General features: G+C 33.4%; 107 protein-coding genes, 2 tRNA genes and 1 pseudogene (2 of these 110 running past the window's edge). 46 read left to right on the top strand and 64 right to left on the bottom strand.

The features are described 5' to 3' along the window. The 3 genes from ABDW27_RS06560 to ABDW27_RS06550 form a co-directional block, all read right to left on the bottom strand. Nucleotides 1-186 carry the 5' portion of an MBL fold metallo-hydrolase gene (locus ABDW27_RS06560; RefSeq protein ID WP_343695149.1) on the bottom strand. It extends 579 nt beyond the left edge of the window, so only the first 186 of its 765 coding nucleotides appear in the window; the start codon lies at nt 184-186; its stop codon lies off the left edge, out of view. Between the two features lie 109 nt (nt 187-295). Further along, complete coding sequence (locus ABDW27_RS06555; RefSeq protein WP_343695148.1) at nt 296-982, bottom strand: response regulator transcription factor; 687 nt, start codon at nt 980-982, stop codon at nt 296-298. Further along, on the bottom strand, nt 979-2,244 hold the full coding sequence (locus ABDW27_RS06550) for a HAMP domain-containing sensor histidine kinase (RefSeq protein WP_343695147.1): 1,266 nt from the start codon (nt 2,242-2,244) through the stop codon (nt 979-981). The genes ABDW27_RS06555 and ABDW27_RS06550 overlap by 4 nt, the downstream gene beginning before the upstream one ends. A gap of 163 nt (nt 2,245-2,407) precedes the next feature. On the opposite strand from ABDW27_RS06550, the gene ABDW27_RS06545 reads away from it, so the two are divergent. Next, nucleotides 2,408-2,821 (top strand): DUF1573 domain-containing protein, encoded by a 414-nt coding sequence (locus ABDW27_RS06545; RefSeq protein WP_343695146.1) that lies wholly within the window; start codon nt 2,408-2,410, stop codon nt 2,819-2,821. A gap of 57 nt (nt 2,822-2,878) precedes the next feature. Here ABDW27_RS06545 and ABDW27_RS06540 read toward each other — a convergent pair whose 3' ends face one another. After that, entirely contained in the window at nt 2,879-3,379 is a 501-nt protein-coding gene (locus ABDW27_RS06540) for a C40 family peptidase (protein WP_343695145.1), read from the bottom strand. Between the two features lie 196 nt (nt 3,380-3,575). Here ABDW27_RS06540 and ABDW27_RS06535 point away from each other — a divergent pair, with 196 nt between their 5' ends. The 3 genes from ABDW27_RS06535 (at nt 3,576) to bglX (ending at nt 8,639) form a co-directional block, all read left to right on the top strand. Continuing rightward, entirely contained in the window at nt 3,576-4,667 is a 1,092-nt protein-coding gene (locus tag ABDW27_RS06535; protein ID WP_343695144.1) for a GDSL-type esterase/lipase family protein, read from the top strand. Further along, nucleotides 4,657-6,033, top strand: coding sequence for a sialate O-acetylesterase (locus tag ABDW27_RS06530; protein ID WP_343695143.1), 1,377 nt, complete (start codon nt 4,657-4,659; stop codon nt 6,031-6,033). The genes ABDW27_RS06535 and ABDW27_RS06530 overlap by 11 nt, the downstream gene beginning before the upstream one ends. 308 nt (nt 6,034-6,341) lie before the next feature. Continuing rightward, complete coding sequence (gene bglX / locus ABDW27_RS06525) at nt 6,342-8,639, top strand: beta-glucosidase BglX (protein ID WP_343695142.1); 2,298 nt, start codon at nt 6,342-6,344, stop codon at nt 8,637-8,639. 100 nt (nt 8,640-8,739) lie between these two features. Here bglX and ABDW27_RS06520 read toward each other — a convergent pair whose 3' ends face one another. Both ABDW27_RS06520 and ABDW27_RS06515 read right to left on the bottom strand, forming a co-directional pair. Further along, nucleotides 8,740-9,075, bottom strand: a complete 336-nt coding sequence (locus ABDW27_RS06520; RefSeq protein ID WP_343695141.1) for a DUF5615 family PIN-like protein — start codon at nt 9,073-9,075, stop codon at nt 8,740-8,742. Next, nucleotides 9,075-9,305: a DUF433 domain-containing protein gene (locus tag ABDW27_RS06515; RefSeq protein ID WP_343695140.1), complete on the bottom strand. Its 231-nt coding sequence runs from the start codon at nt 9,303-9,305 to the stop codon at nt 9,075-9,077. The genes ABDW27_RS06520 and ABDW27_RS06515 overlap by 1 nt, the downstream gene beginning before the upstream one ends. Before the next feature lie 293 nt (nt 9,306-9,598). Between ABDW27_RS06515 and ABDW27_RS06510 the strand changes: the two genes are divergently transcribed. Continuing rightward, nucleotides 9,599-10,555, top strand: a complete 957-nt coding sequence (locus ABDW27_RS06510) for an aldo/keto reductase (protein WP_343695139.1) — start codon at nt 9,599-9,601, stop codon at nt 10,553-10,555. A gap of 189 nt (nt 10,556-10,744) precedes the next feature. Here ABDW27_RS06510 and ABDW27_RS06505 read toward each other — a convergent pair whose 3' ends face one another. The 7 genes from ABDW27_RS06505 to ABDW27_RS06475 form a co-directional block, all read right to left on the bottom strand. Continuing rightward, complete coding sequence (locus tag ABDW27_RS06505; protein ID WP_343695138.1) at nt 10,745-12,031, bottom strand: beta-mannanase; 1,287 nt, start codon at nt 12,029-12,031, stop codon at nt 10,745-10,747. A gap of 149 nt (nt 12,032-12,180) precedes the next feature. After that, on the bottom strand, nt 12,181-13,413 hold the full coding sequence (locus ABDW27_RS06500) for a glycosyl hydrolase (RefSeq protein WP_343695137.1): 1,233 nt from the start codon (nt 13,411-13,413) through the stop codon (nt 12,181-12,183). A 3-nt stretch (nt 13,414-13,416) separates the two neighbouring features. Beyond that, nucleotides 13,417-13,962, bottom strand: coding sequence for a hypothetical protein (locus tag ABDW27_RS06495; RefSeq protein WP_343695136.1), 546 nt, complete (start codon nt 13,960-13,962; stop codon nt 13,417-13,419). 46 nt (nt 13,963-14,008) lie between these two features. Further along, entirely contained in the window at nt 14,009-15,199 is a 1,191-nt protein-coding gene (locus tag ABDW27_RS06490; RefSeq protein ID WP_343695135.1) for an AGE family epimerase/isomerase, read from the bottom strand. A 6-nt stretch (nt 15,200-15,205) separates the two neighbouring features. Continuing rightward, a complete protein-coding gene (locus ABDW27_RS06485) occupies nt 15,206-16,396 on the bottom strand; it encodes a glycosidase (RefSeq protein ID WP_343695134.1) in 1,191 nt (396 codons plus the stop codon). 28 nt (nt 16,397-16,424) lie between these two features. After that, entirely contained in the window at nt 16,425-17,816 is a 1,392-nt protein-coding gene (locus ABDW27_RS06480; protein ID WP_343695133.1) for an MFS transporter, read from the bottom strand. 151 nt (nt 17,817-17,967) lie between these two features. Beyond that, nucleotides 17,968-19,110, bottom strand: coding sequence for a glycosyl hydrolase (locus ABDW27_RS06475; protein ID WP_343695132.1), 1,143 nt, complete (start codon nt 19,108-19,110; stop codon nt 17,968-17,970). Nucleotides 19,111-19,415: 305 nt separating this feature from the next. Here ABDW27_RS06475 and ABDW27_RS06470 point away from each other — a divergent pair, with 305 nt between their 5' ends. The 7 genes from ABDW27_RS06470 (at nt 19,416) to ABDW27_RS06440 (ending at nt 30,448) form a co-directional block, all read left to right on the top strand. Next, nucleotides 19,416-20,294 (top strand): AraC family transcriptional regulator, encoded by an 879-nt coding sequence (locus ABDW27_RS06470; RefSeq protein WP_073417103.1) that lies wholly within the window; start codon nt 19,416-19,418, stop codon nt 20,292-20,294. A gap of 310 nt (nt 20,295-20,604) precedes the next feature. Beyond that, nucleotides 20,605-23,796: a TonB-dependent receptor gene (locus tag ABDW27_RS06465; protein WP_343695131.1), complete on the top strand. Its 3,192-nt coding sequence runs from the start codon at nt 20,605-20,607 to the stop codon at nt 23,794-23,796. Between the two features lie 12 nt (nt 23,797-23,808). Beyond that, the gene (locus ABDW27_RS06460; RefSeq protein ID WP_343695130.1) at nt 23,809-25,407 is read left to right on the top strand and encodes a RagB/SusD family nutrient uptake outer membrane protein; all 1,599 of its coding nucleotides are present in this window, start codon (nt 23,809-23,811) and stop codon (nt 25,405-25,407) included. Nucleotides 25,408-25,424: 17 nt separating this feature from the next. Continuing rightward, nucleotides 25,425-26,486, top strand: a complete 1,062-nt coding sequence (locus ABDW27_RS06455; protein WP_343695129.1) for a hypothetical protein — start codon at nt 25,425-25,427, stop codon at nt 26,484-26,486. 89 nt (nt 26,487-26,575) lie between these two features. Further along, on the top strand, nt 26,576-27,808 hold the full coding sequence (locus tag ABDW27_RS06450; RefSeq protein WP_343695128.1) for a glycoside hydrolase family 27 protein: 1,233 nt from the start codon (nt 26,576-26,578) through the stop codon (nt 27,806-27,808). Between the two features lie 11 nt (nt 27,809-27,819). Next, nucleotides 27,820-28,785 (top strand): glycoside hydrolase family 5 protein, encoded by a 966-nt coding sequence (locus tag ABDW27_RS06445; protein WP_343695127.1) that lies wholly within the window; start codon nt 27,820-27,822, stop codon nt 28,783-28,785. A gap of 592 nt (nt 28,786-29,377) precedes the next feature. After that, complete coding sequence (locus ABDW27_RS06440) at nt 29,378-30,448, top strand: outer membrane beta-barrel protein (RefSeq protein ID WP_343695126.1); 1,071 nt, start codon at nt 29,378-29,380, stop codon at nt 30,446-30,448. A 421-nt stretch (nt 30,449-30,869) separates the two neighbouring features. On the opposite strand, the gene ABDW27_RS06435 is transcribed toward ABDW27_RS06440, so the two are convergent. The 5 genes from ABDW27_RS06435 to ABDW27_RS06415 all read right to left on the bottom strand — a co-directional run bounded on the left by ABDW27_RS06435 (nt 30,870) and on the right by ABDW27_RS06415 (nt 36,393). Further along, nucleotides 30,870-31,775, bottom strand: coding sequence for an N-acetylmuramoyl-L-alanine amidase (locus ABDW27_RS06435; RefSeq protein WP_343695125.1), 906 nt, complete (start codon nt 31,773-31,775; stop codon nt 30,870-30,872). A gap of 30 nt (nt 31,776-31,805) precedes the next feature. Further along, complete coding sequence (locus tag ABDW27_RS06430; RefSeq protein ID WP_343695124.1) at nt 31,806-32,354, bottom strand: hypothetical protein; 549 nt, start codon at nt 32,352-32,354, stop codon at nt 31,806-31,808. A 40-nt stretch (nt 32,355-32,394) separates the two neighbouring features. Then, nucleotides 32,395-33,705 (bottom strand): 30S ribosomal protein S12 methylthiotransferase RimO, encoded by a 1,311-nt coding sequence (gene rimO, locus ABDW27_RS06425; RefSeq protein WP_343695123.1) that lies wholly within the window; start codon nt 33,703-33,705, stop codon nt 32,395-32,397. Nucleotides 33,706-33,856: 151 nt separating this feature from the next. Continuing rightward, the gene (locus ABDW27_RS06420) at nt 33,857-35,359 is read right to left on the bottom strand and encodes an outer membrane protein transport protein (protein ID WP_343695122.1); all 1,503 of its coding nucleotides are present in this window, start codon (nt 35,357-35,359) and stop codon (nt 33,857-33,859) included. 50 nt (nt 35,360-35,409) lie between these two features. Further along, entirely contained in the window at nt 35,410-36,393 is a 984-nt protein-coding gene (locus tag ABDW27_RS06415; protein WP_343695121.1) for a hypothetical protein, read from the bottom strand. A gap of 102 nt (nt 36,394-36,495) precedes the next feature. On the opposite strand from ABDW27_RS06415, the gene proS reads away from it, so the two are divergent. The 4 genes from proS (at nt 36,496) to rpsT (ending at nt 38,646) form a co-directional block, all read left to right on the top strand. After that, complete coding sequence (gene proS / locus ABDW27_RS06410; protein WP_343695120.1) at nt 36,496-37,974, top strand: proline--tRNA ligase; 1,479 nt, start codon at nt 36,496-36,498, stop codon at nt 37,972-37,974. A 77-nt stretch (nt 37,975-38,051) separates the two neighbouring features. Next, nucleotides 38,052-38,123 (top strand) — tRNA-Glu (locus tag ABDW27_RS06405). A gap of 45 nt (nt 38,124-38,168) precedes the next feature. Then, nucleotides 38,169-38,240, top strand: a tRNA-Glu gene (locus ABDW27_RS06400). A gap of 154 nt (nt 38,241-38,394) precedes the next feature. Continuing rightward, nucleotides 38,395-38,646, top strand: a complete 252-nt coding sequence (gene rpsT, locus ABDW27_RS06395) for a 30S ribosomal protein S20 (protein ID WP_012026903.1) — start codon at nt 38,395-38,397, stop codon at nt 38,644-38,646. Between the two features lie 243 nt (nt 38,647-38,889). On the opposite strand, the gene ABDW27_RS06390 is transcribed toward rpsT, so the two are convergent. Both ABDW27_RS06390 and ABDW27_RS06385 read right to left on the bottom strand, forming a co-directional pair. Next, nucleotides 38,890-39,306 (bottom strand): response regulator, encoded by a 417-nt coding sequence (locus ABDW27_RS06390; protein ID WP_343695119.1) that lies wholly within the window; start codon nt 39,304-39,306, stop codon nt 38,890-38,892. 5 nt (nt 39,307-39,311) lie between these two features. Then, nucleotides 39,312-41,021 carry a PAS domain-containing sensor histidine kinase gene (locus ABDW27_RS06385; RefSeq protein ID WP_343695118.1) on the bottom strand — a complete coding sequence of 570 codons (1,710 nt, stop codon included), beginning with the start codon at nt 41,019-41,021 and terminating at the stop codon, nt 39,312-39,314. Between the two features lie 168 nt (nt 41,022-41,189). Between ABDW27_RS06385 and typA the strand changes: the two genes are divergently transcribed. Next, nucleotides 41,190-42,986 (top strand): translational GTPase TypA, encoded by a 1,797-nt coding sequence (gene typA / locus ABDW27_RS06380; protein WP_343695117.1) that lies wholly within the window; start codon nt 41,190-41,192, stop codon nt 42,984-42,986. A gap of 108 nt (nt 42,987-43,094) precedes the next feature. Here the strand turns inward: typA and ABDW27_RS06375 are convergent, their stop codons facing one another. From ABDW27_RS06375 to ABDW27_RS06365, 3 genes are read right to left on the bottom strand one after another with little or no spacing between them, the layout of a single operon-like run. After that, nucleotides 43,095-45,419: a choice-of-anchor L domain-containing protein gene (locus ABDW27_RS06375; protein ID WP_343695116.1), complete on the bottom strand. Its 2,325-nt coding sequence runs from the start codon at nt 45,417-45,419 to the stop codon at nt 43,095-43,097. 15 nt (nt 45,420-45,434) lie between these two features. Further along, nucleotides 45,435-46,271, bottom strand: coding sequence for an ABC transporter permease subunit (locus ABDW27_RS06370; protein ID WP_343695115.1), 837 nt, complete (start codon nt 46,269-46,271; stop codon nt 45,435-45,437). Between the two features lie 3 nt (nt 46,272-46,274). Continuing rightward, a complete protein-coding gene (locus tag ABDW27_RS06365) occupies nt 46,275-47,186 on the bottom strand; it encodes an ATP-binding cassette domain-containing protein (RefSeq protein ID WP_343695114.1) in 912 nt (303 codons plus the stop codon). Between the two features lie 108 nt (nt 47,187-47,294). Here ABDW27_RS06365 and ABDW27_RS06360 point away from each other — a divergent pair, with 108 nt between their 5' ends. Together ABDW27_RS06360 and ABDW27_RS06355 are read left to right on the top strand one after the other, a co-directional pair. Next, the gene (locus ABDW27_RS06360; RefSeq protein ID WP_343695113.1) at nt 47,295-48,347 is read left to right on the top strand and encodes a hypothetical protein; all 1,053 of its coding nucleotides are present in this window, start codon (nt 47,295-47,297) and stop codon (nt 48,345-48,347) included. Nucleotides 48,348-48,439: 92 nt separating this feature from the next. Further along, a complete protein-coding gene (locus ABDW27_RS06355; protein ID WP_343695112.1) occupies nt 48,440-49,306 on the top strand; it encodes a hypothetical protein in 867 nt (288 codons plus the stop codon). 149 nt (nt 49,307-49,455) lie between these two features. Here the strand turns inward: ABDW27_RS06355 and ABDW27_RS06350 are convergent, their stop codons facing one another. Then, on the bottom strand, nt 49,456-53,187 hold the full coding sequence (locus ABDW27_RS06350) for a metallophosphoesterase (protein WP_343695111.1): 3,732 nt from the start codon (nt 53,185-53,187) through the stop codon (nt 49,456-49,458). Between the two features lie 26 nt (nt 53,188-53,213). Between ABDW27_RS06350 and ABDW27_RS06345 the strand changes: the two genes are divergently transcribed. After that, nucleotides 53,214-54,392 (top strand): Pycsar system effector family protein, encoded by a 1,179-nt coding sequence (locus tag ABDW27_RS06345; protein ID WP_343695110.1) that lies wholly within the window; start codon nt 53,214-53,216, stop codon nt 54,390-54,392. A 217-nt stretch (nt 54,393-54,609) separates the two neighbouring features. Here the strand turns inward: ABDW27_RS06345 and ABDW27_RS06340 are convergent, their stop codons facing one another. Continuing rightward, a complete protein-coding gene (locus ABDW27_RS06340) occupies nt 54,610-56,979 on the bottom strand; it encodes a GAF domain-containing protein (protein ID WP_343695109.1) in 2,370 nt (789 codons plus the stop codon). Nucleotides 56,980-57,210: 231 nt separating this feature from the next. On the opposite strand from ABDW27_RS06340, the gene ABDW27_RS06335 reads away from it, so the two are divergent. Together ABDW27_RS06335 and ABDW27_RS06330 are read left to right on the top strand one after the other, a co-directional pair. Then, nucleotides 57,211-57,963, top strand: coding sequence for an SDR family oxidoreductase (locus tag ABDW27_RS06335; RefSeq protein WP_343695108.1), 753 nt, complete (start codon nt 57,211-57,213; stop codon nt 57,961-57,963). A 71-nt stretch (nt 57,964-58,034) separates the two neighbouring features. Beyond that, nucleotides 58,035-58,616 (top strand): TetR/AcrR family transcriptional regulator, encoded by a 582-nt coding sequence (locus ABDW27_RS06330; RefSeq protein ID WP_343695107.1) that lies wholly within the window; start codon nt 58,035-58,037, stop codon nt 58,614-58,616. Nucleotides 58,617-58,703: 87 nt separating this feature from the next. Here ABDW27_RS06330 and ABDW27_RS06325 read toward each other — a convergent pair whose 3' ends face one another. From ABDW27_RS06325 to ABDW27_RS06285, 9 genes are all read right to left on the bottom strand, one after another. Beyond that, nucleotides 58,704-59,762 carry a nucleoid-associated protein gene (locus tag ABDW27_RS06325; protein WP_343695106.1) on the bottom strand — a complete coding sequence of 353 codons (1,059 nt, stop codon included), beginning with the start codon at nt 59,760-59,762 and terminating at the stop codon, nt 58,704-58,706. 41 nt (nt 59,763-59,803) lie between these two features. Next, nucleotides 59,804-60,163 (bottom strand): four helix bundle protein, encoded by a 360-nt coding sequence (locus tag ABDW27_RS06320; protein WP_343695105.1) that lies wholly within the window; start codon nt 60,161-60,163, stop codon nt 59,804-59,806. A 94-nt stretch (nt 60,164-60,257) separates the two neighbouring features. Further along, entirely contained in the window at nt 60,258-60,800 is a 543-nt protein-coding gene (locus ABDW27_RS06315) for a hypothetical protein (protein WP_343695104.1), read from the bottom strand. A 196-nt stretch (nt 60,801-60,996) separates the two neighbouring features. Then, a complete protein-coding gene (locus ABDW27_RS06310) occupies nt 60,997-61,596 on the bottom strand; it encodes an HPP family protein (protein WP_343695103.1) in 600 nt (199 codons plus the stop codon). Between the two features lie 93 nt (nt 61,597-61,689). Beyond that, nucleotides 61,690-62,967: a chloride channel protein gene (locus ABDW27_RS06305; protein WP_343695102.1), complete on the bottom strand. Its 1,278-nt coding sequence runs from the start codon at nt 62,965-62,967 to the stop codon at nt 61,690-61,692. A 454-nt stretch (nt 62,968-63,421) separates the two neighbouring features. Next, nucleotides 63,422-63,811, bottom strand: a complete 390-nt coding sequence (locus tag ABDW27_RS06300) for a VOC family protein (protein WP_073417133.1) — start codon at nt 63,809-63,811, stop codon at nt 63,422-63,424. Between the two features lie 2 nt (nt 63,812-63,813). After that, the gene (locus ABDW27_RS06295) at nt 63,814-64,386 is read right to left on the bottom strand and encodes a sugar O-acetyltransferase (protein ID WP_343695101.1); all 573 of its coding nucleotides are present in this window, start codon (nt 64,384-64,386) and stop codon (nt 63,814-63,816) included. 3 nt (nt 64,387-64,389) lie between these two features. Then, nucleotides 64,390-64,848: a YciI family protein gene (locus ABDW27_RS06290; RefSeq protein WP_343695100.1), complete on the bottom strand. Its 459-nt coding sequence runs from the start codon at nt 64,846-64,848 to the stop codon at nt 64,390-64,392. A gap of 10 nt (nt 64,849-64,858) precedes the next feature. Further along, entirely contained in the window at nt 64,859-65,317 is a 459-nt protein-coding gene (locus ABDW27_RS06285) for a DinB family protein (RefSeq protein WP_343695099.1), read from the bottom strand. 139 nt (nt 65,318-65,456) lie between these two features. On the opposite strand from ABDW27_RS06285, the gene ABDW27_RS06280 reads away from it, so the two are divergent. The 9 genes from ABDW27_RS06280 to ABDW27_RS06240 all read left to right on the top strand — a co-directional run bounded on the left by ABDW27_RS06280 (nt 65,457) and on the right by ABDW27_RS06240 (nt 72,625). Then, nucleotides 65,457-67,616, top strand: coding sequence for a TonB-dependent receptor (locus ABDW27_RS06280; protein ID WP_343695098.1), 2,160 nt, complete (start codon nt 65,457-65,459; stop codon nt 67,614-67,616). 438 nt (nt 67,617-68,054) lie between these two features. Further along, nucleotides 68,055-68,462, top strand: a complete 408-nt coding sequence (locus ABDW27_RS06275; RefSeq protein ID WP_343695097.1) for a DUF2141 domain-containing protein — start codon at nt 68,055-68,057, stop codon at nt 68,460-68,462. A gap of 48 nt (nt 68,463-68,510) precedes the next feature. After that, on the top strand, nt 68,511-69,131 hold the full coding sequence (locus ABDW27_RS06270) for a hypothetical protein (protein ID WP_343695096.1): 621 nt from the start codon (nt 68,511-68,513) through the stop codon (nt 69,129-69,131). 17 nt (nt 69,132-69,148) lie between these two features. Continuing rightward, nucleotides 69,149-70,486 (top strand): 2TM domain-containing protein, encoded by a 1,338-nt coding sequence (locus ABDW27_RS06265; RefSeq protein WP_343695095.1) that lies wholly within the window; start codon nt 69,149-69,151, stop codon nt 70,484-70,486. Further along, on the top strand, nt 70,486-70,791 hold the full coding sequence (locus tag ABDW27_RS06260) for a 2TM domain-containing protein (RefSeq protein WP_343695094.1): 306 nt from the start codon (nt 70,486-70,488) through the stop codon (nt 70,789-70,791). The genes ABDW27_RS06265 and ABDW27_RS06260 overlap by 1 nt, the downstream gene beginning before the upstream one ends. Nucleotide 70,792: 1 nt before the next feature. Continuing rightward, nucleotides 70,793-71,122: a 2TM domain-containing protein gene (locus tag ABDW27_RS06255; protein WP_343695093.1), complete on the top strand. Its 330-nt coding sequence runs from the start codon at nt 70,793-70,795 to the stop codon at nt 71,120-71,122. After that, nucleotides 71,113-71,430: a 2TM domain-containing protein gene (locus tag ABDW27_RS06250; RefSeq protein WP_343695092.1), complete on the top strand. Its 318-nt coding sequence runs from the start codon at nt 71,113-71,115 to the stop codon at nt 71,428-71,430. The genes ABDW27_RS06255 and ABDW27_RS06250 overlap by 10 nt, the downstream gene beginning before the upstream one ends. 18 nt (nt 71,431-71,448) lie before the next feature. Beyond that, nucleotides 71,449-71,817, top strand: coding sequence for a 2TM domain-containing protein (locus tag ABDW27_RS06245; RefSeq protein WP_343695091.1), 369 nt, complete (start codon nt 71,449-71,451; stop codon nt 71,815-71,817). 40 nt (nt 71,818-71,857) lie between these two features. Beyond that, nucleotides 71,858-72,625 (top strand): LytTR family DNA-binding domain-containing protein, encoded by a 768-nt coding sequence (locus ABDW27_RS06240; RefSeq protein WP_343695090.1) that lies wholly within the window; start codon nt 71,858-71,860, stop codon nt 72,623-72,625. A 250-nt stretch (nt 72,626-72,875) separates the two neighbouring features. Here ABDW27_RS06240 and ABDW27_RS06235 read toward each other — a convergent pair whose 3' ends face one another. Together ABDW27_RS06235 and ABDW27_RS06230 are read right to left on the bottom strand one after the other, a co-directional pair. Then, nucleotides 72,876-73,901 carry a COX15/CtaA family protein gene (locus tag ABDW27_RS06235; RefSeq protein ID WP_343695089.1) on the bottom strand — a complete coding sequence of 342 codons (1,026 nt, stop codon included), beginning with the start codon at nt 73,899-73,901 and terminating at the stop codon, nt 72,876-72,878. Nucleotides 73,902-74,270: 369 nt separating this feature from the next. Continuing rightward, nucleotides 74,271-75,758: an HD domain-containing protein gene (locus ABDW27_RS06230; protein ID WP_343695088.1), complete on the bottom strand. Its 1,488-nt coding sequence runs from the start codon at nt 75,756-75,758 to the stop codon at nt 74,271-74,273. A gap of 332 nt (nt 75,759-76,090) precedes the next feature. Here ABDW27_RS06230 and yaaA point away from each other — a divergent pair, with 332 nt between their 5' ends. Beyond that, nucleotides 76,091-76,849, top strand: a complete 759-nt coding sequence (yaaA, locus tag ABDW27_RS06225; protein WP_343695087.1) for a peroxide stress protein YaaA — start codon at nt 76,091-76,093, stop codon at nt 76,847-76,849. Nucleotides 76,850-77,007: 158 nt separating this feature from the next. Here the strand turns inward: yaaA and ABDW27_RS06220 are convergent, their stop codons facing one another. The 26 genes and pseudogenes from ABDW27_RS06220 to ABDW27_RS06095 all read right to left on the bottom strand — a co-directional run bounded on the left by ABDW27_RS06220 (nt 77,008) and on the right by ABDW27_RS06095 (nt 99,706). Further along, nucleotides 77,008-78,597: an MDR family MFS transporter gene (locus ABDW27_RS06220; protein WP_343695086.1), complete on the bottom strand. Its 1,590-nt coding sequence runs from the start codon at nt 78,595-78,597 to the stop codon at nt 77,008-77,010. 3 nt (nt 78,598-78,600) lie between these two features. Then, the gene (locus tag ABDW27_RS06215) at nt 78,601-79,680 is read right to left on the bottom strand and encodes an HlyD family secretion protein (protein WP_343695085.1); all 1,080 of its coding nucleotides are present in this window, start codon (nt 79,678-79,680) and stop codon (nt 78,601-78,603) included. A 12-nt stretch (nt 79,681-79,692) separates the two neighbouring features. After that, nucleotides 79,693-81,012: a TolC family protein gene (locus ABDW27_RS06210; RefSeq protein WP_343695084.1), complete on the bottom strand. Its 1,320-nt coding sequence runs from the start codon at nt 81,010-81,012 to the stop codon at nt 79,693-79,695. Continuing rightward, the gene (locus tag ABDW27_RS06205) at nt 81,002-81,307 is read right to left on the bottom strand and encodes a TetR/AcrR family transcriptional regulator C-terminal domain-containing protein (RefSeq protein ID WP_343695083.1); all 306 of its coding nucleotides are present in this window, start codon (nt 81,305-81,307) and stop codon (nt 81,002-81,004) included. Before ABDW27_RS06205 ends, ABDW27_RS06210 begins: the two co-directional genes overlap by 11 nt. Further along, entirely contained in the window at nt 81,255-81,629 is a 375-nt protein-coding gene (locus tag ABDW27_RS06200; protein WP_343695082.1) for a TetR family transcriptional regulator, read from the bottom strand. The genes ABDW27_RS06205 and ABDW27_RS06200 overlap by 53 nt, the downstream gene beginning before the upstream one ends. A gap of 148 nt (nt 81,630-81,777) precedes the next feature. After that, entirely contained in the window at nt 81,778-82,095 is a 318-nt protein-coding gene (locus tag ABDW27_RS06195) for a type II toxin-antitoxin system RelE/ParE family toxin (RefSeq protein WP_343695081.1), read from the bottom strand. Beyond that, the gene (locus ABDW27_RS06190; protein ID WP_343695080.1) at nt 82,086-82,328 is read right to left on the bottom strand and encodes a hypothetical protein; all 243 of its coding nucleotides are present in this window, start codon (nt 82,326-82,328) and stop codon (nt 82,086-82,088) included. The genes ABDW27_RS06195 and ABDW27_RS06190 overlap by 10 nt, the downstream gene beginning before the upstream one ends. Nucleotides 82,329-82,431: 103 nt before the next feature. Next, on the bottom strand, nt 82,432-83,193 hold the full coding sequence (gene trpA / locus ABDW27_RS06185) for a tryptophan synthase subunit alpha (protein ID WP_343695079.1): 762 nt from the start codon (nt 83,191-83,193) through the stop codon (nt 82,432-82,434). A gap of 92 nt (nt 83,194-83,285) precedes the next feature. Beyond that, nucleotides 83,286-84,023 (bottom strand): carbon-nitrogen hydrolase family protein, encoded by a 738-nt coding sequence (locus ABDW27_RS06180; RefSeq protein ID WP_343695078.1) that lies wholly within the window; start codon nt 84,021-84,023, stop codon nt 83,286-83,288. A gap of 18 nt (nt 84,024-84,041) precedes the next feature. Beyond that, nucleotides 84,042-84,362 (bottom strand): gamma-glutamylcyclotransferase family protein, encoded by a 321-nt coding sequence (locus ABDW27_RS06175; RefSeq protein ID WP_343695077.1) that lies wholly within the window; start codon nt 84,360-84,362, stop codon nt 84,042-84,044. Nucleotides 84,363-84,444: 82 nt separating this feature from the next. Continuing rightward, nucleotides 84,445-85,626 (bottom strand): tryptophan synthase subunit beta, encoded by a 1,182-nt coding sequence (gene trpB / locus ABDW27_RS06170; protein WP_343695076.1) that lies wholly within the window; start codon nt 85,624-85,626, stop codon nt 84,445-84,447. An 11-nt stretch (nt 85,627-85,637) separates the two neighbouring features. Beyond that, nucleotides 85,638-86,270 (bottom strand): phosphoribosylanthranilate isomerase, encoded by a 633-nt coding sequence (locus ABDW27_RS06165; RefSeq protein WP_343695075.1) that lies wholly within the window; start codon nt 86,268-86,270, stop codon nt 85,638-85,640. Between the two features lie 106 nt (nt 86,271-86,376). Next, nucleotides 86,377-87,156, bottom strand: a complete 780-nt coding sequence (gene trpC, locus ABDW27_RS06160) for an indole-3-glycerol phosphate synthase TrpC (RefSeq protein WP_343695074.1) — start codon at nt 87,154-87,156, stop codon at nt 86,377-86,379. Nucleotides 87,157-87,226: 70 nt separating this feature from the next. Next, nucleotides 87,227-88,219: an anthranilate phosphoribosyltransferase gene (gene trpD, locus ABDW27_RS06155; RefSeq protein WP_343695073.1), complete on the bottom strand. Its 993-nt coding sequence runs from the start codon at nt 88,217-88,219 to the stop codon at nt 87,227-87,229. A gap of 152 nt (nt 88,220-88,371) precedes the next feature. Next, entirely contained in the window at nt 88,372-88,938 is a 567-nt protein-coding gene (locus ABDW27_RS06150) for an aminodeoxychorismate/anthranilate synthase component II (RefSeq protein ID WP_343695072.1), read from the bottom strand. A gap of 101 nt (nt 88,939-89,039) precedes the next feature. Next, a complete protein-coding gene (locus tag ABDW27_RS06145) occupies nt 89,040-89,489 on the bottom strand; it encodes a hypothetical protein (protein WP_343695071.1) in 450 nt (149 codons plus the stop codon). Nucleotides 89,490-89,556: 67 nt separating this feature from the next. Beyond that, nucleotides 89,557-90,957 carry an anthranilate synthase component I family protein gene (locus ABDW27_RS06140; protein ID WP_343695070.1) on the bottom strand — a complete coding sequence of 467 codons (1,401 nt, stop codon included), beginning with the start codon at nt 90,955-90,957 and terminating at the stop codon, nt 89,557-89,559. A 300-nt stretch (nt 90,958-91,257) separates the two neighbouring features. Then, on the bottom strand, nt 91,258-92,535 hold the full coding sequence (locus tag ABDW27_RS06135; protein ID WP_343695069.1) for a hypothetical protein: 1,278 nt from the start codon (nt 92,533-92,535) through the stop codon (nt 91,258-91,260). 202 nt (nt 92,536-92,737) lie between these two features. Then, nucleotides 92,738-93,304, bottom strand: a complete 567-nt coding sequence (locus tag ABDW27_RS06130; protein WP_343695068.1) for a YceI family protein — start codon at nt 93,302-93,304, stop codon at nt 92,738-92,740. A 27-nt stretch (nt 93,305-93,331) separates the two neighbouring features. After that, the gene (locus ABDW27_RS06125) at nt 93,332-93,964 is read right to left on the bottom strand and encodes an NAD(P)H-dependent oxidoreductase (RefSeq protein ID WP_343695067.1); all 633 of its coding nucleotides are present in this window, start codon (nt 93,962-93,964) and stop codon (nt 93,332-93,334) included. 10 nt (nt 93,965-93,974) lie between these two features. Beyond that, nucleotides 93,975-94,430, bottom strand: a complete 456-nt coding sequence (locus ABDW27_RS06120; protein WP_343695066.1) for a MarR family transcriptional regulator — start codon at nt 94,428-94,430, stop codon at nt 93,975-93,977. Between the two features lie 293 nt (nt 94,431-94,723). After that, nucleotides 94,724-96,349, bottom strand: coding sequence for a glycerol-3-phosphate dehydrogenase/oxidase (locus ABDW27_RS06115; protein ID WP_343695065.1), 1,626 nt, complete (start codon nt 96,347-96,349; stop codon nt 94,724-94,726). A gap of 183 nt (nt 96,350-96,532) precedes the next feature. Beyond that, entirely contained in the window at nt 96,533-97,051 is a 519-nt protein-coding gene (locus tag ABDW27_RS06110; protein WP_343695064.1) for a GNAT family N-acetyltransferase, read from the bottom strand. 3 nt (nt 97,052-97,054) lie between these two features. Next, on the bottom strand, nt 97,055-97,534 hold the full coding sequence (locus ABDW27_RS06105) for a DUF6691 family protein (protein ID WP_343695063.1): 480 nt from the start codon (nt 97,532-97,534) through the stop codon (nt 97,055-97,057). 10 nt (nt 97,535-97,544) lie between these two features. Beyond that, nucleotides 97,545-98,114, bottom strand: coding sequence for a YeeE/YedE thiosulfate transporter family protein (locus ABDW27_RS06100; protein WP_343695062.1), 570 nt, complete (start codon nt 98,112-98,114; stop codon nt 97,545-97,547). Between the two features lie 172 nt (nt 98,115-98,286). Next, nucleotides 98,287-99,706, bottom strand: a pseudogene (locus ABDW27_RS06095) (MBL fold metallo-hydrolase). Nucleotides 99,707-99,908: 202 nt separating this feature from the next. Here ABDW27_RS06095 and ABDW27_RS06090 point away from each other — a divergent pair. The 6 genes from ABDW27_RS06090 to ABDW27_RS06065 all read left to right on the top strand — a co-directional run bounded on the left by ABDW27_RS06090 (nt 99,909) and on the right by ABDW27_RS06065 (nt 106,126). Further along, entirely contained in the window at nt 99,909-100,499 is a 591-nt protein-coding gene (locus ABDW27_RS06090) for an HD domain-containing protein (protein WP_343695061.1), read from the top strand. Nucleotides 100,500-100,787: 288 nt separating this feature from the next. Beyond that, nucleotides 100,788-102,134: a cytochrome ubiquinol oxidase subunit I gene (locus ABDW27_RS06085; protein WP_343695277.1), complete on the top strand. Its 1,347-nt coding sequence runs from the start codon at nt 100,788-100,790 to the stop codon at nt 102,132-102,134. Between the two features lie 2 nt (nt 102,135-102,136). Further along, nucleotides 102,137-103,213, top strand: a complete 1,077-nt coding sequence (cydB, locus tag ABDW27_RS06080) for a cytochrome d ubiquinol oxidase subunit II (RefSeq protein ID WP_343695060.1) — start codon at nt 102,137-102,139, stop codon at nt 103,211-103,213. A gap of 49 nt (nt 103,214-103,262) precedes the next feature. Further along, on the top strand, nt 103,263-105,038 hold the full coding sequence (locus ABDW27_RS06075) for an ATP-binding protein (RefSeq protein WP_343695059.1): 1,776 nt from the start codon (nt 103,263-103,265) through the stop codon (nt 105,036-105,038). Between the two features lie 201 nt (nt 105,039-105,239). Next, complete coding sequence (locus ABDW27_RS06070) at nt 105,240-105,689, top strand: type II toxin-antitoxin system antitoxin SocA domain-containing protein (RefSeq protein ID WP_343695058.1); 450 nt, start codon at nt 105,240-105,242, stop codon at nt 105,687-105,689. Further along, nucleotides 105,689-106,126 (top strand): hypothetical protein, encoded by a 438-nt coding sequence (locus tag ABDW27_RS06065; RefSeq protein WP_343695057.1) that lies wholly within the window; start codon nt 105,689-105,691, stop codon nt 106,124-106,126. The genes ABDW27_RS06070 and ABDW27_RS06065 overlap by 1 nt, the downstream gene beginning before the upstream one ends. 270 nt (nt 106,127-106,396) lie before the next feature. On the opposite strand, the gene ABDW27_RS06060 is transcribed toward ABDW27_RS06065, so the two are convergent. Further along, complete coding sequence (locus tag ABDW27_RS06060; protein WP_343695056.1) at nt 106,397-107,182, bottom strand: sulfite exporter TauE/SafE family protein; 786 nt, start codon at nt 107,180-107,182, stop codon at nt 106,397-106,399. A 187-nt stretch (nt 107,183-107,369) separates the two neighbouring features. Continuing rightward, complete coding sequence (locus tag ABDW27_RS06055) at nt 107,370-108,011, bottom strand: Crp/Fnr family transcriptional regulator (protein WP_343695055.1); 642 nt, start codon at nt 108,009-108,011, stop codon at nt 107,370-107,372. 348 nt (nt 108,012-108,359) lie between these two features. Here ABDW27_RS06055 and ABDW27_RS06050 point away from each other — a divergent pair, with 348 nt between their 5' ends. The 8 genes from ABDW27_RS06050 to ABDW27_RS06015 all read left to right on the top strand — a co-directional run. Next, the gene (locus ABDW27_RS06050) at nt 108,360-108,671 is read left to right on the top strand and encodes a rhodanese-like domain-containing protein (protein ID WP_057120946.1); all 312 of its coding nucleotides are present in this window, start codon (nt 108,360-108,362) and stop codon (nt 108,669-108,671) included. 75 nt (nt 108,672-108,746) lie between these two features. Continuing rightward, nucleotides 108,747-110,327: an NADP-dependent glyceraldehyde-3-phosphate dehydrogenase gene (locus ABDW27_RS06045; protein ID WP_343695054.1), complete on the top strand. Its 1,581-nt coding sequence runs from the start codon at nt 108,747-108,749 to the stop codon at nt 110,325-110,327. A 214-nt stretch (nt 110,328-110,541) separates the two neighbouring features. Then, nucleotides 110,542-112,413, top strand: a complete 1,872-nt coding sequence (locus ABDW27_RS06040; RefSeq protein WP_343695053.1) for a M1 family metallopeptidase — start codon at nt 110,542-110,544, stop codon at nt 112,411-112,413. Between the two features lie 130 nt (nt 112,414-112,543). Beyond that, nucleotides 112,544-113,161 carry a hypothetical protein gene (locus tag ABDW27_RS06035; protein WP_343695052.1) on the top strand — a complete coding sequence of 206 codons (618 nt, stop codon included), beginning with the start codon at nt 112,544-112,546 and terminating at the stop codon, nt 113,159-113,161. A gap of 84 nt (nt 113,162-113,245) precedes the next feature. Beyond that, the gene (locus ABDW27_RS06030; RefSeq protein ID WP_343695051.1) at nt 113,246-113,638 is read left to right on the top strand and encodes an ACT domain-containing protein; all 393 of its coding nucleotides are present in this window, start codon (nt 113,246-113,248) and stop codon (nt 113,636-113,638) included. Nucleotides 113,639-113,776: 138 nt separating this feature from the next. Then, nucleotides 113,777-114,394: a hypothetical protein gene (locus tag ABDW27_RS06025; protein WP_343695050.1), complete on the top strand. Its 618-nt coding sequence runs from the start codon at nt 113,777-113,779 to the stop codon at nt 114,392-114,394. A gap of 119 nt (nt 114,395-114,513) precedes the next feature. After that, nucleotides 114,514-114,918, top strand: coding sequence for a GNAT family N-acetyltransferase (locus tag ABDW27_RS06020; protein ID WP_343695049.1), 405 nt, complete (start codon nt 114,514-114,516; stop codon nt 114,916-114,918). Between the two features lie 195 nt (nt 114,919-115,113). Continuing rightward, nucleotides 115,114-115,343, top strand: the 5' portion of a protein-coding gene (locus ABDW27_RS06015; protein WP_343695048.1) for a hypothetical protein. It continues 145 nt past the right edge of the window; 230 of the gene's 375 nt are visible here — the first part of the coding sequence; the start codon lies at nt 115,114-115,116; the stop codon falls past the right edge of the window.

Raw genomic sequence — 115,343 nt, 5'->3', positions numbered from 1 at the left:
GGTAACATTGGTTAAAATATCTCTGCTGTTTTTTGGCAAAGCCACAAGCGGATTTCGTTTTGGCTTATAACGGAAAATAGTAAAAGGCGCAATAGTTTTTCTTTTCCCTAGCATCGGGTCAACTAGAATAACATGCTCCTCTGTCTCAATTACTAATGTAGCATTTCGCAAATGATGTATTTTCATATCTAAGAAAATTAGAACTTTAAAAATACAAAGATTTTTGAAAATCTATTTACAGATTATTCTTTATTTTTAACAGAATTGTGATTATTTGAAAGAATACACTTTGTAATTATTGAATCGAAAATCTAAACCCAATTCCGTGCAGATTTTCTATAGAAATCCCCTTTTCATTAGATAAAATTTTACGCAGTCTCGAAATAAAAACATCAAGACTTCTTCCCATAAAATAATCATCAGTTCCCCAAAGTGCCGTTAGGATTTGTTCTCTTTTTAAAACCAGATTTTTATTGTCAATGAAAAGCTTTAACAATTCGGCTTCTCGTTGTGTAAGACCTACTTTTTCTTCATCATTAAAAAGAATAAAATTTTTGGTGTCAAATTGATATTTACCAATTTCATAAACCGATTTTTCAATCTTATTATTTTTTTGAGAACGTTTCAGGAAAATTTCAATTTTCAGAATTAATTCTTCAATACTAAAAGGTTTTACCAAATAATCATCAGCGCCAAGACGAAGCCCTTTTATACGATCTTCTTTTAAAGTTTTTGCCGAAAGAAAAATAATAGGCACGTCAGTATCGATTTTCCGCACTTCCTCAGCCAGTTGAAAACCATCCATTTTAGGCATCATTATATCAAAAATGCAAATATCAAAATCTTCATTTTTAAAAACCTCCAGACCAGATTTTCCGTTGGTACAATGAATAACTTCATAATTATTCTGCTCCAGATTATCTTTGGTTAAAAACGCTAACGTTTCGTCGTCTTCTGTGTAAAGTATTTTGAAATTTTTCATTTTTTATAAGGAATTGACAAAGTTAAAGTAACTCCATTTTCAGTATTGTTTTCGGCTTTTATTTTCCAGTTCTGTAAATTACAAATTTCTTTTACATAATATAAACCAAGACCAAAACCATTTACTTCATTACTTTTTTCGTTTTGAATACGGTAAAACTTATCAAAGATATAAGATAATTTTTTAGAAGAAATCCCAATTCCGTTATCGATAAATTCTAATTTTAAAGTTGAATTTTCTTCTACAATCTTAATCGTAATTTCGGGTTTTTTATTGCAGTATTTAACTGCATTATCTAAAAGATTATAAACCAGATTTCCAAAGTGAAAAACATCAGTTTCTAATAAAAATTCCTTCGACGAACTTTCAATATTAATAATAGCATCTGGATATTTAAGCTGAATATTTTCAATTGCTTCTTCAATAATCGGAACAATTAAAACCGGTTCTTTTTTTAATTCTAAAGGCGTATGATCTGATTTTGCAATATTTAAAATCTTCTCAACATGATGATTCAGTTTATTACTTTGATTGATAATAATCTCCGTATAAGTATGCAGTTTTTTATCCTCTTTAATCGGGTTTTGTTCGCTTAAATATTTCGAAGCAATTAAAATAGAAGACAAAGGCGTTTTAAATTCATGCGTCATATTATTGATAAAATCACGCTGCAATTCAGAATATTTTTTTTGCTGTAAAAGCGTAAAAATCGAATAAACGTAAATCAATAAAATCAAAATCAACATAATTGAAAGCACAAACCAAAAGCGCATCGAACTAAATAAATAAGTCGTTTCATTCGGAAAACGAACCGCAAAATAGTAGACTAAATTTTTATGCTTCGGGAAATAAACCGTCTTTTTACATTCCGATTTTTTTTTCGATAACGAAATATAATCGCCATAAATCATTTCATCGCTCTGGCAATTGTACATCGCATATTCAAAATCGGTCGTAATATTCATTTTTTTGAATTCTGTTTTTAGATAAAATTCTAAAATATCAGGCTCAAATTCATTATCAACATTTACAATATAATAGTCATTCGAAATTTTCTGTACCGGACTTTGCGCCGGTAGTTCGTGGCTCGTTCCCTCATACAATTTTTTAGCCACTTCAAGAAGTGCAATATGTGCCTTTTGGCTCAGCTTTTTTTGTTCTATCGTAAAAGCTTCTTTCGTCCAAAGCAATTGCGCCACCAAAATACTGATAATGGCGACCAAACCTAAAACGATAATACTATTGAGTTTATTAATTTTCAAGAAAACAGACTTTTGAGAGTGTAATATTAATCAAAAATATACTTAAAAACAGCGATTAACAAGTCATTAACAAACATTTGAAACCGCTTAACAGCGATTTCTTTTTGTCTGAAATATCTTTGTAATATAAAATTCGAACTATAAACCATTAATATATTTAACTATGAAAATCATTAAAATTTCTATGCTGGTTTTGGCTTTAAGCCTAATGTCTTTTTCAGCAATTGCTCCGGTAAAATCATTAGTTTCTGAAACAAAAGTTTCGACAGCAGAATCTACAATTGTTTGGAAAGCTGAAACAATCGATGTGGGACAAATTCCGCAAGGAACACCAAAAGCAATTGTTTATGAGTTTAAAAACACAGGAAAAACAGCCGTTGTAATTACACAAGTTCAGGGATCATGCGGTTGTACTGCGACAGATTATACAAAAGAACCAATTCAGCCTGGTAAATCTGCAAAAGTTACTGCAACTTACAATGCAGCAAACAAAGGTGCTTTTACAAAAACAGTTACAGTTACTACAAGTGCTGAAACAACTCCAAAAATACTTACTTTAAAGGGGACAGTTATTTAAAAATAAGGTTAGTTATAAAGTGGAAAGCTCTGAATACATTGCGTATTTGGAGCTTTTTTATTTTGAAATTACATCAATACATTTATAAAAACGATTTGTATAATGTTCTGTATCAAGTGAAGTAATAGTAACTTGCTGTGCTTTTCCTGAAGAAGCGTGAATAAATTTAGAACGCATTCCGTCGGCCTCGCAAATTATACCAAGATGACCAATAACGGTTTTGTCTTTATAGCCATAAAAAACCAAAATATCTCCAACCTTAAAATCTTCGGGTTTTAATGCCGTTCCTAAATTTTTATATCCGCTGGAACTTCTCGGTAAAGTCATTCCAAAATTTTTAAAAACATAACTCACAAAACCAGAACAGTCAAAACCTTTTTCCGGGTTGCTGCTCGCATATAAATAAGGAGTTCCCAAATATTTTTTGGCAAAAACAATAATAGAATCCCGATCAATTGAAGATTGTTCTTTTTGAATTAGAATTTTGTTTTTCTCTTTAAAAGTAAAAGAAGAAAAAACAATAAAAGAAATCAAGATGACTGAAAAGTAGGTTTTCATTTTTTATAAGTAAGAAAATATTTAAACGATAAAAATAGCCGGTTATTTTTTAAATGCATTATAAATTGTAAGAATTAGCAATTAAACGATGTGTTTATGTGGTGTTTTTTTATTACTTTTTGATGTTTTAGTATCTTTTTGTCTGGTTCATTTCAAATATATTTGCGAATCGTATTTATATTTTAACAGATAAATTATGTTTCTCAAAAAAAATGCACTTTTAATTTTGTTTTTGCTGATTTCGATTATTTCGACATCGCAAAATAAAAATACTTTTCTTTATAACGGAAGAGTTGATAAACTTCAAAACAATCAGGTTATTTTAATCGGAACCGCATCTTCTGTATCTTTTAATTTTACAGGAAATGAATGTTCAATTTCACTTCAAAGCGTTGATTCATACGAACATCATAATTATGTTCAGCTGGTTTTGGATGGAAAATATATTGGAAAAATCAAAATTGAAAAAGGTTCAGTACAATCATTTCCAATAAAAATCACTTCAAACAAAAAAGAACATCATTTAGAAATCTATAAAAATACCGAAGCTCAAAGTGGTAATATTCTCTTTGCCGGAACAACTGCAAAACTGACGTCAATTTCGTCTAAAAAGAAAAAGAAAATTGAGTTTATCGGCGATTCCATTACTTGCGGAGCGGCCAGCGATTCGTCTGATATTCCATGTAATGAAGGTGAATATATGGATCATCATAACGGTTATTACGCATACGGACCAAGTGCGGCCAGAGAAATTAATGCTGATTATTTGATGAGCTGCGTTTCTGGAATTGGAATTTACAGAAACTGGAACGATGAAAATAAAGACGAAGCCATAATGCCGGATATCTATCAAAATCTTTATTTGACAAAAGATCCGTCAAAACCTAAATACGATTTTGCTTTTCAGCCCAATATTATCAGCATTGCTTTAGGAACAAATGATTTTTCTGGCGGAGATGGAAAGAAAGAACGCCTGCCTTTTAATCCCGAAAAATATGTTTCGAATTACATCAACTTTATAAAAATGCTCTACGAACACAATCCAAATGCTCAGATTGTAATTACAAACAGCCCAATGGTTGGCGGAGACAGAGCAGTTGTTTTTGAAGATTGTCTGAATAAAGTAAAAAACGCTTTCGCGGAAGATAAACAGCACAAACCCATTCAGATTTTCAAATTTAAACCCATGACACCAAAAGGTTGTTTAGGTCATCCGGATGTGGCAGATGAAAAAGTTATGGCCGATCAATATGCTCCATTTTTAAAAAAGCTTTTAAATGAAAAATAATTTACTATTCGTTTTCTTTTTAATGATTTGCTTTTCAGCAACGGCAAATGTTACGCTTCCGAATATCTTTGGAGACAATATGGTTTTACAGCGCAATTCTGGAGTAAAAATCTGGGGCTGGGCAAATCCGAAAGAAGAAATAAAGTTAGTTTCAAGCTGGAATAATCAGGAATATAAAACCGTTGCAAGCAATCTGGCCAAATGGGAACTTACCATTAAAACTCCCGAAGCAGGCGGACCTTATATAATTTCAATAAAAGGATATAATGAAGTTGTTTTAAAAAATATTTTAATTGGTGAAGTCTGGATTTGTTCCGGACAATCCAACATGGAAATGTCGGCAAGCTGGGGAATCGAAAATGGTGATGAAGAAGTAAAAAATGCTGCAAATCCGAATATCCGTTTTTTTACCGTTTCTAAATCTACAGCGACAAGTCCGCAGAATAATGTATTAGGAAATTGGGTTGAATCGACTCCGGAAACTATGAAATATTTCAGCGCCGTTGGCTACTTTTTTGCAAAACGTTTACGCGAAGATTTAAAAAATGTTCCAATTGGTTTAATTTCTTCCAACTGGGGCGGAACTCCTGCAGAAATCTGGATGCCGGAAGAAGTTATCCAAAACAATCCCATTTTATTAGAAAATGCCAAAAAACTAAGCGAACAAGAATATGGTCCGCACCAACCCGGACGTGCCTATAATGCTATGATTGCTCCAATTGTAGGTTTTAAAATTGCAGGAACAATTTGGTATCAGGGCGAATCAAATGTTGGTTCTTTGGTTTATGATAAAACTTTAGGCGCCTTAATTACTTCGTGGAGAAAAAACTGGAATGACGAATTTCCTTTTTATTTCGTTCAAATTGCACCTTATAAAACAGGAACAAATAATTTCTCAAACGTAACGGTTAGAAATTCTCAAAGAAAGATTTTAAAAGAAATTCCGAAAACAGGAATGGTTTTGACTTCGGATATTTCGGATACGATTGATATTCATCCAAAGAATAAAAAATCAGTCGGAATTCGTCTGGCAAATCTGGCTTTAGCCGAAGTTTATAAAGTGAATTCAAATTTGGTTAATGGCCCGCTTTTTAAAGAAATAAAAATTGAGAAAAACAAAGTAATCGTTTCTTTTGATTATGCTGACGGATTGTACTTTAAAAACAAAATTTCGAATCAATTTGAAGTCGCCGGAGCTGATGGAGTTTTTGTTCCTGCAGAAGCTTCAATCAAAAATAATCAGGTGATTTTGATAAGTAAAAAAGTGCCAAACCCTGCAAAAGTGAGATTTGCATGGGGAAATACCACGCAGTCTGATTTGTTTAATAAGGCTAATTTACCTGCTTCTTGTTTTACGACAGAGTGATTTGATTTTAGATTTTAGAATGTAGATTTTAGATTATTTTACGTCTTTTTTGTCATTCTGAGGAACGAAGAATCTTAGCAAGTAACTCTACAAAGATTGAAGCGTCGTTACGGAATAACCAACGAAGATCCTTCGTTCCTCAGAATGACAAGATTGTGTGATGAAAAATAAAAAACAAAAACGCTCTTTTGAAACCGATTTGCGTAGGGATAGAAGTGGAAAGCCCACAGCCTGACGAAGGAAGAGCGAGGACTTGCAACGGATAGCCCGACCCGGAGGGACACGCCCAAAAACTAAATTATCTAACCATGAAAAATAAAAAAATAATAATTATTGGGGTTTTGTCCCTGTTTACCGTTGGAAATATGAATGCACAAAAAAAGCCGTATTTGGATAAAAATAAAACTGTTGAGCAAAGAATCGATTTGCTTTTACCGTTAATGACGTTGGAAGAAAAAGTAGGGCAGATGAACCAATATAATGGTTTTTGGGATGTTACGGGACCTGCCCCAAAAGGCGGAACTGCAGAACTGAAATATGAGCATTTAAGAAAAGGTTTAGTTGGTTCGATGCTGACGGTTCGCGGTGTAAAAGAAGTTCGCACCGTACAGAAAATTGCGGTTGAAGAAACACGATTAGGAATTCCGTTAATTATTGGTTTTGACGTAATACATGGTTATAAAACGTTAAGCCCGATTCCGTTGGCAGAAGCAGCAAGCTGGGATTTAGAAGCGATTAAAAAATCGGCGGCGATTGCAGCAGATGAAGCTTCGGCATCTGGAATAAACTGGACGTTTGGGCCAAATGTAGATGTTGCAAATGATGCACGCTGGGGACGTGTGATGGAAGGCGCGGGAGAAGATCCGTATTTGGGAAGTAAAGTGGGTTATGCCAGAGTAAAAGGTTTTCAGGGAGAAACAGTTGCTGATTTAGCTAAAGTAAATACGATTGCGGCTTGTGCAAAACACTTTGCAGCTTACGGTTATGTTGAGGCAGGATTGGAATATAATATTGTAGATATCAGTAATTCTAAATTGTACAATTCTGTTTTACCTCCGTTTGAAGCGACTGTAGAAGCCGGAGTTCGTACATTTATGAATTCGTTTAATACTTTAAATGGCGTTCCGGCAACTGGAAATGCTTTTTTACAAAGAGATATTTTAAAAGGAAAATGGAAGTTTGACGGATTTGTGATTTCAGATTATGCTTCGATTCGCGAAATGATTGCACACGGATATGCAAAAGACGAAGCCGATGCAACGGCAAAAGCTGTTATTGCTGGTTCTGATATGGATATGGAATCGTATTTATATGTAGCAAAATTGGTTGATTTGGTAAAATCTGGAAAAGTAAAAGAATCTTTGGTTGATGATGCTGTTCGAAGAATTCTTCGTGTGAAATTTGAATTGGGTTTATTTGATGATCCGTATAGATATTGTGATGAAAAACGTGAGAAAGAAGTTGTTGGAAGTAAAGCTAATAACGAAGGCGTTTTAGACATGGCGAAAAAATCTATTGTATTATTAAAGAATGAAAAGAATTTGCTTCCGCTAAAAAAATCAGGACAAAAAATTGCTTTGATTGGTGCTTTAGCAAACGATAAAAATAGTCCATTGGGAAGCTGGAGAATTGCCGCTGATGATAATACTGCGGTATCAGTTTTAGAAGGAATGCAGCAATACAAAGACAATCAATTGACTTTTGAAAAAGGAGTTGATTTATTGAAACAAAAAGCAACTTTCTTAACAGAAACGGTTTTCAATACAACAGACAAAAGCGGATTTGAAGCGGCAAAAACTGCTGCAAAAAATGCAGATGTTGTCGTAATGGTTTTAGGTGAATACGGTTTTCAAAGCGGAGAAGGAAGAAGTAGAACAGATTTAAATTTACCAGGTTTACAACAAGAATTACTAGAAGAAATTTATAAAGTAAATCCAAATGTAGTTTTGGTTTTGAATAACGGTCGCCCGTTGAGTATTCCGTGGGCTGCAGAAAATATTCCGGCTATTGTTGAAGCATGGCATTTAGGAACTCAGTCAGGAAATGCGATTGCACAGGTTTTATATGGAGATTATAACCCAAGTGGGAAACTGCCTATGTCGTTTCCTAGAAATGTAGGTCAAGTTCCAATTTATTATAACAAATACAGCACAGGAAGACCAGCAGATAGTGATAAAAATGTTTTCTGGTCACATTATATGGATGTGGAGAAAACGCCTCAATTTCCGTTTGGTTTTGGATTGAGTTACACAACTTTCGATTATAAAAATCTGAAAGTAAATAAAACTGCTTTTGCGAAAGGAGAAAAAGTTCAGATTAGTGTTGAGGTTACAAATACTGGAAATTATGATGGAAAAGAAGTTGTACAACTTTACATTCATGATGAATACGCAAGTATTGTTCGTCCGATAAAAGAATTGAAAGGTTTTGAATTGGTAAATTTGAAAAAAGGAGAAACTAAAACGGTAAACTTTACTTTAACGGATAAAGAACTTGGTTTTTATAATAACGAAGGGAATTATTTAGTTGAACCTGGAACTTTTAAAATTATGGTTGGAGGAAGCTCGGATAAAGGTTTGCAGAGTGGTTTTGAGATAAAAGAATAAAAGTTTTAATCTCGCAAAGTCGCAGAGTCGCAAAGTTTTTTTTTCGCCACGAATTCACGAATTAATTGTTTGAAAGTTCGTGAAATTGTAGCGATTTCTTTTAATAAACTTCTAAAATCATTAATTCGTCATTTAGAATAAATGATTCTATAATATCTTTTTTTGAGATAAGAAGTTCTGCTATTTGTTTTGTGTTTTTATTGAAAGTCTTTAAAATAATTACTTTTGGAGGAACTCCTTTAAGAAGTAATAATTTTTCAAAATCATCATCATGCGTGAGAATGGTAAAATTGTTTTTTCTAGCATACTCCCAAATCTCTAAATCTTTTGCAGGTTGATTTACAGGAATATCTTTAGAATGAAAACAAGCAGGGAAATCATTTTCAATAAGTTTTGTTATTCTCCACGAAATATTGGCATCTAAAAGCAGTTTCATTATGCCGCAATTATTTTTGTGATATTTTCTCTATTAGCTGCAAAAGCCAAAGCAGCAAGAATATGTTCTTTATTTAATTCAGGAAAATCTTCAATAATTTCATCGAAAGACATTCCTGTCGAAAGCCATGAAAGGATATCTGAAACACAAATTCTGGTTCCTGTAATTACAGGCTTACCAAATCTTATATCAGGATTTATTGAAATTAAATTTTGCCAGTTATTATTCATAATTTTTATAATTTATACAAATTTACAAAATTAAAGTCAATTATAATTTTAGCTTATTTAGCTAAAGCCCTTTTGATTGTGTTTATAATTTCATCCAGCTAAAGCTGTACACTATTGAAACTTTTTTTTAAAATTAAACTTTGCGGCTCTACGACTTTGCAAGATTAATTACAGGAAAATTTTTCTCTGGCAGATTTGGCAGATTTTTTTTTTATCTCCCAAATCAGCAAAATCTGCGGGAGTTTTTTTGTATTTTTAATTTCTATTAAAACTCCAACCCTTAAACTAAAACAATGGAATATAACAGATGTGGCAGAAGCGGATTATTACTGCCTGAAATTTCTTTAGGATTATGGCACAACTTCGGTTCGGTAGATAATTTTGAAAATGCCGAAAGTATTGCCGTTGAAGCTTTTGACAAAGGAATTACCCATTTTGATTTAGCCAATAATTATGGCCCGGTTCCGGGTTCTGCTGAAGAAAATTTCGGGAAAATATTATGGCATAATTTTCAGGGAAATCTGCGTGATGAAATCGTAATTTCGACAAAAGCCGGTTATACCATGTGGAAAGGGCCTTATGGTGATTGGGGTTCGAGAAAATATCTTCTTTCAAGTTTAGATCAGAGTTTGAAAAGAATGAGTATTGATTATGTAGATATTTTTTATTCCCATCGTCCAGATCCGGAAACGCCTATTGAAGAAACTATGATGGCACTGGATCACGCTGTTAGAAGCGGAAAAGCTTTATATGTAGGAATCAGTAATTATTCGGCAGAGCAGACTAGTGTTGCGGTTGATGTTTTAAAACAATTAGGAACGCCATGTTTGATTCATCAGGCGAAATATTCAATGTTGGAACGCTGGGTCGAGAACGGGTTATTGGACGTTTTAGAAGAAAAAGGAGTAGGCTGTATCGCATTTTCACCTTTGGCACAAGGACTTTTAACAGACAAATATTTAAACGGAATTCCGGAAAATTCAAGAGCGCATAATCCGAACGGACATTTAAAAGAAGATGAGGTGACGCAGGAAAGAATTCAGAAATTAATTCAATTAAACGAAATTGCGCAAAATAGAAATCAATCTTTAGCACAATTGGCTTTGGCGTGGCTTCAAAAAGACAAACGAATTACATCGGTTTTAATTGGTGCAAGTTCTGTAAAACAATTGTGCAATAATATTGATTGTTTGCAAAATACTGAATTTACGCATGATGAATTGAATGCGATTGAGAAGATATTAGCTTAATTTGCATTACATAATCTAAACAAAACTGGACTGAAGTCCAACCCTACAATATAGATCGAGCCAAAGGCTCTTTTAAAGTTCCGAAGGAACAAATTATATTGTAGAGCTGGACTTTAGTCCATTTATTAAGAGAATTTTTTTTATCAATCATCGAGAAAAAACAAAGAATACAATTTGATATGATTTCATTTATTTTTTGAATTGTAAATTGTATTTTTTTACAATCTCTAAAGTCGATTTATCCGAAGAAAAAACAGAATTCAAACCTTGCGGTTCCTGCGGCGGATCTGTAGTTAGCGGATCGCCCGGATTCCATTTTCCATCTTGAGTTACCGCTTTTCCTTCGCCTCCAAATCCCCAGAAATTGGCAGCTTGCAGCGGACCATTATTTTTTACACTTTCGGCAACTCGGCCAAAAATGTAATTGTAGAAAATATCCCGATTTACGACAGAAGATCCTGCAATTAGATTTTCATTTTCTCTTGGCAAACCAAATTCTTCAATAATAATCGGACGTTTTAAATTATTTGCCACTTTTATGTGATCATCAATATATTTTCCGGCATTTTCTAAAGTAGTTGGAAGCGTTTTTTCGGCATTATCTGCTTTAAACCAATTCCAGTTTTTTGGCCAAATATGCATTGTCAAATAATCGATGTTTGGATTCTGATGCGTGCGTTCAAAAATTTCCATACTGTCATTTGAACTGTTTTTGCCTTCAGAACCAGTCGAGATTAAGTGGTTTTTGTCTAAGCTGTCAATCAAATCGACAATGTTATTTAGCCAAACTGTGAATTTTTTTTCGTTTTCCGGCGTAAAAGTTCGCGGTTCATTTCCAACCTGCCAAGCCATAATGGTATTGTCTTCGGTATATTTCTTTTTAGAATACGAATTTATTCTGCCGATGATAAATTTTACATGATTTTCCAGAGCTTTCATGCAAGGTTCACAACTATGAAATTGCTCTGTATACGACATAAACTGTGGCCACGTATTAGGAGGAATTGCCGGAACCGGAATAGCACCTTTTCCATTCCATTCTAAATATTGTGACATTCCGCCAGACCATTCCCAGTTATTTGTCAAATACAAAACGGCATACATTTTACGTTTACTCATTTCATTTATGAGAAAATCAAGTCCGTCCAGTAAATCTTCGTCGTATTTTCCCTGCTCGTATTGCAGCGCCGGACGAACTGTAAAATCGTATTTTCCACCGTCAGCTCCAACTAAAATTCTTAGATTGTCTATTCTATTTTTCTTCATCAAATCTAGCTCGCGAAGCAGTCTTTTTCGGTCGCCAACTTTTTTCGAAGCCAGTAAACTTCCGTACCAATAATTGGTACCAATGTAAGCGTATGGTTTGTCGCCTTTATAAAATTGGTTTCCTTTTACGGTGATTTTTTCCTGCGCCTGACAAGCAATTACGGAGAAAATTAAAGCAAAGCTGAGGTTTTTTAGAAATATGTTTTTCATTGTTTATTTTTTAGTTGTGGGTGAGATGGCACACTGAATTTACTGATTTAAACAGATGAAAGCAGATTTTTTTATTATTTACATTGTTTATAAAATAACCGTGAAAATCTGTTTCATCTGTATAATCCGTGTGCCATCCAAGCGCAGTGTTATTTCGGCATTTCATACATTTTTGGCAGGGAATTTAATAATGTCGATTTTGTTTTGGTACTAAAGGTTTTAAAATCTGCTGCATTCGAAACCGAACCATTCGGAACATAATATCCGTCGCTGTTGTTGTTCCAGAACATTACATAACTTACCTGAATATCATTTGCTGTTAAAGCGTCGTATAAATAAGTTGAAAACCAGTTTGTAACTGGCGGAATTGAGCTTGTAACTCTGTAACCTGTTTCGGTTAAGGCTGCGATTTTTACTTTCGTTTTAGCAATATCAGAGATTATTTTCAGCTTAGCATTGGCTTTGCCAGAACCTGTTGTGCCTTGATTGTTGAAATCCCCATAATTATCCATTCCCAGAATATCAACATATTTATCGCCCGGATATCGGCTTAAATAACTGGCTTCTGTTGTGTATGAGTTGTCTGGAGAAAAAGCGTATAAAATGTTGTGAACGCCTTTTGTATTTTTTAAATAATCAACCGTAAATTGATATGCTTGTTTGTATTCATCGGCTGTGCAGAAATTTGCGCCCCACCAAAACCAGCTTCCGTCGAATTCATGAAACGGCCTGAAAATTATCGGAATCAATTCTCCGTTTGAGCCTTTTAAATTTAAAACTACACTTGCTACTTTATCCAGTTTTTTCTTGTACCATTCGTGATTCGTTCCGCCTGGTAAAATACTTTTAAAAGCCGTTGCTTTTTCTTGTGCAGACATATCTGCTGCATAGAAAGATTCATCTTTAAAAGGTTCTCTGATATGCCAGCTGAAAGTGTTGATTATGCCTTTCGCGTAAGCGGCTTTAACATCGCTTGTGATTTTTAGTTCCTGTTGATAAAACCAGTTATCGGCCTGATTGTTATTGTTTTTATCGGTAATAAACATAAAATCTGAGCCTAAAACTGCAGGATCAAAACCCGTGTTTTTTTTGATGTCAGAATCTCCTCCGGCATCCTGATAGAATCCATTAAAGGCGTCTTGCTGACCAATGGCAACTTTCGTTTGTGCCAGTTTTTTTAAATTATAAAATAAAGCAACAGTTTCTTTAGTCGCGCTTGCATCAACCATATAAGTTGCTGCATTTTGAGTTGTTAAGGGATCACTTTGCGTTGGCGGATTGACTATTACAACTTCTTCTTCGGTTTCTTTGTCTGACGAACAGCTTGCAAAGGCAAGAATTGATAAACTAATGCAGGCTATTTTTAATATTGTTTTTTTCATCTCTTATTTTTCAGGATTTTGTTTTAAAAACTCTTCTTCTGAAAGAGTGGTAACTTTTACATCATCAAAATAAATAGTGCCGTTTGTTTGTGCAAGAGCAAGCATAATGCGGACTTTTTTAGCATCGGCAGGAACTTTTACGATTTTTTTGTAATTCGTCCAATCGGTTGTGCCTTTTACTTGTGCAAAAGTTTCTGCTGTAATTTTTTTATCAGAAGAAGTCGTAAACTCTGCAATTGCCGCACCGGCTTTGTAGGCTTCTTTTTGTTCTTCGATACTTTCAGATTTTATCCAAATACTGAATTCCAGTGCATAAATATTTTTCGGAATGTTTATAATTTGATCAACAGCTTTCCATTCTGCACCCACATATTGATTGATGGCAGCGCAGTTTTTCCCTGATTTTTTATCATAAGGAGTTATATAAGCTGTTTCGCCGCCCTGCCAGTTTACAAATTCGTATTCAAAACCGGGATTTTTGACAAGATTTCCTTGTGCGTTTGTAATTGTAGTTAGAAATAAAAAACTAAAAAGAAAAAGTGTTTTCATAAGCAATATTTTTAATACAATACATTGATTTATAATAAAAAAGAATTTAATCTTTTATTCTCTGAATGAGTTCCATGCACGCGCGGCTGTTATGATACGGACATTTCCAAAATCCGGCTTTGTCTTTTTCGATTAATGAATAATCACGGTAAACGCCCCAAAACCATTCTCCGTTTTTAAGATCTAGAATGTGTTTTTGAATAAATTTCCAGTTTTTAAAAACAATTTCAAGATACTCTTCATTTCCGGTTAATTGATACGCGTTGTAAAAACCAATCAAAGCTTCGGCCTGAACCCACCAGTGTTTTTCTGCAATTAATTCGTTTTTTTCAGGATCAAATTCATACCATAAACCTCCGTCAGAATCCAAACCTTCTTTGGTAACTTCGGTCATTTGAACGGCGTGTTTTTTATAGTTTGCAATCAGATTTTCATCTTCTAAAACTTCAGCACATTGCAATAAAAGCCACGCTGCTTCAATATCGTGTCCATATGAAATCACGTCCGGTTTTTCGATCCAGTTTTCATCAAAAAATAAACTAAGATGTCCGGTTTCGGTATTGATGAAATATTTTTCGATTGTTTCTAATAATTCAATACTGTTTTTTCGAAGCGTTTCATCTTTCCATACTTTATACAAATTCGCATAAGCTTCAATAATATGCAAATGCGTGTTCATTGTCTTTTTTTCGTTGGCATCTTTATCGCTTAAACGCAAATCTTCAATGGGCTGCCAGTCGCGTGTAAAAGCTTCCAAATAGCCTTTATTTACAGGATCATAACTGTGCTCCTGAATTTTGAAATATAAATTTTTGGAAATTTCTAAAGCTTTTTCATCTTTTGAAATCGCATAATATTCGGTTAAACCATAAATAGCAAAAGCTAAAGCATAGATTTGGTTTTTAGTATCTTTTGGTGTTTTATAAGCATTGATACTCCAAAATATACCTCCAAATTCTGGATCATAAAAATATTTTGAAAGATATTCAAAAGCTCTTTCGGCAATTTGTTTATGATTCTCTTTTTTTGTGATTTGATAAGCTGATGAAAAACTCCAAAGAATTCTGGCGTTTAAAACAGAACCTTTTTCGGCATTGGCAATTACATGATCGTTAAAATCAATCTGACCAATGAAACCTTCATTTTCGTTATCAATGGTATGCTTTGTCCAATAATTAAAAATAGAATCAAGTTCAGTTTTTAATTCAGATTTAAGCTGCTTTAGTTTTGCTGGCACGGTGTCTTAAATTGCGTTATTTTTTTCAATTTGATTAATGATCGTTTCTACAGAACCTGCAGAAATAAAAGTATCTGCGGGAGTATTAGTCACATAATCAACTAATTTTTCTACAGACGAAACGGCAACATGCATTCTTGTATCTGATGATGCATAATATACATAAACTGTTCCGTCAGTATCTTCAATCCATCCATTTGAAAATAATACGTTTGATACGTCGCCAACTCTTTCAATTCCTTCCGGTCCCATAAAATGTCCTGCAGGAACGTGTGTCACTTTCGAAATATCATTTAAATCGGTCATGAACATATATAGTGTGTAGCGCAATCCGGCTGCCGTATTACGAACGCCGTGTGCTAAATGTAACCAGCCTTTTTCTGTTTTGATAGGGGCAGGACCGAGACCGTTTTTCAATTCATAAATGGTATGATATTGTTTCCCGAAGATGATTTTTTCTTCTTTTACAACCGGATTTGTCATATCGTCAACATATCCTAAACCAATTCCACCGCCGCTTCCAACATCAATAAATCCATCTTGCGGACGTGTATATAAAGCGTATTTTCCGTTTACGAATTCCGGATGCAAAACTACATTTCGCTGTTGTCCGGTATTTGAAATTAAATCCGGTAATCTTTCCCAATTTACTAAATCTTTCGAACGCACGATTCCGGCATTGGCTACAGCCGAACTTGTATCGCCTTTTGGAGCTTTTGGATCTTTTCTTTCGGTACAAAAAATGCCGTAAACCCAGCCGTCTTCATGGTTAATTAAACGCATATCGTAGACGTTTGTGTCTGGTTCTGCTGTTTGTGGAATCACGCACGGTTTGTCCCAAAATTTGAAATTATCAACTCCGTTTGGACTTTCTGCAATAGCAAAAAATGATTTTCTGTCGATTCCTTCAACGCGAACTGCCAAAAGATATTTTCCGTTCCATTTCATTGCTCCAGCGTTGAAAGCAGCATTTACGCCAATTCGTTCCTGCAAAAACGGATTTGTTTTTTCGTTTAAATCGAAACGCCAGTTCAACGGAACGTGAGCTGCAGTAACAACAGGATTTTTATAACGTTCGTAAATCCCGTTTCCGGCATTTTCTTCCGGTGTGTTTTTTTGTTCGATTAGTGCTTTATGTTCTTTTTCTAATGCTGCTTTTCTATTTTGAAAAGTAGTTGAAGCGGTTATTGTTGTCATATTTTTGATTTCGGTATCTGATTTGTATTTAGTTCATTTGGTCTCTTTTTTCGTTTAAATCTTGTTCTATCGTCTGGAGTTTTTCTTCGGATAAAGGATAGAATAATATAAAAGCGACTGATATTGCTGCTGCTATTGCAGGAAGAATACTTAGCATTAATTGAATTCCGTTTTGAGTTACGGCTGTTTGTTCAACATTGGCCTGAAATCCGTAATAACCTAAAAGCCATCCGGTTCCGGCACCGCCTATTGTCCATCCAAATTTTTGTGACATTGAGGATGCTGAGAAAACTAATCCGGTTGCTCTGCGGCCTTGTTTCCATTCTGAGTAATCGGCGCTGTCTGCATACATGGACCAGATTAAAGGGAAAATGCATCCTGCACAAATGCTGATTAAAACCTGAAAACTCATAATTAGGAAAACGTCTTCTTTTCCGAAGAAATAAAAGATCAAGCTTAAAATTGCGGCGATTGCCATTGCTCCAAAGAATGTTTTCTTTTTACCAATTTTATTAGCGATTGGCGTTGCGATAATTACGCCGATAATATTAGCAGCCTGACCCAAAACTAGATAAATAGAGGTTGGCGTCATGTGGAAATCGGTTCCGAAAAGTGAAAAATCGAAATTTACATTGCTGCTTACGTAATATTTGAAATAGTAAACTGCAGCTCCGTCTCTGATAGAATTAAAAACCAAAGTTCCGATTCCGGCTCCTAATAAAATCCACCAAGGTCTGTTTTTTAGAAGATCTTTTAAATCTTCTTTTAAGTTGGATTGTTCATTTTCGATAGGTTTTACTCTTTCTTTTGTGAAGAAAAAACAAGCCCAGAAAAATGCTGTTGTAATGATTCCGAAAACAATGATTGTTGCCAGCCAGCCAGTTTTAGAATTTAAGTTTCCTCCAAAATAATTTACAAGCGGTTCAATTAACCAAAGCGCCAATAGACTTCCGCCAAAAGCGAAAACCATTCTGTACGATGATAAAGTGTTTCTGTCTTTTCTGTCAGATGACATGACACCTAAAAGTGATGCGTACGGAACGTTGATTAACGAATAAATCATCATCATTAAGGAATAGGTTACGTAGGCGTAAATTATTTTTCCTTTTTCATCAAAATCCGGTGTGTAAAAAGTTAAAACTCCAATTACGGCAAAAGGAATCGCAACCCATAAAAGATACGGTCTGAATTTTCCCCATTTAGTTTTTGTTCTGTCGGCAATGATTCCTACGATTGGATCAAAGCAGGAATCCCAGATTCTGGTAATCAGGAACATGGTTCCTACAACGGCAGGCGCCAATCCGAAAACGTCGGTATAGAAAAACAAAAGATACATACTAAAGATTTTCCAGAACATTGATGACGCGGCGTCGCCAAGTCCGTAACCTATTTTTTCTTTTAAACTAATTTTGTCGTGCATTAGGCTTTTGTGGTTTTATTTGGTTAATTATTTTAATGTTTCTGTATATTTTTTTGACTCGGATAAAACGGATTTACTTCGTAAAAACGCGGATAAAAACAGATTTTATTTTTAAATTCTTTACCACGCAGATGACGCGGATTTTTAATTTTTAATTCTCAATTTTTAATTTTTTTAAGTCTTTTTCGAACAGTGTGTTTTTCATATTATAATATTCGATAAAATCTTTTTCGCTCGTTTGACCTTTGAATGGTGCGTAATAATGCATTTTTTGTTCTTTTTCCTGCCATCCGTGATTTCGCCATAATAATACATACGACATTTTATAATCGCCAATCGCTTTTGAGAACGTTCCTGTCCACCATTTTGGATCTGGAACAGCTTCGTATCCTGCTTCGGCAACGGCAATTAGTTTGTGTTTTTCCTGTCCAATTTCATTCAGAATTTTTAACTGACTTTGAACCTCTGCAATAAATTTTGTTCCTTCTTTATCATTGTTGTTTTGATAAGAATCAAAACTTAAAATATCAGCAAAATCATCTCCAGGATAATTGGTCAGAAAATCTTCTTTTGAGTTGAAACTACCTGTGTTATAAACATAAATTAAATTATGCACGCCTTTTTTCTGCAGATATTCGAAGGTAAATTTCCATGCAGTTTTAAATTCTTCTGGTGTGCAGTTTCCTTTTCCCCACCAAAACCAGCCTCCTGAAAGTTCATGATAAGGTCTGAATAAAATCGGAATATTTTTTCCTTTTTTATCTTTTAACGAAAGAAAGAAATTCGCCGCTTTGTCTAACCAAGAAGTAAATTTTTGATGATTTTCTCCGCCTGGTAAAATGGTTTTTAGCGAATTTGGTTTGTTGTCCCAGGCACTTCCTCCGGTTGCCGGATTATCAAAATGCCAGCTTATTGTTGAAATTCCGCCTCTTTCGTTGGCATCAATAATATATTGTTTCATTTTTGAGAACGGAACGCCATCTATATTATTAAGGTTGTCTTTTTCTAAACCTGCAATATCCCATCCGTAAACTGCTGGATAATCGCCAACAACATCTTTAATGTCGCTTCTGCCGTTTTCGTATTTCCAGTTTACGCCATAAGCAAGATCATCCTGATGTCCGAAAAGATATCCTTTTTGAGTAAGCTGGTTTAGTTTTTTGTATAATGAAACGGTTTCAGATGTTGCTTTTTTATCTGAAAGTGACAATTTCGTATTACTATTATTATGTTGCGCAGAACACGAAGATCCTAATAATGCGGTTACTAAAAGCTTAAAAAAGTATTTTTTCATTTTTGAAAATATTGTTTTTCAGCGCATTCTTAAATTTTGATTTAAAATTATCAATTTGCTGCTGAAGGTCGATTTCTCTATTTGTAATTCGGTATTGTTTTCCTGCTAAAATTATTAAAACTATAAAAAGATTGAATATTAAAAATGATTAATGTTTATTATTAATACTGATTCTGCAAAGTTGATAATTCTATTTTTCAAAGATAAATTTATGTTTATAGCGTAATTAATATTATTTTATCAATTATATATCATATTATTGCAGAAAAAAATCAATTGATATCACCTAATAACAGTTTTAAGAGATGAGTACTGCTAAAAATTTTTATAGAGAAATCGCCCCGCTTTCAGCCGGAGATAGTTTTTTAGTCTTTGACAGAGTTAAAGATAGTTTTGATTTTCCGGTTCATTATCATCCTGAGTTTGAGATTAATTTTATTTTGAATGGAAAAGGAGTAAGACGTGTTGTTGGTGATAATATTGAAGAAATTGATAATGTAGAATTGGTTTTAATCGGACCAAATTTATATCATGGCTGGGAACTGAATAAATGTACGAACAAAAAAATCCACGAAATTACGATTCAGTTTCATAATGATTTATTTCATGAATCTTTACTGGCAAGACGCATTATGAATCCGATTCGCGATATGTTTAATCGTTCGATTCACGGCATTTTATTTTCTAAAAAAGTCGCCGAAGAATTAACGCCACGATTGGTAAGGCTCTCAAAACTTGATGGTATGGACTATTTTTTGGAAATCACTTCCTTATTATATGATCTTGCCAATTCGAGAAATCAACGTTTACTTTCTACTTATACGGTTGACTACGACAAATTTGATGATTACGACAAAATGAAATTGGTATATGAATATGTACAAAAACATTTTGCGGATAAAATTACTTTAGAAGACGTGGCAAATGTGGCGAGCATGTCTATAATTTCTTTTAATCGTTTTATTAAAAAACGCACCGGAAAAACTTTTGTCAATTATATTAATGATATTCGAATAGGATATGCAGCAAGATGGCTGGTTGAAAAAGATATGAGTGTTTCTGAAGTGGCGTTTAAATCCGGCTTTAATAATATTGCGAACTTCAATCGTAGCTTTAAGGCTATTAAAAATTGTACTCCTAGTCAATATCGTGAGGATTTTTCTGGATTAAAACGTATTTTGTAGTGATACTTTTTTTTCACAAATAAATATTATTTTTAACGAAAACGTTTGATTTTTGCAATTTCGTTAACTTTTCTTTATAGTTTGTGGTTGTTTAGGGTTGCTTGATTGCGAATAATTCAATTTTTCATTGGTTTTATTTTGATATGTGTTTTTTTAAGTAGATATAGTAAAAATATTATCATTAAATGATGGAATACTATCGATTTGATAATTTCTTCTGTTATAGATTTGTTAAATAATTTCGAAGTAAAAGTTACCCTTTATTGCTTAATTATAATGAAGACAAATTTAAACTAACCAAACACTTATTATGAAAAAACTACTGACCAATTTTATTCATTGGAATGCTAACCACAGAGCAATTCCTTTGATATTATTTTTGTTACTGAGTAATTTTGCTCTTGCTCAGATAAAAGTTTCGGGAACGGTATCTGATGAAAAAGGATTATCGATTCCGGGTGCGAATATCTCCATCGCCGGTTCTAAAACAACTACTTCGACCGATTTTGATGGAAAATATTCTATCGATGTTCCGGCAAATGCAACTCTTGTATATTCATTTATTGGATTTAATACACAAAAGATTGCTGTTGATGGAAGAAAAACTATCAATGTAATTTTAAAATCTAGTGCCGAAGACTTAAAAGATGTTGTTGTAATTGGTTACGGTACACAAAAGAGAAAAGATGTTAATAGTGCGATTTCAAGCATTAGTTCAAAAGATATTGAAAACCTGAAATTTGCTTCATTTGACCAAATGATGCAGGGTAAAGCAGCCGGGGTTGTTGTAAACAGTAACTCTGGAGAACCTGGAAGTAACGTTTCGGTAAAAATTAGAGGGGTTTCTTCTTTAACAGGAACAAACGAACCTTTGTATGTAATTGACGGAGTTCCAATTTCCGGAGATGCGAGAAACTCATCTACTTCTGGAAGAAATGCTCAGGGGAATTCTAACTTTTCAAATAACGGAAATATTACGCAGAGCCCGTTAGCACTTATTAATCCAAGTGATATTGAGTCTATAGATATTTTAAAAGATGCTTCTGCAACAGCGATTTATGGTTCGCGTGGTGCAAACGGGGTTGTAATTGTTACTACAAAATCGGGTAAAAAAGGAACGGGAAAATTATCTTTCGAAAATTCTTATTCTGTGAGTAATCTTCCTAAAAGACTTCATTCTATGAATCTACAGGAATATGCCATTCACCAAAATGCTTTGGCAGATGTTTACGATCCTACAGCTCGTCGTCCTGAATTTGCTCACCCTGAATTATTAGGAAAAGGAACAGACTGGCAGGATGCTATTTACCAAACAGGATTTATGTCTTCTAATCAATTGTCTTTCTCAGGAGGCAAAGAAGGAATTAATTACTATATCTCCGGAGGAGTTTTAAAACAAGACGGTATTGTAATCGAATCTGGATTCAAGAGATATAATTTTAGAACTAATATTGATGCTAAAGTAAACAGCTTTATTAGAGTAGGAGTAAATATCAGCGGTGCAATTACGGATGAAAAATTAACTTTAAACGGTCAGTTTAACGGAGTTGTTGCTACTTCATTATTAGCAACACCGGATGTGGCTGTTAGAGAATTATCCGGAGCGTTTGCAGGGCCTCCAACTGGCGGAAACACTTCTTTTGTAAACCCGGTTGCTGTTTCTTTATTAGGTTCTAATACTTTAGTTAGAAAAAACTATTCTGGAAACTTCTACACTCAGGTAGATTTATTTAAAGGTTTAGATTATCGTTTTGAAGCGGGTGGATATATTTATGATAATTTAGGCCAGCGTTTTGATCCAATGTATTCTTTAGGAAATGCGGTAAAAAGCTATGCAAACTTGTATTACAATCCATCAACTGGAAATTCATGGAACTTAAAAAACATGCTTACTTATAAAAATACTATTGGTAAACACAATTTTACAGTTTTAGCCGTACAAGAATCAAACAGAGCTCATTGGGAAGGATATTCTATAACAGGTTACGGTTATAAGGATAATAATGACAAATCGCTTTCTGCTTCAGATTTATCTAAGGCAGTTACAAGCGGAGTTTATTCAGGAACACAGACTTTGTCTTCTTATTTAGGAAGGGTGGTTTACGATTATGCTGACAGATATAGTCTGACTGGTGCCGTTAGAACGGACGGATCTTCAAAATTCTTTGTTGGAAATAAATGGGGTGTTTTTAGTTCTGTAAGCGGTTCATGGAAACTTTCGAATGAATCTTTTATGGAAAGCACTAAAAAGTATGTAGACAATATTAAAATTAGAGCAGGTTGGGGACAAACTGGTAACAACCAAATCGGGAATAATTTATACGATTCTAATCTGCATATTGTTAATAGTACAATGGGAACGTCTTATCTTCCGTCAAATACGCCAAATAAAGATTTGAAATGGGAAACTCAGGAGCAGACAAACTTAGGATTAGATTTTACAATGTTTGATTCTAAACTTACAGCAACGGTTGATGTTTATAAAAAAGTATCTAAAAACTTCTTATACCAGGTACCTCTTCCAAATTACCTTTCTGGTGGTGGAGATTATGAAGGTGGTGTGAATCCTCCATATTTTAACCTTGGAAGTATGCAGAATAAAGGTATTGAGATTACTTTGGGCTACACAGAAAAATTCTCAGACAACTTTACATGGAATTCTAACTTAAACTTTACTAAATATGTAAATAAAGTGACAGATATGGCTGGTTTGAATATTGTGAAAACAATGAATACACTGGCTTATAACACTGTAACAGTTTCAAGAACTCAGGAAGGACTTCCAATTGGTTCATTCATTGGTTACGAAGCCGTAGGGATTTACAGAACAGATCAGGATTTATTGACTTATGGACATACAGCAGGAGGAACTCAGGTGCCTTTAAAAGACGGAACAAACTCTTTGAAACCAGAATTTCAAAAAGGAGATGTTATCTATAAAGATCAAAACAACGATGGTGTTATTGACTTAAATGACTTAGTTCCTATCGGAAATCCAAATCCAAAATTCACTTACGGATTCACCAATAATTTCAAATACAAAAATGTTGATTTGTCAATTTTCCTTCAGGGAACAGCAGGAAATAAATTAATGAACTTAACTCGTTTGTCTGGAACGATGAATAGTTACATGGGAACAAACTATTTAACGGAAGCAGCGGATTTTTATTCAGCAGTAAATACAGATGCTTCTCTGCCAAGACCTTCAACTTATGATAATATTAATAATGCAATTTCAACACGCCATATAGAGGACGGTTCATATTTAAGAATTCAAAACGTAACATTAGGATATTCTCTTCCTTCTGATATAATTTCTAAAATTAAGCTGTCAAGATTGAGACTTTATGCTTCAGGACAAAATTTATTCACTTTTACAAAATACAAAGGATATGATCCTGAGGTGGGTTCATATAACCAGGATGCTTTACTTTCTGGTGTTGACAATGGCCGTTATCCGGTACCAAGACAAATAACTTTTGGTTTTAATGTTGAATTTTAATACGAAATTAATATGAAAAATATATTTAAAAGAAGCAGTGCAGTTGCTTTGACATTTTTAATGCTGATGTCATCATCTTGTTCGCAGGATTTTATCGACGTGCCGGCAGAAGGAACTCCTACGATTGGTAATTACTACGATTCAGATGAAAAGCTTGATAATGCATCAAACGGATTGTACGGAATTGTATGGTTTAATATGAATAAATCGGCATTTTACGGAATCACAGATGTTATTTCAGGAAACATGTATGCAAGTCAATACAATGATTTTGGAAAATTTACAGATTTAAGTTTTACAAATTCACAGGCATTTATTTCAGATGCATGGAGATCATGTTTTGGAGCAATTGCAAACTCAAATGCATATATCAACAATTTGCCACAAAGTGTTGGGCCGGCAGTTAGTAACGAAGCTTTGAACAATGCATTGGGAGAGGCTCATTTTATCAGAGCGTTTTCTTATTTCTTCTTAGTAAGACTTTGGGGAAATGTACCAATTATCGAAAACAATGCTGATTATTCTAAAAACTATGTTATCCCGAGTAATCCGGTTGCAGACGTTTATACTTTTATCGAAAATGATTTAAAATTTGCAATCGATAATTTAAGATCAAAAAACAGAGGTTCAAATTATGCTGCAAATGCACACGTTTCAAGCGGATCTGCAAAAGCATTTTTAGCAAAAGTGTATTTATATCAAAAGAAATATGAATTGGCAAGAGCAATGGCTCAGGAAGTTATCAATAGCGGTGAATTCAAATTATTAGGAGGAGACGAACTTCCAACAAAATCTTTTGCAGATTTATGGCTTCAAAAAAACAACAATAACGAAGAGTCTATCTTTTCATGGCAATGGACTGGAGCTGGAACTTATTTTGAAGGAAACTTTTCAAACACATTATTCGCTCCGGAAAACAGATTGGTTGAAACAACGTATTCTGGACAAATTGCGCCATCTCAGGATTTAATTCATAATGTTTTTGAAAATGGAGATAAAAGAAGAATTGAAACTTTTATGCTTCCGGGGGATTATTATCCAAACATCACGTATGCGCAGACACTTGCTGTTGATTCTCCAAAACTTTTAGGATATACATTTGAATTAGCAAATGAAGCTCAGAATTCTGGTGCCGGATTAAAAAAATACGTAATCGGAAAAGAAAATTTACCAATAACAGGACCTTTCAATGCGCCATTTAATGGAGAAAGCAGTATGAATAGTTATATGATGCGTTATGCTGAATTATTATTAATTCATGCCGAAGCCATTTTAGGATCTCAAACAGGAAGTACTACAGATGCAAATGCATTAAAATCATATAACGCAGTTCGTAAAAGAGCAGGTTTAGCGCCAAAAACCGCCATTACTTTTGATGATATTTTTAGAGAAAGACGTGCAGAATTAGCTTGCGAAGGAGATTATTATTTTGATTTAGGACGTCTTCCGTTCAGTCAGGCCAAAGCCATTTTAGAAGCACAAAACAGAGGAGATAAACAAAACGAAAAACACATTACCATTTCGGCATCAAATCTTTTACTGCCTTATCCTGCAGATGATTTAATTAAAAATCCAAAATTAACAGAAGTAGCTCCGTATACTTTTAAATAATTTTAAAAATATAAATTATGAAAAATATAAAAATTGTTTCGTTAGCGGCATGCATGGCATGGATGTTATCTTTAATGCTTTTTACTTCATGCTCAAATGATGATAATAATGGTTCTGAAGCTTACAGCGGTCCGCCGGTTATTGAATCAGTTTCTCCATCGGGATATAATGAAGATGGAAGCATGAAACCCTTAACTCCGGTTACAGTTGGAGACCCGAAGAATTATTATGTAATTCACGGAAAAGGGCTTTTGTCAACTACAAAAATCTATTTTAATGATTATGATACGTATTTCAGACCCACTTTTGTAACAGATACTGATATCATTGTATTAATTGATGAAAACACACCATATGCAAATGCATCAAATAAATTAAAAGTAGTTACCAAAAGCGGTACAGCTCTTTATGATTTTACAGTTGCGCCACCGGTTCCAACATTCTCTGGATTTAATTTTATTAATTGTGCAGAAGGCGATCAGGTAACTATTAAAGGTAAGTATTTCTTAAATCCGGTTGTAACACTTGCAAAAACAGCAACATTACCAGAAGTTCCGGTAACCGTAGTTTCTTCAACATTAGAAGAAATAGTGATCAAAGTACCTGCAAATGCAGATAAAAGATATCTTGCTGTAACTAATATTTCTGGAACAGCGGTTTCTAAAGAAGCGATTGGTACAGCATTGTACGATGATAAATTATACGGCATGCAATGGGGTGGACCTTGGGCTGGAAAAGGTGTTGATTTTGAATATGATGGAGATTCTTATCAGGGTGAAAAATCATGGAAATGGGAATTCGGACAATGGGACGGTGGAAACTGGGGCTTCAATGTTGATATGACACCTTATAAAGCAATCAGAATTGCCGTTAAAGGAGCAAAAAATGGTCAGGTTAATTTTAGTGTAAACGGAGGGCCAAATTATGTAATTCCGGTTACAGCTGCGTGGGTTTACATGGAAATTCCTTTAAATAAATTAGGAGATCCAACAAGCGTAACAATGTTAACATTCCAGGAATCAAATAATGATGGTGGAAACACTGTATTGTTTGACGACATCGGATTTGTATTAAAATAAAAAAAATATCAAGTTGAGTTAGTTTGAGATATTCCCTAGTTGAAAAATTAGGGAATATCTTTTTATAACATCTTTTTAAATTTTATAAAATGAAGAAAATAATTTTAGGATTAGCTTTATGCTTTTCAGTTTTCGGCTTCAGCCAAGGAAATACACATACACAAACAGCCGGAAAATTTGAAGGTTTAGCTATGACACCGCCAATGGGATGGAATTCATGGAATACATTCGCAACCAATATAGATGAAAAATTAGTAAAAGAAACGGCTGATATTATGGTTTCATCCGGATTGGCCGCCGCGGGTTATAACTATATAGTATTAGACGACGGCTGGATGACAAAAGAGCGCGATGCAAACGGAGATTTAATTCCGGATCCGGTAAAATTTCCTAGCGGAATGAAAGCCTTAATAGATTATGTACACAGCAAAGGTTTAAAATTTGGTTTATACAATTGTGCAGGAACGCAAACCTGCGCCGGATATCCGGGAACTCGCGGTTACGAATATCAGGATGCCCGTTTTTATGCCAAATTAGGAATCGATTTCCTAAAATATGATTGGTGTAACACAAAAGGAATTACAGCGCCAGAAGCTTATACAACAATGAGCAACGCATTAAAGACTGCCGGAAGACCCATTGTTTTCAGTCTTTGCGAATGGGGAGATAATCAGCCGTGGGAATGGGGAAAACCTGTCGGAAATCTTTGGAGAATATCTGGAGACATTTATCCTTGTTTTGACTGCGAATTCAAACATCCTGAAAACTGGTCGTCTTGGGGATTTATGAAAATTGCCGAAATGCGAAAAGATATCCGTAAATATTCTGGTCCAGATCATTGGAATGACTTTGATATGATGGAAGTAGGAAACGAAATGAATGATACCGAAGATAAATCGCATTTTGCCATGTGGTGCATGCTTTCGTCACCATTATTTACAGGAAACGATTATAGAAAAATGTCAAAAGAAACGCTGGCAATTTTAACTAATAAAGAATTAATTGCCATAAATCAGGATAAATTAGGAATTCAGGGCTTTAAACATTCGGCAGAAGATGGTCTGGAAGTTTGGGTAAAACCTTTGTCAGACGGAAACTGGGCTGTAACTTTTTTAAACAGAAGCGAAGTTTCGAAAAAAATTAATTTCGACTGGAAAAAGAATGCAATAAAAGATGTAGATTTCGGCTATGAAGCTGACTTTCAAAAAACAACGTTCAAACTAAAAAATCTTTGGACAAATAAAGATGCAGGAAACACAAAAAAGAATTTTACAGCAGAATTAGCTTCACATGATTGCATAACATTAAAATTGTCTCTTTAAAATTTAAATTTATGATGAAGTTTAAAAAGTTAATTACAATTACATTCTTATTAATGTGCGGTTTTATAAATGCACAGTTTGTTAAAAAACACGGACAATTAAGTCTTCAGGGAACCCAGCTCGTTGATAAAAATAACGAACCCATAGTTTTACGCGGATTAAGTTTTGGCTGGCATAGTATGTGGCCAAGATTTTATAATGAAAAAGCAGTAAGCTGGCTCAAAAAAGACTTTAATTGCAATGTGGTTCGCGCCGCAATGGGAATTGAACTTGGAGATTACTCTTATACTAATGATCCGCAGTTCTCAAAAGAAAAAATCGAAGCCGTAATTAACGGAGCAATCAAGTCTGATATATATGTAATTATCGATTGGCACAGTCATAATGTTAATTTAAAAGAAGCAAAAGCATTCTTTGCTGAAATGTCTCAAAAGTATGGTAAGTATCCTAATATAATATATGAGATATTTAATGAACCTGATTACGAAACCTGGTGGGAAGTCAAAACCTATGCAGAAGAAGTAATAAGTGTGATTAGAGAAAATGATCCCAACAATATTATATTGGTAGGATCGCCGCATTGGGATCAGGATGTTGATCTTCCGGCAGAAGATCCAATTTTAGGATATAATAATATAATGTATACAATGCACTTTTATGCAGCAACACACGGTAAAGAATTAAGAGACCGTACTGATTTAGCTTTAAAAAGAGGTATACCGATATTTGTATCCGAATCTGCCGGGATGGAAGCTTCTGGTGATGGACCATTAAACTTAAAAGCATGGCAGGAATATATTGACTGGATGGAATCAAAAAAACTTAGCTGGATAACATGGTCGGTTTCTGATAAAGATGAAACGTGCTCTATTTTAAAGAAATCTGCAAAATCAGATGGAAAATGGAAAGATGAAGATTTAAAAGAATCGGGACTTAAGGTTCGAGAGTTTTTAAGAAAATACAATACTGCCGAATAAAAAAGCATTTTGATTAATAATAAGCCTGTTCAAATTTGGACAGGCTTTTTTGTTTTATATGCAGTTTTATGTGTTTAGTTAAGCTAGAGATAGAGAGGAATTCAGGAGTGTTAGTTTTGTAGGAATTTTTTATCAGTGATTATTGAGTTTTATTTAATTTTAGTTTTGAGGATGATGTTTTGGTTTTTGTTTTTAATTTGCAAATACCCCCTAAATTTTATAGGGGTGTGGTTTTTTTAAGTTGCTTTTGGTGAATTTTTAGTCTGTTTTTTCATTGTAATTTTTTTAAAACCCTATTTTTTTAAGTGAAAATGCTAAAAATGTGTTGTTGAATTTTCAAAAACAAAACGCTATTAATGTCAAATCACGATTATAGGCAGTTTAATTTTTGTAATCCATAATTCTTCGCTTAAAACGTCAAAAAAATAGTGTCCAATTATTCTACTCATACAAAAGTTAATAAATTCGCTAATGAAAATGAGGGGGTTTTAGGGGAAGATTCAGGGTTTTAAAAATGACTTATACTATTAAACTAGATATATAAACGATTAACTAACCAAAATCAATTTAATAACTAAAAACCAATTAACACATGAAAAAAGTATTTTACATTTTAGCTGCCACGTTAACAAGTTCTTTTTCTTTTGCACAAGAGGATGACAAACCAACTTCACCGGCAACTACTTGGGGAGGGTCTGCGGATGCTTACTATAAATATGATTTTTCTAAACAAATGAATGGACTAACGAGCTTTACCAACTCACAAGATTCATTTGAATTAGGAATGGCTTCGATAGAAGCTGGTCATACTTTTGGAAAAGCTTCTGTTTTCGTAGACTTAGGTTTCGGAAAAAGAGCAGGAGAATTTTCATACAATGAAACAACAGATAAAGATATAAATGCTAAATTTTTAATTAAACAATTGTATTTCACGTATCAAATTACTGACGAATTTAAAGTTGTTGCGGGTAGCTTTGGTACACACATTGGGTATGAGGTATTAGATGCAGTAGATAATAAAAACTACAGTATGTCTTATGCTTTCTCATACGGGCCGTTCTTTAATACAGGGGTAAAAGCTCAGTATACATCAGGGAAATTTACGGCTATGTTTGGTATAACTAACCCAACAGATTTTAAATCAGCGATGGATGCCGGTTCAACACAAAAAACCTATATCGGACAAGTGGGTTATATTGGTGAAACAGGAAGTGCTTATTTGAATTTTACTTCTGGAAGCAGCAACCCTGCATCTGACGAAAACAAAACTCAGTTTGATTTAACAGCTTCTAAAACAATTAGCGACAGCTTTGGTTTAGGTTTAAATGCTACTTATGCTAAAACTAAAAATGATTTCGACACAACTTTAGATGGTGAGTGGTTTTCATTAGTAGGATATGCAAATTACTCTTTCAGCCCATCATTATTATTGGCTTACAGAGTTGAATATTTCGATGCAAAAGATGCAGCTCCAAGTTTAGGTACATTAACAGGATCTAGCGTATTTGCAAACACAGTTTCATTAAATTACAAAGTTGGAAAACTTACAATTATTCCCGAGTTAAGATACGACGCTGCTTCTGAAGATATTTTCTTAGATAGCGATGCTGCTCCAACAGGAGGTTCGTTCTTCGCTCTACTTGCTACAACATACTCTTTCTAGAGATAAAGATTGATATTTTTTTTTTTTTTTTTGGAGCTGTCGAAACATACTAATGTTTTGGCAGCTTTTTTATTTTGTACCTGATTTTTTTTGCCACGAATTTCACGAATTTTCACGAATTAAAATTTAGAAATCATTGCATGAAAATTTACTGATAGACCTTGCAGTTGAGTTTTAAAATTTATTTTTTAATAGTATATCATTAGTATAAAAAAATAGTGAAAATTCGTGAAATTCGTGGCAAAAAAACATCGACAGCAAAGAGAAATAATTAATCCTTTTTAATCCTTTAATCTGTGGCAAAAAAAATCAACTCAAAGCATAATTAATCTTTTTAATCCTGCTTAATCTGTGGTAAAACAAAAAAACGCATCTCTATATATTTTAGAAATGCGTTTTGTAAATATTTTTTAAAGACTGTTTATTGAATCTGTTTTTTATAAATAGAATAGATCGTATCAATAGTTTTTCGATCTAAAACAGACGTGGCATCAGTTTGAATATAATGCAGTTTAAAAGCCTGAATTGCAGCAGAAAGATTCTTAGTATTGTAACCAATAATTCTTAAAGCAGGTTCTATTTTAAAATCAAAAGGAGCTTCTTCTAAAACTTCATCCGGCCAGATTCCAAAACCTTTTTCGGCTAATGTTTTCCAAGGAAATAAGGCACTAGGATCCTGTTTTCTTCCCGGAGCAATATCAGCATGACCTAAAAAATTCTGAGTAGGGATATTGTAATCTTTTTTCAGTTTTGTCAATAAAGCAACTAAACTGTTGATTTGTGCTTCTGTAAAAGGTTTAAACCCATTATTATCAAGTTCAATTCCGATAGAAGAAGAGTTTAGATCTGTATTTTTTCCCCAAGTTGAGGCTCCGGCATGCCAGGCTCTTAAATAATCATTCAGCATTTGTACCACTTTTCCGTTTTCAGAAATTACATAGTGTGCACTAACCTGAGTTCTGGTTTTTGTAAAAGTATTAATAGTCTGCTGAAGAGAATCCTGAGCAGTATGATGGATAACAACAAAAGAAGGTTTTCTCAAATTAAAATTCACCGTCCCAATCCATTCTGTACTAATGCCGTTTACTAAAGATGTTGAGCCTGTTTTAGATAAAGTATCTTTTACAATACCTAATTGAGAAGCATAAGTAGTATCAATAATCAGCGGACTTACCGATGGAATCGTTTGTGCTTCTTTACTTGTAATTTGATTCTCTAAAGTCTTCAGCTGCTGATCGTAAGCTTTTTCAGTAGTTTTATACGGATTTGTTGAGCAAGAAGTAATAATAATTGCTAAAATCAAATAACAAAAATGTTTTTTTACCATGGTTAATTACATTTGTGATAGAGTTAGAAATTATTCCTGAACTTTCTCAACTGGTTTTTCTTCTTCTTTAGTATCCTTAGAATCTTTGTCTTTTTTCTTTTTTGATTTTGTTTTCTTAACCTCTTTAAAATCAGCCATGAAGTTGTTGTATTTCTCTATTTGGTCCGGGTTTAAAAAGGCCGTTATTTTTTTAGTCATAGCTTCTTTTAGAGCTTTTAGCTGCTCCATTTTTTCATCCTGACTGCTGCTTTCATTTTTTATAAGAATTCCTTGTTCTCTTAAACCATCAGCAAAAACATTTGTAATGGCAATAGCCTGAAGTTCATCAAGATTTACAACAGGTTTCATCTGCTCAACTATTTTAGCTGCTGTTTCTTCAACCGGTATCTCTTTAGGTTTGCTTGTATTTTGCTGCGGACCGCCCATCATGCTTCTGTCCATACCCATTCCGCCGCCTCTTCCGTAGCCACCATAGCCATTGCCGTAACCATTACCATATCCGTTTCCGTATTGAGCCGAAGCAAAATTGAAGCAGAATAATGTAAAAACTAGAATAATTAAGTTTTGAGTAGCTTTCATAAAGTGTTTTAGTCTAAGTTAACAATAGTTCATGGTAAATTTAAGCAGGTTCTCCGTATAAATCAAATTCTGTTGCTTCAATTATCTTGATATTAACAAATTCGCCGGTTTTTACATAATGTTTAGAGGCATCGATCAAAACTTCATTGTCAACATCAGGGCTGTCGAACTCCGTTCTGCCCACAAAATGAGCACCTTCTTTTCTGTCAATAATACATCTAAAAACCTGACCCACTTTTTCCTGGTTTAAATCCCATGAAATCTGCGATTGCAATTCCATAATTTCATTCGCTCTCGCTTGTTTTACATCATCCGGAACATTGTCCTCTAATAAATAAGCATGCGTATTTTCTTCATGAGAATATGCAAAACATCCCATTCTGTCAAACTTCATTTCCTGAACAAACTCTTTCAAAATTTCAAAATCTTCCTGTGTTTCACCAGGGTAGCCCACAATTAAAGTAGTTCTAATTGCCATTCCCGGAACCGCAGCACGGAAATCTTTTAATAACTGAGTTGTTTTAGCCTGAGTTGTACCGCGGCGCATCGATTTTAAAATAGAATCGGAAATATGCTGTAACGGAATATCTATATAATTACAAATCTTAGGTTCGCGTTTCATTAATTCCAAAACATCCATCGGGAAACCAGTTGGATAAGCATAATGTAAACGAATCCATTCAATTCCTTCAACTGCTGCTAAAGCCTCTAACAATTCTGCCAGATTTCTTTTTTTATAAAGATCTAAACCGTAATAGGTTAAATCCTGAGCAATAAGTATTAATTCTTTAACGCCGTTTTTAGCTAAACCTTGTGCTTCTTTAACTAATTTTTCAATTGGCTGAGAAACGTGAGAACCACGCATTAATGGAATCGCACAGAAACTGCAAGGTCTGTCGCAGCCTTCTGCAATTTTTAAGTAAGCATAATTTTTAGGAGTTGTAGTTAATCGTTCTCCTAATAGCTCATGTTTATAATCGGCACCAAGAGCTTTTAAAAGCTGAGGTAATTCAGTTGTACCAAAATATTGGTCAACGTTTGGTATTTCTTTTTCTAAATCAGGTCTGTAACGCTCAGATAAACATCCGGTAACGAAAACTTTATCAACTAAACCTTTATCTTTTTTGTCTGCATATTCCAAAATCATGTTTACTGATTCAGCTTTTGCATTATCAATAAATCCACAAGTGTTTATAACAATGATATTTCCTTCATCCTTAGTTGCTTCATGTGTAACTTCTTTTCCGTTTGCAAGAAGCTGACCCATAAGTACTTCACTATCATATACATTTTTTGAACACCCAAGAGTGATTACGTTAATTTTGTTCTTTTTTAAAGACTTGGTTCTCATACTTTTATAAATTGGAGTGCAAAATTACACTTTTTTATTCAAACACCGCTTGTTTCGGTTTCTTTTAGGCGTTTTTTATGAATGTGAATGCATAAAAAAAATCCGCCAGGTAAAAACCTGACGGAAATTTCCATTATCTATTTAATTTTAATTACAATTCAAATAATAAAGTCAAAGAAACATTATTAAGTTTCGATGTAATGTTTGCGCCGTCAGTAAATCCGGTTGCAAAGAAACCTTGGTTCGATTTTCTTTCTAAATAAGAATAAGCAAGGTCTAATTTTGTAGATCCAAAGCTATATCCTAAACCTCCAGAATAACTGTTTAGATCTCCAATTGTAGTTCCGCTTTTATAAGGACTTCCTTCAAAACGATATCCGCCACGTAAACTCAATCTGTTTATTTTAAATTCTGCTCCAACTCTCAATTCTCCATTTGTTGTTAATTGGTCGTTTATGTCATTGTTTACACCTCTAAAACCTGCGTCACTCGTTGGTTTAAATTTAGTATTACTATAATCTTTGATAGAGTAGTCAACACTGATTAAGCCAGATTTACCAAACACATAAGCACCACTAAAAGTGAATTTTCCTGGAGTTTGTAAAGTATAAGGATCATAAACGTTTACCACATTTGGATTTATGTCGTAATAATTTTCAGGACCGCTAGCTGCTTGTGTAGTAGAGTATAGACTTTGAGAAACTTCGTCGTATAGTTCGTACCATGTATTTGATTCGTAAGCTAATCCAAGTCTTAAAGCTTCAGTAACTTTTGCTATCGCGCCTAATTGAAATGAGAACCCATTTCCATATGTGTAAAGATCGTTGTTAAATTGTAGATTAGATATGGTTGCAGTTGGTTGTAAAGGATTGTTGTTACTTTCGTAAAAAATACTAGATCTTCTGTAATCTGTAACATGAACGTTTAAATTAGCGCCAAAATAGATTCGGTTTTTATAAGATGTTGCAATGTTAAAACTTACTTTACTATTGTATCCTCTTTCGTAAATACTGTTTTCCTGATAATAATTTCCTCCAGCAGGAACGTTGCTTGTGTATTGTGTGTTACCGTCGGTATTGGAAGCAGGATTTATCACAAATCCTCTATAGCCAAAATAGGCTTGTTGTTCCTCATAAAATTGATCCCTATATGGAATATTTGCTATGTTTGCTAATGGAATTCCATTTGCATATGCTAAGAAATAATCCGCTACAGAGTGTGATGGATTTGTTCCGGCAGAGAAAGTGTTATTATTGAAATTATTTGTATTTTCATAACTCGCTCCAATTGCGATTTTATTCCAGCCATTATTTGGATTTCTGTCTTTAAAAACAAAAACACCACCAGCTTGATTTAGAATAAAAGAATTGTCTTTGTCTGAAGTTTGAGTGCCAAAATAATCAGAATTATTTTTAATATTTTGATTGCTCAGTGTGATTCCAACTTGATTGTTGTTGAAAACAGCCGATCCGGCCGGATTGACAGAGATTGCTGATAAATCACCGCCCACAGCTCCGAATGCACCGCCCATTGCTCTAAATCTTGCAGTTCCGGTTAAATTGTCTTGTGAAAAACGAACAGCATCAGAAACTTCCTGAGAATGTGAGACGCTGACAGTTAGTCCTGTAATTAAAAGGAGAAATATTTTTTTCATTTGGGTAAGTTTTAATGTCTTGTATTTAGATACGGAAAAGAAGAAAAATGTTACCTTCTTCCGCCTCCACCGCCGCCGTAAGATCTACCACCGCCGCCTCCGCCGCCAGATGATCTCATGCTTCCGCCGCCACCGCTGTTCATAGAACGAGATGGGCTAGGAGAGTAAGTTCTTGATGAACTGCTGTTATTGTTGTTGTAATTGTAGCTTCTGTTTGTTGAAGCACTAGATGATCTTCTGTTAGAATAATCGTAGCTGTTATTTTGTCCTTGAGAGTAACTTCTTCTGTTTGTAAAAGTTGGACTTGAATTATATGTTCTTCCGTTTACAGCGCTTCTTCTGTAATCAGAATAGCTGTTTGAAGATCTGTTGCTAAAACTTCTGTTAGTGTAGTTGTAGTTTCTGTTTGAAGAGTAATTTCTGCTCGCATAGCTTCTGTTATTGTAAGCATAGTTTCTTCCGCCGTAGTAAGCTGCAGACCCTCTTCTTCCGTAGCTGTAAGCATAGTTTCTGTAATAACTTCCTCCCCAGTAACCAGGGTAACCCCATCCAGGTCCCCAGTAGCCCGGGTATCCCCAAGCATAGCCAGGATAGCCCCAATAGCCTCCCCAGTATCCGCCATATCCCCATCCATATCCGTAATAAGGGTAGCCCCATCCGAATCCGAATGACCACATTGGGTCTGAGTAAACATTTACTGAAACATCTGAATTGCTGCTTCCCCAAGCAGGGTAAGAAGCTACAGCTGCAGTTTGAGTGCTGTCGCTTTCAGCATAATTACCATAATTGTCTACATCTGTAAAAATTTCTGTAGGCTGGTTATCATCCTGTAATGATTTGAAATAATCTTTATATTGATTGTTTGTGTTTGAAGTGTTTGCTTGCGCGTATCTGTTGGTAGAGTTACCATACACACCATCACTGTCATAATACGATGTGTTTTGGTAAGAACCACACGATGCTAACAGAAAACTCAGTAATCCAATTAAGTAAAAATGACTTGAGTTTTGGCGGAGAGTAATATTAGTTTTCATATCTGTGGTGTTTTTTATTGTTGCACATTACAAAAATAGTTAGTTTTGTCAAACTATTTAGTTAAAATTATTTAAAACAAAATTTGTGCCAAACTATATAATATGAGTAAGAACCTTACTACACGATCAGAAGATTATTCTAAATGGTATAATGAGCTGGTTGTTAAAGCAGATTTAGCTGAAAATTCAGGAGTTAGAGGATGTATGGTGATCAAACCATACGGCTATGCAATTTGGGAAAAGATGCAGGCAGAGTTAGATAGAATGTTTAAAGAAACAGGACATCAAAATGCTTACTTTCCCTTATTTGTACCCAAAAGTATGTTTGAGGCTGAGGAGAAAAATGCAGAAGGATTTGCAAAAGAATGCGCTGTTGTAACGCATTACAGATTAAAGAATGATGAGGAAAGACCGGGAAAACTTATGGTTGATCCCAATGCAAAATTAGAAGAAGAACTTATTGTGCGTCCAACTAGTGAGGCAATTATCTGGTCTACATATAAAGGATGGGTGCAGTCTTATAGAGATTTACCTTTACTTATTAATCAATGGGCAAATGTGGTGCGTTGGGAAATGCGTACACGTTTGTTTTTAAGAACTGCAGAGTTTTTATGGCAGGAAGGGCATACGGCTCACGCAACAAAAGCAGAGGCATTAGAAGAGTCTGAAAAAATGATGAATGTCTATGCTGATTTTGCTGAAAACTTCATGGCGATTCCGGTTGTAAAAGGATTTAAAACTGAGAGCGAGCGTTTTGCTGGTGCTGATGAAACGTATTGTATTGAAGCATTAATGCAGGATGGAAAAGCATTGCAGGCTGGGACTTCTCACTTTTTAGGGCAGAACTTTGCAAAAGCTTTTGATGTGAAGTTTGCTAATGCTGAAGGAAAACAAGAACACGTTTGGGGAACTTCCTGGGGAGTTTCTACTCGTTTGATGGGAGCATTGATCATGACACATTCTGATGATCAGGGATTGGTGCTGCCTCCAAATTTGGCTCCAATACAAGTTGTAATTGTTCCTATTCATAAAACAGATGAACAATTGGCTGAAATCACGGCTGCAGTAAATGAATTGACTGCAAAACTGAGAAAATTGAAAATCTCTGTAAAATACGATGACAGAACAACTCAAAAACCAGGATTCAAATTTGCTGAATGGGAATTAAAAGGAGTTCCTGTTAGAATTGCTGTTGGCCCAAAAGATTTAGAAAACGGAACTTTTGAAGTGGCTAGACGTGATAATTTGACGAAAGAGGTTGTTTCAAACGAAAATATCGTGAATCATGTAAATGATCTGTTAGAGCAAATTCAGAAAGATTTATTTGACAGAGCATTAAATTATCGCAATACTCATATTACAGAAGTAAATAATTTTGAGGAATTTAAAGAAGTTTTAGAAGGAAAAGGCGGATTTATTTCGGCTCATTGGGATGGAACTGTTGCTACCGAAGAGAAGATAAAAGATTTGACAAAAGCTACGATTCGATGCATACCTTTGGACGCTGTTGAAGAGGCGGGAACCTGTGTATTTACTGGGAATCCTTCTTCTAAAAGAGTGCTTTTTGCTAAGGCTTATTAAAAAAATATATTTTTTTTGCTTTACCTATTGTGCAGATAAAAAATAGATGTATCTTTGCATCCGCAATACAGAAGCGCGGTCCGTTCGTCTATCGGTTAGGACGCCAGGTTTTCATCCTGGTAAGGGGGGTTCGATTCCCCCACGGACTACAAGTTATATTACATATTGAAAATTTCCAAACTTAGGAGGATATTGGTCCGTTCGTCTAGGGGTTAGGACGCCAGGTTTTCATCCTGGTAACAGGGGTTCGATTCCCCTACGGACTACAAAATTAGTTGTAAATAAGTTTTGTAAAACAAAAATTGGTGTCTCGGTTTTTGTTTTATTAGTTAAAACCAAAGTGATTGTTTTACAATTGTGGGAGGTTTTTCTTTTTTAACTAGTATTTATAATAATTATTACATCTAAAATTAAAAGAAAATGGCAAATCATAAGTCAGCATTAAAAAGAATCAGAAGTAACGAAAAAAGAAGAGTTCTTAACAGATATCAGCACAAAACTACTCGTAATGCTATTAAAGCGTTAAGATTAGCTACTGATAAATCTGATGCTGCTGCTAAATTATCGACTGTTATCTCTATGATTGATAAATTAGCTAAAAAGAACATCATTCATGATAATAAAGCTTCTAACTTGAAGTCTAAATTAACTAAACACGTTGCTAAATTGTAATTAAATACAATTTACTAAAATATAGAAAGTCCTCTTTTAGAGGACTTTTTTTGTTTATATAATATCTGAAATTTCAATTTTTAAAATTCCAAATTCCAAAGTTTTAATGTGAAGAGTGGCGAATTGTAAAATTCCAATTAAATAAATTCTAAATTCCATCAAACTAGCTTAGAGTGTGTAGTGATTGAGTTTAATCAAATAATAAGCTTGGAATTTGGAATTTTAAAAATTGGAATTTAAAATTTATATTAATCCTATTTTCTTTTTAAGGTATTCCAGCATAGCTTGTGTAATAGGTTTTGAAAGAAAATCGATTATAATAGGATATTTTTTTGCTTTTGCTAAATCTTCGGGATCAATTGTAGATGATAATACAATAACTTTTGCAGAATTAAAATCAGCATAAGCTTCAGAAGTGAAATGATCCAAAAATTCCCAGCCTCCCATAACAGGCATGTTTAAGTCCAGAAAAATCAATTCAGGTTTTTTGTTTACTTTGTTTTTATTGTTTGTGTACTTTAAAGTATTAAAATGATGCAGGGCTTCTTCGCCATTTTGAGCCGTAATTATTTCATGAGAAAACGAAGATTTTGCTATTACTTTTTTGCATAGCATCAATGTAATTGGATCATCGTCAATACATAAAATTTGCTCAAGCATAATAATTAATTTTTAAATGTTATAGTAAATGTGGTGCCTTGGTTTACTTCACTTTCAATGGAGATTGTGCCTCCCATAGTTTCTACCTGAGATTTTACAAGATACAACCCTAGTCCTTTACTATCAGGATAATTATGGAATCGTTGGTAAAGGCCAAAAACTTTGTCTCGGTTTCTTTCCAGATCAATTCCAATTCCATTGTCTTTAAATGTTAAAACAACCTGATTTTCTATTTGTTCGGCTGTAATTGATATTTTTAATTTTCGGTTTTCTGACTTGTATTTTATTGAGTTGGTAAGCAGGTTCAGTAAAATGCTTTCTATGTAAGCTTTGTTTGTAATTAAAACTGGAACTTTGTCGAATTTTAATTTTATAATTGGCTTGTGTAATTCAATTTGAAATGAAAGCTGACTGAAAACATTCTCAAAAACTTCTTTTAATGAAACTTCCTCTTTTTGCATTGAAGGGTTGTCTTTAATAATGATAACTTTTACGAGATCATTAATAGTTTCATTTAATAAATGAGTAGATTTTGTAAAACCGGCGAGAATTTCTTCGAGTTCTTCATCTTCAATAGGAATGTCTTCTATAAGGTTTAAAAGACCAATTAAGTTGGATAACGGCGCTCGAAGGTTATGTGATGTGATGTATGAAAATTGTTTTAAGTCTTTATTGTTTTGTGTTAATTCACGAATAAGATGTTCCTTTTCTGTTTCGAGTTTTTTCTCGTCAGTAATGTCCCTCTGAATAGAAATCCAATGTGTAATTATGCCTTCGTTATTAAAAATTGGAATCATCGCAAAGCGAACCCAATATTCTTCTTGTGTTTTGGTGTAGGTTATGGTTTCAATAACACATTCTTCTTCATTTTTTATAGCCCTTAAAAGCTTTTTTAATTCTTCAGAATCTGATTTTGGCCCTTTAAAGATATTGGTAGATTTTCCAATAATTTCATCAGACTGATAACCTGACATTTGTGAAAATGCCGGATTTACATATACTATTCTTGGTATTTTGCGATCTTTAGAATTTGCTTCGGTAATTAAAATTGAATCTTTAGATTGTGTAATTACGGTTTCTAAAAGCTTTAATCGCTGTTCTTCTTCTTTTTGTTTGGTGATGTCCTGAATTGCCCCAATCATTCTGATGGCTCTTCCATTGTCATCTTTTAATAAAAAACCTCGGTCTAAAACATATTTATAGGTTCCGTCAGCGCATCTAAATCTATATTGATCCTGCCATTTTTCGGTTTTCTGCTCAATAAAAGAATATAATTTTATAGACATCCTAATGCTGTCTTCGGGATGAATTTTGTCAAACCACCATTTTGAAGTTTTTCCAACTTCTTCAGGGTTATATCCAAAAACGCTTTCAATTCCTTTGTTCCAGTTTATTTTGTCTTCCTGAATTTTCCAGTCCCAAATAGTGTCGCTTGTGGCTTTTGCTACGATGTCGTATTTTTCGTTAGACTCTTTAATTTCTTCGTTTGTTCTTTTTAATTTTTTAAAAACGGAAATGTTTTTAGTTTCATTTAAAGATAATATGTGTTTGAAAATGAATCCAGTAGCGATTATGAAAAGCACATCTTTTAAGAAAAACAAATACGCATATCTAGCTTCAAAAAAGTATTCAGTCAGTAGATTATGGCATGCCATAGCCATAATTAGCGATATGATAACGTAAACGAGAGTAATTTTGAGAGTTTTACTTTTCATCAATCAAATATAGTTAAATTAACTATAACTAAACAACAAGAAAAGTTCATTTTAGGTCTGAAATTTACACTGTATTAATGAACTAATTACTTGTATATACGCAAACTATCGCAGAAACATTTTTTTTATCAAAATAAAGTGTACTTTTGCACCCATTAAAAATAACAAATGGAATCTATTAGAAATATTGCAATTATTGCCCACGTCGATCACGGTAAGACCACTTTGGTTGATAAAATTATGTATCACTGTCAATTATTTCGTGAAAACGAAAACACAGGTGATTTAATTCTTGATAATAACGATTTAGAGCGTGAGAGAGGTATTACTATTACTTCAAAAAACGTTTCTGTTCAGTACAAAGGAACTAAAATCAATATTATTGACACTCCTGGCCACGCCGATTTTGGAGGTGAAGTAGAACGTGTATTGAACATGGCCGATGGTGTATGTTTGCTGGTGGATGCTTTTGAAGGACCTATGCCGCAAACGCGTTTTGTATTACAAAAAGCTATCGACTTAGGTTTAAAACCATGTGTTGTAATTAATAAAGTTGATAAAGAAAACTGTACTCCTGAAGAAGTTCATGAAAAAGTTTTCGACTTAATGTTTGAATTAGGTGCTACAGAAGAGCAATTAGATTTCCCAACTGTTTATGGTTCTGCTAAAAACAACTGGATGTCTGATGACTGGAAAGTACAAACTCAAAACATTGAGCCCCTATTAGACATGGTTATTGCTAATGTTCCTGCTCCTAAAGTTTCTGAAGGTACTCCTCAAATGTTGATTACATCTTTAGATTTCTCTTCTTTTACAGGTCGTATCGCTATCGGACGTCTTGAAAGAGGTACTTTAAAAGAAGGAATGCCTATTTCTTTGGTGAAAAGAGATGGAAAAATTATCAAATCAAGAATTAAAGAATTACATACTTTCGAAGGTTTAGGCCGTAGAAAAGTTGAAGAAGTTGTTGCCGGAGATATTTGTGCTGTAGTGGGTATTGAAGGTTTTGAAATTGGTGATACTATCGCTGACTTTGAAAACCCTGAAGCTTTACAAACTATTGCTATCGATGAGCCAACAATGAGTATGTTGTTTACAATTAACGACTCTCCTTTCTTTGGTAAAGAAGGTAAATTCGTTACTTCTAGACATATCCGTGAAAGATTAACAAAAGAGCTTGAGAAAAACTTAGCGATGAAAGTTGGAGAAACTGATTCTGCTGATAAATTCATGGTTTTTGGTCGTGGTGTACTTCACTTATCAGTTCTTATTGAGACAATGAGAAGAGAAGGATACGAGCTTCAAATTGGTCAGCCGCAAGTTATCATCAAAGAAGTTGATGGTGTGAAATGTGAGCCAATTGAGGAATTAACAATCGACTTACCAGAAAACCTTTCAGGTAGAGCGGTTGAATTTGTAACTATCCGTAAAGGAGAAATGCTTTCTATGGAAGGTAAAGGTGAGCGTATGATTATTAAATTTAATATTCCATCTCGTGGAATTATCGGTTTAAGAAATCAATTGCTTACTGCTACAGCTGGTGAAGCTATTATGGCACACCGTTTCATCGGGTACGAACCATACAAAGGAGAAATTCCTGGACGTAACAACGGTTCATTAATCTCTATGGAAAACGGAAAAGCAATTCCTTACTCTATCGATAAATTACAAGATCGTGGTAAATTCTTCGTTGATCCTAACGAGGATATCTATGAAGGTCAGGTTATTGGAGAAAACACTCGTAGCGACGATATGACAGTTAACGTTACTAAAACGAAAAAACTTTCTAACGTACGTTCTTCTGGAGCTGATGATAAAGCGAGAATTATTCCAGCTATCAAATTCTCTTTAGAAGAAGCTTTAGAGTACATTCAAAAAGATGAGTACGTTGAAGTTACTCCAAAATCTTTGCGTTTAAGAAAAATCTACTTGAACGAAAATGACAGAAAGAGATTCAAAATCTAATACGTTTTAAATTTCAATATATAAAATCCCAAATTCCAATTAGGAGTTTGGGATTTTTTTTTATTTTAAAATTGGATTTTGGATTTTAATTGCTAGAATTTCAAGTGTTTATCTCTTCAAACTAAAATGGCCTTTTACATTTTTACCATCTGCAAAAAGTAAGGTAAACCAATAATCGTCAGAAGGAAGCTGCTGACCATTAAAAAGCCCGTTCCATCCTGTACTGTTTTGATTCATTTGTTTAAGAAATTTTCCGTAGCGATCAAAAATTTGCAGCGTATAAGGAGGAATTACATTTGAGTTCTGGATATACCATAAATCATTGTATCCGTCTCCGTTTGGTGTAAAAAATCTCGGATAATCCAAAACATATACGACAAATGAATTAGATATTCCGCAGCCATTTTTATCCCTTGCAGAAACTGTATAAATTCCCGGAAGTACATTATTAAATTGAGGATCACTCTGAAAAGTTTCTCCATCTAAAGAAAATTCATAATTTCCAACTCCTGTATATTGTATTAAAACAGAATTTTCATTTCCTGAAAAATCTTTTACAACAGCATCAGTTATTATCGCTGGTTCAGAAAGAATAACATTAAAGTTTTTAGTTTTCTCACAGCCATTTGCATCTTTAACCGTTACAGAATAATTGCCGGGAGTGCTCACGGTTATATTGTTAGTTGTTTCGCCGTTTATCCATAAATAAGAGCTAAAACCTGTTGCTACTGACAAAGTTATTTGAGCATTTTTACATAAAAACATTGATTCATCTTCAAAATTAGGCGGATCAAAAGTATTTACAACAAGATTTACGGGCTCAATGCCGTAACAATCAGGACCATTAACAACTCTTGCATAAATAGTCTGGTTATAAGCAGTGGTGTTTTTAAAAATATTCGTTAACTGATTTGTCTCGATTAAAGCATCATTTGCTGTTGCATAATATTGAACAGTCAATCCATTCGGAAGTCCTGCAATTACTTTTGAAGTAACCTCTGCCTCTAAATCAAACTGATAAAACCCATCCTGAGTTTCGTCACCGTCGCAGGTACTTATTGGTCCGGGATTGGTAATTGTGTTATTGGAAATTTGTAATGTTATCTGAGCCACTTCAAAACAGCCAAATTCATTTTCTAAACGAGAATAAATAATTTGATTGGCAGTTTTATTGGTATAACTTTCCGGAACTGCAATTTTATTACTTTTGTTCTCAGCGTTAGCTTGCGTTTCGTAATAACCTTCATTTATAATTGCAGCATTATTATTTTTTACAATGTTGTTGGCTTTATTCAAATTAAAAATAGAAAATCCGTCTCCGTCATCATCACATTGTACTAATGAAGTATTGCTAAAAAAGATTTCGGGAGCAAAATCAATTTTAATTTCTCCGGTCAAACTACAGGTAGAAGGAGTTAAGGTGACTTCTACACGATAATTTCCTGTTTGTGTAACGGTATAAGTAGGAGTGGTGGCAACTTGTACATTATCTTTAAACCATTTGTATGCGTAGGCAGGAGACAATTTTGGATCTAATAAATAACTGTCTCCAAAACATAAAGGATCATTGTTTCCTGTCGTTCTATTTGGACCAAAATCTATTTTTGAAGCAAAACTCCCTGCCTGTAAAAATACTGCCGAATCGTAATAGCGGTTTTTATCATCGGCAATAACAAGTTTTATATGGTAGGTTTTTCCGGCTGTAACATTGGTCTGAGCGGTCATAATAACGGTTTGGCCGGCATAATTAATTGGACTCATGTTATTGTTTAAGCCATTAAAATAATCAATGTTTACTTCTGCGCATCCTGGATATTTATCGCCATTTGGGGCAATTCCGGGTTCAATTTTAGGCCGTACATTTAGCGAGGAAACCGGGGTAATCGTATTGGGTAAAACAGCCAGATTTTTATATGGATCTGCAGTTCCGGCTTCTTTAATCAAAAAAGCAAATCCATCTGAATATTCACAAGGATAAAAATACTGATATTCGTTTGAAGCAAATATATAATTGAAACTCAAAAAGTCTGTTAGCGGAACAAAATCAAATTCAAAAGAAGTAGCATTTATGGAGCTGATTCCTAAAATTTGATTCAAATCATTGTCTCCAACCCAGTTTTCACTTCCGCCGCCCTGATTACTAAAATAGGGACCAATTCCTTCTGTACTTGTTGAAGTCGAAAGTATAATACCTTCTTTAAAAGGGAAATTACTTGTGCCGGAATTAAAGTAAGCAAAACTATTTTTTCCTGCTGTATAAGTGTCTCCAATTCCTGTTATATTAGAAACAGCAGCGCAAGAACTGTTAACTAAAACATCTTCTATGAGCTGCTGTGGTGTCTTTTGATCATCAATCGTGATATATTGAGCATTTACCTTTGCAGATAAACAGCCAAAAATTAAAATTATTAAAAAGACTTTTGCATGTTTCATAGTATAACAAATATACTATAAATCTCTTTTCTTTAATAATTTGTAAGAAAAATACACAAATAAAAATGTCCAGACTAAAACAATCAAAATTGAAAAATAATGAACGCTGTAATCTTTAGTATTTTCAACTCCAATTTGATTTCCAATACTTCTTACTACAGATAAACGTGAACCAGGCTCAACAATTAAATTTGAAATAGATTCTAATGGAAGAAATCGGGTGAATAACTTGTCTGTATCGCTATTTGGAAAAACCTGGAAAGCTAAAAATCCTTTAATAATAGATTCAATAATGAGCCATAATAAAAGAAAACCCAAAGCAAAAGCAGAACGTTTTACCAAAATTCCGAGAAATAAACAGAAAGAAAAGAATCCCATCATTTCTGCGAAAAATGCCAGCAGATAATCCAAATCCATAAAAATAACATCGACTTCATTGTAAGATGAAAAACTCAAACCCAAAAGTAAGCTCATTACAAAAACAAAAATGGTTGAGCATAACGCAAAGAGAACTACGGTTAAGAATTTGGATAAAATAAACTCTTTCTTGCTCAAACCATCAATTAAATTTTGCTTTAAAGTGCCATAACTGTATTCATTTGCCATCATAGAAACAATTACAATGGCTAAGAAAAGTTTAAGCCAGCCGGCAACGTAAGTATTAAAATGCCAGATATACGGGAAATTGAAAATTCCCATTTCTGCCAGATGAAATTTAAAAGGGCCAATGTTAAATTTTATAGACGCAATTAAAGCGATAAAAGAAAGGAGGATAAAATAAGTAAGAGTTAGAATACGACTGGCTTTATTCATCCAGATTTTTTGGAGTTCTATAGAAATAAGTCTTTTCATGGCTTAGTTAGATTTTGAGTGGATGTTTTTGGTTAATTCTAAAAATTGTGCTTCTAAACTATTTTTACGTTTTACCAAATGGCTTAAAACAATATTTTTAGAGAATAGAAATTGGTTCAATTCTGAAGCTGATAATTCAGATTTTAGATAAACCAGAATTTTTCCATCTTCATCTTTAATTTGACCTACAGCTTCATGTCCTTGTAAAACTGATTTTAATGCCAGATTATCATTCGAAGAAATTTCAAAGAAACCTTCATTGGCAGACATTCCGTCTACAGAACCGGAATATAAAACTTCGCCTTTTCTTAAAACCACAACATGCGAACAAACTTTTTCGACTTCGTCTAATAAATGAGAAGCCAGTAAAATAGTAGTTCCATGTGATGCAATTTCTTTAATAATATCTCGTATTTGATGAATTCCCTGCGGATCTAAACCGTTTGTAGGTTCATCTAAAATTAAAATTTCAGGGTCATTTAAAAGTGCAGATGCAATCGCTAAACGCTGTTTCATTCCCAGTGAAAAAGTGCTGAATTTTGAATCTTTTCTTTCCGTTAAACCAACCAAATCAAGTTTTTCTCTAACTTTTGTGTAAGGAATGTTTTTGATTTTGCAAACCAGTTTTAGGTTTTCTTCGGCCGTCATGTATGGGTAAAAATTGGGGCGTTCGATTATCGCGCCTACTTTTTTCAGCGCATCGTGAGTTTGAACATTTCCGTCAAACCATTTATAATCGCCTGAAGTTTTGTTAACAACATTTAAAACAATTCCTAAAGTGGTTGATTTTCCGCTTCCGTTAGGACCTAAAATTCCATATACATGGCCTTTTTGAATACTAAAAGATACATTTTTCAGCGCATGAATACGCCCGTATCTTTTACTGAGATTTTCGATGGTAAGTATGGTTTCCAAATTTATTTCGGTTTTAGTTTTAAGTAAGACGAATCAAATTCTATAATGTTACTTCAAATTTATTTTTATCATCATATTGATGTAAATTTGTAATAAAGATATTCAAAAATGAGCGAACCTTTGATGGTGTTGAAGAAACCTTCTTTTCCTTTAACACAGCCACTTTTAAGTTATTTAGACAGATTCGAACGTATTTCGAAAGTATCTGTGTTTTATGATGACTTGCTGCGATTTTCGGGTTCAGTGAATGTTTATGATAAAAATGAAACCGATACTTTATGGATCAGGGTTTATTACAGCGAATTTGAAAGAAATGAAATTGATTTGAATCTTAAAAAAATCTATTCTCTTTTACATTCTGACGGAAACAGTGAAATCATTCAGTACTTGAATATTGATGCCATCGATTATTGCACTTTCGGAAATTCTAAGCCTTTCCGGATAAAAGTTCGAAATATTCTCAATGATAACTATGTTCATTTTTACATCAAAAAAGCCGATGCTTCGAGAATTTACGGACTTGAATTAGAAGATATTCTATCGCCGGATAAAATTAACTTTTTGGTTTACAACGATACTTTAATCGAAGAACATATTATCGGAATTCCCGGCGACGTTTTTATGGATACGCTTCTGGATAAATGTACCGAAATGGAAAAAGCACAAATTGCCAAAGAGTTTGTAAAATTCAACGAACGTTGTATGATAAGGCTTTTGGGCGATATGCGTGCCTACAATTATGTAATTGTGCCAATTCACGATTTTGATCAGGTAGTGTACAAAATTCGTCCGATTGATTTTGACCAGCAATGTTACGAAGGAAATTTCAAAGTATATCGTCCGCAGTTTTTCAAGGAGAATTATCCAATGATTCAGTTAATCAAAGAAAAATTAGAAGAGCGTTCTATAATTCAGTATAAAGATGAAGAAAGGGCGATTTTAGCAAAACGTATACATTCTGCCGAAAACCGAATCAAAAAACTATTAAATATAATGTGCCACGACACAATTTCGACACAAGAACATCTCAATCAGTTAAAAATGGAATTGTACCGATATACTAACGATATGAAATTTAAGAATGCCAAATCGATGGGACATATCATGCATGCGGCATTTGAGTTTATCACACGTAATTTTAAAAACACTAACTTAGTTTAAGGATAGGCCACAGATTTCACAAATTAAACTGATTTTTCAATTTATTAATCCTTCTAATCTGTGAAATCTGTGGCTAAACAAAAATCAATCTTATGAGAAAATCTTTTTTAATAGCCGTTTCTATAGTATTATTAGCTTGTCAGCAGCAGTCTGGAAGCAGTGATTTAAAGACGCTTTATTCACTTCCGAAAAAATTAAAAGAAGTTTCCGGAATAGCTTATTTTCCTGAAACAAATCTATTGTATACTCTGGAAGACAGCGGAAATAAAAATGCAATTTACGCTATAAATTCTAAAGGGAAATTAGATAAAACGATTACAATTTCGAATGCGTCAAATGTTGATTGGGAAGATATTACACGAGATAAAACCGGAAATATTTACATTGGTGATTTTGGAAATAATGACAACGAACGCCGCGATTTATGTATTTATAAAGTGGCGAAAAACCAATTAAATAAAGATGTAGCTTCTGCCGAATATAAAGTTTCATTTTCGTATCCGGAACAAACCGAATTTCCTCCTAAGAAAAAAGAAATGTTTTACGATGTAGAAGGCTTCTTTGAACAAAACGGTTATTTTTATCTTTTTACAAAAAACCGAAGCAAGGGTTTTGACGGAACTGCTTTTATCTACAAAATCAAAAATGCAAAAGGAACTCAAAAAGCGGTAAAAATAGGAGAGTTTAAAACCTGCAGCAATTACAATCATTGTGTTTTAACAAGTGCTACAATAAGTCCTGACGGGAAAAAAGTGGTTTTGTTAAGCCACGATAAAATAGTTTTATTTAAAGGTTTCAAAGGAGATTTATTTCACAAAGGAACCCAGACTGAAATCAGCCTGAACCACTTTTCGCAAAAAGAAGCCATCGTTTTTAAAGACAACAATACTTTATTAATCGCCGACGAAAAAACAAATAAAGTAGGCGGGAATGTTTATGAGTTTGTTTTAAGTCGCTAAGGTTCTAAGATACTAAGGTACTGAGTTTTTCTTGGCGTTGTGTTTAAAAAAAAGCCACGAATTCACGAATGATTTTTAATTAAAATTCGTGAATTCGTGGCTAATCTTTTTCTTAGAATCTTAGCACCTCAGAACCTTAGCAACTTTTTTTAAAAGCTATATGCAGCTCCAAAAATAACTCTCCCAACTTCATCAGGAGATTTAAAATACGAGATTCTGGCAGTTAGAACATTAATAGCATTTAGCCAAAGTCCTCCGCCGTAATCCTGATGCCATTTTCTGGAGTTTTCGCCGTCAAGCCAAACCCTTCCGTAATCAAAACCACCTAAAATTCCATAAGTAAACGGAGCAAGTGTTTTACGGATTTTACCCAGGCTTAAACGCAAATCAGAACTTTGAGAGAAATACGAATTTCCTAAAAAGCGTTCGTTTCTAAAACCTCTCAAATCAGTATCACCTCCTAAAGAAGCTCCCTGATAAAATTCGTAATTATTATTTAAAATTGCTTTTCCTTTCAAATAAGTTGCCAAAACCAGTTTTCCGTTGTGATCGAGTCTGTGTGTGAAACCTAAAATACTTTCAAGCGTTGGGAAATTTTTATTCGTGTCATCTAAATTTGTTGTCCACGTTCCGGCAATCATAAAATACATTCCTAAAGTTGGTTTCGCCGCAAAATCAGAATTTTTAAAAAGATATTTTACTTTCAGGCTTCCATAATTCTGACTATTAAACACATCAGGATTTACAATATTTGGTGTGTCAATAAATCGGTTTTCAGTTTCTTCAACCGCCATTCTCTGGAAAATAGGCTGAATACTAAATTCGCTTCCATATCGGCCTACATGTCGTATTGCGCCTGAAACATTAAATTTACGAATACGTACACGGTTATAATCCATTCCTAAATCATCATTATATTGAGATTCATTTCCGTAGCCAAAATAATTCATTGCAAAATTTGGCGTTGTATAAAGTGATTCAACATCAATAACCCATTTTCCTAACAAACCAGGAAAATGTGCCGCATAATTAAACTCTAAACCTCCGGTTGCGAAATAGTAAAAGGCATTTAAAACGTGTCTCTGTGTATACGGATTCTGTTTAAAATTATTTACAGTATAATTTACATTAACACCCACTTTTACACCATCATCAGGATTGTAACCAATATTAGGTAATCCTGAAACTACATTGTATTTAGGTTTTTCATAATTGTATAAATTAACATCATAATCGTCTGTTAACTGTGTTTTGGTTTTAGAATCAAGATTATAGGTGTTCTCTTTAGATTTAAAGTCGTAAACAATCACTTTTCTGCCATTTTCGATATTATATGTATCATTATTTTGACCTCCAATTAAACGAATTTTGATGCTCGATTTCTGATTTCCTTTTACCTCAAAAATATCATCATCATCTAAACCATAAATCCATAAGTTTTTAGTTTTAGCATCATTTACAGTTTTAGAATATACCAATTCATCGCCTTCTTTTTTAACTCTTAAAACCTGAATTTCAATACTTTTTTTGTTTTTATGATCTAAAATAAATTTGTCTTTTTTATCTGTTCCGGCAATCATAACCGTTTTGCTTAAAACATCAGAATAAATAGTTGCATATTTTTGAAGCTCTTTTTTTCTGTTTTTTAATTTTCGGATGATTTCATCAACCGTTCCATCCTGAACTTCTTTTGGCATTGCTTTAAAAGCGTTTTCAATATCGCTGTCCGTTAAATTATCCTGAATAAATTTTGCCTGTTCAACCCAGTCTTTTTCTTCGGCAGTTCTTAAAAATGCCAAATCCATTGGGTAAGGCTCTCTGCTCAGCCATTTTACATTGCGAATTTCATCTTTAAAATTACGCATGTGTCGCAGTGCCGGAATATTCATTAAAATAGAAAGCAAAGCACCATCATATTTTACAAAAGCCTGATCTCTGTCACGCGGAATTGGTTTGTAGATAACCTTACCGTCTTTTTTAAACTCAGCCCAGCGCCATTGATCGCTATGTCTGTCCCAATCACCAATAAGAATATCAAATAAACGAGCCTTTATATATTCTTTTTCATCAACCGAATATTTTTCATCTTTATGAAGATTAGCCATCATATCATCTGTACCGATGATATTTGTTGGGTTTCCAAAATTTTTGCCATCTAAATGGTTATCAGCAGGTCTTTCTTCAACCATATACAATTGATCTCCAAAGCCGGCATTGAATTCGCCTAAACCATTTTGTTTCGGAATGTAATATAAAACCGGATTCGTGTGAAAAACGCCAATTTTATCAGACATACTGCCCGTTACAAAAGGAGCATAAGGGTGAGAAGTCGTGTAAAAATCAAATAAAAAACTTTCGGTATACGTATCTTCAAAATCGTTTACGATATATTGATCTTTAAAAGCAACAGATTGTAAAAATACCGAAGCACTTTTTTTCATGCCGCGCATTACATATTCCCGTCCTTGCGGGTCAGACATTCTTAAAGAAACAGACTGATGTCCGCCGCCTTCGCGAATAGGTTTCAAACCGCCTTTTAGCGTATCTACAGTCGCTATTTTTGCCTCAATTGGCATGCTGTAATATTTTCTGTAATGCTGTCCGAAGAGAAATTTATGAAACAAACTTTTATCGGTCATTTTTGTCGAATAGATAGAAGTTGTAATTTTTGGAGGGAAATTATTCGGTATATCAGCCGCCCAGTTAATTTCTTTGGCTTTTATAATTTCACGCTCAAAAAGCAGTTTTTCTTTATTATTTTCATTTCCGTAAAACGAAACTTTTGCATCACCGCTTTTATATAAAGTTAAAGTTGCATAACCATTTCCGCCATACGAAAAATCAAACGGATTTATCGCTCTTGCTGCTTCTGATTTTGATCCGGCTCCGCTTATAATCTGCTGGATATTTTCTTTGCTGATGTATTGCAAATTATGATCGTGACCAGAAACTACAATTACATTTTGCTGTTTTTGTAAAAGTGTTTTTATTCGTTTAGCATAAATGGTATATTGTTTATTTTGAAGATCCTGCGGACTAACTCCGGAGGTTTTTCTCAATAAATTAATAAAAGAGCCAATTACCGGAAGCGGGATTTTCTTTTCTAACGGAAATAATTGTTTTTCCAACGAAAACTGACCGCCGTGAGTTCCGTTACTTAATAAAGGGTGATGAATGGCAAGGACAACCGTTTTTTCCTGATTTTTATTTAAGATATTTTCCAGTTCATCAAAAAAATCTTCTCTCGTTTTTATGTCGCAATTATCATTGATTGTGGGATGATCATCCCAATCTTCCAGAAACCATTCACTGTCAATTGCTATTAACGTTGTGATACTATCAATTTTTACATCTTCGATCGGGCAGGTTTTTCTCGGCAGAAAAGCTTTCTTGTCATTTAAGTATTTTGTTATAAAATCAGACTGACGTTCCAAACCTTTTATACCGTTGTACCAGTCATGATTTCCCGGAATAAAAACGGTTTTTCCCTTAAATCCTTCGGCTATTTTTAACTGATTCGTAAGTTTAGTTTCTGCCAGAGCCTTGTCTTCGGAGTTTTTATCACCAGGAAAACCTTTAGGATAAATATTGTCTCCCAGAAAAAGCAAAGTCGATTTTTTACTCGCTTTTTTAAGCTTTTGATGTAAAAGTTCCAGTGTTTGCTGCGCTTGTACTTCGTCAGCATTTCCGGCATCTCCAACAAGATAAAAAGTGTGGGCAATTTTTATTGTATCTGTTGCGTTTTCTGTTTCGTTGGCACTAACATTTTTTCCATATTGCGGTTTATTTGTCGCACAAGAAAAAACAAAAATTAATGTTATAATTGCCAAAGAAAAGTTTTTAATCTTTGCAATAAAATGATTATCCAAAAACAATTTCATAATTTAGTGGTATAAAAATATTCTTTATGAATCTAATAGAACAATCCGAAGATTTCGTCAGTAATTTACTCAAAGATAAACTTTCTAATTTATATTCTTACCATAATTTTAACCATACTTTCACAGTAGTTACTGCGGTAAAAGAACTATGTAAAAAAGAAGACGTTAGTGGTGATGATAAAGAGGCACTTTTGGTCGCTGCATGGTTTCATGATACTGGGTATGTTGAGGGTTATGAAAACCATGAAAGTAAAAGTGTAAAAATTGCGACTGATTTTTTAAAAGAAAAAGGAAAATCGGAGAAATTTATCGAATTGGTTTCCAGTTTGATTTTAGCTACAGCAAAAGAATATCTCCCAAAAACACATTTAGAAAAAATCATTAAAGATGCAGATTACGCACATTTAATGGGAAATGAATATGTTACCACCTGCGAATTACTGCGCCTTGAATTAAAAAATACCGGACTTGCGAATTTCTCTAATGAAGAATGGACAAAAGAGAACCTGAATTTTTTATTGAATAAACATCGATTTTATACCGATCATGCCTTAAAAAAATGGCAGCCTTTAAAAGAAAAGAACCTTCTTTTGATTCAGAAAAAGATAAATAAACAAGAATTAAAAGCTGCAGAAGCTTTAGAAAAAGAAAATAAGAAAAACGAAAAAATCGAAAAACCAGACCGCGGCGTTGATACTTTATTTCGTGTTACACTCGGAAATCATACGCGTTTAAGCGGTATTGCCGATAGTAAAGCCAATATTTTATTATCTGTAAATGCGATTATTATTTCGATTGCACTTTCGACGATTATTCCAAAATTAGACAGTCCTAAAAACGCTCATTTAGTTATACCAACCTTCATCATGCTGATGTCGAGCGTAACTACTATAATTTTTGCCATTCTTTCGACACGACCAAAAGTTACTTCTGGAGTTTTTACCAGAGAAGATATCGAGAACAAAAAAATTAATTTATTGTTCTTTGGAAATTTCTATAAAATGCCTCTTGAAGAATACGACTGGGCAATGAACGAAATGATGAAAGACCGCGATTACCTGTATTCGAACATGATTAAAGATTTATACTATTTGGGATTGGTTTTACAGCGAAAATATAATTTGCTTAGAATTGCGTACAATCTTTTTATGGTTGGGATTATTATTACCGTTGTTTCGTTTATAATTGCTTTTAGGTCAATTTAATCTTTAAAAAATAGCACACAGATTTTACTGATTCACTTACGCGAAAACGCGGATTTGCACTGATTAATATTTAATAATGAAAATAAAAAATCCGTTTTAATCAGCGTTTTCGCGTTAGCGAATCTGTTTCATCCGCGTTCGAAAAATTCAATAATAAAAAAAGCTTTGTCAAAGTTCTAAACTTTGACAAAGCTTTAATCTAAAATAAGCTCCACTTTTAGTTAAGCTCATCTAATAAATCCTGATACGTAATTTTCTTTATTTTCGAATTATTTACATTGTTAATCACTTTTACACGAATCGCTTTTAAACCAGAAACACCTTGAAGATCTTCGACTTCAAATTGTTCTATAGAAGGTTCAAGCACTTTTTTGTGTTGTAAATATTTAATGTATTTTAAATATTCAGCTTCTTCACTGTTTTGAGAATATACGATCGTAATTTTCTCTTTTTCCGTAATACGCTCGTTTGTTCCTTTAATGTGCGACTTATCAATTCGTTTTTTAACCACTTCATATCGTGCATTATACGTTCCGTCAACATCAAAACGTTTTTCATCCATTCTAAAGCGAATAGAAAGCGGCGAACTGAAAACCAAAATCAGTGATGTAACATCCAATTCATAAGGAAGCGATTCTTTAAGCTGATGATGTTCTAATTCCATTTCGCATAAAGTCTGCAATTGCCACAAACGTAAATTATGTAGATACATAATATCAAACGGTTTTGTTGGCGAAATCGATGCTCCAATATATAAATTATGCTCAACACCATCCGTTTTAAAACGTTCGTAATAATGCGGATAAATCTGCTGTGCATCAATTTGTTTTTTGTCCAGAACCGAAGCTAATTTTTTATTGATAATCGACATAGCGTTATCAAATTTCTTTCTTTCCTGATAAAACATGCCTGTTTTTTCATCCAGACTTTCAAAGTAAAGTTCTTCCAGTTTCTCAGTTTTAGAATTGTTTTTAGTATTTTTCAGAATCGGATGAATTTCTTCTTCAATATAACGCTGAATATGTTGCTCCATATCTGCTTTCAAAGGAAAATCTAATTCACTTCTAAGCGATTCCAATTCAAATTTTCTTTGTTCAAGAAGCACTAAATTTGAATTTTGATCCTGATTGTCGAAAATTTCCAATAGAGCCGAAAGCTGATTTTTCAAATCAATCTTAACGGTTTCATTTCTATGTTCAGAAGAACCTTTAATATCGATTTGTCCGTATAACGGAAACACATTTTTAAATACAATTTCTTTAAAAATATAATCTTTTGTATGATTGATATTCTGAAAGTAATTTTGAGATTCTTTTCTAAATTTCCAATAAACACTTGGGTGAATGGTAGTATATTCACGCTGAATAATGGCCTCAATCTGATGCTGCATATCCGTATTGTATCGATCGATAGTATCGGTTAAATACGGAAGAACAAGTTCTAGTTTAGTAGCATTAACACTATTTAAATCTCTTGCATTTTCAGAAACAAGTTCTACAACACCTAATAAATGATCATCTTTGATAACAGGAGCAAAAACACAGCTTTGAATTCCTTGTTTCAATAAATGCTCTCCCAATATTTTATTTGGAGATTCTTCGATGAATTTTTTAACATTTGAAATCACAAAAGGTTCTTTGTTATCCAGAAGATTTTCAAAAGAACAGCCGAAAAAAGCATTTTTGCAATCGACTTCCTGAGTAGAAGAAAGTAAAAAACTCTGCATTTGACTATCAAATTTAATAGGTCTCATAAATTTTTCTTCCTCAGGATTATAGATAATAAAACCAACTTTTAAGCTCGGAATTTTAAATATCGATCTAAAGATGTTTTCTATAATTTCTGTAGAAGCTACACTTTCCTTATCCGGTTTTAAAAGATTACTTTTTAAAGTAGAAATAGCACTTTCTGTAGTGGCATCAAATAAAGAAACAATTCCAAAACCTTTTAAAATCCAGCTTTGCGGCGGAAACTTTGATTTCCATAAATCGATATCATTATAATTATCGATTAATTGATCGATATCATCCTGAGTAAGTTCTACAGATTTATCTGTTGGCGTTATTTCCATGAAATCAGCATTATACATAATACGATAATGTCTTTCGACACCTTCTTCATCCGGAATATCGTAGAAAAAAGGTTTGCTGAAATCAATGTTCTGATGATAATAAGCACTCAAGATTAAACAGCAGTTATTTATATAGAATTGATGATCATCAAAATCCCGAATTTCCATATAAAATTCATCCCCGGCATTTTTTAATATCTTTTTAAAACGTTCGGTGTAATTAAAAGATATGTTTTGAAATGGGATTGTTATAGCTTTTATTTCGTTATGAGTCAGTGCCGTAGGAAATAAATCGGCAGCGATATTTTTAATTAATACTTCGTTATTTTTAATTGTACTGTAATCGCGAATTCCGGTTCTAAATTCAGGAAAAGCTTCAATTTCTTTCAAAATTGCTTTAGCGTAATTAGATCGGTAATCAACATCTGATAAAGCAATCTGCTCAAAAGATTCAATTAGTTTATGAAATGAGATTATCGTTTCGAAAGGACTTTCGCTTGGTAAGAGACGATCCATTTGTTTTTTTGTTTTAGAATACAAAATTAAGCATAAATTAAGAATCCGCCACATTTTGTAATTTCTTTAATCTATGATTGAATAGAGAGAAAGCCTTGTAAAATCTACGGTTTTGGAGCGACTCATTTATTTTAACAAAAAATTAACAATAATAATAACGGAACGATCGTTCCGTTATTATATCTTTGTACCGTAATAATTGAATAATCAATAACTTAAATAACAAACAAAATGAAAAATTTAGAAAACAAAGTAGCTATAGTAACAGGTGGAAATAGCGGAATTGGATACGCAGCAGCAGCTGAATTAGTATCAAAAGGTGCAAAAGTAATTGTAACAGGAAGAAATAAAGAAGCTTTAGTAAAAGCCGAAAATGAACTAAACGTTACAGGAATCGCTGCTGATCAATCTGATTTAAAATCAATTGATAATTTAGTTGAAGAAGTAAAAGCAAAATTTGGAAAAATTGATATCGTATTTTTAAATGCTGGTGTTGCATCTTTTGCTCCCGTTGAATTAGCTCCGGAAGAACATTATGATACTATTATGAATGTGAATACAAAAGGAGTTTATTTTACAGTTCAAAAATTATTACCAATTTTAAACGACGGAGCTTCTATTATTTTTAATACTTCTGTAAATGCTCAGTTAGGGATGCCAAATTCAAGTGTTTATGCAGCAAGTAAAGCAGCAGTTTTATCTTTCAATAAAGTATTTGCAGTAGAATTAGCTCCTAGAAAAATCAGAGTAAATGCGGTTTCTCCTGGTCCGGTTGAAACTCCGTTGTATGGAAAATTAGGTCTTCAAAAAGAAGAAGTAGAAGGTTTTGGTGCTGTTCTTGGCGAAAAAATCCTGTTGAAACGTTTTGCTCAATCTGAAGAAATTGCAAAAACTGTTGGCTTTTTAGCTTCTGATGATTCATCATTTATTACAGGAACTGAAATTGTGGTTGACGGTGGACTTACTGTAAACGCTGTAGTATAATTTTTTTGACTAATTCAGGAACGATTGTTCCGTTTTATTTATATCTTTGTATAGAATTTTAATTGAAAGTCATGGCTAGAACGAAAGAATTTAATGAGGATAAGGCTTTAGATAAAGCTATTGAAATTTTTTGGCACAAAGGCTATAACGGAACATCGGCCCAGGATTTGGTAACACACTTAGGTTTAAGTCGTTCGAGTTTATATGATACTTTTGGCGATAAGCAAAAATTGTTTGCGAAAGCTTTAAAAAAATATCATGAAGAGAATTATGTCAAGATTAAAGAAATTCTGGAAGCTTCTGTGAATATAAAAGAAACACTTTCAGTTATTTTTAAATTGGCCATCGTAGAAAGTCTTGAAGACCGAATTACAAAAGGCTGTTTTATGGTGAATTCTTCTGTAGAATTGGCTATGCACGATGAAGAAATTGCCAAAATTGTAACAATGAACAGTCAGCTTATGGAAGAAGTCTTTACCAATGCAGTAAAAAAAGGGCAGGAGGCAGGACATATTTCAAAAAAACTGGAAGCAAAAGTTTTGGCTCGATTTATTTTTAATAATTATTCAGGAATCAGAGTTTTAGCTCGTACAGGAGAAAGAAACAAACAAGTTTACGATGATATTGTAAAAGCGGTATTTTCTGTTTTGTAAAATCGAATTTTTCTCAATAAAAAATGGCAATTACATTTTGTAACTGCCATTTTTTGTTTTAAGTAAGTAATAGAAAATGAAAACTTCTTAGCTTTTTTCTTCTTTATTGAAGTAAACTAAGTAGTAATACATTTGTTTTTCTTCATCCCAGCCTTTTTCAACAAATTTTTCTGCACTTTCCGGATTGATAAAATCCATTTTAATCTGAATGTGAGTATCCAGGTTAATTACGTTTTTGATCGATTTTCTGGCGTCAGAAACTGCTGCATTAGCAATTGGGAATGAGGTTACATCTTCGATGCTGTATTTTTCTCCTTTATCAACTTTATAATTTTTGAATTCAGGAATCAAGTCTGGATTATCTAATACTTCATTTAGGAAATTCTGTTCTTCAAACTGATCATTTTTAGCGAAATAATTCACAGATCGGTTCATAAACATTACTTCCTCTTTTTTGTCTTCTGCTGGTAAAACCACGTCTTTTGCAAAGTTCTGGCAGAATTTTAAATATTTTTTAGTGATGAAGTTTTCATCTTCAAAAGCGTCTACAGATAAAAAGTGCTCTAACCAGTAACGCGCGTCATAACGGTTGCTGTCTACAGTCAGGATTTTGTAGCCTTCTTCTTTTTTATAGTTAAAAATCAAACATCCTTTATCTAATTTACTAAGGTTGATTCCTTGCTGTAGAATCATTTCAAGATTGCTTTCTTTTTCTTCAAACTGTAAAAAGTCAGACTGCAATTCGCTTTTAAAAATCCCGATTGCGTCTACTACATTATTATCAATACTTAAGTTAGTCAAATAGGTAACATATACCTCTCCGTTTTTAATATGCGGATGATTTGACTGCTCAAATAAATGCTTTGTAATATTTTTAGAAACCTCATGAACACTTGTAGGATTTGCAAAGATCTCAGTTGCGTATTTAAACATGTCGTTGTAGTCCAAGTCTACTTCGTGTGCAAACTGATAATAGTTTTCTTCTTTTTCTCTAAAGGGCTTAAAAAAGAATTCTTTAATCAAAGGAACAATCTCATCGTTAAGATTAAACGGCTGCTCTGATAAAAAAATCGCTTCGTTACGGCTTTTGTTTCCTACGCGGTGTATCGAAAGTGATTCGATGTGGGTATTGAATAAGTTTATCATTTTTAAGGTGCTGAGGTTCTAAGTTGCTAAGGTACTAAGGTTTAGTTTCTATCTTTTATTTTTTTTATAAAAGAAACTAACATTCTTTCCACCTCTCGACTATCCTCGTATAGTTTGTTAAAATCGTCTTCTTTTAAATAAGATATATTTTTTGCGATCTCTAATTGCGTCTGCATTTCAAATAGAGAACCGATAGAAATACTTAAAAAGCGTAAAAGTTCTTTATCACTTTCTCTTCCATATCCTTCTGCAATATTGCTGGGAATAGAAATCGAGCTACGTCTAATTTGTGAAGTTAATCCGAAGACTTCTTCTTTGGGAAATTTGTTTGTTAAGGAATAAATTTTGGTAATCAAGGCCATTGATTTCTGCCAAACTAATAAAGTTCTAAAATTGCTCATTTCTTATTTTTATATTTGAATTAAAAATAAGAAAAATCTTTCAAAATAAAAACTTTAGTGCCTTAGCATCTCAGTACCTTAGAACCTCAAAAAACTAATTCCAATTCTCTTCAAATCCATAATCTTCGAAGCTGTCGTCGCCTTCGAACATATCAAGATCATCTTCGTCTAAGTCATCTTCAAATTCTCCGTAAATATCATCATGCATGTCATCAGCTTCGAAGTTTTTTTCTATAGCGTCTGCCGGCATTTCTCCGTGAGAAAATAAAGTTTCAGGATACGTTGCGCCAACAGATTCCTCTTCAATAGCAGCCAATTCAACTAAGAAAGTCCACATGCTGATAAAATCGTAAACGTAAATGATTTTAGTATTTTGGTTATCTAAAATACTAGATAACGGATAATCGTTCATGGTTCTGATTTCGCCAGGAACATCTCCGGTATCAAAAAGCGGAATTTCATCTTCCTGATTCCAGGTGTCATCACAAGTATAAAATGAAGCCACTTCAGATCCGTCAAAACCAAAAGCGTTGAAGATCGCATTGTGTAAATCTTCAAGCGTATCGTCTTCAAGAATTGCAATGTCTCTGAAAATATCTTCTTCAGCGTCTAGAATTACTCTAAATTTATAAACCATAATCTTTGTTTTTATTGAGAGGTCAAAGGTAAAATATAAAAAACGAAATACGAATTGTGAAGTACGATTTGTTGAAAAGATTTTTTCGATTTTCTTATTAATTGATGTGGATTGTCAGGCTGAGCGGAGTCGAAGCCCCGCAACAATTGGAAAGCCCTTCGACTTCGCTCAGGGTGACAAATTATAGAAATAAGATTTATTTGCCAGTCAATCTTTTTCTAATTTTATGATAATGTTTGTGGTAAGTACTGTGGCTCGGATAACTTCTGCTGGAAGTCAAATTATTAAAAATTAAAGCCGTAAAAAGCAGAATCAAAACTCCAGTTAATACTGGCGAAAGTACGTACATATAACCAAGAGCTTTTACTTTTTCAGTTCCAATAACGGCAATTAGAGCGGTTGCACCTCCCGGTGGATGAAGTGTTTTGGTAATCTGCATTAAAATAATGGCAATAGACACGGCCAATGGCGCCGCGATGTACATAATATCCGGAACAAGTTTATGAACCGTAACACCAACTATGGCAGAAATCACGTGTCCGCCAACCAGATTTCTAGGCTGAGAAAATGGACTCTGAATAATTCCGTAAACCAGAACGCTGGAAGCTCCAAAAGAACCAATTAAATATACAGCGTCGCTTCCAGAAAACTGAATAGATTGGATATAAGCTAAAAAACCAATTCCGACAAATGATCCTAAAAATGACCAAAAGTGCTCTTTATAATCGATTAAAGTTTCTTTATAAAGAATATAACGTGTTTTGCGATAGCTTCTTTTTATTTTAGGCGTTGGCATAATAATATAATTTGTGGTATTTTTTTGCCACAGATTTCAAAGATTCCCACAGATTTTAATCATTTTAATCTGTGAAATCTGTGGCTAAATAATTTATTTCGTCAAGCTTGGGGCGTAACTATATACGGTATATGGATAAATTGTTTTGGCCGTGTATTTTGAAATCAGACAAACAACCAAAATTGGCAAAAATAAAGTGTAATCATTTGTTAATCCGCATACTAAAAAGATCGCTGTAAATGGAGCGTGAATGCTGGCGCTTAAAACCGCTGCCATTCCGATAATCATAAAGTTAACCGGAATTACATTTACATGGAAAAAACTGTTTAAAACCGATGCCAATAATAATCCTAAGAAAGCACCAATAAAAAGACTAGGAGCAAAAACACCGCCGTCGCCGCCAGAAGCTAATGTTATGGAGGTTACAATTGGTTTTAGAATTAAGATTCCAATAAAGGTTAGAGCTAAAGTTATCGTTAATGGAATTTCTCCAGCATTTTCAAAAATCCCTTTTATGGCATGATAACCTTCGCCATATAATTGAGGGAAAAAGAATAATGAAATACTCAAAACTGCAGAACCGATAATGATTTTATAATAATGTGTATCGATTTTTCCGAATTGAGATTTGAAAAATAAAACACATTTGGTTAAGTAAACCGAATTCATTCCGGCTAAAATTCCCAAAAGAATAAAATACGGAATTGCTTTAAGATGCCATGTCGTGATAGAAACGGCAAATAAAGGTTCTTCTTTTAAAATAGTTAATAAACCAAAAGCAATGGAAACCGCAATAATATTAGAAATAACAAAAGCCCTTGTGACTTTTCTCGAAATAACTTCAAGGGCGAATAAAATTCCCGCAATCGGACTGCTGAAAAGCGCTGTAACTCCGGCTGCAACACCTGCGCAGATTAATTCGGTTTTGTATTGACGGAAAACATTTTCTTTTTCATGAGCAACAGAACCAATTGTAGCCGTTGCAACTACGGTAGAAACTTCGATTCCGGTTGAACCTCCAAAAACAACAGTAAGTAATCCGTTTATAAAGTGTGATGGAATTTTATATGAAGGAAGATTTTTTGAGGTTTTGGTACTTTCAAAAACTTCTTTGATTCCTTTGTTTTCTTTTTTCTTAAAAAGATATTGTCTAAGAAAATAAATTACAGATAATCCAAAAACTGGAAAAATGATATAATATATAGGGTTTACCGAAACTTCATGAAAGAAGATTTCTTCGTAATATTCGGTTATTTTTTTGAGTGAAATTCCGAGGAAAGCAGAAAGAAAGCCAATTAAAATAGAAACAATAACTAATTTTCGGAATTTAATAAATTGATGATTTTTTTTGATTTGCGCCGTTTTATTCATCAGAAGTAATTTTGAATCGCTTTTTTATGCGGATTACAAAATTAAGAATCAAAATTGGGTTTTTATAAGAAATACTTATTTTAATGTGTTAAAACTGATAAAAACAAGAAAATTATTTCAGCGTGTTTTTTGCGGAATATCGGTTATTTAGGGGTATAGGTTCAAAGGAACGAAGGTTCAAAGTTTTTTTTATTTTAAAATTAATATAGAAAATGAATTGCCTTCAGCTTTAGCTGGAGGATAAAATTTGAATAGCAAAAGGCTTTAGCCGAACTAATGCATGTTTGGCTAAAGCCTTTCAAACTTGACTTTTTAAATCATCCAGCTAAAGCTGGACGCAATTGAAATATTCTTTTATATATAAAAAAAACTAAGGCGCGATCCTTCTTCAAATGACATAAAATAAGAAACCTTTGCAACTTTGTGTCTTTGTCACTTTGTCCCTAAATAAAACTTATCTCTCATAAAACTCAATCGGCAGTAAATCAGGATCAGAAATAAATGTAAAACGCTTTTCAGTTGTTTCGTCAATTCTTATAGGTTCAGATTCTATATTTTTTGAAGTTAAAAAAGCAACAGTTTCATTTAAATTAATTACTTCAAATGCCAAATGACGCAATCCAACGGCTTCCGGTCGTGAAGGTCTTTTTGGCGGATCTGGAAAAGAGAATAATTCAACCACATAAATTCCATTTAAAGCCAAATCTAGTTTATAAGACTGACGTTCTTCTCTATAGATTTCACGAATAATTGTTAAACCTAAAATTTCGGTATAAAAAGTTTTAGATTTTTGATAATCAGAGCATAAAATGGCAATATGGTGAACTTTATTTAAGGTAAGCATTTTTATTTTGATTCAGATTCTTGATTTAATTTTCGGATTACTTTTGCCGGATTTCCTACTGCCAATGAATTATCAGGAATATCTTTTGTAACAACAGATCCCGCGCCAATAACGCAGCCTTTTCCAATTGTAACGCCAGGACATATAACAGAATTTCCGCCAATCCAGCAATCGTCTCCAATTGTTACGGGATAAGCATTTTCCAGTGTTTTTCGTAATTCAGCGTCAAGCGGATGTGATGCTGTATAAATTTGAACATTTGGCGCAATAAATACATTAGAGCCAATATTCACCGGAGCGCAATCCAGAACAACGCAATTCACATTAAAATAAACGTTTTCTCCGCAGAAAATATTATAGCCGTAATCACAATGAAAAGGCGGTTCGATATAAAAGCCAGCTCCTGCATTGGGAATCAGTTCTTTTAAAATTTCTTTTGCTTTTTTGGTAACTCTATATTCTTTTACATTTAAACTATGCAGAAGATTTTTTGCAGTTCGACGGCCTTTTACTAATTCCGGATCAAAAGCGTTATAGTATTCGCCCGAAATCATTTTTTCTTTTTCTGTTTTCATTTTTTACATTTTCGTCTTGGCAATCTTATCGTGTATTTTTACAGTTTCCTGCAAAGCTGCGGTACAGTACCAAGGCGTTAATTCGGCTTCGAGTAAATTGGCTTTTATGGCAGGATCTGTTTCTACAAGTTTTTTAGCTTCTTCAACAGTTTCAACATTAAAAACATAAATGCCGCGATAGTTTCTGTCGTTTTTCATAAAAGGTCCGGCAACAACCAGTTTTCCTTCTTTTGCTAATTTATTGATGTTTGCCATGTGGCCTTCAAAAAATTTTTTAGTTTCTTCTTTTGAAGCGGTTGTATTGGTTCCCGATTTCAAAAGACAGAAAACATATTTTTTCATTCCATATTCATCGGCATTTAAAGATTTTGCCAGATTTTCGTCGAATTTGACTTCAGTTTCCTGAGAAAAACCGATTACATTAATCAATAAAAAAGCTAATAAAAAGAAGGATTTTTTCATCACAATATTTTTAAAGAAGTTTTTTCAAAATAACAATTTGTCCCATATGATAAACATCATGCTGAATAATTCCGTGAATATCTTCATAAAAATTATGATTGTTATTTTGATCTATTTTTTCGAAATCCTCATCATTAAAATTACTCAAACACTCATTCCATAATTCCTGAGATTTTGCCAGACTTTGCAGTGATTGTTCCCAGGCTGGTTCAGATGAATCTAAAATGGGTACAAAATAATTATGATCGGGAGTTGTGATTATTTCTCCCTGAACACGTTTTAATATGTTTCTTCTCCATTGTATGAGGTGGTTGACAATTTCCCAAATCGTGTTTAAATTAGGATTGATTTTTTTATAAGCCTGAGCCGCAGTTACGTCTCTTAAAGTATCTGCTAAGGTAACTTCAAGCCACGGATTTCCATTATAAATGGATTGATACAAATTCGAAACTCTTTTACTTTCTGACATGATTAACGATGTTTTTCAATTTCTAGCTAAGATACAAATTAGTATTTTACAACTCATCCTTAAAATTCTACAATTCGGTTATTATATATTTTTTAACAGGAAATGTTAAAATACATTTGCTTCATCAAAAACCAACAATATGAAAACCAGAATTACTTTTATTTTATTATTACTAAGCACTTTTACTTTTGCTCAAAATATTATTTCAGGAAAAGTTTTGGATCAAAAAGGAAAACCTGTTGCCGGAGCCAATATTTATATAGACGGAACTTACGACGGAGCAACAAGCTCTGAAACCGGAGATTTTTCTTTTGAAACTTCTTCAACAGGAAATCAGTTTATCGTAGTGAGCTTTTTGCTTTTCGAAACTTTCAAAAAAGAAATAGATGTTACCAATTTTAAAGATCAAACGGTAAAATTGAGAGAAAATGTAAATGCTCTTGATGCCGTTGTCATTACAGCAGGAACTTTAGAATCTGGAGACAAGGCGAGAGTTTCGGTTTTAAAACCTTTAGATATTGTAACAACAGCGGGTTCTGCGGGAAATATTATTGCCGCTTTACAGACTTTGCCTGGAACACAAAGCGTGGGCGAGGACGGACGTTTGTTTGTACGTGGAGGAGAAGCCAGCGAAACTCAGACTTTTGTAGACGGAATTCGCGTGGCACAGCCGTACGGAGCAACGACAAATAATTTACCAACAAGAAGCCGTTTTTCTCCTTTCTTATTTAGCGGAATTGCATTTTCTACTGGAGGTTACTCTGCAGAATATGGAGAGGCTCTATCAAGTGTTTTACTTTTGAATACACAGGATGAACCGGATCACAATAAAACAGATATTGGTTTAATGACAGTTGGTTTGAGTTTAGGAAACACTCAAAAATGGACAAAAAGTTCATTAAGCGTTAATATGGCTTACATTAATTTAGCACCTTATCAGGCAGTGATTCCACAAAACGTAGACTGGAATAATCCGTATCAATCACTTGGAGGTGAAACAGTTTACCGATATAATTTTACAAACGGAATTTTCAAATTATACGCTGCCTTTGATTCTGAAAAATTCGATTTGAATCAGAAAAACATCAATTTCGAAAATCCGGTAAGAACTGATTTGAACAATAATAACTTTTATTTGAATTCATCTTATAAAGGAACTTTTGGAACGGGATGGCAGTTAACAACCGGAATTAGCTACGGTTACAGCAAAAACAAAACAAAATACGACATTAACGATATTAATGCTGATGAAAATGCAGCGCAGTTGAAATTAAAATTAGGAAAGAAATTTTCAAACTATTTCAAATTGTCTTTTGGTACAGATTATTTCATCACTAAATACAATGAAAACTTTAATGATAACATTTCAATTAATGTAGATAACGGATACGATTCTAACATTTTTGCAGCGTACATGGAAGGAGATATTTTATTCTCTAAAAAACTGGCAATGAAAGTTGGTTTAAGATATTCAAACAACAGTTTATTAAACGAAAATAATATTGCACCAAGAGCTTCATTAGCTTATAAAGTTTCAAAAAGCAGCCAGTTTTCATTTGCTTACGGAGATTTTTCTCAAACTCCTGTTGTTGATTATATTAAATATTCAAAATACCATCAGTTTGAAAGTGAAAAAGCACAGCATTATATCTTAAATTATCAGTTTACTCAACCGGGACAGACTTTTAGAGCCGAAGCTTATTATAAAGATTACAGCAATTTAGTGCAGTATGATACAAGAGATATTCAGTATAATTCAGTTTTCAATAATAACGGAAAAGGGTATGCAAAAGGATTGGATTTATTTTGGAGAGACAGCAATTTGTATAAAAACTTAGAATACTGGATTTCATATTCTTATATCGATTCTGAAAGACAATACAAGAATTTCCCAACAATGGCAACGCCAAGTTTTATTGCCAATCATACTTTATCTGTAGTAACGAAATATTTTATTACCGATTGGAAATCACAAATCGGATTTACAAATAGTTACAGTTCAGGTCGTCCGTACAATGATCCAAACCAAACGCAGTTCATGAACGGAAAAACTAAATCATATAATAGTTTGAGTTTCAACTGGGCGTATTTATTGACAACACAAAAAATCTTGTATTTCTCAGTTTCAAACATTTTAGGAACTCAGAATATATTCGGATATGATTACGCAAAATTACCAGATCCGAGTGGAGTGTATCAAAGACAGGCGATCACACCAACTGCCGATAGATTTTTCTTCGTAGGTTTCTTCTGGACAATCAGCCAGAATAAGAGCGAAAATCAGTTGAAAAATCTTTAGTTTTTAGGATCAAAGTGACAAAGTGACAAAGGTTCAGAGGTTTTTTGAAATAGTAAATTTTTAAGTTTTTTAGGATAAAAACCTCAGTATCTCTGAACCTTTTCCTCTTTGAACCTAAAAGAAAAACCTTTGTCACTCTGTCTCTTTGAACCTTTGCACCTTAAAAAGAAACAATTCATCATCAAAAATCAACAACTCAGTATCATTTAATTTTAAGAGAGTAAAATCTGATATACTTTTGAAGAGTAAATTAAAAGGAACAAAGAAATAAAGTAACAAAGTGACAAAGGTTCAAAGTTTTTTACAATGTCAATAATCATAAAATCTAACCTTTGTCCCTTTGCCACTCTGAACCTAAAAAAAAGAGTTTTAATCATCAACAAAAAAACTTAGAATCTCAGAATCTTAGCAACTTAGAACCTTAAAAAAAAAGAACCCATGACCAAAATTATTACCATAATCACGTTATTTATTTGCAGCTTAATGTCTGCTCAAAATGTAAAATTGACTGTATCCGTTTCGGGTGTAAAAAACAATACAGGAATTGTAAAAGTAGGTTTGTACAACTCAGACGGTACTTTTCTTAAAACGACGTACAAAAGTCTTTCTTCTGAAATTAAAAACAACGAAGCAGTTGTAACTTTTGATAATCTTCCGGCAGGAGAATATGCAATTTCAACTTATCATGATGAAAACAATAACGGAAAGCTTGATAAAAACGCAATGGGAATTCCTTCTGAAGATTATGCCGCTTCAAACAATGCAAAAGGATTTATGGGGCCGCCTTCTTATAAAGATGCTAAATTTGTTATAGCAAAAGATTCTAAAATTGAAATTATATTATAAATAATAACTAACAAACAAATCAAAATAACCATTTAAATAACTTATAAAATGAAAAAAATCATCACTTTAATCGCATTATTTGTAGTAGTAATAAGTTCAGCTCAAACACAATTTGAACAAGGAATGACAAAGGCTTTCGGACTTTGGAAAGAAGGTAAAACTGCAGAAGCTTCGGCACTTTTTGAAAGAATTGCTTCGGCAGATAAAACAAGCTGGCTTCCTAATTATTACGTGGCTATGGTAAATGCAACGGCTGTTTTTGCAGAAAAAGACAAAACAAAAATTGATGCTCTTTTAACTAAAGCTCAGGATGCATTAGATATAGAACTTATTAAAGATCAAAACAATGCTGAACTTTATGCTTTGCAAGCTTTAATTTATACTGGATATGTTGTGGCTGACCCAATGACAAACGGAATGAAATATTCTGCTAAAGTAATGGAAGCTTACGCAAAAGGAAAAGCGATCGACCCAAACAACCCAAGAATTGTTTTTGGAGAAGCTGATTACCAGATTGGCGGAGCAAAATGGACTGGAGTAGACACAAAACCGCTTTGCGCGCAGGTTGATAAAGCTATCGAACTTTTTGCTACTTTTAAACCAGAAACTCCTTTTTCTCCAAAATGGGGCTTAGACAGAGCTTTAGAAGTTCAAAAAACTTGTAAATAATTTAATTTAAAAGAGTAATGACTTTAAAACCAAATCTACTTAAAGCGTTTTTAATAGGCGGAATCGTTTTCCTGTTTTCCTTTCTAATTCGTTTTGTTTCATTTGGAACAGCAATTTTCAATAAAAGTCTGTACATATTTTTCTTGTACTGCATGCTTTACAGCGTTGTTTTATATATTGTTAATGCGTCTATTTTTACATACTTAGATAAGGTTTTTAAGGATAACAGATTTTCTAATAAAAGAATCTTTATCGGATTTATAAGTTCTTTTTTTATTTCGCTTTTTGTCGTTTTTCTATTGAGGATTTTTACCAATGTGGTAATCGAAAAACGACCAATATTAAGTTTTTTGGCCAATGAAGAAGCTTCGACTTACATAGAAAATTCAGTCATTACTTTTATCATCCTGCTTATTTTTCATGCACTGCATTTTTTTAAAATATATCAGGAAAACAAAGTTATACAGCAAAAGATTATTGCGGGAACGGCAAATGCCAAGTTCGAAAGTTTAAAAAATCAAATCGACCCGCATTTTCTTTTTAACAGCTTAAACGTTCTAAGTTCTTTAATTGAAGAAAACCCGGATAATGCACAGCGATTTACAACTTCTTTATCTAAAATTTACAGATATGTTCTGGAACAAAAAGATAAAGAACTGGTTTCTGTAGAAGATGAGTTGTCGTTTGCAAAAACCTATATGAACCTGCTGAAAATGCGTTTCGAGAATAGTTTATTTTACGAACTGCCAGCCATAAACATTAATCCGGATGCCAAAGTGGTTCCGCTTTCCTTACAGCTTTTACTCGAAAACACAGTAAAACACAATGTGGTAAGCGAACAGAAACCATTACATATTAGAATTTTTATTGATAAAGATTATTTGGTTATACAAAATGATCTTCAGAAAAAAGAAGTTCTGCAGGACAGGCAAGGCGTTGGATTGCAGAATATTGTAAATCGTTACGGAATTATAACCGACAGAAAGGTGCTGATTGAACAAGATGAAAAGAATTTCTCGGTTAAGATTCCAATTTTAACAAAACAAATTACTGTTATGGACATAAGTACAGAATACAACGACGAAGCTAAAGCGTATTACAGAGCTAAAAAAAGAGTAGAAGAGTTGAAAGGATTTTATGGAAATTTAATTTCATATTGTTGCGTGATTCCGTGTTTGGTTTTTATCAATTTACAATTCTCACCTGGATTTCAATGGTTTTGGTTTTCAGCTTTAGGCTGGGGATTTGGAGTTGCCATGCATGCATTTAAGGTTTTTGGTTACAGCTCTGACTGGGAAGAAAGAAAAATTAGAGAAATTTTAGAAAAAGAGAATAATCAAAAAACCTGGAAATAATGACTGATAAAAATCATCTTGAGGGAGAACGATATTATCAAGCTCAAAAAAGAGTGAAAGAAATTAGAGAGTTTTACGAACATTTAACGGTTTACATTCTTGTAAATCCTATCGTAATTGTGGTAAACATTATGACTTCGCCAGGATATTTATGGTTTATATGGTGTTTGATGGGCTGGGGAATAGCGATTGTTTTACATGGATTGAAGGTTTTTAGCTTTCCACCTTTTTTCAATAAAAAATGGGAAGAGAGAAAGATTAGAGAAATTCTGGAAAAAGAAAAAAATCAAAAAACTTGGGAATAATATGGAAACAAATTCTAATAATAACCCTGAAGAATACGAATTACAGCAATTGGCCAGCAAAAAGGTAGTTAAGTTAAAATCGTTTTATAAACATACATTTCTGTACCTGATTGCTTTAGCACTTTACCTTTTAAAAGAATATACAGAACTGCCGCTGCATTTCATGCCGATTCAGTTTTTAAATGACGTTGTTATGATTATTTGGTCGGCCGTGTATGTAGGATCAGCTATAGATATGTTTGTCTCTTTCAGAATTTTTGGACATGAATGGGAAGAACGTAAATTGAGAAGTCTTTTAGAAAAGAAAAATAAAACACAAAAATGGGAGTAATTATGGAAATGAATTTTAATGAAGACGATAAATACTTTCAGGCAAAAAAGAAAGTAGAAAGTATTAAAGGATTTTACGGAAATCTGGTTGCTTATGTATTAGTAAATGCAATTTTGATTTTTATAAACCTGTATACTTCACCAAAATATTTATGGTTTTTCTGGCCATTAATGTGGTGGGGAGTTGGAGTAGTCCTTCATGGATTGAAAGTTTTTGAAGTATTTCCGGTTCTTGGAAAAGGCTGGGAAGAAAGAAAAATCAAAGAATTCATGGAAAAGGAAAAAGAGAATAAAAGTAAATGGAAATAATTTTAAAAAGATAATACTATGGGACGTTTTAGAAGACGCATGTATGAAGATTATGCACACGAATTCAGCACAGATGAAAATTATAATAATGCTTACAGAAAAGTAAAAAGACTAAAAGGATTTTACTCGCATTTGAGAGTTTACGTAATTGTAAATTTGATTATAATTGTTACTAATTTAAATAAAGATATTTTTTCTGAAGGAATTCACGCCAGCGGCTTAACAGATTGGCATACCTATTCTGTAGCATTTTTCTGGGGTATTGGTTTACTGGCGCATGCAATGTCTGTTTTCGGACGTGATTTTTTCTTCAGTGCCGACTGGGAGCAGAAAAAAATCCAAAAATATATGGAGAAAGAAGCCGCTAATGCAAAGAAATGGGAGTAACTTTGAAATACTATTTTTTCTAAATTTTACATTATAATAAATGATCACATTAATTATAGAAGACGAAAAACCAGCTGCAAGACTGCTGCAAAGAAAGCTTGAGAAATTAGATGTTACAGTAGAAACGATGCTTCATTCAGTTGAAGAATCGGTAGAATGGTTTAGCAACAATCAGCATCCGGATTTAATTTTTCTGGATATTCAATTGTCAGATGGTTTATCGTTTGAAATTTTTGAAAAAATAGACATTAAAAGTGCTATCATTTTTACAACAGCTTATGACGAATATGCGTTAAAAGCTTTTAAATTAAATAGTATCGATTATCTTTTAAAACCAATTGATGAAGATGATCTGGAAACGGCGGTTTCTAAATTCAAATCCCGACTTCCGAAAAACACGGTCGAAAGTTCAAATATGCAATTAGATTTTGAACAAATTCGACAAATGCTGTCTAATCCTTTTGAGAAAACTTATAAAAAGAGATTTACAGTTAAAATAGGTCAGCATTTAAAAGTTATTACTACCGAGGAAATCGAATGTTTTTTTAGTGAAAACAAAGGAACCTATATTCATACCTATGATAATCGCGATTATTTGATCGATTCAACTTTAGAAATTCTGGAACAGGAATTAGATAAAAAGGATTTCTTTCGCATAAGCAGAAAATTCATTGTTCCGCTAAAAGCAATTAAAGAAATTCAGGTTTATACCAATTCGCGATTAAAAGTGATTTTACCAAGTTATAAAGATGATGAAGTAATTGTAAGCCGGGAAAAGGTTCAGGATTTTAAATCGTGGCTGGGATAAAATCCAAATGAAAAAAAATCATTTTATCGATAATAGCCCCAGCGGGGTGATATATTTATAGAATTACAATAAGCAAATAAAAAAAGCTCCGGAGGAGCGACATATATTAAGAATATAGAAAAAATATGTCGCTCCTCCGGAGTTTTATGTTGAAAACATTTATTCTTTACTATAAATATTTCGCTTCTCTGAAGCTTACAAAAAAGCTGTCTTTTTGGGACAGCTTTTTTATGTTATAATATATTTCGATTTATTTGCTTAATCGATGCAAAGTATACGTCATAGCACTCAAAAGGAAAAATGCCATAATCTGGTGAATTAATCCTAAAGCCAATGGAACGCTGTATAATAAAGTAAATACACCCAAAAGAAATTGAATGAATACAAAAACTACTAAAGTATTGATTCCGTTTGCCTGCGTATTCGTAAGCGTATATTTTTTACTTTTAAAGAAAAGAAAAAGAATAGCAGCCACGACAACATAAGCAAAAGTTCTGTGTACAAACTGAACACCACTTTTTCCTTCAATTAAATTCTTAATTAAACTAGATTGTTCGATAAAAACCGATTCGTGAATAAATTCTCCGTCGCTCATTAAAGGCCAGTGATTGTGAATTAATCCTGCGTTTAATCCCGCAACGAAACCACCATAAATAATTTGAATTAATAAAGCAGCTAAAGCGTAACGTGCAATTTTACGAAGCGGCAAAATTTTATTAATATTTCTTTCTGGATAAATCAAATCCAGCGCAACCCAAAGTGTATAAGCAAAAGTGATAAAAGCAAAAGTCAGGTGAAGAGAAAGTCTAAAATGGCTCACATCTGGATTGTCAATTAAGCCGCTTCGAACCATAAACCAACCCAAAAATCCTTGGAAAGCTCCCATTGCCAAAAGAACGATACATTTTTTAATAGTTGGTGTATCTAATTTTTTTCTGATTAAGAAATAAACAAAAGGAACAAAGAAAACCAAACCAATAATACGACCGATGAAACGGTGAAACCATTCCCAGAAATAAATGAACTTATAATCGGCTAATTGAAAATCGTTGTGAATATTAATTTTTTGATATTCAGGAAACTTTTTATACTCGTCAAAAGCAGCCTGCCATTTAGCTTCTGTTAAAGGTGGAAATGTGTCCGTTACCAAATGCCAGTCGGTCATAGATAAACCTGAATTGGTTAAACGCGTGATTCCGCCTACAACGACCATTAAAAATAATAAAACACAACCTGATAGTAACCAAATGATTACTGATTTATTCTCTTTTTTCATTCTTTTCCGATTAATTGGATTTCGTTTTTTGTTTTTATATTTTCTTTTAGATAAATCTTGTTTAAATAAAATTTTAAGATTAAAAAGTTTCCTATGCTATTTATAATACCAATTAATAAAACTGCCATAAACCTAGCTTTATAAGTGCTATTAATCATTTGTATTTTAAATAAGCTAATTAAATATACTTAGTGAAAAAATAATAGATGAGTATTGCTGCGAAAAAAGAAACAATACAGATTAGAAAAAATATTAATTTATATTTGAAAATTGTAATATTGTTTTTTTTTAAACTTTTTATAAAAAGAATGTTTGATACTGTAAGAACCAGTACAAAAATTAATAAAAAAAAAGCTCCTACAATATCCATTATTTTTTAAGAGTAAGGTTTAACTTCGCAGCTCTTTTAATCACAAAATCATAAGCCGCCTGATATTCATTTGGAATATCGCCTTCTAAAATAGCTTCTTTAACAGCTTCTTTCAAAATCCCGATTTCGCGTGAAGGTTTTAAATCAAACATTTCCATAATTTCTTCACCCGTAATTGGCGGCTGGAAATTACGAACGTGATCGCGTTCTTCTACTTCAACGATCTTCTTGCGAACGAGTTCGAAATTTTTATGATATTTCTTGAATTTTGCTGGGTTTTTAGTTGTGATATCGGCTTCACATAAAGTCATTAAATCTTCTACATCTTCGCCAGCATCAAACACCAAACGACGAACAGCACTATCCGTTACAATATCCTGAGCCAAAACAATCGGACGTGAACTCATAATAACCATTTTTTGCACAAATTTCATTTTGTGATTCAATGGCATATGTAAACGTTCGAAGATTTTTTTTGCCATTTTTCCGCCTAAAAATTCATGTCCGTGAAAAGTCCAGCCTTGTTTTTTAGTGAAACGTTTTGTTGGTGCTTTCCCGATATCGTGCAATAAAGCCGCCCAGCGTAACCAAACGTCATCTGTATTTGGACAAATATTATCGACAACTTCTAAAGTGTGATAAAAATTGTTTTTATGTGTATGACCTTCAATTTCTTCAACCTGATTTAAAGCCGTTAATTCAGGTAAAATTAAATCTAAAAGTCCGGTTTTGTATAAAAGTAAAAATCCCGTTGATGGTTTAGGTGTAGAAAGAATTTTGTTTAATTCATCTACAATTCTTTCGCCCGAAATAATTTTAATACGATCGGCATTTTTGGTAATAGCATTCAAAGAATTTTCTTCAATTTCGAAATTCAGCTGCGTAGCAAAACGAATCGCACGCAGCATTCGCAATGGATCATCAGAATACGTAATATCTGGATCCAAAGGCGTTTTGATCGTTTTGTTTTCTAAATCGGTTAATCCATCAAAAGGATCTAAAAGATCGCCAAAATTGTTTTCGTTTAATGATAAAGCCAGCGCATTAATTGTAAAATCGCGTCGGTTTTGATCGTCTTGTAAAGTTCCGTTTTCTACAATCGGATTTCGGCTGTCACGTGTGTATGATTCTTTTCGGGCACCAACAAACTCGATATCCGTATCTTCAAAACGAAGCATTGCTGTTCCGTAAGTTTTAAAAACCTGAACTTTTGGTTTATTCGGAAGTAAATCTGAAACTTTAAGAGCCAATTCGATGCCGCTCCCAACAGCTACTACATCAATATCTTTTTTAGAACCTCGGTTTAAAAGCAAATCACGAACAAATCCTCCTATCACATAAGAGTCAACTTTTAATTCCTGAGAAGCTTTCGAAATGATATCGAAGATTTTGTTTTGTAAAGCAGTTTTATAGTTTGTTTGTATCGCCACAAATTCAATTTTTGAATAAAAAGTGCATTTCAAATTTTCAGTTGAAATAAAATGCATGCAAATTTACAACATAGAAAATGCCTATTATAATCTATTGCTCACTTTTTTGAACAATTTCACATTTTGATGCGCAGAATTTTATTAAAATGGGAATGGCTGCCACTAATTACACGAATTATTTTTTTTAGCCACAGATTTAAAAGATTAAAAAGATTAAAAAATCTGTGTAAATCATTTTAATCTTTGGCAGAACAAATTATACTCACAGATTTGAAAAATAAATTCGTGAATTCGTGGCGAAAAAAAAATACAACAATAGAACAAATCAATTGCAAACAATAATTTTTAAGAATGCAATTTGTATTTTTGAATCATAGAAAAAAGCACACATGAAAATTGTTATATCGCCAGCGAAATCATTGAATTTCGAAAAAGAATTACCAACTCCTCAATATACTGAACCTTCATTTTTAAAAGAAGCAAGAGTGGTTCATAAAGTAGTAAAGACAAAAAAGCCTTCTGAATTATCAGAACTAATGTCAATCTCAGATAAACTTGCCGATTTAAACTGGAAGCGCAATCAGGAATGGAAAACGCCTTTTACTGCTGAAAATGCACGTCCGGCAGTTTATACTTTTGATGGTGATGTTTATACAGGTTTGGATGCTTATACTATTCCGTTAGAGAAATTAGAGGTTCTTCAGGATAAACTTCGAATTTTATCAGGTCTTTACGGTCTTTTAAAACCACTTGATTTAATGCAGGCGTATCGTTTGGAAATGGGAACCAAAATGCCGGTTGGAGAATTTAAAAATCTACATGAATTTTGGAAACCAGTTGTAACTAAAGCTTTAAACAAAGAGTTGAAAAAAGGAGAATTGTTTGTGAATTTAGCCAGTAACGAATATTTTTCTGCAGTAGATGTAAAAGCTTTAAAAGTTCCTGTAATCACACCTGACTTTAAAGATTATAAAGACGGAAAACTAAAAATGATCAGCTTTTTTGCCAAAAAGGCGAGAGGGATGATGGTGCGTTATATAATAGATACTAATGCAGAAACTATTGATGATCTAAAAGGTTTCAATTACGAAGGATATAAATTTGATGCGAATCTATCAAAAGGAAATCATTTGGTTTTTACAAGGTAGTTTTTAAGGTGCTGAGGTTCTAAGATGCTAAGGGACTAAGTTTTTTTAGCATAAAGCTTATAAACTGAAAACTGCCACTGAAAACTGTGACTAAAAAAATAAACGCCGAATTCTAAAGGATGAATTCGGCGTTTCTGCGTATTATAAAATTATTATTATTAATGCATTGCGTCGGCTGCATTAATTTTGTTCTTCCCTTTTTTGATAAAGAGAATAATCGGTATGCAACATAAAAACATAATTCCGAGATACATGAAGATATCCATGTAAGCCATTACCGTACTTTGCTTCATAACAGAATATTCAATAGCCTGAGTAGCTTTTTTTAAAGCGACATCGGCGGTGTATCCTTTTGACATGAAGGCGCGCTGCATTCCTGTAAGACGCTGCTGTACTTCTACACGAGTTGGGTCAAGATTATTAATCAAATCAACTCTGTGCGCCTGACTGAAACGGGTTATAAAAGTAGTGATAATTGCAATACCAAAAGACCCGCCTAATTGACGCATCATTCCGGTAAATGCGGCTCCTTCACCAATTTGTTTTCCTTTTAAAGTAGAAAGAGAAAGCGTTGTAATAGGAACGAAAAGTAACCCTAAACCAATTCCTCTTAAAATTAAAGGCCAGTACATATGTTCAACTCCGGTATCAGGCGTCATACGGCTGTACATCATAAAGGTAAAGAAGAAGAAAATTAAAAATCCTACTCCCACCATATATCCTTGCGGAACTCCTTTTTGAATCATATTACCCACAAAAGGCATCATGATAGCGGTTGTAATAGATCCCGGAATTAATAACAATCCGGCATCAGTTGCTGTCCATCCTAAAATGGACTGCGTGTAAATTGGAATAATTAATGTTGAGCCATATAAACCGAAACCAAGAATAAAACACATTATAGTACCAATTCTTAAATTTCCATCTTTTAAAACACTTAAGTTTACGATAGGATGTTTGTATGTCAGCTCTCTCCAAATAAAAAGAACTAATCCTAAAACTGTTACAACGCTTAAAGTAATAATAAGAGAATCGTTAAACCAGTCATCCTGCTGTCCGTGTTCTAAAACGAATTGCAGTGATCCAATAAAGGTACTCAATAAGATAATTCCCCACCAGTCAACCTGATTTGCTTTTAATTTTTCACCATATTTTGGACTTCTTACAAAAGTTAAAGCCAAAATTGTAGCAATAATTCCAAGCGGAATATTAATATAAAATATATAAGGCCAGGAATAATTATCTACTAAATATCCTCCTAATGGCGGACCAAGAGTTGGACCAACAATTACCCCCATTCCGTAAATAGCCTGTGCCATTCCACGTTTTGCGACCGGATAACTTTCTGTAATAATCGTTTGGGCTGTTACTAATAATGCTCCACCGCCCATACCTTGTACGAAACGGAAAGCTACAAGTTCCCAAATGTTGGTGGCATTACCACACAAAAAAGAACAGACCGTAAATATTATAATGGAAGCCACAAAATAGTTACGTCTTCCAAATTGCTGTGATAGCCAGCTCGTCATCGGAATTACAATAACATTCGCAATTGCGTATGCTGTAATTACCCATGCCACGTCGGTCAAGGTAGCACCAAGACTTCCGCGCATGTCTGTCAGCGCTACGTTTACAATCGTAGTATCCACGATTTCCAGCAGTGCACAAAGTACTGCCGTAATCGTAATGATAACACGTCTGAAACCGTATTCTACTAAATCGTCGTCTGCTTGTACTGCTCCTGCCATGTTTTATTTTAAATGTACATCTACATCAACGTTCATTCCTGGTCTTAAAAGTTTTACTTTTTCAGGATCGTTAGATTGATCGATACTAATTTTTACTGGTAATCTCTGAATTGTTTTTACGAAGTTTCCTGTAGCATTATCAGGAGGTAATAATGAAAAACGAGATCCAGTTGCAGGAGAGAAAGAAGTTACAGTTCCTTTAAACTCATAGTTTGGATATGCATCAACTTTTAAGCTTACTTTTTGTCCTACAACCATTTTGTTTAATTGTGTTTCTTTAAAGTTAGCCACAACCCAAGCTTCATTATTATTGATAATGTAGAATAAAGACTGTCCTGGCTGAACTAATTGTCCTGGCTGAATATCAACTTTAGAAACCTGACCGTCGATTGCAGCAGTAACTACTGTATAAGAAAGGTTTAAGTGCGCAACATCTAACATTGTTTTTGCTTTTTTGATGTTTGCTGCAGCAACTTCTGTTTGTTTATCAGAAACTTTAGATTTTGACTGAATTACTGATTTTTGGTAAGAACTTGCTCTTTGCTGTTGTTCTAAAACACGTACTTGGTTTTCAGCTTCGTCTTTTGCAGCCTGAGCCTGCTCAAATTGCTGTTTTGTAATTGTATGTGTTTTATACAAATTGTTATAACGGTTAAAATCGTTAGTTAGCTGTCTCAATCTGATTTTTGCACTTTCGATAGAACCTGTAGCAGATCTCATTTGAGCATCAGAAACAGAAATACTTGCATTTGCGCTTCCAATATCTGCTTTTGCAGCTTCATATTGTCCTTCAGCGCCTAATAAAGCAGCATTAGCTTCATCAATTTTTAACTGATAATCTCTTTTGTCGATAGTAAATAAAGTATCTCCTTTTTTTACATAGTCATTATCTTTCACATAAACTTTGCTGATATATCCTGATACTCTCGGGATAATTGGGTTCATTCTTTTCTCAATTTGAGCATCATCTGTTTCTTCGTGAGCTTGAGAGTGCAGATATTTAGAGATTCCGTAAGTTCCGCCTCCTAAAATAAGAACTGCAAGTATGATGATGAATTTTTTATTTGTCTTTTTCTTTTCCATGAGAGCTATCGATTATATTTTAGAAAGATTGAATGATTGTGATAATTGTCCTGATACTGAAAGTAATTCGTAATATTTTTGAATAATGTTTGCTTTTGCAACAGCTGTATTGATTTTTGCACTTAACTGCTCAACATCTGCTTCAACTAAATCATTAGTGTCAGCAAGACCGTTGTCGAATTTATCTTTTACAAGCCTGTAATTTTCAGATGCTTGCTGAAGCGCTTCTTCATAAACAACACTTTGATTAATAGCCAAGTCATAATCTTCAATAGATTTTTGAACTTCAACTTTAATACGGTCTGTCATGATAGCTTCAGTATTTTTAACTTCAAGTGCTTTGCTTTCAGCTTCTTTTACGTGTGCACTGTTTTTTAAGATTCCAGATAAATCATACGATAAACCTAAACCAAAGTTCATAGCGTATTTTACCGTAATAATGTCTTTAAGATCTAAAGCAGTATAACCTCCAAGCAGTGAAAGTGTTGGGTAATATCCGGCTTTTGCAATTTTTACATTCGCCTCAGAAGCTTTTGATTGTAAACGAAGAGCCTCTAAATCTTTTCTGTTTTCAAGCGCCAAAGCATCAGATGTTGGTGCATTCGTTGTTTTTAGATTAAAGAAATCATCTTCATTAACCTGAATTTTTGTTTCAGGAGCTAATTTCAATAAAGTAGTCAGATAAAAATTGATATTATTAAGATTGTTAGTTGCTTCATCAATAGATAATTGTGTTTTTGAAACTAACAATTGCGCTTTCAATAAATCATTTCTTGGGATAATTCCGTTTTTCTCTAATTCAGTAAAATCAGTTACACGTTGTTTGGCACTTTTTTGATTTTCATTTAAAACGTCTAACGTTTTTTGCGCTTTATATAAAGCTGTGTAGTAAGTAATTACTCTTAAAGCGACATCCTCTTTTGTTTTTACTGCATTAACGCTTTCTGCTTCGTACAAACTTTCGTAAGCGTCAATACTATTTTGAATTTTGAATCCGGCAAAAAGAGGCAGACTTAAATTTGCCATTCCAAGCATTGCGCGGTCAGGAGAAGCAAGAGATGCGCTTTCTCCCTGATTAGGCATATCAATTGAAGCTTTTGTAAGACGCTGGTATTGACCAGAAATTTTTAAATCCGGGTATTGGTTATTTTTTACCGTTTGTAATTCGTATTTTTTTGAGTTTACCTTAGTGTTGGCAAGCGTAACTTCGTTACTCTTTTCCCAGGCCATTTTTACGGCTTCATCTAAAGTTAAACTTGTTTTTTCTTGTGCTTCTATTGAAGATAATCCGATAAAGAAAACTCCAAAGAGCATTAATTGACTAATTTTCATAAACAAGTAGCGCTTTTATAGTTTGTTGAATGTGCTTTGTAAGTTCGTTTTTAATGTAATTGTTAAACATTTCTTCTGTTTTTAAATCAAATATTTCTTCGAAGAAAGAGCGATTCATGTGAAAGTGAAAAAAGGTTCCAATAATTGTAGGAGTAATGAGTTGAATATTAACGTCTTTTCTAAAAACTCCCTGAGACTGACCTTGTTTAATAATGCTTTCTACAGATTTTAAGTTTCCTTTTTTAAGTTCTGTAAAAGCCTGCAGGCTTTTTTCTTTTTTTATTGTAAAGTTCAAAATGTAAAACCCTGTAAATGCCCTTGTTAAGACAAATTCTGTTAATGTAAATTTCGATTAATTTATTGACTCTTTCAAGAGGTTGAATGTTTTCTTGTAATAAATTTTCGAGTTGTAGTTTTAAATCAACAGTTTTGTGAAAAATTAAAGCTTCTAAGAGTCTTTCTTTTGAACCAAAATAATACGAAACCATGGCAATGTTGATTTTTGCCTCTTTTGAAATGTCCCGTATTGACGTCCCTTCATATCCTTTCTCTGAAAACAGCTTTTCAGCAACATTAAGAATCTGAATTTTTTTGTCGTTTAATTCGATCTGTGACATGATATTGTTTCTAATCGGATACAAAATTAAACAGTTGTTTAATTTAAACACTTGTTTAATTTTATTTTAACACAATATTAACATAAAACGGTTTCGATAATTTTGAGCAAAAAAAAGCTGAAACTATGAATGTTTCAGCTTTTTAAATCTATTTACCCAATTTAAGTTTTGTTGGGTTTTGCCTGGTATCGAAGATGTTAGATATATAAATAGCTTTTTTGTATTCATTAATCCAATAAATAATTTTATAATTTTTAAAAATTAAATATCTAAAATCTTGAATTCTGTCAGATAAAAGTTCCTCTTTTTGGCCGCCATAGGCATTAAACTCAAGCGAAAGCGAAGCATCTACCAAGCCATCTACTAGTGCTTTTGCAACTTTAACTCCTGCTTTATATTTGTAGTATTCAAAAATATCTATAAGCTTATCCTCTGCAAATTGAGTCCAATAAACAGTTAATCCCATTTTCGAATTCTTGATTTTAAATCCTTGGATGAGGTAATTCTGTTTTGAGCTACATCATTTATAGATTGATCAATTTCATTATTAAATTGATCTCGGCTCATTGGCTTCATTTCTAAATCCAACAATTGTACTTTTTGCTCATGAAGTAAATTTTCAAGCTGATTGACTATTTCTTCATTTTGCAGCCTAAGGAATTCTTGTACAAATGATATTTTACGGGCTTCTAAATCCATAATAAGTGATTTTATTCAAAGGTATAAAATATTTGAAAAGGTTCTGTTTATAGATTCTTAAAATAAATGGCATTAAAATTTCATATACCATTAGAACTTATATCTATCGAATTCCTCCAACAAATTCCTCAATTTTCCCGCTTCCACTTTCGCTTAAATGTTTAATAAAAGCACTTCCAATAATAGCACCTTTTGCATATTTAGTAGCCTGACTGAAAGTTTCTTTATTCGAAATTCCGAAACCAACAATTTGAGGATTTTTCAAATTCATGGATCCAATTCTTTCAAAATAACTTTCTTGTACATCACCAAATCCAGATTGAGATCCTGTAACACTTGCAGAACTTACCATATAAATAAATCCGTTTGAAACGCTGTCAATAAAACGAATTCTTTCTTCTGAAGTTTGAGGAGTAATTAAAAACACATTAATTAATTCGTATTTTTCGAAAATAGCTTTGTATTCATCTGCATAAACATCAACAGGAAGATCTGGAATAATTAAACCATCAATTCCAATTTCTGCACATTTCTGACAGAAAGCTTCAACACCGTATTGTAACATCGGATTAAAATAGCCCATAATAATTAATGGAATTTTTACGCTTTCGCGGATGTTTTTCAGCTGATCGAAAAGAATCTGAGTCGTCATTCCGTTATGAAGTGCCTGCGTTGAACTTGCCTGAATTGTTGGCCCGTCTGCCAAAGGATCACTAAACGGAAGTCCGATTTCGATTAAATCAACTCCGTTTTTTTCTAAATCCTGAATAATCTGAACGGTATCATTTAAGTTCGGATATCCTGCAGAAAAATAGATTGAAAGGATCTTTTTATCTTCTTGTAATTTTTGAGTTATTCTGTTCATTATTATGTTTTTTTGTGCCACAGATTAAAAAGATTTCAATGATTTTTTAATAATTTAATCTATGAGAATCTGCGAAATCTGTGGCATTATTTTTAAAATTTTAAAACCTTGCTTGTCCAATTATCATTTTGTTTTTTAACTAATAGTAATCCGGAATCAGAATCATTCATCTGACCGATTAATTCTCCTTTGTTATTCCAAAAAGCACTTTGACCTGCCGATGGAGAACCCCAGGATTCTCCGCTAAAATTCGACATCAAAACATTCATTTTGTGTTTCTCAGCGTAACTTTGCAAATCCCGATATGCATTCGGAATCCCATTTGGCGAAAAGAAAATACTGGTTATATAAATATCCGTTTCATTTTTACGGGCATTTTCCGGATGAAGCGGATTATCAATATCAGCACAAATGGCAAACGAAATTTTTTGATTTTCAATCGAAATAATCGGATTGTTATCAAAAGAAGATTCGAAAAATTCATCTTCGCCTTCATGTAAAAACTGTTTTGTATAAATGGAAGCCGAATTGTCTGGCGAAATAATAAATTCACCAATAAACAATCTGGATTCTATTTCAATTGGTGCACCGGCGATAATTACGATATTATTTTCTGCAGACAGTTTTTTTAAATGATCTAAACGAGAATCCTCTTTTTTGAAAATCAATTTATTTGCTTCTTGTCTTTCGTAACCCGTAATTGACATTTCTGGAAAAACGATCAATTGAGCATTATTTTGTACGGCCAATTCAACAAGACGATAATGATCTGACAAATTGGATTCAATATCTCCTCGAGTTGGTTTTGTTTGTGCCGAAGCTAAGATCATTTAATTTATATTTTACGATTATTTATTTTCAGTATAAACCCAGGCAGATTTTCCTGATTTCAATTTTACCTGAACTCTTCTGTATGAATTAGATTCGAATAAATCAACTTTTGCTAAATCGGCATCCGTAACACTGAAAACCACGCCATGTATAACTTCCGAAGCGTTTTCGCTTGGTACTGCCACGACATAATCAGCCATTCCAAATTCTTCTTCAATTTGTAAACTCTTTAACTTATAACCAAGAAGCTGGTCTGCAGTTCCAGTTAATACTTTATTGAAAATCTGCATTTGAATTTGTTTTGATCGTAATGTTCCGTAAGAGAATAACTGTTCCATAATTATTATTTTTCTCGTTATTTGTTAGCGTTAGATTGTTTTAATTCCGCTATTGCGAAAAATGCACAAATTACGATTTTTATTACAATTTAAAATAGTCAATATAATTGTCTAAATCTTTATCACCGCGTCCTGAAAGACTAATAACAACAACATCTGTAGGTTTAAATTTTTTCTGGTCTAAAACCGCAAATGCATGTGCACTTTCGATTGCCGGAATAATTCCTTCTAATTTTGTCAATTGCAAACCTGCATTCATAGCATCATCATCGGTCACAGAGAAAAATTCTCCGCGTCCACTTTGCGCTAAATGTGCGTGTAAAGGCCCAACTCCCGGATAATCTAATCCTGCAGAAATAGAATAAGGTTCTGTAATTTGCCCGTCAGGAGTTTGCATTAAAAGGGTTTTACAACCGTGAATTACTCCAACTTTTCCTAATTTACTGGTTGCAGCGCTGTGACCGCTGTCAACACCTTTTCCGGCAGCTTCAACCGCAATAATTCCAACTTCTGACTCATGTAAAAAGTGGTAATAAGTTCCCGCAGCGTTACTTCCGCCGCCAATACAAGCCACTACGTAATCAGGATTTTCACGACCTTCTTTTTCTTTTAACTGCCATTTGATTTCCTCTGAAATGATACTCTGAAAACGCGTTACCATGTCTGGATAAGGATGAGGTCCAATTGCAGAACCAATAATATAATGTGTATCAACCGGATTGTTAATCCAGTCACGAATGGCTTCGTTTGTAGCATCTTTTAAAGTACGTGAACCTGAAAGTGCCGGACGAACTTCTGCGCCTAACATTTTCATACGAGCTACGTTTGGAGCCTGACGCGCAATGTCGATTTCGCCCATGTAAACAATACATTCAATTCCCATTAAAGCACAAACTGTCGCAGTCGCAACGCCATGCTGACCCGCTCCGGTTTCGGCAATAATTCTTTTTTTACCTAATCGTTTTGCTAATAAAATCTGCCCAATTGTGTTGTTGACTTTGTGCGCTCCGGTATGGTTTAAATCTTCTCTTTTTAGATAAACTTTTGTGTTGTATTTTTCAGATAAACGCTTTGCAAAATACAACGGACTTGGGCGTCCTACATAATCTTTCAGCAATTGGTTGAATTCTGCTTTAAAATCTGGTTCATCCATTATGCTTAGATATTTTTGACGTAATTCTTCTACGTTTGGATAGAGCATTTCCGGGATGTAAGCTCCTCCAAATTCTCCGTAATATCCTTTTTCGTTGACGTTAAAACTCATTTCGTTAAAGTTTAAAAGTTGGCAACATCAAATTTGCGTTTGAAATTGCTAAATAAATTTCTATTTTTCAGCCCTGGTTCGATTTCAAATTTACTATTTACATCGATAGCATAAATAGGTAAATTGCTTTTTGAAATTTCTTCAATGGCTTTTAATTCTTTCATTCCGATTCCGCCGCTCAAAAAGAAAGGCTTTTTCGAATTGTATTTTTTTAATATCGTCCAGTCGAATGTTGTTCCGTTTCCGCCCGGAAGTTTTCCTTTAGTATCAAACAAAAAATAATCGCAGACTGATTCATAAGGTTTTATACTTTCAAAATCAAAATTTTCATCAGCAGAAAATGCTTTTATGATTTCGATTTTCTTTGGTAATATTTTTTTTAGTTCCGATACAAATTCAACCGATTCATTTCCGTGTAACTGAACAGCTTGTAAATTGTATTTTGTTACTTTCTCCAGAATTTCTTCCTGACTTTGATCTACAAAAACACCCGTTTTTTTGATTGTTTTTATAAGTTCAGGAATTGTTCCGTTAAAATATCGCGCGGATTTTTCCCAGAAAATAAATCCCATATAATCGGGTAGGAGTGCGCCTACTTCGAGAATGTTTTCGGGATATTTCATGCCGCATATTTTGAGTTTCATTTTTTTATAATGCTTTAAGCTTTAGGCAATAGGCTTTATGCTTTTTGCTTTGCGCTGATTTTTTTATTTACTTTTTGCTAAAAGCTTATAGCCTATAGCTTACGGCTTATAGCTGACTTATAAAGTCAACAGCTGCTTGTCCGGCATTGTCGGTTTTCATGAAGTTTTCTCCAATTAGGAAACCTTTATAACCGTATGGCTTTAGTTCGTGAATGGCTTCAATAGATGAAATTCCGCTTTCTGAAACTTTTACAAATTCATCTGGAATTTGAGACGCCAATTGTTTGCTGAAATCTAAGCTTACTTCAAAAGTTTTTAGGTTTCGGTTATTTACGCCAATCATATCTAAACTTGGCATAATCGATTTTTCCAATTCTTCCTGATTGTGAACTTCCAGTAAAACTTCTAAACCTAAATTTTTAGCAAATTCAGATAATGATTTGATTTCTTCGCGGGTTAAAACTGCAGCGATTAAAAGAATTAAATCCGCTCCGTGTGCTTTTGCTTCCAGAATTTGATATTCATCAACAATAAATTCTTTTCGTAAAAGCGGAATATTTACTGAAGCTCTTGCTAAAAGTAAATCGTCTAAAGATCCTCCAAAATATTTTCCATCAGTTAAAACAGAAATTCCGCAAGCTCCGGCATTTTCGTAGCCCTTTACCACTTCTTCAACCGTGAAATTATTATTGATGATTGATTTTGAAGGAGAACGGCGTTTGTGTTCGGCAATTATTCCAGAGATGCTTTCTCTCAATTTCTGACTTAAAGAAATGGTTTGTTTTTCAAAAAATACTGAACTTTCCAATTGTGAAACGGGAATAATCGATTTTTTAAGAACAACTTCTCTTTGTTTGTCAAATATTATTTTATCTAAAATATTCATGATTATTGTTTTGCCACAAAGTCACAAAGGCGCAAAGTTTAGTGCTAATTCGTGAAATTTGTGTTTGTTTTTATTTGCTTAGTTCTTGTAATGTTTTAAGTGCCTGAAGTCCTTTTCCAGACACTAAACTTTCTTTTGCTAATTCAAAACCTTCTTTTGGAGAGCATTTTGTAACTGTTGCAATTGCCATTGCAGCATTAGCGCAGACTACATTATTCTGTGCTTCGTTTCCTTTTCCTGAAATGATATTGGTGAAAATCTCTGCCGATTCTTCGATAGTTTTTCCACCTTCAATTTCGGTTTGAGATAAAAGTTTAACACCAAAATCTTCTGGTTTTAACATTCCTTCCATGTGTGATGTAATCGTTTTGGTTGGGCCAGTTAAAGAGATTTCGTCATATCCGTCAAGCGAATGTAAAATCGTGAAATTGATATCGGTATTTTGATATAAATAGGCGTACATTCTCGCCAATTCTAGATTGAAAACTCCAACTAACTGGTTTTGAGGAAATGATGGATTTACCATTGGGCCCAGCATATTAAAGAAAGTTTTTACTGCCAATTCTTTTCTAATTGGCCCAACATTTTTCATTGCAGGGTGAAATAGGGGAGCATGCAAAACACAAATTCCGGCTTTGTCAATACATTTTTCTAAAAACGATGGATCGTTGCTGAATTTAATTCCCATTTTTTCCATTACGTTGCTCGACCCTGAAATCGATGAAACACCGTAGTTTCCGTGTTTAGCAACTTTAATTCCAGCTCCTGCCGATACAAAAGAGGCTAATGTTGAAATGTTGAAAGTGTCTTTTCCGTCACCGCCTGTTCCGCATAAATCAATGGTATTATAGGCAGATAAATCAATACGAATGCATAATTCTAATAAAGCTTCGCGAAAGCCCGAAAGTTCATCAATTGTTATGCTTCGCATCATATATACAGTCAAAAATGCAGAAATCTGACTCGGATTATATTGACCGCTTGAAATGTTAATCAATACTTGTTTCGCTTCTTCTTTAGAAAGCACTTCGTGATTGATTAATTTGTTTAATATATTTTTCATTTTTTTTAAGTCTTAAAGTCGAAAGTCGAAGGTCTTAAAGTCTTCACTTTTGACGTTTTTTAGAATTGATTAATTTTTTAGTTTTAATGTGAAAGGTTAAGTTCTTAATATTTGACTTTATGACTTTCGACTTTAAAACTTTTGACTTACATCTAACTCTTAATCCAATTCTCTAAAATCCTTTTTCCTTTTGGCGTAAGCACACTTTCAGGATGAAATTGCACGCCTCTAACATCATAATTTTTGTGACGCAGCGACATAATTTGTCCGTTTTCATCAATTGAAGTTGCTTCTAAAACTTCAGGTAAATTGCTGTCTACAACCCATGAATGGTATCTTCCAACTTCGAATTCACTGCCCAAACCTTCAAATAAAATTTCATCTGAAACTACTGTTTTTACGTTGGTAGCAACTCCGTGATACACTTTATCAAGGTTTGAAAGCGTTCCTCCAAAAACTTCTCCAATTGCCTGCTGTCCTAAACAAACACCAAGGATACTTTTTGTTGGACTGTATTTTTCGATTACGGCTTTTAATAAACCCGCTTCATCAGGAATTCCCGGACCTGGTGAAAGTAAAATTTTATCGAAAGATGCGATTTCGTCAATTTCGAATTCGTCGTTTCTGTAAACGGTTACTTCGCAGTTTAAATCTTCCAGATAGTGCACTAAATTATAAGTGAAACTATCGTAATTGTCTATAACTAAAATCTTTTTCATTTTTTCTAAGGTTCTAAGTTGCTGAGATTCTATGTCGCTAAGGTTTTAAACTGTAACTGATCCCGATAGCTATCGGGAGAGACTGGCAACTAATTTTTTATTTATTTTTCTCGAACGTACTTTTCAGTAATAATGCGATCGATTCCTAATTTTTCTACTTTTTCTACTCCTTTTTGAGTTAGTGTATCGTTTTTGATCTTTACAACAAATTCAAATTTTCCATTTTCCCACTGACGGTTGTTGAAATACTCTAAATTTTCGGTATAAATACTATCTTTTAAAGTATATTTTCCGCCTCCTCCAAAAAACACTGCATTTGTTGAATCTTTACCATTATTTAAGTCGTGATTAAAAAAAGCAAAATGCGTATCGTTTATAATTTTAATCATTTTTGTTTTTGAATTGAAAGTCGAAAACGTCGAATCTTTTTCTGTCGTTTCTGCAGATATAAGACGCCAGGTTCCAGTTAGCGGAATTGCTGCTGATTCTTTTTTCGTTTCGCAAGCAGTAAATAATAAAATTGTAATTACAAATGGAATGATGTTTTTCATATTCTTTTTTGGGTTTATTGTTTTTTGGGTTTGTTTCTAAACTGCGACTAAAAACTGTGACTGATTACTATATATTTTCTGCCATTTCTAAGGCTGTATTCAACGCTCTTAATTTATTATAAACTTCCTGCATTTCACTTTCTTCATCAGAACTTGCTACGATTCCCGCGCCAGCCTGATAATGCAGCTGATGATTTTTAGAAAGAAAAGTTCGTATCATAATAGCGTGATTAAAGTTTCCGTTAAAATCCATAAAACCAATCGCGCCTCCGTAGAAATTACGATTTGTTTTTTCGTAATCTTCAATCAACTGCATGGCTCTGTGTTTTGGAGCGCCGCTTAAAGTTCCGGCTGGAAAAGTATCAGCCACAACCTGCATTGTAGTAGCTTTATCATGTAAATGTCCGGTAACTTTTGAAACCAAGTGAATTACGTGAGAGAAAAACTGAACTTCTCTGTATTTTTCCACATTTACATCGTGACCATTTCGGCTTAAATCATTTCTTGCTAAATCGACAAGCATTACGTGTTCACTGTTTTCTTTTTTATCTTCTGAAAGTTCTTTGGCTAAAAGTGCATCACGTTCGTCATTTCCGGTTCTTTTAAAAGTTCCGGCGATTGGGTGAATTTCGGCTTTTCTGTTTTTTACGATAATTTGTGCTTCGGGCGAAGACCCAAAAATTTTGAAATCTCCGTAATCAAAAAAGAATAGGTAAGGAGAAGGGTTAATGCTTCTTAAGGCTCTGTAAACATTAAATTCGTCCCCTTTAAAACCTTGCGTAAAACGACGTGATAAAACTAGTTGAAAAACGTCTCCACGGAAACAGTGTTTTTTAGCTAAAGCCACATTATGTTTGAATTCGTCATCGGTTAAGTTTGAAAAACCTTCGCCTTCTTTAGAGAATTTATAAGAAGCAATATTTCTTGACTGTAACAATTGTTCGATTTCAGAAATATTATTTTTACCATCAACACTATGGCAAAAAATATAGGCTTCATTTTTAAAATGGTTAATCGCAATGATGTTTTGATAAACGGCGTAAAAAACATCCGGAATTGAAGTCGCATTGTCTTTTTTAGCTATCGAAACTTTCTCAAAATAACGAACAGCGTCGTAAGAAATGTATCCGAATAATCCGTTATTGATGAATTTAAAATCGTTTTTTTCTGATTGAAATTTGCTTGAAAATTCCTGAATAACTTCTGGAATGTTTGTTGAAGCATCGATTTTAATTTGTTCCGAAGTTCCGTCAGGAAAAGTTTTAGAAATGGTTTCGTTTTCGATTTTTATCGTAGCAATCGGGTTGCAGCATATGTACGAAAAGCTGTTGTCATTTCCGTGATAATCACTACTTTCCAAAAGCAGACTGTTTGGAAATTTATCTCTTATTTTAAAATAAATACTAACCGGCGTAATGGTGTCTGCCAGAATTTGTTTGTAATGTGTGTTGAGTATAAAAGGTTTCAAAGTATGTTGTTTTTTAGTTTTAATATTTGTTTTTGCTAAAGTTTCTGCCAAAAAAAAAGGCTTGTCGTGATGACAAGCCTTTTATATTTATAGTTTTGAAAATACCATAGGAAGCTTCGTTCACGACGTTTGACGTAAATTCTTCCACCACCAAGTATTGTTCATTATTGTTCTCATTTCTTTATTTTGATATGACAAAGATATAAATGTAATTTGAATTAGAATACATAAAATCTCAAAAAAAACTTTTCGAATTTTTAAAATTTGTTAAATTTTAGATTCTCGGCTTTCTATAAAAGCTTAATTTCCAATCGCTATTGTATTGTTTACGTTAGCTCTAAAATCTGGATTTCCTTTGATATTTGGCAATGTAAACAACTCACTGTTCTTCCATTTTGAGTATTCTATATTCGAATTTGGATTGTAATAATTTTGTATTGTGGCATCAGAACTAGACGATTCACTTGTAATTCCACCATTGCAATTGTTTACAATTATGTTTTTGAAACTCATTTTTGACAAGTTTTCATTTCCTTCTCCAATATTACTTTCTAATAAAACAAAAGGAGAAAAACCAGAAACAATGCTATTGCTTAAACTAAAATAAGTATTTTCTCTAATATGAACTGATTCTCTAACCAGCCCTTGATTGTTTTCTTCTAAATTAACCAAAGTAATGTTGCTCGCATTAATTCTAGTCATTTTTTTGCTCATATCCGTATTTTGAACTTTATCGTATGAATCGACTTCAAAACATCTTGATCCTGAAATATCTGATGAAAACGGATGACGAATGGCAATGCTGTTATTGATGTTGATTTGTGCTCCCTGTGTAAAATCAAAATCATCATCTGTAGTTCGATATGAGATTAAATTATTCATGTTTAATTCTCCTCCGTAACATTCAAAAGAATCATCGTTTGAAAAACTGATTTGAATATTACTTAAAATTGTTTTTCGGCCAATTCCGGCAAGAGAAAGTCCGTTAAGTTCTTTTTCAGCGCTTAATTTTCTACCTGCGAATTCTATTCTAACATATTTTAAAATTCCGGAATTGTCTTCAGCATCCTGACCTCCGTAGTGATTTAGCAACGGATCAAGATTAAAAGGAAGTGTATGTAAACCTCCCATATAATTGATTGGCGCTTTTCCTAAAATAATTATTCCGCCCCAGTCACCAGGCCTTCTATCGGCAATTTCTTTATTAGAAGTAAACACTATCGGGTCTGTTTCCAGACCTTCGGCTACAATTTTCGATCCATTTGCAATTACAAGCGTACCGCAGGTTTTATCATCGCCTCGAATTACTGTTCCCGGTTCAATAGTTAAGGTTGCATTGTTGGTAACATATACAACTCCAACTAATTGATATACATTACGTTTTACTAATCGGGTATCTTTATCAATGTTTCCTGCAATTATGTTGGTAGCTTCGCCGTATTCTTGTTTGGCAGGGTTAAAATTAGTCCAATTGTTCATCCAGTTATTGGTGCCAATAATTCCTTTGGTTTGCTGTTGAGCTTGTATGAAAAGAGTGTTTAAAAGAAGAATAACAACAATTCGTAATTTTGTTTTCATAACTATAATTTTAATTTCTAGTTTTTGATTTTTTAATTTGCTCAAAATTAGATGCCGTATGTTAATCAATACCAGAATGGCTGTTATGAAAGCGTTATTAGAATATTAACAACGTTATGTTTTTGAAAAGAAATAAAAAAGAAAAACCCCAATAGAATCAACTATTGGGGTTTTTCTTATGTGTGAATTAGTAAGCCTGAAATTAGAATTTTAAAGCTACAGCTAATTCAAATTCGTCATTGATAGTTTTGTCTCCTAAACCTTCGAAGAAACTACCAGAACCATATTTAATGTCATATTTAGTTCTGTCTACTTTGAAAGCAGTTGTTGCAGTGTTTCCAGCTACAGTAATATCAAAAGTTACAGGTTTAGTGATTCCTTTGATAGTTAAATCAGCAGTTACAGTATAAACGTCAGCAGATTTAGCACCAATTTTTTTGAAAACTAATTTTGAAGTTGGGAATTTTTCAGTTCCGAAGAAATCGTCAGCTTTTAAGTGACCGTTTAATTTACCTTGGTATTCTCCAGTTAAATCTGTAGAAGTTAATGAAGTCATATCAACTGTAAAGCTTCCTCCAACTAATTTTTTTCCTTTGAAAACTACTGCACCTTCTTTGAAGTTTACAGTTCCAGAGTGCTCTCCAGTTACTTTTTTACCTACCCATTTGATAGTAGAAGCTTTTACGTCGATTTTTTTAGTTTGAGCGTTTACTGAAATACCAGCTGCTGCTACGAATAATGCAATTGCAATTGTTTTTAAATTTTTCATGTTGTTAAAATTGAATTTGATTAATAATTATATAGTGATAAATAATTCCTCTTGAGATTTTCTAACTTTTTTGAAGTGCTGAGCATCATCCTCATCATGTCTGTAACCTACAGCAGCGATAACTGTAGCATTTAAACCAAGTTTATCAAAACCTAGGATTTTATTGAATTCTGCTGCATTGAAACCTTCCATTGGAGTAGCATCGATTTTTAATTCAGAAGCTGCTGCTAATAATGTTCCTAAAGCAATGTAAGTTTGTTTTGCTGTCCAGATATTTTTAGCGTCTTGTGATAAGTTAGAAATCACGCCATTCATCATATCTGCAAATCCGCCTAATGCATCAACAGGAATACCTCTTGTTTCGCTGATATTTTTAATGTAAGCCGCTACAGATTCTTCTCCTGCATTTAAGTCATTTGCGAAAACAAATATTTGTGAAGCATCTGTAAGTTGTGTCTGTCCGTAAGCAGCAGCTTTTAATTGCTCTCTAATTTCTGGATTTTCTACAACAATAACTTTATAAGGTTGTAATCCGTATGATGAAGCAGCTAATCTAACAGCTTCTTTAATAGTATTTAAATCTGCAGAAGATACTTTTTTAGATGCATCGTATTTTTTAGTTGCGTATCTCCAATTTAGATTTTCTAATAATGTACTCATAATATTAATTTTATTGGGTTCGGTATTTTTCTAATAAACTGTTTAATAATTCTAATTCTTCAGGGCTTATATTTTCGGCAAATATGCGCTCATGCTCATCTACCTTTGGGTCTAATTCTTTTAAAACATCAAGTCCTTTTTGCGTAATTAAAACTTCAATTTTTCGGCGGTTGCCCGGACATACATTTCTTGTCACGAAATCTTTCAGTAATAATTTATCTACCAATCGGGTTGTGTTGCTTGTTTTAGCTAACATGCGCTCTTGTATAACGCACATATTCGCTGGTTTGCCCTTTTGTCCTCTTAATATACGCAGTACATTATATTGTTCTCCGGATAAATCATACGGTTTGATTAACTCGTTGAAATGATCCTGAATCACATTTTGTGTGTACATAATATTCAGAATAACTTTTTTCGCATTATCCATCTTAACTGTACTCTTAATTACCTCTTCAATTGTCATAGTCGTAAGTGTATAATTTGTATATACAAATGTAGAAGTTTTAATAGTTGTATATACAAATGTTGTGTTAATTTTTTGTTAATTCAAAAAATGCGTGTAAGAATCTGACTTTCCAAATCTTATTTAGGAATATAAATATAGTATATTTTTTGTGTTTAAGTTTTTAGTAATTAGATATTTAATTAAAATGTAAACTCGTGAGGCCAATTTGAATGCTCCACTTTTTTAAAGGATTTTTATCAGATGAATTTTAGGAATAAGAAATAGGAGAGATAACCAAAATCAAGAATTTTTCAACTGTTTTCGGGAATAGAATCTTTTAAAAATCTGTTTTTTGAATCATTTCTAAACTCAGAAAGAAGAAAACCTTTTGAAATTTCATTAAAATCTGAAATTTCTTTAGCGATCCAGTTTTCATCACGACCCAATTCTTTCGCCATTAATCGGGCTGTTTTTTCAGCCGACTGAATTGCGGCTCTGGCATCTAAAAAGAGCAAACGAACACGTCTAGCCAAAACATCATCAACGGTTCTGGCCATTTCATAACGTACAGCCCAAATCACTTCGGCGAGAGTAAACTCATGATCCGGATGAAGTTTTTCTTTTAATGCTGGGTCGTCATTTTGTAATTGTACTATTTTTGGAATATCTGTACCATATATATATAGGTAGTTTTCCCGATCAATAGCAGTCGTGATTTTATTTCCGTGAATAGGTAAATGCTGTGTAACACAAGATTTTTTATGCAGTTTACCTTTTAGTATGGCTTTGTCTATTATTTCTTCTGCCATTTTTCGATATGTTGTCCATTTTCCTCCGGTAATCGTAATTAAACCAGTTTCTGAAACAATAATTTTATGACTTCTGGAAACTTCTTTAGTACTTTTTCCTTCTTCTTTTGGTGCAGCCAACGGACGTAAACCGGCAAAAACCGAAAGTACATCAGCTCTTGTTGGTTTTTTTGCTAAAAAGCGCTGGGCTGTTTCCAATACAAATTGAATTTCACTTTCTAGTGCAATAGGTTCGAGACTTTGTTTTTTTATTAAAGTGTCAGTTGTTCCCACAACAACGCGATTGTGCCACGGAACGGCAAATAAAACTCTTCCGTCTTTCGTTTTCGGAATCATTAAAGCATGTTCGCCCGGCAGGAAAGATTTATCAAAAACCAAATGAATTCCCTGACTTGGAACGATATATTTTTTATAAACAGTATCGTTCAATTTCATTATTGCATTGGTAAAAACTCCAGTTGCATTTATGATAACTGAACCTTTTAAATCGTAAGTAATTCCTGTTTCCTGATCTGTTGCTTGTACACCAATTATTTGATTTTTATCATCTTTTAATAGATTGACAACTTTAATATAATTTAAAACGCAAGCTCCATTTTCTACAGCAGTCTGTGCAAGATTAACAGCCAGACGAGAATCATCAAATTGGCCGTCGTGATAAATTACGCCATTTACCAATCCGTTTTCTTGTACGTTCGGAAGCATTTCAATAGTTTTTGTTTTTGAAATGTATTTCGAACTCCCTAAACTCAAACATCCCGACAATAAATCATAGATTTTTAGTCCGATAGTATAAAAATAACCGCTCCACCAATTGTAATTCGGAATAACAAACGATTGGTTTTTGACCAAATGACCTGCATTTTGAGCCATCAATCCTCTTTCTTTTAGAGCTTCTCTAACCAAATGTATGTCGCCCTGTTCTAAATAACGTACGCCGCCATGAACCAGTTTAGTGCTTCGGCTGGAAGTTCCTTTTGCAAAATCAACAGCTTCCAGTAAAATGGTTTTATAACCTCGGCTCGCAGCATCAATAGCAGTTCCAAGTCCGCTTGCTCCGCCGCCAATAATTATTACGTCCCAATTTTCTGTATTTTGTAATCTGGATAACTGTTCTGAACGATTCATCTGTATGTGGCTTTTAAGGGACTTGTTTGTTTTAAACAAACTTAACAAAATGAAATTAAAAATTGATGAAGAACTTAACTTTGTCAAAGTTTTAAACTTTGACAAAGTTTGTCCAGTTAAAATAATAAACCCGACAGGTTTTCAAAACCTGTCGGGTTTAATTGTAATTTTGAGATTAGATATTTAGATCAATCTTTTTTCAAATGCTTTTCTGGCTGCGCCTCTGAAATAAACTTCGCCGCAATAGGTATATTTTAATCTTTCTAAAATTTTAAGCATAGGAATATTGTCGAAGTTCGTGTCAACTTTTATGCTGAAAACATTATTTTCGATAGCTAAACCTTCAATACTTTCAAATAATTTTGTAGCAATACCTTTTCCTTTTGCCAATTTTGAAACTGCCACGCGATGTACAACAGTATAGTCGCCGTTGCTCAGCCATTTGCCTTCAATATTTTCGTAAGCAGGCTCTTTGTCGAAAATAATGGCAGCATAACACAAAATCGACTCGTTTTCTGTAAATACATATCCATAGCCGTTTTCTATATCATTTTTAATAGAAAGTTCATTTGGGTATCCGTCTTGCCATTGTGTACTTCCGTCTAATCGTCTTTGTTCAATAGCATCTTGCAGGATATTCCAAATTTGAGGTATTTCAGAAAGATTTGCTTTTCTTAATGATAATTTTTCTGTTGAATTCATTTTTTAATGTGGCAATTTATCTTTAATTAATCCATAAAACCAGGTTCCGGCAATAGCGCTCAATAAAGTAACCACGATAACTGTTGCTCCAGTTCCGATTTGAGCAAAAAGAGGTCCCGGACAAGCTCCTGTAATTGCCCATCCAAAACCAAACATTAATCCGCCATAAATTTGTCCTTTGCTGAAAGTTTTTGGCTGAATTTCGATTTTTTCGCCCTGCAGAGTTTTAATATTGAATTTTTTAATGATGAAAACCGATAAAACACCAACTGCGACAGCGCTTCCGATTACGCCATACATATGAAATGACTGCAGATGGAACATTTCCTGAATGCGGAACCAGCTGATAATTTCGGCTTTTACGAATACAATTCCGAAAAAGATTCCAACGATTAAATATTTAAGATTTACGAATGCATTTTCTTTTTTATGGCTTGCGTTAATTCCTTCGCTGTCTGTATTTTTATTTTCTAAATTGCTCATTTTTCAAATTTTAAAGTGAAAGAATATAAGGTAAAATCAAAAGTGACATTACAAAACCGCCAATCATAAAACAGATTGTAGCTACTAATGAAGGCCATTGTAAATTTGATAATCCCATAATGGCATGTCCGCTCGTGCATCCACCAGCGTAACGTGTTCCGAAACCAACTAAAAATCCGCCCACAATCATCATAATAAATCCGCGAAGAGTTAATAAACTTTCCCAGGAAAATAACTGAGACGGAACTAAACCTGTATGATCCGTGATTCCGTAACCTGCTAATTGATCAGAAAGTTCAGGAGCAATTTCAACAGCATTTGGATTTGAAAGCAAATAAGCTGCAATAGCTCCGCCAAAGAAAATTCCCAAAACAAAGAATAAATTCCAGCTTTCTTTTTTCCAGTCGTATTTAAAAAACGAAATATTTGCGGGAATACAAGCCGCACAAATATGACGAAGCGAAGAACTAATCCCAAAAGATTTATTTCCGATAATTAATAAAATAGGAACAGTCAACCCAATCAAAGGGCCTGCAATGTACCAAGGCCAAGGTTCACGAATAATTTCTAGTAAACTCATATATAATTTAAAAATTAAGTGTTTTTTCCACCATATAAGTTATATAAGAAATTATAAGTTGGAGTTTCTTATATAACTTAGAAAAGCTAAGGAATATAAGAAGCAGGCTTAAAAACGCCCTAAACTAAAATGAACTTATATCACTTATATGGTTAAACTTTATGTTCAATGTTTATGCTTTTAAAACCTTACTCTGACAAACGAAATCTGATTTTGGAATTTCAGTTTTTGTGATGGCTCCAAAACCACCGTCAATTTCGCTAAAATTTCTGAAACCACGAGCTTGTAAAATCGAAGCTGCGATCATACTGCGGTAACCGCCGGCACAATGCAGAAAAAAATGTTCATTCGGGTTAATATCTTTTACCCAGTCATTAATATAAGCAAGAGGTTTGCTGTAAGCATCTTCAATATGTTCAGCTTCGTATTCGGTTTCTTTACGAACATCGATAACTTTATCTTCTTTGATGTTGAACTTAGAAGCAAATTGTTCTGCCGAAATTCGGTTTACGGTATCAATTTCAAAACCAGCTTTTTCCCAAGCTTCAAAACCGCCTTCAAGATGACCAATAATGGTATCAAAACCAACACGGCTTAAACGCGTAACAGTTTCTTCTTCAAGACCCAATTCTGTCACTAATATAATAGGTTGTTTTACATTTCCAATCAAAGTTCCAACCCACGGCGCAAAATCACCATTGATCCCAATATTAATAGATTGTGGAATAAATCCTTTGGCAAAATCACCACTTTTTCGTGTATCTAAAATTAAAGCTCCGGTTTCTTCGGCAACAGCCTCAAATTCTTCGGCTTTAATTTCTTTCATTCCGTTATGCAAAACGGTTTCAAAGCTTTCGTAGCCCTTTTTATTCATGGCAACGTTCATGCTGAAATAGGCTGGAGGAGGCAGTAAACCATCGGTAACTTCTTTAATAAATTCAGCTTCGGTCATATTAGCGCGTAACGCATAATTGGTCGCTTTTTGATTTCCGATAGTCGAAACGGTTTCTTTACTCATGTTTTTTCCGCAGGCACTTCCGGCACCGTGCGCCGGATAAACAATTACGTCATCGGCTAAAGTCATAATTTTATCTCTTAAGGAATGAAATAAAATTCCGGCTAATTGATCCTGAGTCATTCCGGCAGCTTTTTGAGCCAAATCAGGACGTCCGACATCGCCAATAAATAAAGTGTCTCCAGAGAAAATAGCATGATCTTTTCCGTCTTTGTCAATCAATAAATAAGTGGTGCTTTCCATTGTATGACCCGGAGTATGTAAAGCTTTTATCGTTACATCTCCAATTTTGAATTCCTGTCCGTCTTTTGCAGAAATGCAGTCAAATTCGCAGGCAGCATTTGGCCCGTAAACAATTGGAGCTTGCGTTTCTTTGCTTAAATCGATATGTCCTGAAACAAAATCGGCGTGAAAATGCGTTTCAAAAATGTATTTCAGTTTAACGTTATCACGTTCTAAACGATCTAAATACGGCTGAATTTCTCTTAACGGGTCAATAATTGCTCGCTTCTCCGTTAGAAGTTATATAGTATGCACCTTGTGCGAGGCATCCGGTGTAAATTTGTTCTATTTTCATGGTATAATTTGAAAAATAATGGGAATACAAAGATAACTCTGTTTTCTTTTAAAATAGGTGACTTATGTTACAGAAATTTGATTTCTGTGTAAAAAAAATATTGATTACGTCATATGTGTTATATAAATGGATTTTAAGTTGAGCAATTACGCTTTAAGCTTTAATTTTGCAAATGACGAATGTCATATTAAACTAAATAAAAATGAACACAGAAGATTTATTAAATCAAATTGCTTTCATAAAAGAAATTGATAAAGTAAAATATATTCAGCGCAAGACAAAATTATTCAACAGCGACAGATGTGAAAATGATGCAGAACACAGCTGGCATCTCGCTTTGATGGCAATTGTTTTGGCAGAACATTCAAATGAACCGATTGATGTTTTGAAAGTCGTAAAAATGGTCTTGATTCATGATATTGTCGAAATCGATGCTGGAGATGTTTTTATGTACGATACAGTAAAAAATCATGATAATACAGATGAAGAACGATTGGCGGCAAATAGAATTTTTGGTTTGCTGCCTAAAAAACAAGCCGAAGATTTTATTGCTATTTGGGAAGAATTTGAAGCTGGAGAAACCAACGAAGCCAAATTTGCAAGATCTATGGACAGATTAGAACCTTTATTACAAAATACTTCGAACAACGGCGGAACATGGAAAGAGTTTGATGTAAAATATGATAAGGTTTACGAGAAAAAAAGCGTAATTAAAAATGGTTCAGCCTCTTTATGGAATTACGCTGAAGGTTTGATTAATGAAAGTGTCGAAAAAGGAATTTTGAAGAAATAGGTTTTTAAAGACATAGAAATAGAGATTTTATGTACAATATTGTCATTCTGAGGAACGAAGAATCTTCGCAAGTAACTCCGCAATCAAAAGCGTCAATCTTTGTCGAGCCACTTACGAAGATTCTTCGTTCCTCAGAATGACAAACTTTCTTTATAAAAAGACAAGTGTCATTTTTACTTTTAAATTGTTGAAAAGTTTAACAAATATCAGGCGATAAACTTTTTTTAAAGGACGTTATTTCGGGTTGTAATGGTTAAATTTGTAGAACTTCATAAACAAATTACCATTATGGAAGAAATGCTCTTTTATGATCGAATGCAATTCGCTTTCACGATTACTTTTCATTATCTTTTTCCACAGCTTACAATGGGTCTTTCGCTCATTATTGTTTACTTCAAGTGGAAATATCTAAAAACTAAAAACGAACAATACAATCACGCTACCCATTTCTGGATGAAAATCTTCGCTCTCAATTTTGCAATGGGCGTTGTAACCGGAATTCCGATGGAATTTCAGTTTGGAACTAATTGGGCAAAATTCTCCGAGTTAACAGGCGGAATCATTGGACAAACGCTTGCAATGGAAGGAATGTTTTCGTTTTTTCTTGAATCGTCGTTTTTAGGTTTGTTTTTGTTTGGAGAAAAACTTCTCGGACATAAATGGCATTTTGTAACCGGATTATTAATTATGATTGGTTCCTGGGCCAGCGGATTTTTAATCATTGCCACACATTCCTGGATGCAGAATCCGGTGGGTTATGAAATCCTTGAAAACGGAAAATTTGTTCTGAATAATTTTCAGGCTTTATTTCTAAATCCTTGGCTTTGGCCTTCTTATCTGCACAACCAGGCTGCATCACTTGTAACAAGTTCTTTTGTTGTGGCCGGAATTGGAGCTTTTTATATTTTGAGTAAAAAGAATGTTTCTTTTGGGAAATTGTTCTTGAAAACAGGAGTTGTTTTCGGATTGATTTCGAGTATTGTTGTTGCAGTTCCTACTGGAGATTTACTGGCAAAAAATGTTGTGAAATACCAACCCGTAACTTTCGCCGGAATGGAAGGAATTTTTCATACCGAAAAAAGAGGTTCTGAAATTGTTTTAATTGGTCAGCCCGATGTAAAAGACAAAAAACTCGATAATAAAATTGCAGTTCCAAATATTTTAAGTTTTCTGACTTACGGAAACTGGGATCAGGAAATTAAAGGTTTAGATCAGTTTGAAGAAGATTTGCATCCAACCAATATTTCGGGATTGTATTATGCGTATCATATTATGGTGGGTCTCGGAACTGTTTTTATCGGTTTAATGGTTCTTTCGCTTTTTCAATTAATAAGAGGGAAATTATTTCAAACCAAATGGATTTTATGGTCGCTTATGTTCATGATGCCATTTCCGTACATTGCTAATACAACAGGCTGGTATACGGCAGAATTAGGAAGACAGCCATGGCTGGTTTATAATTTACTGCGAACCGCATCCGGTGCATCGCCTACAGTTTCATCCGGAAATACCTTGTTTACATTACTTGGTTTTATTGGTTTATACCTTTTACTAGGAATGTTGTTTTTACTTTTGATTGGAAAAATTATCAATAAAGGGCCTCATCATGTGGAACTTTCAACAGAAAAAATATAAGTATGGAGTTTTTTTGGTACGTAGTTTTAATGGGAATTCTGGCCGTTTATCTGGTTTTAGACGGTTATGATTTTGGTGCAGGAATTATTCATTTGTTTTTTGCCGATACAGAAAGAGATAAAAAAGTAATTACAAACTCAATTGGTCCGTTTTGGGATGCCAATGAGGTTTGGCTTATTGCCGCCGGCGGTGTTTTGTTTTTTGCTTTTCCAACTTTATATGCGTCATCTTTCAGCGGATTTTATCTACCGTTGATTATGATTTTATGGCTTTTGATTTTCCGTGCAATCGGATTGGAAATGCGCGGACAGATTCATAATCACATGTGGGAAACGATTTGGGATAAAGCTTTCGGAATTGCGAGTTTACTTTTGGCACTTTTCTTCGGAATTGCTTTAGGAAATATTGTTCGCGGCGTAAATCTCGGAATGGTTCAAAACGGCGTTTCGACACAAGAAGCACATTATTTCTTTCTGCCTTTGTGGAATCCAACTTTTAGTCCGCAGGCAAATGAATTGGGAATTATTGACTGGTTTACACTTTTTCTGGGAATTGTAAGTGTTGTTGCATTAACAATTCACGGCGCGAACTGGATTATTTATAAAACGAATTCATCTTTAAACCCAAAACTTAAAAATGTGGTTTTTGTGCTGAATATTGTTTTGCTGGTTTTAGTTTGTATTTCGTTGCAGGTTTGGCATTTTATCGAACCAAAACCATTTCATAATTTCGTTGAAAATCCAATTCTTTGGTTTTTCCCGCTTTTAACTTTTGTTGGAATTTTGGGATTGTTTAAAGTTCGTTCGTTTCAAAAAGACGGTTACGGATTCATGTTTTCGACTTTCTTTTTAGTGGGCGGATTCGCTTCAACCGCCGTTTCGATTTTCCCGAATGTTCTGCCTTCAACCAATAAAGTAAATCCATCATTAACGATTTACAACACAGCCGCTCACGAATACGGATTGAATGCGGGATTAAGCTGGTTTTTTGTGGCTTTGTTTCTGGTAATTATTTATTTTATTATTCAATATCGTGTTTTTAGTGGAAAAATGGATGATGTTGGGTATGGGGAGCATTGATGTTTTAGTTATGAAAAATATTATTTATTTGTAAAACGATATACCAAATATGATAAAAATTATAATAAAAAAAAAATACAAATCAATAGATGTTTGTGAATTTGAACTTCCTGATTTTTCAGTTTTAACAGGCTTAAATGGTAGTGGTAAAACCCATTTATTGGAAGCTATTTCTAATAATGAATTTAGCGAAGTATATATTGATGGAAATAAAGTTTTAAATATAAGATATATTCCATTTAATGGTTTAAATTCCCAAATTCAAGAGGAATGTAATCCTTCTAATATAATAAGTTGGATAAAAGGTTTTTACGATCAGTTTAAGAGTGCAGTTATTAGAACAAAGAGTGCTAATGCGGCATTAAATCAGGCTAATTTGATGATTTATTCAGGTGATCCTAGCTTTAACAAAATTGCTATAAAAGTTATTCCAAAAATTGGAAAAAAAATTGAAGAGATAACCGAAGAAGATGTTTTTAATAATTTCGATGTATCGATTATGGCTGAAAATGATTTTTTTACAGCTCAGTTTGCTTTAATTTTTAAAAATTATCATAGATTATTTGAAGAAAATAATGTGAATAAATATTATTTGTCGCAAGACCTCCCTACTACATCTGAAATTTTATCTGAAGAGGAATTTATAAAAAAAAATGGAGTTCCTCCATGGGATTTTGTAAATACTATACTTGATGAAATAAATGTTCCATACACTGTAAATTCTCCTTTAGGTAGCAGAGCAGATTTAAACTTTAATTTTAGGCTTATTGATAGACAAAATGGAACAGAAATTTCTTCTCAAGATTTGTCCACTGGGGAAAAAGTTTTGATGTCTTTGGCGTTAGCTATTTATAACTCTAATGGAGTTGATAATAAACCTGATTTTTTATTAATAGACGAACCTGATGCTGCTTTGCATCCATCAATGTCTCGAAAAATGGTTCAAATATTGAATAATAATATTGTTGATATTAGTGGTATACCTGCTGTTATAACAACTCATTCACCAACTACAGTAATTTCATCAGAAGGTATTTCAATATATCAGATAGAACGAGGTAACCCTGTGCCTCATAAGATATCAGTGCAGAAAGCAATCGAACTATTATCTAGTGATATTCCTTTTTTAAAAATATCTAATGATAAAAGAAGACAAGTTTTTGTTGAAAGTAAATATGATGTAGTTTATTATGAGTTTCTCACAAACATTCTTTTACGAACAGATAAAATAAATTCAGATCCTATTTATTTAGCGGCAAGAACTTCAGAAGGGTCAAATTGTACAGATGTAATTGCTGTAGTTAATAATTTGTACGAAAATGGGAATGAATTAATTTATGGAATTATAGATTGGGACACAGCTAATGAAAGTAGAGATAGAATAATTGTTTTAGGAGAAAATGAACGATATTCGATTGAGAATTATCTTTTAGACCCATTGATGATGGGACTGCTTTTTATTAGAGAAACAAAAAAACAAATTACCGACTTTGGAATAGATAGGATTTCTAAGTATTCTGAAATTGGAAGTTTGAAAGAAGAAGAAGCACAAATGATTATAGATAAAGTTTTAAACGATTTAGGTTTGAATTCTGATAATAAACAAGATTATGATTTGCATAATGATTGGAAATTAAAGGTTTCTTTTGAATTTAATCTTTTCCAAGGGCATGCTCTTGAAAGTTTGTATAAAGAGAAATATCCCTTTTTAAGAAGTTACAATAGAGAAGATATGCTCAAAAAAGACGTTATTCAAAAAATTATAAATGATTTTCCAGATTTTACTCCAAAATCAATTTTCGATACAATAAAAAAAATTATTTGAGTGATTAAATTCTGCGTTAGGGATAGGAGCGGTATCCTTTTTCTTGCTTCTTTAGTAAGAAAAAGATATAGTGGATATCCCGGCCGGAGACAACGCTCAAATATTAGACATTAAATTTTCTTAATATAATTTTTACAAATAGTGTATTTGATTTCCTTTTTATTAGTTTTGTTAGAAGAGAAATAATTAAAATTTTAGAAAATGTATAATTGTTTTGACATAGCGAAGTATTTTATTGAGCTGGCAAAAGAAGAGGGTATGGGACTTGACCCAATGAAGTTGCTAAAGCTTACTTATATTTCAGATGGATGGCATTTAGGAATCACCGGAAAGCCGCTTTTTGAGAATGAAATCCAGGCATGGAAATATGGAGCGGTTATTCCGGATTTGTATTACGCCATACGAATGTTTGGTAAAGATCCTGTTGATCCATTTTTACTGAATTTATCTGCAAAAACTCCACTGAAAGAGGAAGACAAAGAATTCCTGAAAAAAATCTGGGACAATTATAAAGGTTTATCGGGCTTGCAGCTTTCGGCATTGACGCATGAAGAGGGAAGTCCGTGGTCGCAGACTTGGGACGGAACGCAGGATGCTGTTATCGGAAATGATTTAATTAGAGAATATTATAAGGAAAAACTAAATAGTTAATGGAAAAAACTTTAGCAGAAAAATTACCGCAAAGCGCTTTAGGAAACGATATTATTAATGTTCCGAAAGATGTAACTAAAGAAGCTGAAAAAGAAGATCATTTAATGAGACCTTATGATCCGAAAAGTCATTCGGAATATATCGAACTGAAAAGATTTGAAATCGAACAGGCAAATGAAAGTCTGGAAAGAAAGCTAAGACAAGAAAATGCCAAAAAAGCTTTTATTTTTTCCTCAAGATGGGCGATTTTTATTGCGCTTGTTATTTTACTGCACGGAGCTGGCGCATCGTATAAATTCTTTATTCTTTCACAAACAGAATTTTTGTTTGTTGTTGGAACTTTAACAACTTCAATTTTTACTTTTTATACTTTGGTTTTAAGGTATTTATTTTACAGAAAACCAAATGCTAAAACTACTGAAAAGAAAACAATCTAAATAGTTTCATCTTTGTCAAAGTTTTAAACAAAGATTGAAAGGAACTTTAGTTTTAAACAAAAATAACCACAATCAGTGTAATTTCGACGAAGGAGAAATCTGCGCAAGAAGCTACGCAACGAGAGTTCAATCTTTGTAGAGTTTCTTGCGCAGATTTCTCCTTCGTCGAAATGACAAAAATGCGAAAACTAGCTTTAAACTGGAGCTTTTATAAAATTATTTAAAGAAAAAAATCTGCTTATCTGCAAAATCTGCGAGAAGAAATAACTTCTAAAACAAAACCTCTTTAGCAATGATATAAAATCCCATTACGAGAACAAACCAGCCAAAAAGAGGTTTTAATTTTGCACCGTCAATTTTTTTAGAAAGCTGGCTTCCGATAAGCATTCCTAAAAGTGCCATTCCTGAAACGCCTAATAAAAAAGTATAATCGATTGGAGTTCCAATATATAAATCACCTCCAAAACCTATTGAGGAATTAATTGTAATAATCAATAATGAAGTGCCAACAGCTTGTTTCATGGGTAATTTGGCAAAAAACAAAAGTGCAGGAATGATCAAAAATCCGCCGCCCGCGCCGAGAAATCCCGTTACGATTCCCACTAAAAAACCAATAAAGCTTAATTGAGGATAATTGGTTTCGGTACTTTTCATTTCAGGAAGGTTTTTTCTAATCATCGAAATTGCTGCGGTTATCATTAATACCGAAAAAACAATCATTATCAGGAAATCTTTTGAAACGGTGTAAGAGGCAATAGAAAAAAGTGTCGCAGCAATTTGAGGAAATATAACTTCTCGAATTATCAAAATCGAAATCACAGACGGAATCGCAAAATATAAAGCCGATTTTAGTTTTAAATTTCCCATTTTATAATGGCTGTAACTTCCGAATAAAGCGGTTAATCCAACAATAAATAAAGAATAAGAAGTAGCCTGATCAGGATTTACTTTAAAAAGATAAACCAAGATGGGAATAGTCAGAATAGAGCCGCCGCCGCCAATTAAGCCCAGCGAAATCCCGATTATTATCGAAGCAAAATACCCTAAATATTCCATTGCATTTATTTTTATGCAAAGTTGCTTCGGAAATTAGAAACTCACAGTAACATTTATCACAGAAAGAATTATTAAACACAAATTTCACTAATTAACACGAAGTCATATGTCATATTGAGCGAAGTCGAAATGCTTTGCGGGTTCTCGACTTCGCTCGAACTGACATTTTTCAATAATCAAATCTGTGTTAATTAGTGAAATTTGTGTTTAATAATTCAATTTGGTTTCGGTTGAGTTTGACCAAACCTCGTTGTTCCATTTTTTTTAGTAATCTGGAAACAACTTCTCTGGAGGTATTTAATTCGGTGGCGATTTCTTGGTGAGAAAGTTTGACTTCAGAGCATCCGCAGGCATCAGAATGTCTTTTTAAATAAAACTCCAAACGTTCGTCCATAGAACGAAAAGCGATATTATCGACCACTTCCAGAACTTCTTCAAAACGGCTTCTATACGTTTCAATAACAAATTCATACCAGGAACGATGTTCCATCATCCATTTGTCCATCATTTGCAGCGGAATCATCATTACTGAAACATCTTCGACTACTTTTGCCATAATCTGGCTCTTTTCGCTTTTTGCGGTACAAATCATAGAAATAGCGCAGGCTTGTCCGGGCTGGAGATAATACATTAAAAATTCGCCGCCATCTTCGCCTTCGCGATAAATTTTGATTTTTCCTTTGGTAATCAAAACCGTGTTTTTGATATATTGTCCGGTTCGCATTAAAATAGTTCCGGCTTCAAAATCCTGATGGCTTCCGTTTTCTTCAATTGTAGCAATGAGTTCGCTGGAGAAATTAGGAAAGATATTTTTTAATGAATTTTGCATTTTAGTGTATTTTTTTGCCGCGAATCTCACGAATTCATCATGAAAATTTCTGCAATTCGTGACGAAATATTTTATCAAAAAGAGATTAAAAACTATAATTTTTTACAAAGATACTAGATTCAACTATCATAAATTGTGAGAAAACTATATTTAAGAGTATTTTACATAAATGAAAAAATCCTATTTTCTATCGATTTTATAGAGTGTATTTTTGAAAATAGTAAGTAAATTTGTGTTTCACTGATTATAATAGTTTCTCTAAAACGTTTTCTGAGAATAATAATCGAAATCGCATTTTGAACGTTTTTAATTAATAGAAACGTCGTAATTTTACAAAAAACACATATTATGAATTTATCACAAGAAGATTGGGTTAATCAGCTGGCTGCTGACGAGAATGCAGTTATACTGGACGTAAGAACTGAAGACGAATTTAATGATGGCTATATTGAAAATGCTGTAAACATTGATATCAATAAAGGTCAGGGTTTTATTTATGAAATCGAAGAATTAGATAAAAATAAAAACTACTACGTGTATTGCCGTTCTGGAGCAAGAAGCGCTAAAGCATGTCAGATTATGAATGAGTTAGGTATAGAAAATGCCTATAATCTGCTAGGCGGAATCCTGGACTGGGAAGGCGAAACCGTACAACCATAAAAATGAAGAAGAGGCGAAAAAAAGCCTCTTTTTTCATTAAAATGCTATTAATAACCAAATAAAAATTACCAGATTATGAGTTTAATTCCTGAAGAATTTGAAATTAAAAGCCTTATAAATCAAGATACCTACCTTGTAAATGGAGAATTAAAACAATGGACAGGGCAAACCACACCTGTTTTTTCGACTATTTCTTCTACAGAAAAATACACACCTACTTTATTAGGTTCCATTCCTTTTATGGCCGAAGCCGAAGCTGCCGAAGTTGTTGAAGCTGCAAATGCGGCTTATGATAAAGGACAAGGATTATGGCCAACAATGAAAGTTGCTGACCGTATTAAATGCATGGAGAATTTCGTTAAACAGATGAAAGAAACCCGCGAAGAAGTGGTAAAACTTTTAATGTGGGAGATTGGAAAAAACCTTGGCGATTCTCAAAAAGAATTTGACAGAACTGTCGAATATATTTACGACACAATTGCCAGTTATAAAGAATTAAACGGACGTAGCGCACATTTTGAAAAAGTGCAGGGTGTAAACGCTATGATTCGCCGCGGACCTCTTGGAGTTGTTTTGTGTCTTGGACCATACAATTATCCATTAAACGAAACTTTCTCATTGTTGATTCCGGCTTTAATTATGGGTAACACCGTGATTTTTAAACCTGCAAAACATGGGGTTTTATGTATTTCACCATTATTAGAAGCTTTTAGAAGTAGTTTCCCAAAAGGTGTAATTAATATTGTTTACGGTAGAGGGCGTGAAGTTGCTTCTCCGATTATGAAATCCGGAAAAATTGATGTTCTGGCATTAATTGGAAATAGTAAATCGGCGATTGCTTTACAAGATCAGCATCCAAATAAAAACAGATTACGTTTAATTTTAGGTTTGGAAGCTAAAAACCCGGCGATTATCCTTCCGGATGCCGATTTAGATTTGGCAATTCAGGAATGTATTACAGGAACTTTATCTTTTAATGGTCAGCGTTGTACAGCTTTAAAAGTATTATATGTTCACGAATCTATTGCAGAGGAATTCAACAGAAGATTCTCTGAAAAGGTAGATGCATTACCATTTGGGAATCCGTGGGATAAAGGTGCGACTTTAACACCGCTTCCGGAAACGGATAAACCAAAATACATTCAGGGATTAATTGACGATGCAACAAGCAAAGGCGCGAAAGTACTGAATGAAAAAGGAGGAAAACATACTGATAATTATATTTTTCCGGCTGTTTTATATCCGGTAAATAACAAAATGCGTGTGTATCACGAAGAGCAGTTTGGTCCTGTAGTTCCAATTATTTCTTTCAAAGATATTCAGGAACCACTTGAAGATATGGCAGAATCTAATTACGGGCAGCAGGTAAGTTTGTTCGGAAAAGATATTAAAACCCTTGCACCGCTGATTGATGCATTGGTAAATTTAGTGTGCCGTGTGAACTTAAACAGCTCTTGCCAAAGAGGTCCGGATGCTTTCCCATTTACAGGTCGTAAAGATTCTGCTGTTGGTACTTTAAGTATTCCAGATGCTTTGCGTTCTTTCTCAATTCGTACGTTTGTCGCTTCAAAAGATATCGCTTATAACAATGAAATTTTGCAGGAATTGCTAAACAGCAAAGAATCAAACTTCATTAATACCGACTATATTTTGTAGTATCAAGGTTATATATTAATTGTAGATGCCGTCTTTTTCTTTTAGAATTAGACGGTTTTTCTTTTTTATAAGATGCTGAGATACTAAGGTTCTAAGTTGCTAAGTTTTTTGATTTTGTAACTTGGAAGATAAATTTTATCAATTTTGTAACTTTATTTTAAAAACTCGGTCTTATTATAAAACACTTAAATTTTATAAAACCAAAAACCAGCTTATGAAAAAAAGACTATTACAATTTGCATGTATTGCATTTTTGTTTTTGGCACAAACAAGCTTTGCACAAGAGCTTTATATGCCTAGAAATATTAAAGAAGCTTACGCCAAAGGAACGCGTTCTATGGACGGAAAACCAGGAAAAAATTATTGGCAGAACCACGGAAAATATACTATGGATATTACCGTAGATGCCAAAACAAAAATGGTGAGCGGTACAGAAACCATCGTTTACGAAAACAACAGTAATGACAGTTTACGAAATCTTGTAATTCGATTTGTAAACAATCTTCACAAACCATCGGCACCAAGAAGCGGAAATGTAAGTGATGATTTTTTAAGTAACGGATTAACGCTTACGAATCTTAAAATTGCAGGCGAAGTTTACAAAGAAGACGCCAGAGGCTGGGGAACTGTTGGAAATGTAAAGCTAAAAAAAGCCATTGCACCACATTCTAAAATAACAATCAATATCGATTGGAATTATCCTTTATCAAAAGAAAGTGGGAGAGAAGGCCAAATTGACGAATCTACATTTTTTGTAGCATACAGTTATCCAAGAGTTTCTGTTTTTGATGATTACAACGGCTGGGACAGAATTCCGCATACAGATCGTCAGGAGTTTTATAACGATTTTAATGATTATGTTTATTCTGTAAAAGCACCCAAAAACTTTGTGGTTTACGCAACTGGAGATTTCTTAAATCCAGATGAGGTTTTAAATCCGGAATTTGCAGCACGTTTAAAAAAATCATATGTAACAGATGAAATTCTGCATATTGCAAACGAGCAGGAAATGAAAAATGGCCTTGTTACCAAACAAAACGAATGGAATACATGGAAATTTGAAGCCAACAATATTTCTGATGTATGTTTTGGTTTAAGCGATCATTATTTATGGGATGCAAGCAGTGTTTTAGTAGATAAAAAAACAAATCGTCGTGCAAGTGTACAGGCAGCATATAATGTGAAAGGAACAGATTTTGTAAACTCAGTTAAAAATAATCAATACGCTTTAGATTGGTTTTCAAACAACTGGCCTGGAATTCCGTATCCGTTTTCAAAAATGACGGCATTTCAGGGATTTGCAGATATGGAATATCCAATGATGTGTAACGATTCTCAAATGGATGATCCAAAATTTGCACAATTAGTTCAGGATCACGAAGTAGCACACACTTATTTTCCATTTTTTATGGGAATCAACGAAACGCGTTATGCTTTTATGGACGAAGGCTGGGCAACTACTTTTGAATATTTAATTGGAATTGCCGAACATGGAAAAGAAGCTGCAGATAAGTTTTATAAAGAATTTAGAGTAGAACAGTACATCAACGACAAATCTACAGAAGAAGATCAGCCAATTATTTCAATGTCTACTCAGGTTTCAGGACCAGGTTACGGAAATAACTCTTACGGAAAAGCTTCTCTTTCTTATATTGCTTTAAAAGATATGCTTGGAGATGATTTATTTCAAAAGTCGCTTCATCATTATATGGAAACATGGAATGGAAAACATCCAATTCCGTGGGATTATTTCAACTCGATGAATACAGGTTCAGGAAAAAATCTGAATTGGTTTTTCAATAATTGGTTTTTTACAAATAATTATATTGACCTTTCTGTGAAAGAGGTTTCAAAAAATACAATTTCTGTAGAAAATAAAGGAGGCTTCGCCATTCCGTTTGATGTAAATATTGTTTACTCAGACAATTCAACTGAAACCGTTCATCAAACTCCGGCAGTTTGGGAGAAAAATCAAAAATCACTTTCTGTTGCGTTAAACAGCAAAAAACAAATTAAGAAAGTGACTCTTGATGGTGGTATTTTTATGGATGCAACTCCAAATAACAATACCTGGACTGCTAAATAGTTTCTTAAACTCAATATTTTATAACCGCTTTAATTTTTTAAGGCGGTTTTTTTATTTTAAAAATAAGTAAAAACTTACAATTTTTAAAAATATTTCTTACGTTTGCACCACTCAAATGTTTTTAATATCAATGAAAAATTTTTTAATACTTGTTGTTTTTTTCTTTTCAGTAACTGTAAAATCACAAAATACTGATAAAGATAAATTTCAAAAAAATAGATACGAACTCGCTGTTTCTTACTTAAACAAATCAAATTATGTAAAAGCTCTTGAACAATTTTCAATTGCGTCGAAGATTAAACCTCAAACAGAAATAGGTTTAAATTCATTACAGGAAATAGATACGCTGAAAGATATTTTAAGAAAAGATATTTTAGAAAAGATAACCGGAACATGGATAATGACGGGTAATAAACCCATATGGACAGTAGACTCTCATGAAAATTTTAAAAATAAAAAGGTTGATGATTTGATAGAAGTAAGTCAGGACAAAATTTCATTTTATCAGCAAGATCGTAAATCAAAAGTAAAAACACTGATTAAGACAGAAGATATTATGTATTTTAATAATGACAGAGCCGATGATTTATACTCCGCCATTATTTTATCAGATGGTAAAGTCTGGGATTATTTCCTTGATGAAACCACTCATGTAATAAGAGCTATTAATATTGCAAAGCAAGGCAAAAAGAAAATGGAGAAAATTAAAGAAAACAATAAAGAAGTCTATTACGCAAAAGTAATTTAAAATAAATCTCATTTTTTTCAAAAATCTTAGATTCGGCTATTACATTAAAAATGATAAATTTGAAAATACAAAATAGTCAAATAAATGTCTGGAGAAAAAGATCTGCAAAAATTACTTAAAACGATGAAACCTGAACATAAATCAGGCGATTATGTTTTTTGTAAAGTTGATAATTTAGAAAATATCAATCTGGATAAGGTGGAAATGTTTTTTAGAGAACAAGAAGCTATAACCCTAATTTTAAAAGAAGAAACAGCCGTCAAATTGCAATTAGATTATTCTGTTGTAATGTCATGGATCACGCTTACTGTACATTCATCACTTGAAGCAGTTGGATTAACAGCTGCATTTTCTAAAGCACTTTCAGAGCAGGAAATAAGCTGTAATGTAGTAGCGGCATTTTATCACGATCATATTTTTGTAAATAAAAGGGATGTAGAAAAAGCGATGGAAATCTTAAACTCATTTTCAAATTAAACTATAGTATGGCATACAAATGTTCAGTGCGCTGTTTGTAAAGTTTTTTAAAGAAAAATGTTTATTTTACGTTAAATCCTAAAAAGAAAAAAAATAATATTGGTATGTTTGAAATAATAAAAAACAAACGCCCCAATCATGAAAAATTATTTAATTCTTATCATTTTGCTTTTTTCTATAAAAAGTATATCACAAAATGATGCCAAAGAGAAATTCCAGAAGAATAAATACGACCTGGCAATTTCTTACTTTAACAAATCAGATTTTGCAAAAGCTCTGGACGAATTCTCGGTTGTTTCCAAAATTAAACCTGAAAATGAAATCGGACAGGAAGCTTTAAAAAAAGTTGACACTCTGAAAGAAATTCTGAGAAATGAAATCTTAGAAAAGGTAAACGGAACATGGCTCTTTACAGGTGATAAACCAAGCTGGACTGTTGATGCCAAAGAAAACTTTAAAAACAAAAGCGTAGATAAACTGGTACAGGTAGATCATAACAAACTTTTATTTTACGAACAAGACCGCAAATCAAAAGTAAAAACATTAATTAAAACGGAAAATATTGTTTACTTTAATAATGACAGAACAGATGCTTTGTATTCTGCGATTATTTTATCTGATGGAAAAATTTGGAATTGTTATCTAAATGAAGATTCAAAAGAAATAAGAGCTGTCAATATTGCAAAAAAGGGAGAAAACGGTGTCGAAAAAATTGCCGAAAATAATAAAGAAGTTTACTTTACTAAAATTATGTAGCAATTATACACAACAATAAAAAGGGAATCTAAATCAGATTCCCTTTTTTATTGTTCAGCTTACAAATAATAAATGCTGTTAAAAATATAAATTTGTATTTCTATTAAAAACCAATAAAAATGATAATCAAAGAAATTCAGGCTTCAGATACTTGGAAAATCAGACACGAAGTAATGTGGCCGGACCAGCCTTTTGAATTTGTACAGTTAGACGAAGATAACTCAGGATTTCATTTTGGAGTTTTTACAGAAAATAAACTCGTTTCGATAGTATCTTGCTTTATTGAAGGGAGAGAAATGCAGTTTCGAAAATTAGCTACTTTAGAAGAATTTCAGGGAAAAGGAATTGCATCCCATCTTTTAAAACACATTTTACAATTTGCAAAAGAGAAAAATTTACAAAAAGTCTGGTGCAATGCCAGAACGAATAAAAAGTCTTTTTATGAAAAATTCGGAATGTATGATACTTATGAAACTTTCATAAAAGCAGGTCAGGAATTTACAATAATGGAAATTAAACTTTAAATAATATGAATATGTTAATTCTGTGTAAGTTTTTGTTTTGCAGTTGTTTATAAGTGTGTTTTTTCAAAAAATAGTACTTTTCTTCATCTAATCTTCATGTAAAAAGTTACAGAAAACGTTTTCGTTTTACCGAACTGTTAAACCTTGTTAAAAATTCTTTTTTTGTTTTAATTCTTTTACTACTTTCGCACCGAAATGAGAAAGTTAATAGTATTTCTAGTATTCATGAATATGCTTCTGCTAGGCGGAGGCCAATATCTCAATGCTAATACTTTTTCTCATCATCATAGTCTTGCACAAAAGCACAGAGTGAAATTTACGAATCAGGATCGCGGAACATCAATTATAGAAGATGCCGATGTTGATCTTGAAGAAGATCTTTTGGGAAATGATGATGCTAATTTAATTACGAACAAATTTTTTAC

Origin of the sequence: Flavobacterium sp. (assembly GCF_039595935.1) — a bacterium.
Lineage (GTDB): Bacteria > Bacteroidota > Bacteroidia > Flavobacteriales > Flavobacteriaceae > Flavobacterium.
This window is presented reverse-complemented; position numbering and strand designations above follow the sequence as displayed.

Coding starts and splice junctions, on each gene's coding strand:
- ABDW27_RS06555 (WP_343695148.1), bottom strand. CDS start 982: ATGAAAAATTTCAAAATACTTTACACAGAAGACGACGAAACGTTAGCG.
- ABDW27_RS06545 (WP_343695146.1), top strand. CDS start 2,408: ATGAAAATCATTAAAATTTCTATGCTGGTTTTGGCTTTAAGCCTAATG.
- ABDW27_RS06540 (WP_343695145.1), bottom strand. CDS start 3,379: ATGAAAACCTACTTTTCAGTCATCTTGATTTCTTTTATTGTTTTTTCT.
- ABDW27_RS06535 (WP_343695144.1), top strand. CDS start 3,576: ATGTTTCTCAAAAAAAATGCACTTTTAATTTTGTTTTTGCTGATTTCG.
- ABDW27_RS06530 (WP_343695143.1), top strand. CDS start 4,657: ATGAAAAATAATTTACTATTCGTTTTCTTTTTAATGATTTGCTTTTCA.
- bglX (WP_343695142.1), top strand. CDS start 6,342: ATGAAAAATAAAAAAATAATAATTATTGGGGTTTTGTCCCTGTTTACC.
- ABDW27_RS06520 (WP_343695141.1), bottom strand. CDS start 9,075: ATGAAACTGCTTTTAGATGCCAATATTTCGTGGAGAATAACAAAACTT.
- ABDW27_RS06515 (WP_343695140.1), bottom strand. CDS start 9,305: ATGAATAATAACTGGCAAAATTTAATTTCAATAAATCCTGATATAAGA.
- ABDW27_RS06510 (WP_343695139.1), top strand. CDS start 9,599: ATGGAATATAACAGATGTGGCAGAAGCGGATTATTACTGCCTGAAATT.
- ABDW27_RS06505 (WP_343695138.1), bottom strand. CDS start 12,031: ATGAAAAACATATTTCTAAAAAACCTCAGCTTTGCTTTAATTTTCTCC.
- ABDW27_RS06500 (WP_343695137.1), bottom strand. CDS start 13,413: ATGAAAAAAACAATATTAAAAATAGCCTGCATTAGTTTATCAATTCTT.
- ABDW27_RS06495 (WP_343695136.1), bottom strand. CDS start 13,962: ATGAAAACACTTTTTCTTTTTAGTTTTTTATTTCTAACTACAATTACA.
- ABDW27_RS06485 (WP_343695134.1), bottom strand. CDS start 16,396: ATGACAACAATAACCGCTTCAACTACTTTTCAAAATAGAAAAGCAGCA.
- ABDW27_RS06480 (WP_343695133.1), bottom strand. CDS start 17,816: ATGCACGACAAAATTAGTTTAAAAGAAAAAATAGGTTACGGACTTGGC.
- ABDW27_RS06475 (WP_343695132.1), bottom strand. CDS start 19,110: ATGAAAAAATACTTTTTTAAGCTTTTAGTAACCGCATTATTAGGATCT.
- ABDW27_RS06470 (WP_073417103.1), top strand. CDS start 19,416: ATGAGTACTGCTAAAAATTTTTATAGAGAAATCGCCCCGCTTTCAGCC.
- ABDW27_RS06465 (WP_343695131.1), top strand. CDS start 20,605: ATGAAAAAACTACTGACCAATTTTATTCATTGGAATGCTAACCACAGA.
- ABDW27_RS06460 (WP_343695130.1), top strand. CDS start 23,809: ATGAAAAATATATTTAAAAGAAGCAGTGCAGTTGCTTTGACATTTTTA.
- ABDW27_RS06455 (WP_343695129.1), top strand. CDS start 25,425: ATGAAAAATATAAAAATTGTTTCGTTAGCGGCATGCATGGCATGGATG.
- ABDW27_RS06450 (WP_343695128.1), top strand. CDS start 26,576: ATGAAGAAAATAATTTTAGGATTAGCTTTATGCTTTTCAGTTTTCGGC.
- ABDW27_RS06445 (WP_343695127.1), top strand. CDS start 27,820: ATGATGAAGTTTAAAAAGTTAATTACAATTACATTCTTATTAATGTGC.
- ABDW27_RS06440 (WP_343695126.1), top strand. CDS start 29,378: ATGAAAAAAGTATTTTACATTTTAGCTGCCACGTTAACAAGTTCTTTT.
- ABDW27_RS06435 (WP_343695125.1), bottom strand. CDS start 31,775: ATGGTAAAAAAACATTTTTGTTATTTGATTTTAGCAATTATTATTACT.
- ABDW27_RS06430 (WP_343695124.1), bottom strand. CDS start 32,354: ATGAAAGCTACTCAAAACTTAATTATTCTAGTTTTTACATTATTCTGC.
- rimO (WP_343695123.1), bottom strand. CDS start 33,705: ATGAGAACCAAGTCTTTAAAAAAGAACAAAATTAACGTAATCACTCTT.
- ABDW27_RS06420 (WP_343695122.1), bottom strand. CDS start 35,359: ATGAAAAAAATATTTCTCCTTTTAATTACAGGACTAACTGTCAGCGTC.
- ABDW27_RS06415 (WP_343695121.1), bottom strand. CDS start 36,393: ATGAAAACTAATATTACTCTCCGCCAAAACTCAAGTCATTTTTACTTA.
- proS (WP_343695120.1), top strand. CDS start 36,496: ATGAGTAAGAACCTTACTACACGATCAGAAGATTATTCTAAATGGTAT.
- rpsT (WP_012026903.1), top strand. CDS start 38,395: ATGGCAAATCATAAGTCAGCATTAAAAAGAATCAGAAGTAACGAAAAA.
- ABDW27_RS06390 (WP_343695119.1), bottom strand. CDS start 39,306: ATGCTTGAGCAAATTTTATGTATTGACGATGATCCAATTACATTGATG.
- ABDW27_RS06385 (WP_343695118.1), bottom strand. CDS start 41,021: ATGAAAAGTAAAACTCTCAAAATTACTCTCGTTTACGTTATCATATCG.
- typA (WP_343695117.1), top strand. CDS start 41,190: ATGGAATCTATTAGAAATATTGCAATTATTGCCCACGTCGATCACGGT.
- ABDW27_RS06375 (WP_343695116.1), bottom strand. CDS start 45,419: ATGAAACATGCAAAAGTCTTTTTAATAATTTTAATTTTTGGCTGTTTA.
- ABDW27_RS06370 (WP_343695115.1), bottom strand. CDS start 46,271: ATGAAAAGACTTATTTCTATAGAACTCCAAAAAATCTGGATGAATAAA.
- ABDW27_RS06360 (WP_343695113.1), top strand. CDS start 47,295: ATGAGCGAACCTTTGATGGTGTTGAAGAAACCTTCTTTTCCTTTAACA.
- ABDW27_RS06355 (WP_343695112.1), top strand. CDS start 48,440: ATGAGAAAATCTTTTTTAATAGCCGTTTCTATAGTATTATTAGCTTGT.
- ABDW27_RS06350 (WP_343695111.1), bottom strand. CDS start 53,187: ATGAAATTGTTTTTGGATAATCATTTTATTGCAAAGATTAAAAACTTT.
- ABDW27_RS06345 (WP_343695110.1), top strand. CDS start 53,214: ATGAATCTAATAGAACAATCCGAAGATTTCGTCAGTAATTTACTCAAA.
- ABDW27_RS06340 (WP_343695109.1), bottom strand. CDS start 56,979: ATGGATCGTCTCTTACCAAGCGAAAGTCCTTTCGAAACGATAATCTCA.
- ABDW27_RS06335 (WP_343695108.1), top strand. CDS start 57,211: ATGAAAAATTTAGAAAACAAAGTAGCTATAGTAACAGGTGGAAATAGC.
- ABDW27_RS06330 (WP_343695107.1), top strand. CDS start 58,035: ATGGCTAGAACGAAAGAATTTAATGAGGATAAGGCTTTAGATAAAGCT.
- ABDW27_RS06325 (WP_343695106.1), bottom strand. CDS start 59,762: ATGATAAACTTATTCAATACCCACATCGAATCACTTTCGATACACCGC.
- ABDW27_RS06320 (WP_343695105.1), bottom strand. CDS start 60,163: ATGAGCAATTTTAGAACTTTATTAGTTTGGCAGAAATCAATGGCCTTG.
- ABDW27_RS06315 (WP_343695104.1), bottom strand. CDS start 60,800: ATGGTTTATAAATTTAGAGTAATTCTAGACGCTGAAGAAGATATTTTC.
- ABDW27_RS06310 (WP_343695103.1), bottom strand. CDS start 61,596: ATGCCAACGCCTAAAATAAAAAGAAGCTATCGCAAAACACGTTATATT.
- ABDW27_RS06305 (WP_343695102.1), bottom strand. CDS start 62,967: ATGAATAAAACGGCGCAAATCAAAAAAAATCATCAATTTATTAAATTC.
- ABDW27_RS06300 (WP_073417133.1), bottom strand. CDS start 63,811: ATGCTTACCTTAAATAAAGTTCACCATATTGCCATTTTATGCTCTGAT.
- ABDW27_RS06295 (WP_343695101.1), bottom strand. CDS start 64,386: ATGAAAACAGAAAAAGAAAAAATGATTTCGGGCGAATACTATAACGCT.
- ABDW27_RS06290 (WP_343695100.1), bottom strand. CDS start 64,848: ATGAAAAAATCCTTCTTTTTATTAGCTTTTTTATTGATTAATGTAATC.
- ABDW27_RS06285 (WP_343695099.1), bottom strand. CDS start 65,317: ATGTCAGAAAGTAAAAGAGTTTCGAATTTGTATCAATCCATTTATAAT.
- ABDW27_RS06280 (WP_343695098.1), top strand. CDS start 65,457: ATGAAAACCAGAATTACTTTTATTTTATTATTACTAAGCACTTTTACT.
- ABDW27_RS06275 (WP_343695097.1), top strand. CDS start 68,055: ATGACCAAAATTATTACCATAATCACGTTATTTATTTGCAGCTTAATG.
- ABDW27_RS06270 (WP_343695096.1), top strand. CDS start 68,511: ATGAAAAAAATCATCACTTTAATCGCATTATTTGTAGTAGTAATAAGT.
- ABDW27_RS06265 (WP_343695095.1), top strand. CDS start 69,149: ATGACTTTAAAACCAAATCTACTTAAAGCGTTTTTAATAGGCGGAATC.
- ABDW27_RS06260 (WP_343695094.1), top strand. CDS start 70,486: ATGACTGATAAAAATCATCTTGAGGGAGAACGATATTATCAAGCTCAA.
- ABDW27_RS06255 (WP_343695093.1), top strand. CDS start 70,793: ATGGAAACAAATTCTAATAATAACCCTGAAGAATACGAATTACAGCAA.
- ABDW27_RS06250 (WP_343695092.1), top strand. CDS start 71,113: ATGGGAGTAATTATGGAAATGAATTTTAATGAAGACGATAAATACTTT.
- ABDW27_RS06245 (WP_343695091.1), top strand. CDS start 71,449: ATGGGACGTTTTAGAAGACGCATGTATGAAGATTATGCACACGAATTC.
- ABDW27_RS06240 (WP_343695090.1), top strand. CDS start 71,858: ATGATCACATTAATTATAGAAGACGAAAAACCAGCTGCAAGACTGCTG.
- ABDW27_RS06235 (WP_343695089.1), bottom strand. CDS start 73,901: ATGAAAAAAGAGAATAAATCAGTAATCATTTGGTTACTATCAGGTTGT.
- ABDW27_RS06230 (WP_343695088.1), bottom strand. CDS start 75,758: ATGCATTTTATTTCAACTGAAAATTTGAAATGCACTTTTTATTCAAAA.
- yaaA (WP_343695087.1), top strand. CDS start 76,091: ATGAAAATTGTTATATCGCCAGCGAAATCATTGAATTTCGAAAAAGAA.
- ABDW27_RS06220 (WP_343695086.1), bottom strand. CDS start 78,597: ATGGCAGGAGCAGTACAAGCAGACGACGATTTAGTAGAATACGGTTTC.
- ABDW27_RS06215 (WP_343695085.1), bottom strand. CDS start 79,680: ATGGAAAAGAAAAAGACAAATAAAAAATTCATCATCATACTTGCAGTT.
- ABDW27_RS06210 (WP_343695084.1), bottom strand. CDS start 81,012: ATGAAAATTAGTCAATTAATGCTCTTTGGAGTTTTCTTTATCGGATTA.
- ABDW27_RS06200 (WP_343695082.1), bottom strand. CDS start 81,629: ATGTCACAGATCGAATTAAACGACAAAAAAATTCAGATTCTTAATGTT.
- ABDW27_RS06195 (WP_343695081.1), bottom strand. CDS start 82,095: ATGGGATTAACTGTTTATTGGACTCAATTTGCAGAGGATAAGCTTATA.
- ABDW27_RS06190 (WP_343695080.1), bottom strand. CDS start 82,328: ATGGATTTAGAAGCCCGTAAAATATCATTTGTACAAGAATTCCTTAGG.
- trpA (WP_343695079.1), bottom strand. CDS start 83,193: ATGAACAGAATAACTCAAAAATTACAAGAAGATAAAAAGATCCTTTCA.
- ABDW27_RS06180 (WP_343695078.1), bottom strand. CDS start 84,023: ATGATCTTAGCTTCGGCACAAACAAAACCAACTCGAGGAGATATTGAA.
- ABDW27_RS06175 (WP_343695077.1), bottom strand. CDS start 84,362: ATGGAACAGTTATTCTCTTACGGAACATTACGATCAAAACAAATTCAA.
- trpB (WP_343695076.1), bottom strand. CDS start 85,626: ATGAGTTTTAACGTCAACGAAAAAGGATATTACGGAGAATTTGGAGGA.
- ABDW27_RS06165 (WP_343695075.1), bottom strand. CDS start 86,270: ATGAAACTCAAAATATGCGGCATGAAATATCCCGAAAACATTCTCGAA.
- trpC (WP_343695074.1), bottom strand. CDS start 87,156: ATGAATATTTTAGATAAAATAATATTTGACAAACAAAGAGAAGTTGTT.
- trpD (WP_343695073.1), bottom strand. CDS start 88,219: ATGAAAAATATATTAAACAAATTAATCAATCACGAAGTGCTTTCTAAA.
- ABDW27_RS06150 (WP_343695072.1), bottom strand. CDS start 88,938: ATGAAAAAGATTTTAGTTATAGACAATTACGATAGTTTCACTTATAAT.
- ABDW27_RS06145 (WP_343695071.1), bottom strand. CDS start 89,489: ATGAAAAACATCATTCCATTTGTAATTACAATTTTATTATTTACTGCT.
- ABDW27_RS06135 (WP_343695069.1), bottom strand. CDS start 92,535: ATGAAAACAAAATTACGAATTGTTGTTATTCTTCTTTTAAACACTCTT.
- ABDW27_RS06130 (WP_343695068.1), bottom strand. CDS start 93,304: ATGAAAAATTTAAAAACAATTGCAATTGCATTATTCGTAGCAGCAGCT.
- ABDW27_RS06125 (WP_343695067.1), bottom strand. CDS start 93,964: ATGAGTACATTATTAGAAAATCTAAATTGGAGATACGCAACTAAAAAA.
- ABDW27_RS06120 (WP_343695066.1), bottom strand. CDS start 94,430: ATGACAATTGAAGAGGTAATTAAGAGTACAGTTAAGATGGATAATGCG.
- ABDW27_RS06115 (WP_343695065.1), bottom strand. CDS start 96,349: ATGAATCGTTCAGAACAGTTATCCAGATTACAAAATACAGAAAATTGG.
- ABDW27_RS06110 (WP_343695064.1), bottom strand. CDS start 97,051: ATGAATTCAACAGAAAAATTATCATTAAGAAAAGCAAATCTTTCTGAA.
- ABDW27_RS06105 (WP_343695063.1), bottom strand. CDS start 97,534: ATGAGCAATTTAGAAAATAAAAATACAGACAGCGAAGGAATTAACGCA.
- ABDW27_RS06100 (WP_343695062.1), bottom strand. CDS start 98,114: ATGAGTTTACTAGAAATTATTCGTGAACCTTGGCCTTGGTACATTGCA.
- ABDW27_RS06090 (WP_343695061.1), top strand. CDS start 99,909: ATGAACACAGAAGATTTATTAAATCAAATTGCTTTCATAAAAGAAATT.
- ABDW27_RS06085 (WP_343695277.1), top strand. CDS start 100,788: ATGGAAGAAATGCTCTTTTATGATCGAATGCAATTCGCTTTCACGATT.
- cydB (WP_343695060.1), top strand. CDS start 102,137: ATGGAGTTTTTTTGGTACGTAGTTTTAATGGGAATTCTGGCCGTTTAT.
- ABDW27_RS06075 (WP_343695059.1), top strand. CDS start 103,263: ATGATAAAAATTATAATAAAAAAAAAATACAAATCAATAGATGTTTGT.
- ABDW27_RS06070 (WP_343695058.1), top strand. CDS start 105,240: ATGTATAATTGTTTTGACATAGCGAAGTATTTTATTGAGCTGGCAAAA.
- ABDW27_RS06065 (WP_343695057.1), top strand. CDS start 105,689: ATGGAAAAAACTTTAGCAGAAAAATTACCGCAAAGCGCTTTAGGAAAC.
- ABDW27_RS06060 (WP_343695056.1), bottom strand. CDS start 107,182: ATGGAATATTTAGGGTATTTTGCTTCGATAATAATCGGGATTTCGCTG.
- ABDW27_RS06055 (WP_343695055.1), bottom strand. CDS start 108,011: ATGCAAAATTCATTAAAAAATATCTTTCCTAATTTCTCCAGCGAACTC.
- ABDW27_RS06050 (WP_057120946.1), top strand. CDS start 108,360: ATGAATTTATCACAAGAAGATTGGGTTAATCAGCTGGCTGCTGACGAG.
- ABDW27_RS06045 (WP_343695054.1), top strand. CDS start 108,747: ATGAGTTTAATTCCTGAAGAATTTGAAATTAAAAGCCTTATAAATCAA.
- ABDW27_RS06040 (WP_343695053.1), top strand. CDS start 110,542: ATGAAAAAAAGACTATTACAATTTGCATGTATTGCATTTTTGTTTTTG.
- ABDW27_RS06035 (WP_343695052.1), top strand. CDS start 112,544: ATGAAAAATTTTTTAATACTTGTTGTTTTTTTCTTTTCAGTAACTGTA.
- ABDW27_RS06030 (WP_343695051.1), top strand. CDS start 113,246: ATGTCTGGAGAAAAAGATCTGCAAAAATTACTTAAAACGATGAAACCT.
- ABDW27_RS06025 (WP_343695050.1), top strand. CDS start 113,777: ATGAAAAATTATTTAATTCTTATCATTTTGCTTTTTTCTATAAAAAGT.
- ABDW27_RS06020 (WP_343695049.1), top strand. CDS start 114,514: ATGATAATCAAAGAAATTCAGGCTTCAGATACTTGGAAAATCAGACAC.